This is a genomic window from Bifidobacterium sp. LH_389 (genome assembly GCF_056357235.1).
In genome coordinates, this window is sequence record NZ_JBKEVR010000004.1 from 57672 (window position 1) to 173014 (window position 115343).

Genomic DNA, 115343 nt, shown 5'->3' on the forward strand with positions numbered 1-115343 from the left:
GTGGCCCGCGTCGCCGTTCCGATCACGGCGATCGCGATGACCGTCGTTTCGACCGCGACGACCGTCCGCGTCGCCGCGCTGATCGTGACGACCGTGATGATCGCGATTATGATGATCGTCCGCGTCGCCGTCGTGCCGACGATTACGACGATGACCGCGACTACGATCGCGATGACCGTCGCCCGGCCCGTCGTTCCGATCGCGCCGATCGTTCCGACCGTGACGACCGTGACTATGATGATCGTCCGCGTCGCCGTCGTTCCGACCGTGACGACCGCGATTACGATCGCGACGATCGCCGCGACCGTGGCTCCCGCGGTGGCCGTGGCGGCCGCAACCCGCGCTACGCTACCGACGATCACTACGACGAGTACCGCGAGGAGCGCGAGGAACGTTCCGAGCGTCCGCGCCGCCGCGTGCGTCGGGATTTCGATCCCTTTGAGGACTGAGGTCTGAGCTAGCGGGCTGACGTCCGACCTTCGGGAGGGCACGAATCACTGCGTGTGGTTCGTGCCCTCCCGTTTTCGTAGTATTGCAGTGCGCTTTACGAGGCATGTCGCAGGACGTTCCCCGCGAATTCATCTGCCGTTTTCCCGGCGCATATATGGCGGACATCCTGATCGGCTAAGCCTGAGGTAACAGTGCAAGGCTGGCGAAAGGAGCCATCATGCAGGAGTCCAGCGCTCACCATTCGGTTGTCGATCACGACGCCGACCGTCGTTTCGATGACGTGTACGACAACTACGCCTACGTGGAGTACGGCATCGAAATCTGACCGTTCGCGGCCGCACGGCCGCATCCACTCCACTTCGCATACAAACATCAAGCTGAGCGAATTCCTTGCGCCGGAAGGCAATTGAAGCCTTCGGCGCAAGGAATTCGCTCAGTTTGCGTTTTCGGGGGATTGTACCGGCTGGGTATAAGCAAAAAGGGCTCCGGCCATGACGACCGGAACCCTAAAACGCGGATAAGGCGAGATTCGAACTCGCGGAGGGGGTTGCCCTCACACGCTTTCGAGGCGTGCTCCTTAGACCGCTCGGACACTTATCCATCGCTGCTCATTCAAGCAACTTGTCTATTATGCCACAGAGTCGGGATTTGGCAACTCGGTCCGCCCTGTCGGTGAGTCGCTGCGCAGACTCAGTCGGCCTGTACAGACTCAGTCAGCCTGTACAGCGGTGGCGGTTCCCGATGCGGCGAACACCGCGGCATCATAGGTGGGGTAGCCCAGCGCGAAGGCCTGCGCGGTTTCCTCGCTCAGCAGGGCGGCGAGCGTGACGGCGGTGGCCTCGTCGGCAATGATAATGGCGGGGAATCCGTGGGCCTCATCCGCGTCCGTACCGTTCCCGCTCGGGAATGCCAATGCCTGCAACTGCTCGCGGACCGCGTCCATCTCCACAATGCCCGCGGTGGAGGCGCGCAGACCGTTCGCATCGTCCATGGCACTGACCGGGTCGGCCAGCAGGCGCTGCACGGAATACACCTTCTGCCGCTCGTCACGGTCTGCGGCATGCGCGGCGAATCCGGAGCCGAGCGCCTTGTGACGGTCGCTCAGGGCCAGCAGGGCGGCGTCGGACCGCTGCTTGGCGGACAGGATCTCCATGGCGAATCCGGCGCGGTCCTGCGCCAGTGCCATGCCTGCGGCCTGCGATTCGGCAAGATGCAGTTCGGTGTGCTCGTCCACGCTGGTGCGTCCGGCGCCGTAGGCCATGCCCAGCGTTCCGGCAAGCGTCGCAGCCCGATGGGCCATCTGCCCGCTCGCCAGTACGCCTTGCGCGAAACGTCCGGGGCACATCACCGCCACATCCCTCCATGCCGCAGCGGCCCGCGCGGCCAAGCGGTAACGCACGTATCGGGGGTTTGCTCCGTAGTACGATCCGCCGCCGGTGTCCTCGGCGTCCGCCAGCGAACGCTCGCAAGGCCCCACCGTCGTGGATGCCTCCAGCCCGCCTGCCACGCGGGGCAGTGCACTCGAGGGGGTGCATGCGGCCGTTCCGGCGAGCAAGCCGACCGCGGCACCCAGCGTCACGAATCGGCGCCACGCGGCAAGCCTGACCCATCCCCGAATCTTGCGTGTCTCCATGAATCGTTAGACTAATAGCCATTACAGACCGCAGGGACCGGCAGGCGGCGATAACTTCATAAGGAGGTCTTCGGAATGGAACTAGACCTGGCAAGCATGCACCAGTTGGCCGTGGAGCAGGGGATCGATAGGGAGACTTTGGATGCGGCGCTCTCCGAGGCACTGCTCATGGCGTACATGAAGACGCCGCACCCGGCCAAGCACGCTCGCGTGGAGCTGGATGAGCGCGCGGGCACGTTCACGGTGTGGGCGCGTGACGAGGAGCCGGTGGAGCCCACCGAGGAGGATCCGCATCCGGCCCCGAAGCTGGGCGAGGAGTACGACGACACCCCCAAGGACTTCGGGCGTCTGGCTGCCGCCACCGCTCGTCAGGTCTTCACCCTGCTGTTTCGCAAGGTGGAGGACGAGAAGGTCTTCGGTGCGTTCTCCGGCCAGAAGGGCAAGCTCGTCACCGGCATCGTGCAGCAGGACGTCAAGGATCCGTCCAACGTGCACATCGCCATCGGGGACGTGGAGGCGCTGCTTCCCCGCCGCGAGCAGGTGCCGGGCGAGCGCTACCGCCACGGCGAGCGTCTGCGCGTGTACGTGGTGAACGTGGCCCGCGGCGTCAAGGGGCCGGAGATCGTCGTGTCCCGTTCCCACCCGGAGCTGGTGCGCCGCCTGTTCGAGCGCGAGGTGCCGGAGCTGGTGTCCGGTGCCGTGTCGATCATGGCGATCGCCCGCGAGGCCGGCGCCCGTACCAAGATCGCGGTGCGCGCCAACACCGAGGGCGTCAACCCCAAGGGTGCGCTCATCGGCCCCGGTGGCGCCCGCGTGCGCGCGGTCATGGAGAATCTCGGCCCGGAGAAGATCGATATCGTCGACTGGTCCAACGATCCGGCCAAGTTCGTGGCCGCAGCCCTGTCCCCGGCCGTGGCGACCGGCGTGCAGGTGATCAGCGAGAAGAACAAGACCGCCATCGCCTTCATCCACGACGACCAGCTCTCGCTGGCCATCGGCAAGGAAGGCCAGAACGCGCGTCTGGCCGCCAAGCTCACCGGCTGGAAGATCGGCATCGAATCCGCCGAGGCGCACGCCGCGAAGGTGAAGGCCAAGGCCGCCAAGGAAGCGCAGGGTTCGCAGGCGCAGAATCCTACCGCTCCGGAGGCGTGAATCGGTCCGGTCCGTTCATTCAGGGCCGGTAGCAAACGGACACGGCGGTAGAACCGCCGCGTGAGCCGCAAGTCCGTCGCCCGGTGCCGCACATGGGTGTATGACGCCGGACGACGGTTCCGTCATGCCCAACACGGCGTGCGCTGATCATCCAGCCACTCGAGTATGCTCATAATCTGGTATCCGAAAAGGGTGCACTATGCCCTGACTCGGCACAGAGATGAGGTAAACCACGATCATGGTCGCACGATGAGTGAGGAACGAATCACCGTCATCGGACGATAGCCGCGCCGAATCCTACGCGTGGCTGATGGATAGGAGAAATGAGTGCCCAAAGCACGCGTATATGAATTAGCCAAGGCGCTTGGCGTGGACAGCAAGACCGTCCTTGAGAAGCTCAAGGACATGGGTGAGTTCGTCAAGTCTGCTTCCTCCACGGTGGAGGCGCCGGTGGTCCGCAAACTCAAGGCGGCGTTCCCGCAGGCGAATCCGAACGCCCAGAAAGACGGCAACGGCGGCAGGAAGCCCGCCGCTTCGGCCGGCCAGCAGCAGCCCCGGCCGTCTCATCAGGGCGGCGAATCCCATGGTGCGCAGCCCCGTCCGGCCGTGCCTCAGCCCCGTCCCGTTCCCGGCCGTCCGGGCGATCCGGCACGTCCCGGTGCGCAGGGCCATCAGCAGAGCCGTCATGAACAGCAGGCGGGCGCCCCGCGTCCGAACCGCGAGGGCCGCGAAGCTCGCGAGCTCCGCGAGAACCGTGAGAACCGTACGTCCATGAATCCGGGCGCACGCCCCGGTCCGCGTCCTTCCGCGCCGCAGCATCAGTCCTTCGACGGCCGTGACGGCCGCGGCGAGCGCGACAACCGCCGCCATCAGGGTCAGGGTGGTCGTCCCGGCCCTCGCCAGCAGGGCGGCGAGCCCCGGGAGAACCGCGGCGAGCGCGGCGGCAACAATGCGGTGCCTGGCATTCCGCGTCCCCGTGGCGGCAACGCCACGCCGGGCCCGCGTCCGCATGGCGCCAACCACAATGCCGGTGCCGGCGCACCCCGTCCGGGCAACAATCCGTTCAGCCGTCGTCAGGGCATGAGCACGCCCACGCCGGGAGACATTCCGCGTCCGCATCCCATGGCGCGTCCGACCGTCAACGACAGCCGTCGCGGCGGCCGTCCGGGTCAGGGCGGCGGTGCCCGCGGCGGGTTCCGCGGACGCCCCGGTCAGGGCACCGGTGCGAAGCCGGGCCAGTGGGGCCACAATCGTCCGGGTCAGGGCGGTGCCGGTCAGGGCCGTCCGGGGCAGGGCGGCGGCAACCGTTTCGGCGCTCAGGGCGGCGGCAACTTCCCGAGCTCCGGCACCTCCAACGGTCCCGCACGCGGTGGCCGCGGCGGTCGCGGCGGTGCTGCGGGCGCGTTCGGCCGTCAGGGCGGCAAGTCCTCGAAGGCCCGCAAGAACAGGCTCGCGAAGCGCCATGAGTACGAGGAGCTGAAAGCGCCGACCATCGGCGGCGTGCGCATCCCCAGTGGCAACGGCCAGACCATCCGTCTGCGTCAGGGCGCGTCCCTGGCGGATCTGGCGGAGAAGATCAACGTCAATCCGGCCGCGCTGGTGACCGTGCTGTTCCATCTGGGCGAAATGGCTACGGCCACGCAGTCCCTCGACGAGTCCACGTTCCAGATTCTGGGCGAGGAGATCGGCTGGAACATCCAGCTCGTTTCCGCCGAGGAGGAGGACAAGGAGCTGCTCCAGCAGTTCGACATCAACCTGGACGAGGAGGAGCTGCAGGAGGACGAGGATTTGAAGCCCCGTCCGCCGGTCGTCACCGTCATGGGCCATGTCGATCACGGTAAGACCAAGCTGCTTGACCGCATCCGCCAGACCAACGTGGTGGCCAAGGAGGCCGGCGGCATCACGCAGCGCATCGGCGCCTACCAGGTGACCGTGGAGCTTGACGGCGAGAAGCGCAAGATCACGTTCCTCGACACCCCTGGCCACGAGGCGTTCACCGCCATGCGTGCCCGCGGCGCGGAGATCACCGACATCGCGATCATCGTGGTGGCCGCGGACGACGGCGTGATGCCGCAGACCGTGGAGGCCATCAACCACGCGCAGGCGGCCCACGTGCCGATCGTCGTGGCCGTCAACAAGATCGATAAGCCCGGCGCGAACCCGGAGAAGGTGCGCGGACAGCTCACCGAGTACGGCCTCGTGCCCGAGGACTACGGCGGCGACACCATGTTCGTGGACATCTCCGCGAAGAACGGCACCAACGTGGACAAGCTCCTCGAAGCCGTGCTGCTCACGGCCGACGCCGAGCTGGACCTGAGGGCGAACCCCGACATGGACGCCCGCGGCGCCACCATCGAGGCGCGACTCGACAAGGGCCGCGGCGCCGTGGCCACCGTGCTGGTGCAGCAGGGAACCCTGCATGTGGGCGATGCGATCGTCGCCGGCACCTCTTACGGCCGAGTGCGCGCCATGCTGGACGAGAACGGCAACCACATGAAGGAAGCCACCCCGTCCACGCCGGTGCAGGTGCTGGGTCTGACGTCCGTGCCGACCGCCGGCGACCTGTTCCTGGTCGCCTCCGACGACCGTACGGCCCGCCAGATCGCCGAGAAGCGCCAGGCCACCGAGCGTGCCGCCCAGCTGGCCAAGCGCCGCAAGGTCGTCTCGCTCGAGAGCCTCAAGGAGCAGTTCGCCAAGGCCGAGATCGACATGCTCAACATCGTCATCAAGGGCGATTCCTCCGGCTCCGTCGAGGCGCTCGAGGACTCCCTGATGAAGATCGAGGTGTCCGACGAGGTCGGCATCCAGGTGATCCACCGCGGCGTCGGCGCGATCACCCAGAACGACGTCAACCTGGCTTCCGTGGACAAGGCCGTCATCCTCGGCTTCAACGTCCGCCCGAACCGTCAGGTGCAGGAACTCGCCGACCGCGAAGGCGTGGAGATCAAGTACTACTCGATCATCTACAAGGCCATCGAGGACGTCGAGGCGTCCCTCAAGGGCATGCTCAAGCCGGAATACGAGGAGGTCGTCACCTCCCACTCCGAGATCCGCGAGATCTTCCGTTCCTCCAAGTTCGGCAACATCGCCGGCGTCATGGTGCAGGACGGCGAGGTCAAGCGCGGAACGAAGTGCCGCATCCTGCGCAACGGCGTGGCCACGGTCAACGATCTGGAGATCTCCTCGCTGCGTCGTTTCAAGGACGACGTGCAGTCCGTCAAGGAAGGCTACGAGGCCGGCATCAACCTCGGCTCCTTCAACGACATCCAGCTCGGGGACATCATCGAGACCTTCGAGATGCAGGAGGTCGAGCGCAAGTAGCGCTTGCCGTCCATCCGCGAGGGCGCCCCGCCGTATTTGCACGGTGCGGGCGCCCTCGCCGTTTGCGGGCTGGATGTGCGACTATGGTATGAGTGTGATTTCGGGCGTGCGTGCCATGGCCCGAACGAATGGAACGTGAATAACGGAATAAAGGAACGTGATTATGGCAGGAACCAACCCCCGCGCGGCGCGCATTGCGGCGCTCATCCAGCGTGTGATCGCCTCCAACATGGAGATGCAGCTGCACGACAAGCGTCTGGCGAACGTGACCATCACCGAGGTGCGCGTGACCAACGATCTGCAGATCGCCAAGGTCTACTGGACTCAGCTCGGCCATGCCGGCAAGGAGCAGGGTGAACGTCAGCGCGCCAAGCAGGCGCTCGAGCAGGCGAAGGGCCGTCTGCGCTCGCTCGTGGGCGCCAAGGCCGGACTGCGCCTGACCCCGCAGCTGCAGTTCATCTTCGACGAGGTGCCCGGCGAGGCCACCGAGATCGAGGATATTCTCGCCGTGGCCCGTAAGCGCGACGAGGAGTTGGCGCGCGCCCGTGAAACCGCGCAGTACGCCGGCGAAGCGGACCCGTACAAGCATCCCGAGGAGCGTGACGACGAGGACGGGGACGCCGATTGGGATGACGAGGATGAGGACGACTGGGACGAGGACGACGAAGCGGACGGCGAGGCTGATGACGCCGCCGAGTCCGCCGAGTCCGAGGACGGGGCCGACCGCCCCGAAGCCTGACCGCTCCACGCATGCCGGCTGAGTTCACGCCGGCAACGGTCATCACCAAGGAAAGGAACACCGTGCCCGGCAACGCATCCGGTCTGCTGATCATCGACAAGCCGCAGGGCGTCACCAGTTTCGACGTGGTGGCGGCCGTGCGCGGCGCGCTGCACCTGAAGAAGGTCGGCCACGCCGGCACACTCGACCCGATGGCCACCGGCGTGCTGGTGATCGGCTTCGGCACGGTCACGCGCCTGCTCAACCCGATCGTCGGGCACGACAAGACCTACGAGGCGACCATCCGGCTGGGCCAGCGCACCGCCACCGACGACGCGGACGGCGAGATCCTCGCCCCGGACTCTGCCGAGGCCGTGCAGCCTTCGCACACCGCACTGCCCGACCGCGAGACCATAGAGCGCGTCATCGCCGAGCGGCTGACCGGCGAGATCATGCAGGTGCCGAACGCCTACTCCGCCATCAAGATCCACGGCCAGCGCGCCTACGATCTGGCCCGCGAAGGCAAGGACGTGGCGCTCGAGGCCCGTCCCGTGACCATCCATGCATTCCATGTGCTGGCCGTGCGCGGTGGTCTCACAGCGGCCGACGGCACCCCGGTGACCGACGTTGACGTGCGCGTGGACTGCTCGTCCGGCACGTACATCCGCGCGCTCGGCCGCGATCTGGGGAACATGCTCGGCGTGGGCGGACATCTGACCCGGCTGCGGCGCACGCGCGTGGGCCGGTTCGACCTTGCGGATCCATCCCTCGCCGCGCATGCGGTGCACGCGCACACGGAACCCAAGACCTTCACGAATCGGGAAGGCGAGACCGTGACTCGAAACCGGGCGGTGCTGGACCTGCCGGAGGGCCTGTCCGGTGCGGACCGCGCCGCCGCGCTGCTGGAGCGTGCGCTGCCCGCGGCCGCCGCCGCACGCCTGTGCATGCCGAGTCTGGACGTCACCGACGCCGAGGCCCGCGAGCTGCGGTTCGGCAGGCGCATCGAACGCACGGTCACGCAGCCGACCGCAGCCATTGCGGGAGACGGGCTGGACCTCGTGGCCATCGTGGAGCGGGCGAACGGGCATCAGGCCAAGCCGGTCACGGTGTTCGCGCAGGAATAGGCGTTGCGAAGTACAAGGAACGAAGGAACGAACGGATGAAGATCATCAGACTGACCCCAGACGCCACCGGACTGGTTGCATGGCCCACGCTGAGTGCCTCCCGGAAATCCGTGGTGACGGTGGGCGTGTTCGACGGCATGCACCAGGGCCATCAGGCCGTGATCCGCCGCGTGACGGAACTCGCCGGCCAATACGGGGCACTCTCCGCCGTGGTGATGTTCGACCCGCGTCCCCAGCTGGTGCACGCATGGGCCAGGAAGCACGACGGCGCGGAACCGGGGGAGGACGTGACGGACGCCGACGCGCTCACCACCGCGGACGAACGCATCCGCACGCTGCATGCCATGGGCGTGGACTACGTGCTCGTGGTGCGCTACACGCTGGCCTTCGCCGCCAAGTCGTACCGGTTCTTCCTGGGGCAGATGGTGGGCAAGCTGGGCATGCGCACGCTCGTGCTCGGTCAGGATGCCGCCATGGGCGCCGGACGTGCGGGCGACGTGAAGGCCATCCGCACGCTGGCCGAGGGCACCGGTGTGTTCGAGCTCGACGTGGTGGACGATCGCGGTCCCGGCTACGTGCGAGTGCCCGCCGTGATCGAACCGCACATGCCGGCCGAACACGGCGAGCCGGCAGACCCGCTGACAGGCCTCACCAAGGCGGAACTGCGCGCCTGGAGCAAGGCCCGTAACGCCCGGCTCACCCGCGTGTGGAGCTCCACCAACGTGCGCTGGCTGCTCTCGCAGGGCCGTGTGCGCGACGCCAACGCCGTGCTCGGCCATCCGCACGCCGTGGAGGGTACGGTGGTGCATGGCGAGGAACGCGGCCGGACCATCGGCTTCCCCACCGCGAATCTGGGCGACGAAATCGCCGGCTACCTGCCCGTGGACGGCGTGTACGCCGGGTGGATGGTGGATCTGGGCCCCGCCGGTGAAGCCGCCGAAGCCGAGAGCTCCGCCGACGTGTCCGAACAGTCCCGGTTGGCCGCAGGTTCCCCGTGGCGCTGGCCGGCGGCCATCTCGATCGGCACTAAACCTACGTTCAGCGAAAAGACCGGTCGGCATGAACGGGTGGTGGAGGCGTACGCGGTCACCGACGACTGGCTTGACCTGTACGGCCACCGGGTGCGCGTGGAATTCACGGGCTACCTGCGCCCGCAGATCCGCTTCGAAGGGGCGGACGAACTGGTGGCTGAGCTCAAGCGTAACGTGGAGGAGACGCGACGCCTTACGGCCTGACGTGCCTCCAGACGTGCCTCTTGACGCACGGCCTGCTCAGTCCGCGCCGAGCACGCCGAGGGCGCCGAGGGCGTCGCGCAGCGAGGCGACCTCCACGATCTCGATGCCATCGGCCTTGAGCGGCCGGCCCTTGCGCCGGTTCACCGGCACCACCGCGCGCGTGAACCCCAGCCGCGCCGCCTCCGCCAGCCGGTGCTCCAACCGCGGCACCGGGCGAATCTGGCCTGTCAGCGCAATCTCGCCGATCGCACACGTGCCGCGCCGGATGGCCTTGCCCTTCGCGGCGCTCGCCAGCGCGGCCGCCACCGCAAGGTCGCACGCCGGCTCCTTGGCAAGTCCCCCGGCGATGGTGGACACGTACAGGTCGTTGGCCAGCATGTTGATGCGGCCGTGACGGTACAGCACGGCCACCAGCATGGCGAGCCGGTTCGCATCGATGCCGTTCGCGGCCCGGCGCGGCGTGGGTAGCACCGAACTCGTCACCAGCGCCTGCACCTCGATCGGCAGCGAACGATGGCCGTCCAGCGTGAACGTGACGCACGTGCCCTCCGTGGCGGCGTCCGACCCGTCGGTGCCCCCGTCGACGTCACCGTCGGATAGGAACAGCCCGGACGGGTCGGTCACCTCCTCTATGCCCTCGCCGCTCATATCGAAACAGCCCACCTCGTCCGTGGGGCCGAACCGGTTCTTCACCGCGCGCAGCATGCGCAGGGCCGTCTCCGCGTCTCCCTCGAACTGGCAGACCACGTCCACCAGATGCTCCAGCGTGCGCGGGCCGGCGATCGAACCGTCCTTGGTCACGTGACCCACGAGCAGCACCGGCACATCCAGCGTCTTGGCCGTGTCGATCAGCGCGCTCGCCACCTCGCGCACTTGCGTGGAACCGCCGGAGATGCCGTCCACGTCCTGCGAGGTGATGGTCTGCGCGGAGTCCACGATCGCCAGCGCCGGCATGGTCCGGCCGATGAGCCCCAGCACCGTGGCCAGATCCGTAGTGGCGGCGAGCAGCAGATTGTCCTCCACGGCGTTGATGCGCTGCGCGCGCATGCGCACCTGGGCCTGCGACTCCTCGCCGGAGACGTACAGCACCGTGCCGCCGTGCGCCGCCGCGGCCCGGGCCACGTTGCCGGCCGTCTCGAGCAGCAGCGTGGATTTGCCGATGCCCGGCTCGCCCGCCACGAGCACCACCGACCCGGGCACGATGCCGCCGCCAAGCACCCGGTCGAACTCCGAGAACCCCGTGGGAATGCGCGTGACGCTTTCCGTGCCGATGCGCGTGATCGGCTGCGCCACCCCGTCGCCCACCGCGGCCGCCCGGGTGCGCGAGGCCATCATGCCCTCGCCGGCGCCTGCGATTCCGGCCGTGCCTGCGCCGACTGCCCCGGAACGGGAACGGGCCGCGGGCCTCGCCTCGTGGAATTCGTCGATCGTGCCCCACTGGCCGCACTCGGGGCAGCGGCCGAACCATTTGCCGCCGCTCCAGCCGCATTCGGAACACAGGTATTGCACAGGATTCTTTGCCATGCCTCGACGCTAGCCGACCCGTGCGGACAATCACGGGGAAGTCACCGCCCCGCACACGCAGGGCGGTCCGGGCGGCGGATCGGGTGACGATCCGGCAACGGCAGGGGTAACAGACCATTAATATTCGCGCGACCAATCGTTACCGCCCAGTAACAGCGCGCGTGCGATTCCCTATCCGGTTTCTGCCACAATCCAAACCAACAACGCGAACGACGGCGCCCGCGGCCCCTGCGGGAGGCCGCCCGAGGCCGTCACCCACCACTGGAGGACGATATGGCACAGCAACTGGCAAGCCTCATCGACAGCCCAACGCAGACGGTCAGCCTGGACACGTTCAGCGGCCTGACCAAGGGCGACCCGGCCCCGTTCTGGCTGTTTCAGGGCGTGTGCGGCGCGTGGGGCATCAACCACGAGCGCGCCGAGCTGAACCTCATCACCGTCTCCGAGAACGCCACCTTCGTGCTCCTGCTCGACGGCCGGCCGGAGGGCGTGGTGCGCGTCTCCCAGCCCGGCTACGTGGGCGGGCCGGAAGCCGTGGCCTCCGAGATCAGCTGGCTCAACGCCCTGCACGACATCGACGGCATCAGCCTCATCAACCCCGTGCCCACCGTGCGCGGCACGTTCGTCACCAAGATCCACGACGGCAACGGCGTCGGCTGGACCGTCATCTCCACCAAGTTCGTGGAGGGCACCGTGCTCGAGGACCTCGACAACCCCGCGCCCTATTACGTCACGATCGGGCAGTGGGCCGCAAAGTTCCACGAGCAGTCGCGCCGCTGGAGCAAGCCTTACGGCTTCAAGCGCTTCAACTGGGACATCTCCAACATGGTCGGTCCCTCCCCGCGCTGGGGACGCTGGGAGACCGCGGACCTGACGGACGACGAGCGCGAACTGTGCAACGCGGCCCTGTGGAAGGCCATGGACGTGGTGATGAAGGTGCCGCGCACGCCGCACACCTGGGGGCTCATCCACGCCGACCTGCGCCCGTCCAACGTGATCAAGGGGCCGGACGGCAAGCTCACCATCATCGACTTCGACGACGCCGGCTACAGCTGGTACCTCTACGACTACGCGTCCTCGCTGAGCTTCATCGAGCACGAGCCGTACGCCCCCGATCTCGCCAAGGCGTGGGTCAAGGGCTATCAGGAGGTGGCCGGCGAGTTCAGCGACGACGAACTGCACGTCATGAGCGCCCTGTCCATGATCCGCCGGCTGCAAATGCTCGGCTGGACCACCAACCATCGCGCCGACGCACTGCCCGACGGCATGGCCGCCGAGGAGGCGCCCGGCAGCGTGACCTGTGCGCAGCGGTACCTCGACGACCCGTTGTGGCTGCTGCACTGAAAGAAATCCAACATCCCCATCCATTCCCATCCATCTGCCAAATCCACCCAGCGGCATCCCACCAGAGAGGAAGGTCACCATGTCCGCCACAGCAACGTCAACGACCTCGGGCTCGGGCCTGAGCAGCGTCACCTACATCCATACCGACAAGGACTACTTCGCCAAGCGGCAGCTCAAACGCACCGCCGGGGCGTTCGGCCTGTGGGCCATCGGCATCGCGGCCGTCATCTCCGGAGACTTCTCCGGCTGGAACGGCGGCATCGCCCAGGCCGGCTGGGGCGGCATGCTCGTCGCCGCGCTCGTGGTGTACGTCATGTACGTACTCATGCTCAACTCCATCTCCGAAATGGCCTCCGCCATGCCGCACACCGGCGGCGCCTACTCGTTCGCCCGCGCGGCGATGGGCCCGTGGGGCGGCTTCTTCACCGGGCTCGCGGAAACCATCGAATACGTGATGACCGCCGCCACCATCGTCTACTTCTCCTCCGCCTACGCGGACGCGATCCTGGCGGACCTCACCGGCTTCTCGCTGGACGACGCCGGCTACCAGTGGGTCTGGTGGCTCGCCCTGTACGCGATCTTCGTGGTCGTCAACTGGCTCGGCGCGGAGACCTCGTTCCGCTTCGCCGAGGTGGTCTCCATCGCGGCGCTCGCCATCGTGGCCCTGTTCGGCATCGGCGCGCTGGTGACTGGCAAGGCCGACTTCTCCAGCCTGCTCAACATCGCCCCCGAAGGCGGCAACTCCGCGTTCCTGCCGTTCGGCGCCGGCGCGATCTTCTTCGCCATGCCGTTCGCCATGTGGCTGTTTCTGGGCATCGAGCAGCTGCCGCTGGCCGCCGAGGAGGTGCGTGATCCGGAGCGCAACATCCCCAAGTCCTCCCGCCTGTGCATCTTCACCCTGGGCCTGTCCGCGCTGATCATCGTCTTCCTCAACCCGGCGGTCATCGGCGCCGAGGCCCTGTCCGGCTCCGACGAACCGCTGCTCGACGGCTACCGTGCCATCCTGCCCGGCAACGTGGCGGCCGTGCTGTCCGCATTCGCGCTCATCGGCCTGCTCGCCTCCATCCAGGGCATCATGTTCGCCTACGGCCGCAACCTCTACTCGCTGTCCCGCGCCGGCTACTACCCGGCCTTCCTGTCCCTGACCGGCAAGAAGAAGACCCCGTACTGGGGGCTCATCGTGGGCGCGGTCATCGGCTTCGCGGCCCTGTTCATCATCGCGTACGGCGGTGAGGGCGCGGGTTCCGTGGTGCTCAACATCGCCGTGTGGGGCGCCGTGCTGGCCTACCTGCTGCAGATGGTCTCCTACGTGCTGCTCAAGCGCAACATGCCGCACATCAAGCGCCCGTTCGTCTCCCGCTTCGGCACTCCGGGCGCGGTGGTGGCCGGCCTGCTCGCCTTCGCGATCTTCGTGGCCGTGCTGCTCAACCCGGACTACCGTCTGGCCGTGTACACCATGGTCGCCATCTACATCCTCGCCACCGTGTTCTTCGCGGTGTACGGCCGCAAGCACCTCGTGCTCTCCCCGGAGGAGGAGTTCGCGGCGTCCGGCGGCAAGTCCGAGTACCGCACCGACGACTGAGCCGATTCGCCGGCTCGGTCCCCCGGGCTCCCGGCGCGCCTGCGGATGTCATCGTCCGCGGGCGCGCTCTTGTGTGCCGTGATGCAACCAAAAGCGCTTTCAAGCATGCAAATGGTTGGTTACCGTGCGGTGACCACGACTTACACGCGAACAACATTGGTGGGTTACGCTCGCAGGCGTCGGCATCAAGAAGCCCGTTCACAAGCCCCAAGCAGCAAAGAAGGAATCATGGCAACGCGATCGACGATCATGGACACCAACAGCTTCCGCCCCGAGATGGCGGCCGCACTCGACCCCGAAACCCGCAAGCTCACCGAGGAACGTGAGGTGCTCGGCCCCGCCTACCGCCTGTTTTACCGCAATCCGGTGCATCTGGTGAAGGGCCGCGGCTCCCACCTGTGGGACGCGGACGGCGTGGAGTATCTGGACGTGTACAACAACGTCGCCTCCGTGGGCCACTGCCATCCGCGCGTGGTGGAGGCGCTGAGCCGGCAGGCGGCCATGCTCAACACGCACACCCGCTACCTGCACGAGAACATCCTCCACTATGCGGAGGATATCCTCTCCACCATGCCCGCCGAGATCGACCGCATCATGTTCCAGTGCACCGGCTCCGAGGCCAACGATCTCGCCGTGCGCGTGGCCCAGACCTACACCGGCGGCGAAGGCGTGATCGTCACGCACGAGGCCTACCACGGCAACTCCGCGCTCACCTCCAAGCTGTCCCCGGCGCTCGGCACCGCGCAGACCCTGGGGCTGACCATGCGCATGATCCCCACGCCGGACACCTACCGCCTGACCATCGACGGCAAGCCCGCCGCCGCATGCACCGCCGAGGAGTTCGGCGGCTGGATGGCGAGCGAGGTGCGCAAGGCCGTGGCCGACATGAACCGTCACGGCATCAAGTTCGCGGCTCTGCTCGCCGACTCGATCTTCTCCTCCGACGGCGTCTACCCGGACCCGGTCGGCTACCTCAAGCCCGTGATCGACACCGTGCACGAGCTCGGCGGCGTGTGGATCGCCGACGAGGTGCAGCCCGGCTTCACCCGCACCGGCGATGCGTTCTGGGGCTTTGGTCGTCAGGGCATTGTGCCGGACCTCGTCACCTCCGGCAAGCCCATGGCCAACGGCCTGCCCACCTCGCTCATGGCCGCCCGCCACGAGGTGCTCGAGCCGTTCGCCGGCTCCATCCCGTACTTCAACACCTTCGGCGGCAACCCGGTGTGCATGGCCGCCGCGCAGGCCGTGCTGGACGTGATGCGCGACGAGGACACCATGGGCAACGCCAAGCGCGTCGGGGCCGTGTTCAAGCAGGCCGTCGCCGGTCTCATGGACGCGCACCCGTGCATCGGCGACGTGCGCGGCGCGGGCCTGTACATCGGCTGCGAGATCGTCAGGCCCGGCACCAAGGAGCCCGACCAGAAGGCCGCGCTGGACATCCTCGAAACCCTGCGTGACAATCGCATCCTCACCTCCGTGTGCGGCCGCTTCGGCAACATCCTCAAACTGCGCCCGCCGCTGGTGTTCAGCGAGTCGGACGTGGACTGGTTCATGGACGGCTTCACCAAGACCCTCGCCACGCTCGGTCTGTGAGAGCGCGCGACGCAGGGCGAACGGTGAGCGGTGAGCGTGGAACGGACGGCAGCCATGGGTGACGGGCGGCGTGGCGCAGACTCGGGTGAAGGCGCGGATGCGGGACGGCCGCGGCGGCGCATGCCGGCCAGCGAGGTCGTCCGCCGGGTGCGTGCGCTCATCCGCGAGCGCGAACTGGAACCGGGGGAGAAGCTGGGCTCCGAGCGGGGTCTGGCCGCCGACTTCGGCATCAGCCGCTCGGACCTGCGCATCGCGCTGGCGAGCCTGGAATCCACGCACGAGGTGATCCGCAAGATCGGCCGCGGCGGAGGCATCGTCGTGGCCGACCGGCGGCTCGAACGCAATTTCAACACGTCCGAGTCGCTGCCGGTGATCGCCCGGCGGCAGGGCTTCACGCTCTCCTCCGTGGTGCTGCATGCCGTCATCACGCCCGCGTCCCCGTCCGACGTGCGTCTGCTCGAGCTCGCCGGCCCCTCGCCCATGATCTACGACATCACCCGTCTGCGGCTCATCGACGGCAAGCCGCTGAGCGTGGAGACCAGCCGTCTGCCGGCCGAACTGTTCCCCCGGTTTCTCTCGCGCGACCTCACGGAGCCGTTCTACACCATGTTCGAGCGGGAGTACGACGTGCATCCCGCCGCGGTGGACGAGACCATGGAGACCGTCACCGCGGACGCCGCGATGGCTTCCCGCCTCGAAGTGGCGCCCGGCACGCCGCTGGTGCGCATCCGGCGCATCGCCCGTGACGCGCTCGGCCGGCCGTGCGAGCGTGCCGTGGACTGCTATCTGGCGGACCGCATCCGCTTCACCATGCATCACTCCGGCTACGTGCGGCTGTCCGCCACACGGCAACGGCAGCCTTCACGGCGGGATGACCGGCGTTCTGCCGCAGAGCCGCCCGTTTCCGCGCTAAGGTGACCCATATGGACAACGAACCCACATACCCCGCCCCCGCCTACACCGATGTGATCTTCGACTTCTGCGACGTGCTGCTCGACTGGCAGCCGCGCATCCCGCTCGAAGGCCAGTACCCGCCCGGCGTGATCGACATGTTCTTCGACCGCGCGGATGACCATGGCTTCTGGCACTACGACGAACTGTCCGACCTCGGCTGGAGCGAGGAGCGCATCCTCGCCGATTACGAGGCGCATCACGGCCCGGCCGTCGCATGGGTGTTCCGCGTGTACTTCGAACGCCAGCGCATGGCACTGGCCGGCATGATCCCCGGCATGGAGGCGCTGCTGCACGATCTGGACGCGGCCGGCGTGCGCTGCTGGGGACTGACCAACTTCACCGTCAAGTACGTGGATGCGGCGCGCGAACTGTTCCCGGCACTGGGACTGCTGCGCGACGTGGTGGTCTCCAGCGCGGAGCGGATCCACAAGCCGGACCCGGAGATCTACCGCCGTGCGATCTCCCGGTTCGGCGTGGACCCGGCATCCACCGCATTTGTGGACGACAAGGCCCGCAATGCGGACGCCGCGAGCGCCGTGGGACTGTTCGGCATCCAATTTGTAGGTGCCGAGGACCTGCGTCGGAGGCTGTTGGGCTGATTTCCGGTTCACGAGATGAACTCGCAAATTTCTTGTGAACCGGGAAACGCACGAATCCGCACATTGCCGCACGCCTGAATCGTTGATTTCACAGCGATGCGAGGCTGAAAACGAACATGGTTTCCGGTTCACACGATGACTTCGAAAACATCGCGTGAACCGGAAACGCTCAGACGATCCGCCGATCGGCCGCCCAGAGCGTCAATTCCGTCCGGTTGGACAGCTGCAGCTTGCGCAGCACGTTGCTCACATGCGTCTCCACGGTCTTGACGGAGATGAACAGCTCGGCGGCCGCCTCCTTGTACGTGTATCCGCGTGCGATGAGCCGCATGACCTCCTGCTCCCGGGCGGACAGCCGGTCCAGCTCGTCGTCGTGCGTAGCGGCCGGGCCCGGTTCTGCCCCGGAACCGTCCCGGAAGGTGGAGAGTACGAAACCGGCCAGTTTGGGCGAGAACACCGCATAGCCCTCGTACACCTGACGGATTGAGGAGATGAGGTCCGCCCCGCCGATCGTCTTGGTGACGTAGCCGCGGGCTCCCGCGCGGATCACCGAACCCACGTCCTGCGGCGAGTCGGACACGCTCAGGGCCAGGAACGCCGAACGGGGGGACAGGGGCAGTGCCCGGCGCAGAATCTCCGCGCCGCCGCCTCCCTCGCCGCCCGGCACATGCACGTCGAGCAGCACCACGTCCGGCTTCACGTCGGCGATCATCGCCACCGAGCCTTCCACGTCCGGTGCCTGCCCGACGATCGCGAACTGTCCGCGCAGCGTGGCGATCACGCCGGCGCGGAACATCTCATGGTCGTCCACCACGGCCACGCGGATGGTCTCGCCCGTCCCGCCGCCCGCCCCGGCATCCGCTCCGCCGGCGGAATTCCTGTCCGTGCCTTCGTCCGTGCTCTCGTTCATGCCTCATCCCTTTCTCGGTGTCCGCCCGCTTCCGTCTTCGCTGCCGCGCCGCTGCCCGCTCCTCCGTCCGAAGAACCGTCCGTTCCGCCGACGGGATCTTCCGGGGTGCCGACCGGCATGTGCATGCGCACCTCGGTGCCCCATCCGGGCCTCGACACGATCTCCGCCCGGCCCCCGCGCCGCCGGATGCGCCCGACGATCGACTCGCGGATACCCAGCCGGTCCGGCGGCACGGCCTGCACGTCGAACCCGTCGCCGTGGTCGCGCACGAACACCTCCACCTTTGCCGGCCCGGCCTCGCAGTATACGCTGATCGGCTCGCCGCCGTGCATGACCGCGTTGAGCAGCGCCTGCGCGGTGGCGTCGAGCAGCGCATCGGTCTGGGCGCTCGGGCGCGCATCCCCCACGGTCACCACCTCGACCGGCCGGCCGTGCTCGTCCTCGATGCGCGCGGCGAGCTCCCTCACCCCGGCACTCACCGAACGCTCTGAGGTACCCCGCTCCTGGTACAGCCATTCGCGCAGTTCGCGTTCCTGCGACCGGGCCAGCGTGAACACGGTGTTCGGCTCGTTGCTGTGCAGCTGGATGAGCGCCAGGGTCTGCAGTACGCCGTCATGCAGATGGGCGGCCATGTCCGCACGCTCCTCCTCGCGTTCCTTCAGGGCCTGCTCGCGCGTGAGTCTGCGGCTCATGGCGGTGGTCCAGGGTGCGAGCATGAGTCCCACGGCCAGGAGCGTGGCAAGCACCACCAGCAGGGCGAGTGCCTTGTCTGCGAAGGTGACGAAGTTCAGGGCGGCGAACAGGGCGACGGCGACTACCAGCAGCGCCACGCCGATGAGCAGCGAGCGCGTCTGCCAATCCGGTTCGTTGGCATGCAGCCACGATACGCCCACCGCGCCCGTCGCCAGCAGCAACGGCACGAACAGCGCCATCGGCACGCCCGTCACGGTGAGCATCCCGCACAGGGCGAGCAGCGCCATGCCGGTTACGGTGATGAGCGGCACCCTGGGAGCGCGGCGGATCGCCTCGGCAAGGCTTTCCCCGTGTTCCCCGCCTTCCCCATCCTGGCCGTACGCGGCGCCGGTGCTGCGGTTCCCCTTGGCGAGCGGCATGTCGGCTGCGGCCCGTGCGCGGGCACGCCGGGCAGCCTCGGCCATCGGGTCGCCGCTGGGCACCGTGACCCATAGGAACGCATAGGTGACGATGCCGGCGCCGAACAGACATGCCGCGACGGCGAACAGCACGCGCACCAGCGCCACAGGCGCCCCGAGGTGCATGCCGACGCCCTGACATACACCGCACAGCATGCGTCCCGAGCGCGGACGCATGAGCGGCAGTCGCTGCGGCGGCCGGAGCCGTCGCGGTTGTTGCGGCTGCGGGGCGGCCGGGGGAGTGGGGAAGGTCATGGTTCCATTATGGCCGCGGTTCGGGGCCGGGGTCGGGGCCGGACATGGTTTTCCGGGAGAAATCAGGGTGTTCCCTGATGGGTCGCCGTGCGTCGGCTTGCTGTAATGGAGGTATGAGCACTGACTGGAATGGACATGGATTGTTCGATTGGGTGCGTTCCTCGCGCATCGACCGTTCGCAGGACCGCTGGATAGGCGGCGTGTGCGGCGGCATCGCCGAGCGTGCGGGCTGGAGTCCGACGCTGGTGCGCGGCCTCATGCTGGGGGCCGTACTGCTGGGCGGCCTGGGCACCGCGTTCTACGCCTGCGCGTGGGCCATGCTGCCGGACCGCGAGACCGGGCGGATCTATGCCGAGGATCTCATGGACGGGCGGTGGGATTGGAACCTGCTGGGCGTGGCGCTGCTGCTCACGGTGACCGTCGCGCTGCCGGGGGCGGGATTGGTTGCGCTGGCACTCGCGTTGCTGGGCGGTTTCGTGCTCGTGCAGTGGGGCAGACGCGATGTGGCGCGATGGCGGGCCGACGTCGGAGATCCCGCTGCCGGAGTCTCCGCTGGCATGCCATTCGCCGGCGGCACCTATCCAACGATGCCCGCTCAGAATGCCGCCACCCCGGTCTCGGAGGGCCCGATCGACTCCTCGACCCCGGGCCGTCTCGCCTCTCCGGTCGCTTCCCCGGCCTTCCCGGCACCGACTCCGTTCGCCGCGCCCATCCGTACCGCTTCGCCCCGTTCGCCCGTGCGCACGCTACGCCGCAAGCCGGCCGGATTTCCGGTCGTGATGACCGTCATCGGCCTGATGCTCATCGCCGGCGCATGGCTGGCCATACAGGAGATGCACGAGCCCACGCTCACCGGTCAGCTCACGCTGGCCATGACGGCGGTCGCGTGGGCGTGCATTGCCCTCGGCGTGCTGATCGTGGCGCTCGGCTGCATGGGCCGGCGCTCGGGCGGACTCATTCCCCTCGCCTTCGCGGTGGGCGTGCTGGTCGTGGCCGTCATGGGCGCAAGCGTGCCCTATGCCTACGCCGTCCGGCAGTATAACGCCCGCACGGCCGGATTCACCCGCCTCGACGTGGGCGATTTCGCTACGATCGGCTCCGCCCCGGACCGCATGGCGCAGCTGACGACGGGCGTTTCCGTGCTCGGCGCCGATGACCCCTGGCCCGGCGGCGGCTATTACTGGCAGGCTTCCACCGGGCGCAACAATACGTCCGACCTCAACATCGACCTGACCGACTACGAGCGCAACAACGGCACGCACGAGGTGCTGCTCAACGACGGCACCACCGCGCAGTCCACCTGCCCGGCGGGCACGATCCGTCTCGCCGTGCGTTCCGCCGACGTGTCGATCACCCTGCCCGACGGCTGCAGCTACCGGTTCGCCAGCCTGAGCCAGTACGGCTGCTTCCCGTCGGCCGCTCCATGGCGGGATGGCTACACCGAGCAGGAATGGCGCACCCTGATCCGCCAGAACTGCATGTACGGCAGGATCTCCGGCGCCCTTCCCCTGGGCGACGGGCGGATCACGGCCAGTAACGCGCACGTGCAGTGGAACCCGTCGCAGGATGGCGAGTCCGATGACGGCGACTACACGTTCGATCCGCATTACGAGTGGCTGCAGGGCCGTCCGCAGGATCCGGCGGAACCGGAGCTCGTCATCGAAACGCCGGCGCTCATGTTCGCGAACGTTGCCGTGAACTACCGGTCCGATTCGACCCTGCCCGGCTACAACGACTGAGAACACGCGAGGAGCAGACCCATGATGAACGATCAGGAACGCTTGCACGATGACGCCCCCACCGTGGCGATGCCCCGGCCCGCGGATGCCGTGGATGAGGCAGCCGACACCCGCGCGATGCCCGCCGTCGGAGCGGCTGCCGAGACCGTTGCGGCCGCTGAGACCGAGGCGACCGGAGTGAACGGGGCGAACGACGGTACGGCGCTGGCGGAGAACGTGGTGGCGACGGAGAGCGCGGTGATGCCAGAACATGCGACTACTCCGCCGCCGCAGGAACCGCCCGTCGTGCCGCTGTACGCCACCCGGCAGCCGGACTCCGGACCCGTCGGCGGACCGGATCCCCGCACGCCGATGCATCAGGTGCCGAGGGACGAGCCCGCCGATCCCGCCGTGATCCGCAGGACCGGGCCCAGCGCGGCCACGATTGTACTCGGCGTCATCCTGACACTCGTCGGCGCAGCCATTCTGGCGTTCGCCATGCGGTTCCCCTGGTGGCTGCCCGCGTTCGACGTCGATTGGCGTGTGGCCGCCGCACTGACCTGCGGCGTGCTCGGCGTGCTGTTCATCCTCGTCGCCGTCATCTGGTCCGTCGCCGGACTGCTGCGCCGACGCAAGGAGGACTGAGCGCGGCGACCCGTGCCGCGCGCTACAACGCGAACATGCCCCAGAACGCCAATGCTCCGGTGGTGAGTGCGGCGCCGGCAACCGTGAGTGCGGCAGCGGTCCAGTCAATCCATCGGAGGTCGGACCTGCCGTGCCAGACGTCCCGCAGCCGCAGCAGCGCGAGCGCCCACAGCGCCGCAACCGCCACGGACAGGCATCGCATCATGATCCAGCCACCGCCGAACAGCGGGGGATCGGACTCGAGCCGCAGCGTCTTCGTTACCATCAGCGCCAGATAGGCGACGGTCAGCGCCAGAGCCGCCGCCGTGCCTGCGCCCAACGCCGCCAGCCGCGCCGCGGTGCCGCGGCCGAAGCCGGACTCGGAGTGTGCAGCCGTCCTTGTCTCGCCGAGGAACCGTGCCGAAACCGTTACGTCCGCCGTTGTCCCTGCCGTGGTCGTTCCCGTGGCCGCTGCCCGTTTGCGAGCCGCCGTCCTCCGTGTCAGCGTAGCGATCGCAGCCGCGATCCCAGCCAGAATCAGCAGTGCCGGCCCGCCCGCCATGAGCACCGCCAACTGCGTGAGCGAATGCGGCGACAGCGTTCCCGCCGTCATGGTCCCGCTCTCCGCCACCGCGAATTCCTGATTCGGCTGCGCTCCGGCCGTCATCGGCGTGCGCCACTCGCCGGCCGTGGTGCCGGCCACCGCACCGGAGATCCATGCGGCCAGATCGCGCGTGTAATTGACATCGAGCGGCAGGCCCGGCTCGGACATGCGCGACCCGGTGCGCAACTGGTGGTTCGTGGCATAATAGCGCAGCGTCACGTTGCCGTTGCCGGCACCGCTCAAGGCCCGGTCCCGGATTTCCAAGGCCCCCTGTTCGATGGGCATGGACGGGTCGAGCGTGCCGTACACCACCAGTGCAGGTTGCGTGAGCCGCGCGTAGTTGGGCAGGGCGTCGAAGTCCGCATAGTCGAGGCGTGCCAGCGAAAAGTCAAGCATCGCCAGTTTGGGAATGTCGGCGCGGACGGCGTCCGGCACGTCCGTATCGGCAAAGTACGTAGTCGCTGCGGCGGTCATCTGTTCCCGACCCGAATACACCGGCGCGGACACGATGATGCTGAATGCGATATCCGGCCGCTCGGCGGTCATCACCGAACTGATCCACGTGCCCTCCGATTCGGCGTACACCCCGGTGCGCCCCGGATCCACGCCCGGCATGGACCGCAGCGCGTCGAGCTCCTTCTCGTAGTCGTGCGCCATGCCAACGTAGTCGCGGTGGAGCAGCCCGTAGTTGTCGAGCCGCTTGTCCGGCACCATCGTCACGATGCCGGCGCTTGCCAGCTGCGGGGCGATGTCCCCGTACACTTCGCCGGCCCGGCCGGTTCCCGCCCCGTGGAGCATGAGCACGGCCGGACGGTCCTCCGCCGCCCCGACAGGTTCGCGCACGATCGCTTTGACGCTCACCGTGTCCGTCAGCTGCACCGTGACCGTGGACTCACGCACTTCGTATGTGCCGATCGGCGTGCCGCCGCCGCTTCGTGCGGAGATGATGGCCGTATCCGGCGTGTCGGGAACGAGGTGGTCCGTGTACGGCCGCACCTGCCAGGGCGGCGTCATGAACGCACCGATCACGGCCAGTACGGCCCAGACCGCCAGCGCGGCCACGACGAAACGGATTGCCCTTGCCGATTTCACCTTCACGCGTTCCACCTTAGTGGCGTCTCGGGTGCCGAAATCCGACGTTTCGGTATACGGTGTCTGCCAATGCGCCGCCCGCTCTACCGTGCGAGCTGGGCTTCGGCGTCGTCCAGACCGTCGAACCCGCCGATGGTCACCGTGTTGAGGATCGTCTGCTCGGTGAGGTTCTCCCCGGCGGCGCGCTTGGCTGCAATCATCGCCTCGTACAGTCCCAGCGTGCGCTCCGAGTAGGTGCCGAGTTCGCCGCGCAGGTACGTTTCGAAGGAGGTCTTCTCCGGTGTGTCCTCTGCGGTGGTGAGCACGCGCATCGCCTCGCCCAGATGCGGGTAGCGCGTGCGGAAGTCGTCCGCCCATGCCACCTGCTGCGCGATGATCGTCTCCTGGCGGGCCACGCGCTCCTCGGAAAGCCGCGGAATGTACGGCTCGATGGTCCTGCGGTACTGTTCAGGCGCAGTGGAGGCCATCATGCGGCCGTACTTTTCCGTCACGAGGTTGCGGCCCACACGGTCGGCCTCGTCCAGATCGTCTGCGTAGCTGCGCCTGAGGTCGGCGGGCCACGTGAGGAACTGGCTCAGGCGCATCTGGTGGAACACCGGCCAGTTGCCCTGGCAGGAGGCCCGTCCGCCCTCGTTGTTGGTGCGCTGGAACTGGTCCCATTCGTGGCGCACGATCGTTTCGGCCAGCTCGTCCGTGGCCAGCTCGTCCGTGGCCGTCATGCCTTCGCCGCCCGCCATCACAGGCTCCTCAGCGAGGGATCGGCGCTGGCGATATGCTCCTCCACGTACGGCCGCTGCCATTCGAGGAAGGTTTCCGGGGAGGTGGTGAGCCCCTCGCGGTTGAGCGTCGTAACGATCTCGGCGCAGATGTGCTCCACGGTCCGGTTGATCTGCTCCGCGGCCGGCGCCGAGCCCTTGCCGCCTTCGCCGAATCCCGCGCCGCCGTAGCAGGCCGCTGAGCCGAGGCGCATCACGGTCTCGAGCTGGTCGGGCACGTCGCCCAGCACGGTGGCGATGCGGCGGGACAGCTTGCGCAGCGCGGCGAAGCTCCACTTGTAGTACGGCAGATAGCCGACGGATACGGGGTTGTTCAGCAGAAACACCAGCGAGGCGGTGGCCTTCACGAATTCGCCGATCGACAGCCATGCGGCCGCCCCGTCGCCGCGCTTGAGCATGCGCGGCAGGTTGTACTGGCCGGCCTGCGCGATCATGCCGAGCCTGCGGGAGATGAGCGAGACCTGCACGTCCTGCGGCATCATCTTGAAGCCCTGACGCACCTTGGAGAAGCGGCCCAGCGGGTCGGTGAAGATCTGCCCGTTCGTGGCGGCGGCCAGCGTCGCCTCGTCGAGCATGAGCCACTCGTGCGGCGCGTCCTCGGCGGGCGCCTCGGGGTAGCCGGTGATGGCGGTGAAGAACTGCCCGATCTCGAACACGCCCACCCGGCGGCCGGCGCCCTGCGCGCGTGCGGTCTGCTCGCGCGGGCCGTAGCCTTCGAACGTCTGGGGGAGCGCCTCGTAGTCGGCCTGAAGCTGCTCGCCGATCTTCGCGTAGTCCTCGGCGGTGAGCCACAGGCAGAAGCCGGGTCCGAAGTCGTGGTCCTGCGAGATTTCGTCGTCGAAGCCGTAGCATTCCGAGCCATGGCCCATGAGTCCCGCGGCGATGCGGCCCTTGTACTCCGGGTACTTCTCCTCGATCAGCGGCTTGCCGTACGCCTGCCAGTACGCCTTGGCGAGCTGCAGACCGGTCATGGGCTTGCGGTCGAGTGTGGCGGCGATGTCCGCGTGCGCGGCCTGCTCGTCCTCCAACAGCGAGTTCGCGGCGCTGGAGCCGGCATCCTTGAGCGCTCTCGTGTCCGCGGGGGCCTCCGCCTTGCCGGCGCCGCCCGCGTACGGGTTCTCGTCCGGCACCTTCATGCCGAGTTCGCGGGCGGCCTTGATCGCGTCGTTGAGGTTCGATTCGGTCACCCGGTAGTAGTCGTTGTCCGTGCCGTAGCATTCCTCGATCACCGCCAGCGCGTGGCGGTACGCGTCCACCGCGTCCACGAACAGAGACGTGTGGTAGCACACCTGCGCGTAGCCGGCCAGTGCGGAGGCGTAGTGCGCGCTGTGCTCCAAGTGACCGTCGCGGTAGATCTCCAGCGCCTTCTTGGCGTGCACGGCCGCGCCCTCGGTCTTGTCCTCCGCCAGCAGGGTGAGCGCGAGATTGGTGTGCGTGGAGGCCACGTCCAGGTCCTCGTTGGCGTTGGGGGATGCGGATTCGAGGATGCGCAGCGCCTCGCGCAGTTCCGCCTCGGACTTGTCGATCCGCTTGGTCTCGCTGTACAGGATGGACAGGTTGTTGTGCAGGGCGGCGAGACGGCGGTCGGTCGGCTCGTAGGTCTTGAGCGCGGAGTCGAGCGCCTGACGGTACAGGGCCTCGGCCTGATCGTACTTGCCGGCGGCGCGCATGCTCGTGGCCGCGTTGATGAGCGTGGTGGTCCATGCCTCGGTGCCTTCGATGCCCATGTGCGAGGCGAGCTCCAGCGCCCGCTGCACCATCCATTGGTTGTCCTCGTGGCGGGACTGGGAACGGTAGAAGCCCATGATCTCGTTGAGCACGGTGAGCTGACCGGCGTCGTCGTGCGCGTTCTCCGCGTCCGTCAGCCCCTGCAGCAGATAGGGTTCGGCCTTCTTGGCCTGCTCGTGCGCGTCGAAGATCGCGTCCAGCCCTTTGAGAAACGCGTTCGCGTCGAAATGATCCGCCATGCCAGCCTCCTTGGTGGTGAAAGCACTGTATTCCACCGACTAGTCTAGGCGGGCTGGGCATTCGCGGCTTTGGGGTTTCGCCGCCGCGCGCTGTGATCTTGCGCACAGTTGGAAACGGATGTGCAAACGGATGCGCAAACGGATGCGGTCTGAGACACGAAGAAGTCTCCCTGTGTCTCGAATCGCCGCCATTTTTGGAATGTGACAGCGGCTTGAGACGTGGGGAGGCTTCTGAAAAGGTCCGCGAGTGTGGGTCGGGATCGGGTCGGGATCGCGGCGGATTAGCCTACCTTCACTTCGCGCAGGCGATGGACGGCTTCGGTGTCCGTCTCGCAGCGCCACGAATAGTAGGCGAGCATCCCCACCGACAGCGCCGCCAGCGGCAGTCCGCCCAGACCGGTGAACCGGTAGTCCATGGCGAAGGCGTTGAGCATGGCGCCGCCCACCATGGAGCCGACCGCGTTGCCGAAGTTGAACGCCACCTGCACGGCCGCGCCCGCAATGAGCTCGCCGCCGCCGCGACCGGCCTCCGTCATGAGCAGCTGCTGGGGCGCGGAAATGAAGAACAGGCCGAACGCGATCCAGAACGTGAGCAGCGCCGTTATGCCGCGGTTGCCCGGCAGCGCCAGCACCATGAGCAGGCCGATGCAGGAGATGGCCTGTCCCACGGCCGCCGTGCCCGCATGCCGCCAGCGGTCGGTGATCTTCCCGCCGATCTGACCGCCCACCACCATGCCGAATCCGGCGAGCATCATGAGCATCGGCACCAGATTGGCCGGCCATCCGCCGGTCTTCTGCAGCCACGGGGACACGTAGCTCCACCAGCAGAACACGCCCGCGTTGCCGGTGAACACGGCCGCGAGGATCACCCACGGGCCGCGGCGGGTGAGAAAACGGAACTGACCGGCAATGCCCGCGTCCTTGATGGGCGGCACGAACGGGATCCACGCGGCCGTAAGCGCGATGGTCATGGCTGCCCAGACGGCCAGGATGGCGAACGCGAGCCGCCAGGACACGAATTCCGCCATGATGGTGCCGGCCGGCACGCCGAGCATGTTGGCCACGGTCTGGCCGGTGACCATGGCGGCCACGGACTGCGCCTCCTTGCCCTTGTCCGCGAGCGTCTTGGCGATGAGCGTGGCGGTACCGAAGAATGCTCCGTGCGGCAGGCCGGAGATGAAGCGGGCCATGATCAGCATGGGCGCGTTCACGGACACGGCGGACAGCAGGTTGCCGGTCAGGGCGATCGCCATGAACAGGATGATGAGGTTCTTCGGGGGGACCTTGCGCCCGAAGACCAGGATCAGCGTGCCGATGCACACGCCGATCGCATACGCGGAGATGAAGTGGCCGGCGGTGGGGATGTCCACGCCCATGGCCTCGGCGGCCTGCGGCAGGATGCCCATCATGACGAATTCGGCCGCGCCGAGGATGAACGCGCCGGAGGCCAGCGCGAGCAGACTTTTCTTCATGGTCTCTCTCTTTGGAGGTTGGGTGGTGCTGTGTTGCGGTTGGCCGCGCCGAGGTCCGCGCTGCGGGACGCCTCGGAATGGGCCGTCAGGATGCGGGGCACAGTCTATCGCGGCGCGTGTACGCTGCATGTCGGTGCTGTTGCATGATCGGTCCAACCTGCGGACCCACATTCGCAGCTTGGACCGATCATGCGATTTTCGGGCCCGAAAACGGCCGTTTTTTCGCGCGATCGGTCCAAGCTGCGAATTTGGGTGTACAGGTTGGACCGATCGAGCATGTCGGCCGCCCGGGCAAAGAAAAACCGGGCCGCTGGAAACCAGCGACCCGGTGAGTTGTCGGGCTGGCGGGATTTGAACCCGCGGCCTCTTCGTCCCGAACGAAGCGCGCTACCAAGCTGCGCTACAGCCCGTAAAGACAACAGTCGTATATATTACACGGATTCCCGCATTGTGCCAATCGTCGGCGCGTCGCAAGGAATTGCAACGGTTTTCGGACGTCGGGCTGGCGGGATTCGCCCCGGAACGGCAGGGAGGATTGCGCGCGTGCCATGCCGTGACTGTGCCGTGATTGCACATGGGCAGCGCCGTGGCAAGCATGCCGTGGGTCGAACCGTGCGCGCGGTGCCGTCCTTTTCGCCTGTCCGCGTCCTCGTCGGCTACCCTCCCGCGTTTGCCCGCTGCCCGCCAATCCCCAAGTATCGGCCGCACACTACACTGTGAAACCATGGCTGAAGTAGAGAACGTTACCGACAACGAAACCCCCGAAACCCCCGCCGCGCCCCGGATGACCACCGTCGAGCGCGCCGAGATGCTCCTCAAGCAGGATGCGACGATCCGCGAGAAGATCGACGCCGGCGCCACGCTGGACGAGGCGGTCGATCCTTCCAACAAGGAGTTCGGGCCCCTCGCGCACCCCGAGCAGGTGCAGATGCGCGTCGCCAAGCGCGCCATGATGCTCAAGGCCGGCCTGCAGCCCTACCCGGTGCATCTGGACGTGACCGCCACCATCGAGGAGGTCCGCGCCAAGTACGACGGCACGCTCGAACCCGGCCAGGAGACCGAGGACATGGTCGGCATCGCCGGCCGCGTGCTGTTCCTGCGCAACGGCGGCGGCCTGTGCTTCGTGCAGCTCGCCGCGGGCGACGGCACGAGGATTCAGGGCATGATCTCCAAGAAGGAGATCGGCGCCGACTCCCTCAAGCAGTTCAAGCAGCTCGTGGACTTGGGCGACCACCTCTACCTCAAGGGCCGCGTGATCGCCTCCAAGACCGGCGAACTGTCCGTGTTCGCCACCGAATGGGCCATCGCCTCCAAGGCGCTGCAGCCGCTGCCCGCCCTGCACAAGGACCTCAACGACGACACCCGCACCCGCAAGCCGTACATCGGCATGATCGCGGACGAGAAGACCCGCAACATGGTGCGCAACCGCTCCAAGGCCGTCGCATCCCTGCGCCACACCTTCGCGAGCCACGACTTCCTCGAGGTCGAAACCCCCATGCTGCAGACCATCCACGGCGGCGCCGCGGCCCGTCCGTTCACCACGCACATGAACGCGTTCGATCTGGACCTCTACCTGCGCATCGCCCCGGAGCTGTTTTTGAAGCGCTGCCTCGTCGGCGGCATCGACCGCGTGTTCGAGATCAACCGCGACTTCCGCAACGAGGGCGTGGACGCCACGCACGCCCCCGAATTCACCATGGTCGAGGCGTACCAGGCGTACGGCACGTACGACACGATCGGCCAGCTCGTCAAGGAACTCGTGCAGACGACCGCCATGGACGTCTACGGCTCGCACAAGGTCACCCTGCTCGACGGCACCGAGTACGACTTCGGCGGCGAATGGAAGACCATGAGCATGTACGGCTCCCTGTCCGAGGCGCTCGGCGAGGAGATCGTGCCCAACGGCGGCCCGGACAACCCCGGCACCTCCGTGGAGCATCTGGGCGAGATCGCGGACAAGCTTGGCGTGGAGCGCGACGAAGTGGAGAACCACGGCAAGCTCGTGGAGCACCTGTGGGAGCACTTCTACGAGGACAAGCTGTACGAGCCCACCTTCGTGCGCGACTTCCCGGTCGAGACCTCCCCGCTGGTCAAGGGCCACCGCTCCAAGCCCGGCGTGGTGGAGAAGTGGGACCTCTACGTGCGCGGCTTCGAGCTAGCCACCGGCTACTCCGAGCTCAACGATCCGATCGTGCAGCGCGAACGCTTCGTGGCCCAGGCCAAGGATGCGCTCGCCGGCGACGAGGAGGCCTGCGACATCGACGAGGACTTCCTCGAGGCGCTCGGCGTGGGCATGCCCCCGGCAGGCGGCATGGGCATGGGCATCGACCGCTTGCTCATCGCCCTGACCGGTGCCACCATCCGCGAGACGATCACGTTCCCGCTCGTCAAGCCGCTCGTCGGCTGATCTGCGCCCGATCGCGAATCAACGAAAGCGCTCCTTCCGGGGCGCTTTCGCCGTAGTGACGCCGTAGTGCCGCGGTGGTGCCACCGTGGCGTTCCCAGTATACTGATGCCATGTCTCTGGGATTGTGGATTCAGGGCGCGCGGCCCAAGACGCTCCCGCTGGCCGTCTCGCCGGTTCTGGCCGCCTCGATGGCCATGTGGACGACCGTGATCCACGGTGCGTGGGGAGATTCACCCATGACTCTTCCGTGCCCGGCGGTCGGCGGTCGGCCCCCGATCGACCCCAGTGGCGACTACGGCCTGTGCCGGACCTCGCCCGGCTGGTACGTCGCGGTCACGCTGCTGTGCCTCGGCGTGGCGCTGTTCCTCCAGATCGCCGCCAACTTCGCCAACGACTATGCGGATGGCGTGCGCGGCGTGGACGAATCGCGCGGCGGCAGCGAGTCCGCCACCGGCAAGCCGCAGCGGCTCACCGCCTCCGGGCTGGTGTCGGCGAAGCGTGTGCTCGCCGCGTCCGGCGTCAGTGCGGCGCTCTCCTGCGTGTGCGGGCTGGCGATCACCGTCCTGACCGGCCACTGGTGGTTCATCGCGCTGGGGCTGGTTTGCCTTGCTGCCGGCTGGTACTACGTCGGCGGCCGGCACCCCTACGGCTATCGCGGCTGGGGAGAGGCGTCCGTGTTCGTGTTCTTCGGCCTTGTCGCCACCTGCGGCACCTCCTACGCCCTGTCCGACAAGGTGCCGTTCCTGGTGATGTGGATGGCGACGGCGCTTGGCTTCGTCGCCGTCGGCGTGCTGTGCGTGAACAACCTGCGTGACGTCGACGACGACGCGCTCCACGGCAAGCGCACGTGGATGGTGCGGCTGGGCCGGGGGCGCGGCACCGTGCTCGCCGCCGCCATGCCGGTCGTGGCCGTGGCGATGTTCGCGCTCTCCTATGCCGCGCGCAATCCGATCAACCGTGTGATGGGGGACGCCTCCATGCCGTGCGGCATAACCGCCGACGGGCGGCCGGCATGCCCCGTCGTGCCGCAGACCGACATTGCGCTGGCCGTCGGCTGCACGGTCATGCTCGCCGTGGCCGTCGTGCTGTGCGCGCTCCTGTGCAGGGCCCTGCTCGGCCGGCGCTACCGGGCGGCGCTGCCGATGGCGTCACTGCTGTCTCCGGCACTGGCGCTGGGCTTCGGATTGCTGTACCTGATGGGCGCGTGACGGTCCGCTGCGGGAGCCGGTCGGTGAACTGTGGGCAAACTGTCCACAACGGGCCGCCCGCCTCTCGATTTTGGCCGTGGCGGGCGCTAAACTGCAAACTATGACTTACAAACTAGTACTGCTCCGTCACGGACAGAGCGCATGGAACAAGACCAATCAGTTCACCGGCTGGGTGGACGTCCCGCTGACCGAGCAGGGCGAAGCCGAAGCCAAGCGCGGCGGCGAGCTGCTCAAGGAGAAGAACGTCCTGCCGGACATCGTGTTCACCTCCCTGCTGCGTCGCGCCATCAACACCGCCAACATCGCCCTTGACGCGGCCGACCGCCTGTGGATCCCCGTCGAGCGCAGCTGGCGCCTCAACGAGCGTCACTACGGCGCCCTGCAGGGCAAGAACAAGACCGAGATCCGTCAGGAGTACGGCGACGAGAAGTTCATGCTCTGGCGCCGCTCCTACGCCACCCCGCCGCCGGAGATCGATCCGAACGACCAGTACGCGCAGAACCATGACCCGCGCTACGCCGGCGACCCGGTGCCGGAAGCCGAGTGCCTGGCCAACGTGGTCGACCGTGTGAAGCCCTACTTCGAGTCCGCCATCGAGCCCGAGCTGCGCGCCGGCAAGACCGTCCTCATCGCGGCTCACGGCAACTCCCTCCGCGCCATCGTGAAGATGCTGGACAACCTGTCCGAGGACGAGATCGCCAAGGTCAACATCCCGACCGCCATCCCGCTGCTGTACGAGCTGGACGACGACTTCAAGCCGGTCAAGCCGCGTGGCGAGTACCTGGACCCGGAGGCTGCCGCCGCCGGTGCCGCCGCCGTCGCCGCTCAGGGCCAGAAGTGAGTTTCTGAGCCCGTTCAGGCTTCATAGGGCCATCCCCGTGACGGGGATGGCCCTTTTTCTTGGGTTTTTCTTGGCTTTTCGGGGCGGGCCGGTTCACGCGATGACTTCGCGAAAATCTTGTGAACCGGGCCGCATGTTCGCTTTTCTCCCTGTTCTCTTGGAATTGCAGGAAAATCGGTGTGCGGATGCGATCGACTCTGTGAGCTTTCCCGGTTCACAAGTTGCATTGCGATTCATCGCGTGAACCGGCCTCGCCCGTGATATGCTTGTTTCATCATTTCACCGCGTGGCAAAGTCGCCATCGCCGATGCCGGAAGGGGTCATCATGGTGGTCATGGTCGAAGAGGGACGCTAATCCATATGGTCGCTGGGCCGTTCAATGCATCCGACCGGCTGGTTTTCTGGCCATGCCGGTGCAATCCTGCCATGCCGGTGAAATCCAATGCCCGGCAAGGGCTTCATGCGCATTGACGCTGCCCGCCCCGCCGACAGTGCCGTCAGCATCGCGTTGCCGGTCGGACGACCCATGCAACGCGGACGGCCGCGTCCCGTTCTCTCGATCATGACATGTCGCAAGGCCCACCGGCCACGTCGTCATGCATCGCTTTCGCCAGTTCACTGTTCTCCGCATGTTTTTCGCTGCGGAGAACCGGCATGGAAACGAGACCATGATGCCTGCCAACCCCAACCCCGTGAATTCACTCAACCCCGATTCCTCCAAATCTCTGTGGCGCACCCCGCACTACGCCACTTGGTTCGCCGCGGACACTGCCGACGTGTTCGCCGACGCCCTGCAGACCTTCGCGCTGCCCCTCATCGCCTTCCACGTGTCCCGGTCCGAATTCGTGGCCGGCACGCTCGCCACCGTTGCCTCGGTCGTCATGATGGTGCTCATGCCCATCGGCGGGGTGATCGTGGACCGTCACGAACGCCGTGCGCTCATGATCGCCCAAGGTTTGGGGCAGTGCGCCGTCGCCGCGGTATTGGCGGTCTGCGTGGCGACCGGTACGCTCACCGTGCCAGTCCTGATCGCCGCCGCGCTGGCTTTGGGCATGATCTCGGGATTACTCGGCGCCTCCACGGACGCCATTCTGCGCTCACTTATTCCTTCCGAGCGGTTTGCCAAGGCCCAGGCGGTGCGCGAGGGACGCGAATCCGCGGTGGGGCTCACATCCAGTCCCGTTTCCGGCGCATTGTTCGGCATGGCGGCGTGGCTGCCTATGGCCGTTTCCGCCGTCATCTCCCTTGTCGGCGGCATCTGCGCGACTCTGCTGCCCGGGCGCGGCGAGCCGGAACGCGAGGACTCCGGGACCGCCGCCGAAGCCGGGGCTGCACCGTCCTCGTTCCTTGCCGATTTCGCCGCCGGCTGGCATTGGACGCTCACCCGCCGCAGACTGCCATGGATCATCCTGTTCGGGGCCCTGCTCAACATCAGTTTTGCGGGACTGGAAACCGGCGCGCAGCTCAAGCTCATCGCCGACGGGGAGAGCGGTCTGCGGATCGGCCTGATCTTCACCGGAATGGGCGTGTGCTCGCTGATCGGCGCGTTCGTCGCCGGCAAGGTGGCGGACCGGCTGCCCGTGGGGCCGACCGTCATCGCCGCGACGGCGTTCAATCTGTGCTGCTTCGTACCGCTCGTGTTCGATGCGTCGTACGTCACGGTGCTCGTATGCCTGTCCGCGATCGGTCTGGTGATGCCTACGCTCAACGCCGGGCTGTTCGGTTTCATGTACGGTCGCACGCCGGAGGACATGCAGGGCCGTGTCTCCTCGGTGTTCGAAACGTTGGTCGGGTTGCTCGGCGGATTCGCTCCGATGGCCGCCGGATGGGCGTTGCAGTATGTGCCGGGCGGATTCGCCGTGGTGGCGGCGGTGACCGTTCTGTTCGGCGCGCTGAGCTTGCTGATCGCCGTGTGCACCTCGATCCGCAGCATTCCTGCATCGAAGGACTGGGGCCGCTGCGAGGTGTGATCCGCGTCCGGAATAGCCCCCGAATCAGCAGCCGGGGCTACTTTCGAACGGTGTCGAAAGAAAACGAGGAGCCGCTGGGATTGCTCCCACGCGGCTCCTCGTCGTCATATCATTTCAGCCCTACTGAAGTCAGCTGAAGTATCTGGCGTCAGTCGATGTCGGTGCCTTCGTCCGGACCGGGCTTCTTCGAAGGGTCGAAGCCGGAGACGATGTAGACCACGCGACGGGCGGCGGACACGGCGTGATCGCCGAGACGCTCCAGGAAGCGGCCGGTGAGCACCAGATCGATGAGGTGCTGCTTGTCGCCGTCGTAGTTGTCGGCCAGCATGATCTCGAAGGTCTGGTGGTGCAGCTCGTCCAGCTTGTCGTCGTCCAGAATGATCTGCTGGGCAACCTGCCGGTCGCGGTCGGACAGCATGACCGGCAGACGGTCGGCGGTGGTGTCGAGGAACGCAACCATCTGCTCGATGAGCGGACGGGATTCGTCGGTCAGGGCGGACTGCGGGTAGGTGCGACGGGCCGTCTCGGCGATGTGCTTGGCCAGATCGCCCATACGCTCGAAGGTAGCGGCCAGACGCAGGGTGGAAACCACCACGCGCAGGTCGGTGGCGACCGGGTTCTGCTTGGCGAGCAGCTTGACGCACTGGTCGATCACGCTGGATTCCAGCGCGTCGATCTCGATGTCGCCATCGATGACGGTCTGAGCGGCCTCGACGTCGGAGTTGAGCAACGCCGCACCGGCACCCTTGATCGCCTTGCTGACGTCCTGGGCCATGCGATCGAGATCGTCGGCGACAGCATTCATCTCCTCGTTGAAAATAACGCGCATTATAAGCCTTTCCTCTATGGTTACACCTCTTATGGTTACAACCTAGATCATTCTATTCGCTGGGAACGATCGACGCCAATGCAAAGGGCAAAAGCCACCGCGTGTTGGTTGAAAGTTCACCTTGGCTTCGATCCCGCGATCGCCCGTGCAGGTGGCGGTTCGGCGCCGGCGCGGTGGCGGTTCGGCGCCGCTCATTGCACTCCGTGCGGCGCGTTGGCGGCCCGTCGTCGCCTCGCGTCTGTCACAATGGTGACATGGGAGCATTGATTTTCGTCGTATTCGGCCTGATCGCCCTGGCCGTGGCCGCGTTCGTGGGGTTCGCGGTCTACGGCATCCTGCATGACAGGCTGACCGAGCATACCGGCAACATGCCGGTGACCAGCATGATCGGAGCGCGGTGGCACCGATGGAGCAAGGAGCACCGTCTGACGCGTGAGACGGGGGACGGCCTCGGCGAGGACGACCTCAACGGCGAGACGGCGGCGCTGCTGTCCATGCTGCCGATCTGCTCGATCGTGGTGGGTCCGGACGACGAGGTGATCCGCTGCAACCCGCAGGCGTACCGGCTGGGCGTGGTGCGCGACGATGCAATCGTGGACCGGACCGTGCTCGATGCGGTCGACCGGGTGCGCGCCGCCGGCGGCAAGGAGACCTTTGACCTGACCACGCAGACCGCGCCCGTTGCCGCATCCCCGTCCGAAGCAGGCGTATCCCGTCCCAACTGGCTCAAGGTTTCGGTGGGCCGCGTGGGCGGGTTCGTGGTGGTGCTGCTGCACGACGTGAGCGATGCGGTGCGGTTCGCGCAGACCCGCGACTCCTTCATTGCCAACGTGTCCGAACAGCTGCTCAAACCCACCGCCGCGCTGGAGCGCCTCTCCACCGACCTGAGCGAACGCGCCACCGACCCGCAGCGCATCGCCGAGGATGCCGGCGAGGTGCGCCACGCCAGCCGCAGACTCAACCGCATGGTGTCCGACCTCCTGCTGCTCATCAAGGTGCAGGAGCCCATCGTGCCATCGAGCGCCAACCGGCTGTCCCTGCTCGCGCAGACGCGCGACGTGGTGGATTCGCTCGCCCCGCAGGCCGCCGACCAGCGCATCAGGCTCATGCTGAGCGGCGATCGGACCCTGACCGTCAACGGCGACGGCGACCAGATCCGCATGGCGATCACCAAGCTCGTGGAGAATGCCATCGGGTATTCGCCCGAAGGCAGCGCGGTGAACGTGGCCGTGGCGAAGGCCAAGGACGGCGAACATGCCGTGGTTCGCGTGGTCGATCAGGGCTCGGGCATCGCCAGAGACGAGCAGGAGCGCGTCTTCGAGCGGTTCTACCGTGGCGCGCAGCAGAACGAGCATACGCGCGACGGCATCGGACTGGGATTGGCGATCGTCAAGCATGTGGCGCTCACCCACCACGGTTCGGTGAGTGTGTGGAGCGCGCCCGGCTCCGGCAGTACGTTTACCCTCACGCTGCCGCTGGCGCGCTAGACGGGCGGGCGCGCGCCCCGGACGGTCTACTTGCCCAGACGGCGGTAGTCCCAGCGGTGGAAATGCTCCCAGATGAGCATGAGGATGCCGATGACCGTGCCCGACACGCATACGATGAGCGGCTGCATGCCGGTCACGTCCAAGGCCAGCAGGACGGTGGCCACCACCAACGCCACCACCCATATGGCGGTGACCGCCAGAAAGGCCTTCTGCAGATCCACCTGGATGGGTTTGGGTGCGGGCTTGCGCACTGCGGGATCGAATATCGGCGCCAACTTCATAGACTTCACTGTACCGCAACGGTAGGCTGGTGGCCTGTCCGGTGTGGTACGGCAGGAAAGGAGCTTCGCGCGTGATCGAGATCGAGCCGGTGACCAAACGCTATGCGTGGGGTTCCCAGGACCGTCTGCAACGCCTGTTCCGCCTGCCCGCGCAGGGTGGCCCGCTCGCCGAGATGTGGTTTTCCGGGCATGCCGGTTCTCCTTCGGCGTTGCGGCCAGACGGCAGCGCAAAGTCCGGATCGCCCGCCCTGCCGCTGGACGAGGCCATCCGCCGCGACCCGGAACGCATGGTGGGGGCCACGTCCTCCCGCCTGTTCGGTCCCGTGCTGCCCTACCTGTTCAAGGTGATCTCCGCGCGGATCCCCCTGTCTCTGCAGGTGCATCCGGTGGGGTTCGAGGCGCGCGCCGGCTACCACCGCGAGCAGGCGGCCGGCATTCCCGCGGATGCGCCGGAGCGCTCGTTCAGGGACATGCTCGCCAAGCACGAGATGGTGGTGGCGTTGGAGCCGTTCGAGGCGGCCGTAGGGTTCATGCCGCCGCAGATGGCTGCCCGCGCGCTCGCCCCGCTGCGCGGCGTCGCCCTGGCGGACCGTATGCTTGCGGCGCTCGCCGGCATGCTCGGTCCCGACGCCGCGGTGGCGGACACGCTCATGCCGGATGCGGCGATCGCATGGCCCGAATCCGGCAAACGCCTGTTCCGTGCCTTCTATGCGGCGATCGGCGCCCGTCCGGAGGAGATCGGGGATCTGCCCGCCGCATTGCGCCGGGCCAGGGCGGATATGGAACGTGACGCTTCGCCGGGCCGATCGGGTGATCTGGGTGAGGGCGATGCCATGCAGCCGGTCCGCGCCTTGGCCAACGCCTGCGCCGCCGCGGACGCATTCCCCGGCGACCCGAGCGTGCTGGCGTTGCTGCTCATGAATCCGGTGCGGCTGGAGGAAGGCGATGCGGTGTTCATTCCCGCCGGCCAGCCGCACGTCTACCTGCATGGCACCGCCGCGGAGATCATGACCAATTCGGACAACGTGCTGCGCGCCGGCATGACCGTCAAACACCGGGACGTGACGAACCTGCTGCACAGTCTGGACTGCCGTCCGTCGGCACCGATCGACCCTAGGTCCTCGCGGTTCGGCGCGATTGCCTCCCCGGGGCTGGTGACCTATCGGCCGAACCTTGGCGAATACATGCTTGCCTATGGGCATGTGGGGCCGGACGGGGAGGAGTCATGGCCGATGGTACGGCGGTTCATGGCGCGGCATGCGGGGATGGTCCCGCAGCTCGACCTGCCACGTCTGACGTTGCCGCGGTTGGCCATGCCGAATCTGGGCCTGCCGCAGCGCGGCCCTCGCGTGCTGCTGTGCTGTGCGGGCCGCGTGCGGTGCTCGGATGCGACCGGCACGCGCGTTCTGGAACAGGGGCGGGCGGTATTCGTTCCTGCGGGCGACGGCCGCCTGCGCATCGGGGCGGATGCCGGGCCGGACGGCGACGTCAACGGCACCTATCTGTTCGCATCCACCCCGTTCTGAGGCTCGGTTCTCGGGCTCGTCAGAGGTGCTCGACCACGTAATCCACGCACTGGGTGAGCGCGGCCACGTCGGACGGCTCCACGGACGGGAACACGCCCACGCGTAGCTGGTTGCGTCCCAGCTTGCGGTAGGCGAACGTGTCGTAGATGCCGTTGTCGCGCAGCAGTGCCACCACCTGCGAGGCGTTGATCGAATCGTCCAGATCGACGGTCACCACCGAATGCGAGCGGATGGCCGGATCCTTGACGAACGGCGTGGCGTAGTCGCTCTGCTCGGCCCACGAGTAGAGGATCGAGGCCGACTTGGCGCAGCGGGCGGTGGCCCATGCCATGCCGCCGTTGTCGTTGAGCCAGCGCACCTGATTCTCCATCATCACGAGCGTGGCTACGGCGGGCGTGTTGAGCGTCTGGTCCTTGCGCGAGTTCGTCAGCGCGGTCGTCAGCGACAGGAACGGCGGCACCCAGCGGCGCGCGCCGGCCAGAGACGCCGAGCGTTCCACGGATTCGGCGCGTTCCACGGCGGCGGGGGAGAGGACCGCCACCCACAGGCCGCCGTCCGAGCCGAAGGCCTTCTGCGGGGAGAAGTAGTAGGCGTCCGTCTCGCGTATGTCCACCTTGAGTGCACCGGCGGCGCTGGTGGCGTCGATGAGCGTGAGTGCGCCCTGTTCGAGGCTGCCCGGCACGCGGCGGATCGGTGCCTCCACGCCGGTGGAGGTTTCGTCGTGTGCCCAGCAGTAGGCATCTACGCCGTCCGTGTATTCGGGCAGGCGGCAGGTGCCGGGTTCGCCCTCGTAGATGGCCGGCTGCTCCAGGAACGGCGCCTTGGCCGCCGACTGGGCGAATTTCTTGGAGAACGAGCCGTACACGCCGTACGCGGCACGGCGGTTGATGAGCGAGGCGCAGGCCACCTCCCAGAAGGCGCTGGCGCCGCCGTTGCCCAAGGCGATCTCGTAGTCGTCCGGCATGGAGAAGAAGGCGGCCAGCCCCTCGCGGATCGAGGCGACCAGATGGCGTACGGGCGGCTGGCGGTGGGAGGTGCCCAGCAGCGTTCTGCCGGCGGCGGCGAGGGCGTCCACCTGCTCGGAGCGGATCTTGCTGGGGCCGGAACCGAAGCGGCCGTCCTCGGGAAGCAATGCAGCGGGAATCGTCAATTCGATGGTCATGGCACACAGCGTAGTCGGAATTCGCTCGGATGGCGACGGTTGCGTGCGCATGTTGGGACATGCGGCGCGTCCCGGTCCGACACGCCGGGGAGACGCTGCGCGGTATCCCCTTCCTCGCATGCAAGGGGACCGGCTGCATTGCCGGAAAACAGGGGGTTTCGCGCGGTATGCGAGCCCCGCATGCATATATATAGTGCACGGCTGCGGCGCATGGCGGCGTGGACGGATGACATGCGGCGGTTGTACTGTACGTGGTTGTGATGGTTGTGTGACGCGGCAAGGGCGTGTCCCATCACGCCAAGGAGTGATTGCCGATGAGCCATGCAGCGCACAAGGCCCCCAAGGGCACCCGCGCAAAGCGCACGAACCTCACTCCCGCAGTGGAAGTCGCGCTGGCACAGAAGCTCAACGAGATGGCTCCCGTGACGCGTCGTGCGATGCGTCAGGCCGCCAAGGCCGCCGCCCGCCGCAACCAGATGATGATCGGTTCCGCCTTCGCCGCATTGCTTGGCACGGCCGCCGGCGCCGTTGCACTAGCCAATCCGTTCAACGGTTCCGTGCAGCTTGCCGAGCCTGCACAAGATAATGTTTCCGCCTCCGTGAGTGTGGCCTCCGCCACGGCGTCCGCGGCCTCCCGCTCCGAAAGCCGTCAGGCGCTGTCCAACGTGGCCGAGGCTCCCGCCGAAGGTGCCGGCGACGGTAGTGCCGCACAGGATTCCGGCACCGTGCTGGACGACTCGCTGGTGCAGGGTGCACAGGATGCCTCGTGGTCGGTGGAGGACGGCAGCGCCGCACTCGACGTGTCCAAGATGTCCAAGTCCACGGCGGACAACCCCGTGGTGGCCCAACTCATGGACGCCAATGCCTCGGTGCTGCCGGAAGGCTTCGATCCGAACCATCCGACCAACGACTACGGCTCCTCCTACGCGTTCAGCCAGTGCACGTGGTGGGCGTACAACCGCCGCCACCAGCTCGGACTGCCCGTGGGCACGCATTACGGCAACGGCTACCAGTGGGCCGATTCCGCCCGCGCACTCGGCTACTGGGTGGACAACACCCCGCGCAACGTGGGAGACATCATCGTCTTCCGCCAAGGTCAGGAAGGTGCCAGCTCGCAGTACGGGCACGTGGCCATCGTCGAGGCCATCAATCCGGACGGTTCCATCACCACGTCCGAAAGCGGTGCCTCCTACAACGGCCGCACGTTCAGCCGCACGTTCACTAACGTGCACGACTTCCAGTACATTCACTACTGATGCGCTGCTGATCGGTCCGGACGGTCGGATCGATCCGTTTCGATCTCATTCTCCCAGAGTGGAACACGGCGTGTCGCCAATGTTCCCTATGTGTTTGACTCTGTGTGATCTTCACCGTTCGTTCACCTGACAAGGTTCGTATGTTATGGTGTGCCGTGATGAAAACGATGAATGCACGTATGAAGGCTATGGTTGTCCTGGCGGCGGCGTCCGCCTCGATGTTCACGTTTGCCGTGCCCATGGCCGGTGCTGCGGATGGTGCGAACGGCGGTGTGGTGACGTCCTCCCGCTCGTTCCCCAAGCTCAACGCCACCCGCGTGGATCTGCTGGTGGAATCCGCATCCGTGTCCGTGGACAGCGCCAGTTCCTGGGACAGCGAATCCCTGAACGTGCCGCAGACCAAGTCTCAGGCCGAGAAAGACGCGGAGGCTAAGGCGCAGGCCGAGGCCGAAGCCAAGGCCAAGGCTGAGGAAGCGGCCAAGGCTGCCGCTGCGGCACGGGCTGCCGCGGCAAGCCGTGCATCGTCCCGTAGCTCCATCTCCTCGTCGCAAGGCGCCAGCTCGTCGGCGTCCGGAACGTCTTCCTCGTCCTCCGCCGCCCAGTCCACGGTAGCCAGCGCCACCACGTCCGCGTCCGGCACCGCCGCGGCGGTCATCGCCTATGCCCTGCAGTATCAGGGCGTCCCGTACGTCACCGGCGGCACCACGCCCAGCGGCTGGGACTGCTCCGGCTTCACCTCCTACGTGTTCGGCCACTTCGGCATCAGCCTCGCCCGCACCTCCGACGGTCAGCGCGGCTCCGGCACCCGAGTGAGCGATCCGCAGCCCGGCGACATTATGTGGAAGCCCGGCCATGTGGGCATTTACATGGGCGGCGGCAAGATGATCCATGCCACCAAGCCCGGTGACGTGACCAAGGTCTCCTCCACCAGCTGGTACTCCGGCTGGGAATACTACCGCGTGCTCTAATCGCGGCACCGGCCGTGAACCTATGCTCTTGGGACGCCCCGCGCAATGCCATTCATCGCATTGCGCGGGGCGTTTGCCGTTATGCCGTCAGTCCGCCATTCGACTGCCGTCCGGCCCGACATCCGTGCGCATGTGTGTCGGCACGCCTTCGGCCTTGCGCGAATACGCAACCTTGGGGGAGTATTCTAGGCATTGAGGACGGCGCACGGTCGCGCCGCCGAGTCAAGGAGGTCATCATGATTGACGACAAGGCCATTCTGGTTGGCGTTGACGGATCGGATGCAAGCTACAAGGCCACGTGGTGGGCCGCCAACTACGCCAAGCATGCGGGGCTGACGCTCCAGATCGTATGCGCCTACTCGCTGCCCAGCTACGCGGCGGTCTCCTTCGATGCCACGTATACCGCCATGGGGGACGACAACGCCGCCCACTCCGACGCGCAGGACATCCTTTCGCGCGCCAAGGCCATCGCGGACGAGCAGGGCGTGGAAGCCGCCACGCTGATCGTGACCGGCGACCCGGCCTCCGTGTTCGTGGAACTGTCGCGCAACTACAACCTCATCGTGATCGGCAACCGCGGCAAGGGCGGTCTGGCCGAACGTCTGCTGGGCACCACCAGCTCGTCGCTGCCCGCCTACGCCTACTGCCCGGTCGTGGTGGTGCCGTACACCGACGACGACGGCAACCTCATGCACCTCAACAACACCATCACCAAGGTGGCGGTCGGGGCCGACGAATCCAAGTGGGGCGTCAAGGCGCTGGATATCGCCGCCGCGTTCGCGGACAGCTGGGGCGCCGAGCTCGACGTGATCTCCGCCGTGCCGCGAATCGACGGCGTGACCGGTTCCGGCAGCGATGAGGAGCACGGCGTCATGGATTCCTATCAGGACGATCTGGAAGTGCGCGTCAAGCCCCTGCGCGAGGAGCATCCGAACCTCGTCATCAACAAGCGGCTCGTGCCCGGCTCGGCGGTCGACGCCCTGACGGAGGCCAGCCACAACCACGACGTGGTGATCGTCGGCTCGCGCGGCCGCGGTGGCTTCACCGGCCTGCTGTTCGGCTCCACCAGCCAAGGCCTGCTGCAGCACTCCGTCAGCCCCGTCTACGTGGTGCCGCGCAAGTATGTGGAGGCCGCCGAGCAGCGCCTCAACACAGTGCCCGCGTCTCCCGCGGATGTGACACCCAAGGCGCTCGAGGACATCGACGGCGTGCAGGAGGTGCCGGTGGACAAGGCCGCCGCCGAAGTGGCGCACGACATCGAATCCACCATCGATCCGCTGCACAAGTAGTCAGCGCCACGGTTCGCCCTGCCCTATCTCACGCCCCTTGCCGGCGCTGACGAGGCGAATATGCGGGACAACATGCAGCAAGGCCCCTCCGAACGACCGGAGGGGCCTTGCTGCTGCTTGCGGCCATCGCGCCCGTCTATGGGCGGCTCGGGTTCAGTGGCGGATCGTCACGTCCATGCGCACCGGCGTCACCTGCTCATACGTGTGCTTGACGGTGCAGCCCTTGTCGATGTGGCGGGTGATGCGCTCCTTGAGCTTGGCGGCGTCCTCGTCCGTCAGTCCGGCGTCGATGGCGTCCACCACCACCTGCTCGTTGAAGTTGATGTACGCGTCGTTGTCGGCGTCGTACGTGCCGTCCACCACTACGCGGGCGCCCTTGCCTTCGCCCAGCGTGTGGGAGACCGCGAACTCGCTGGACAGCGCCGCGCAGCCGGCCAGTGCGATCTTCATGAGGTCGCCCGGGGTGAACACGCCCGCGCCCTTGCCGAACTTGATGTGCGCGCCATCCTCGGAGAACGCGTCCCAGGAACCGTCCTTGTTCTTCTCGACCCACAGTCGCTTGCCCATGTGATCCTCCTTGAGGGATTGCCGTTGCCGGCGCACCGATCGCGCCGTCGTCACCAATAATGTAGCGCGACCGTGCGTCCCGCGTCGCCTCACGGCTGAATCGGGGCCGCGCGTTGCTAGACTATGGGCATGGCTTTGACACCCGAACAGCTCGCAGACATCCGCACCCGCATCCCTGCACGACCCGTCACGGACATCCCCATGCCGTACGAGGATCTGGTGCGCACCATCCTCACCGAGGGCACGCTCAAGTCCGACCGCACCGGCACCGGCACCATCTCCCTGTTCGGCCGCCAGATGCGCTTCGACCTTGCCCAGGGTTTCCCGCTGCTGACCACCAAGACCGTGTTCTTCAAGGGGCTCGCCTACGAACTGCTGTGGTTCCTCAAGGGTTCGCGCAACATCCGCTGGCTGCAGGAGCACAACGTGCACATCTGGGACGAGTGGGCGGACGAGAACGGCGATCTGGGACCCATCTACGGCGTGCAGTGGCGCAGCTGGCCGGCTCCCACGCCTCAGGACCCGAATCGCACCATCGACCAGATCGCCAACGTGCTCGACCTCATCCGCAACCACCCCGATTCGCGCCGCATGGTCGTCTCCGCGTGGAATCCGGCTGAGGTGGAGCACATGGCCCTGCCGCCGTGCCACGCCCTGTTCCAGTTCTACGTGGCGGACGGTCGTCTGAGTTGCCAGCTCTACCAGCGCTCGTGCGACATGTTCCTCGGCGTGCCGTTCAACATCGCCTCCTATTCGCTGCTCACGCTCATGATGGCCCAGCAGACCGGCCTCGAACCCGGAGAATTCGTGTGGACCGGCGGCGACTGCCACGTGTACGACAATCACATCGACCAGGTGCTCGAACAGCTCTCGCGCGAACCGTACCCGTACCCGCGCATCGAGATCGACAAAGCCGACTCGCTGTTCGACTACCGCTACGAGGACTTCCACGTCATCGACTACCGTCACCACCCCACCATCAAGGCGCCGGTGGCGGTCTGACGCATCGCCTACACTGGCGTCCAGTTGACCAACCTCAAGGAGTGATCTGAAATGGAGCACGACAGTAGTCGCAGCGGCTATCACGAACCCGAGCCCGGTGAAGCCGGGCTGCAGGAGGTCGAGGACTGGGGCGATGACATGCCCAAGACGTTCTCGGTCAATCTCATCTGGGCCGAGGCCGAGGACCGTCAGGGGCGTCCCGGGGCCATCGGCTATCAGGGCGGCATGCCCTGGCACCTCAAGGAGGATCTGCGGCATTTCCGCGACCTGACCATCTCGCACCCGGTCATCATGGGCCGGCGCACGTGGGAGTCGCTGGACGCCAAGCACCGTCCGCTGCGCAACCGGGACAACATCGTCGTTTCGCGCAACCCGCAGTTCTCGGCACCGGGGGCCACCGTGGTCGACAGCTTCGACGACGCGCTGGATCTGGCGCGTCAGGAGGCCATTCCGGACGACGGCATCGAACGCTCTGAAATCTGGGTGATCGGCGGGGCGCAGCTGTTCCGCGAGGCGCTGCCGGTGGCCAACAAGGCGTTCGTCACGCTGTTGCGCGCCCAGGTGGACGCCGACGCCTACGCGCCGGACATGGCCGCGCTGGTGGATGCCGAACTGTGGCGCATCACCGACAAATCCCCCTGGCAGGTGCCCGAGGACGCGGAAAGCGGCATCGCCGCCTACCGGTACGTGACGTTCGAGAAGGCGCGCTGAGCCATGACCGACGTCCCGTACACCATCATGACCGTCTGCACCGGCAACATCTGCCGCTCGCCCATGGGGGAGATCATCCTGCGCCACTTTGTGACCGAGCGCGGGCTGTCCGACCGCATCGCCGTGGAATCCAGCGGCGTGTCCGACGAGGAGTGGAGCCACCCCATCGACCCGCGTGCCGTGCGTGTGCTCAAGGAGCGCGGCTACGGCCCCGAGATCCCGGCTAATCACTTCGCCCACCGCATCACGCCGGAGGAGATCGACCGGACCGACCTGTTCCTGCCCATGACCGCCTCCCACATGCGCGCCCTGCTGCGCCAGTTGCCCGCCGGCAAGCGCGCCGAGGTGCACATGTACCGCTCGTTCGACCCGGACCTGCCCAAGCCGGCTCCGGGCCGTGAATCCGACATCGATCTGGTGGACCCCTGGTACGGTGGCCGCCATGAGTTCGAGGTGGCCATCGACCAGATCGAACACGTGGCCCCGTACATCATCGACTGGGTGCAGGAGCAGATCGGCGCGTGAGCGTGCGTGTGTGCGTGAGCGTGCCGGGTTCGTCTGACAGTCGGGTTGCATGGTTGCGGGCCGCGTTCGGCGTGTGATGGCGGCTGCCGGACATGCGGTGTGGCGCGGCTCGGCCTACGTGGCGTCGGCGGCTCGCTTCACGGCGTGTCGCCGATTTGCATATTCGTTGACTTGCCAGTAGTGTAAGTCAAGTTGTTCGCCCCCATCGTCTAACGGTTAGGACACCAGACTTTCAATCTGACAACGAGAGTTCGACTCTCTCTGGGGGTACTCACCGGCTCCGGGTTCCACGAGGTATCGTGGCCCGGAGCCTTTTGTTTCCAACGGTTTCAGGCCGCCAGCTTGGCCTTCAGTTGCTCGCACAGGAAACCCGGCGGTGGCCACTGCCACCAAAGATGCACCTCCGTCACTGCTCATTCCGCGCATCATCTGCTCGTACATCGACGCATCCAGCAGGGAGAGCGGGGGGACGTTGAAGAATTCCGCCACTGCGGCGATGTCCTGGATGGTCCAGGAAGTCTTGCCGGTCATCTTCGCGGACACGGCGCCCCTCTTCAGCCCCAGTGCCGCGCAAAGTGACTGCTGGGTCATCCCGCGGCCGGTCAGCTGCATGTTGACGTTCCAGATGAATACCCTCTGCAGGTAGTCGCCGAGTCCATTGGATTCGGTCGACGGTTCGATTTTTGCCATATCAAGTCCTTTCAGATTAGAGTTGTCCAATATCGATGGACATAATCCTACAACAATGATTTGCCGCTGTGCAAGTTTCTTGCTATATTGTCTATTGTGAATGGACTGACGGCAAAAATAATGGATTCTCCGATGCGTCGTTATATGACGGCGGCGGGTCTGAGCTGCCGAGACCTCGCGAGGGAGATGGGTACGTCCAAATCCTCGGTCGCGGGAAAGGTCAACGGCTCGATACCGTGGCAGCAGTCCGACCTGATCTGGCTGGCCATTCACCGAAACCTGTCCCCTGGGTATGTGCTCGGCATCGACGCCTATCTCACGGATGGCGGGTGGAAACCCGAAACGAGAATCCCCGGACCGGCTGGAACCCGGCGCGGGGATTGAACGGCAACAACCATGGAGCCGCGGGCGCGCATATCCGCCAAGATCAGACGCCCGTCGTTCCGATTCCCCGAAGGAGGGTCATCGCCATGACCGATTCTACCAATACTGCCGGCATTCGCCGGGCATCTGTCTTCGAGCCTAATCGCCAGCGCGACGCCGTGCGGCGGACGACGCGGGGTGGCGGCAACGTCGATCTGCGCATCGCGAAGGCTCATGTGCTGTCCATGCTCGCCCACCCGTCCCGGGGCTCGCGCCGCTGAGGCGCGCGTCCGCGGACCGTTTCCCCGATACCGGCCGAACCATGTGGTGGTTGGTCGTTGCCGCCGTGTGCATGTCCGGCGGCGTTCTCTCGTATGCGTTGTGCCGCGCCGCCCGTCTGGGCGACGACATCGGCGCGAGACTGCGCGAACGCCGCGAAGCGGACCCGGCGCATGACGGCGGGAAGGTCGAGCGATGAGCAGCAGAGCCGAGAACTGGGCATGGGAGCGCGACGACGTCAAGGGCATCACCAAGTTCGTGCTGGTGTATCTGGCCCGCCGCGCCTATTACGACGATGGCGCCGCCGCGTGGCCGAGCGTGGAGACCATCGCGTTCAATTGCGGGTGCTGTGAGCGCACCGTGATCCGTTCGTTGCAGGAGCTGGAGCGCAAGGGCTACATCAGGCCCGGCGACCAGGAGATGTCGGCGCGTAACCCGCGCACCCGCAAGCCGATCGCCAAGGGGCACCGCTCGCGCGTGTGGGACGTCGTCATGGACGGCGACCATCCTGCCGAGAACATCGAGGAGAAGCCCCGGAACCTGGACGCGCTGGCGGAAGGCGACGGCAAGCCGGATCCGATGAAGGACAATTTGTCACCCGACGGATTGTCACCCGAGCCGAAGGACGTGGAGCCGAGGACAAATTGTCCCGGAATCTTGGACAGAAAGTCACCCAATAGACAAGTGATAAACAATTCTCCCCTCATCCCCTTCGGGGATGCTCCCCTCAACGCCGAACAAGCCTCCACGAAGCCGGTCGCCGACCCGAAGCCCGAACCCGTTCCAACGACCGATTGGGGCAGGGCCCTGCCTCCAAGGGGTTGCAGGAACCCGCTATGGGTGCCCGAACCCGGCAAGCTGCCTGAGCCGGTCACGGAACGCGCAGGCCAAGAGGTGCGCGTGCTCGACGGCATCCGCCGGCGCATGCTCGCCGTGGACCAGAGGTTCGATGTTCCGGCGACCATGGCCGACCGCAAGGCCGTCCACTCGCTGCTGATCGACAGGCCGTACGGCGAGATCGTCGCGACGATGGACTGGGCGTACCGCAACCGCTACTGGCTGCCCCGGCTCACCAGCGGCGCCAGGTTCGCCGCGAACTACGTGCAGCTGCGGCTGGAAATGCTCACCCATCCCGATCCGACGGGCAAGCGGGCGCCAGACGCCCCGCTGCCGGTCGTCAAGGATCCCAACCGGGCGATACCGGTCAGCTCGTCGTCCGCGAGCCGTGTGCCGATCTACGGGGCTGCGCTGCTGCGCACCTCGCTGTGCCAGGAACACATCGAAGGCGTCATCTCGCAAGAGACGTGCCCGGTATGCGCGTACGACAAACGCAACCACGCCACCCACGACGTCGCCGGACGGCGCAAGACGAAGACAGGCGCGCCGGCGGAGGCGGTGCGGCCATGAGCGGGGACGGGCAGCGTCTTGAGGCGTGGAAGAAGGCCGGCGAATGCCGCGACTTCCCGCAACCATGGTCCGACTACCTGTGGTCGCTGGAGTTCGAGCACCGTCCCGGCGACGCGAAGGCGTTCCACTCGGTCGCCAAGGCCGTGTGCGAACGATGCCCGGTACGCGCCGAATGCCTGGCCTACGCGGCCAGCGGCGGACTCGAATGGGGCGTGTACGGCGGCAAGGTGTGCACCGACCGGCGCAGGATCGCGCGCATGGCCGAAGCCGACGGCGTCCCCTGCCGGGACCGCGGCCTGCCGTGGCCGCAACGCTGGCGGCTGCTCACGGACTGGATACGCGCCCACCGGAACGTGTTCGACGAAGCCACCGACGAGGCCAGCGCCGAACGCCAACAACGACGCCTGCGCGCACGGGGCAGGACGGCCGATCGCCCCGCCCCACATGAGCCGTCAGACAATCAAACAATCAAGCAAGCAGGAATCCAAGCAATCCAGCAAGCAAACAATCAAGCGACCGACTGACCAGGTTCGCATGATCGCCGACAGTCGCAAAGGAGAAGAACGAATGCGCATCGCCATAGCCAACGCCAAGGGCGGGGTCGCGAAGACCACGTCCAGCATCTACATCGCCTCGGTCATCGTTTCCAGAGGCGGCAGGGCCGTCGTGTACGACGCCGACCCACAGTCCAGCGCGAGCCTGTGGGCCGCTGCCGCGGAACAGACCGCGGACCCGCTGACGTTCGACGTGCTGCCCGCCAACCAGGCCACGCTCCGCCAGCTCGCCGCGGGAGCCGACCCGGACGAATGGGCGATCATCGACGCGCCGCCGCAGGGGCCGACCCTGGACATGGCCATCAAGGCGGCCGACTTCGTGATCGTGCCGGCATCGGACTCGCCCATGGACCTCCAGCAGGCATGGAGCACCCTCGACATGGCCAGGATGAGCACGCCCGCCGCGCTGCTGCTGGTCAAGGCCGAACACAACACGAAGGCGTTCCGCGACACCATGGACGCCCTCAACGCCATGGACACTCCCCGGTTCGACACGATCGTGCCGAAGGCCCAGTCCTACAAGCGTTCGCTCGGCACCAACCCGCACCAGCTGGGCGAATACCGCGACCTCGTCACCGAACTTCAGCAAATCGCCGGAAAGCAGGAGTGAGACCATGCAGGGCAACTACCAGCCACTGGCACGACCTGTGCCGTTCGACGACGTGCTGCGCCAGCAGAACAAGACATCCAAGGCCACGGGCGAACCGTTGGTCATGCTCTCATTGCGCATACCCGTATCGCTCAAGACCCGGCTCAAGACCACGGCCGCCGCGCACGACCTGCCCATGCAGCAGCTCCTGCGCGACGCCATCGAACGCGAGCTCGACCGGCTCGACGGCGACGACGAGCCGTAACCCGTCAGACAATCAAACAATCAGGCAATCCGACAATCCAGCAAGCAAACAAGCCGACAGCCAAACATTCAGGCAGTCAAACATGCAGACGCGATCCGGCAAGCCGGCGCGTCTGCGGAAAGGAGACACTATGGACTATTCGATGGAGGTCTCCGTGCTCGGCGACCGGATCAGCATCGGCGAGGAGGCGCACGTCATCACCCTCGGCGTGAACACGGGATTCCCCGCGGGCTCCACGGCGGGACTGGCGTACACGCTCTCGCCATTGCAGGCCCGCGTGTTCGGCGCGCAGATGCGCGCGGCCGCGGACGCCGCGGAGGGACATCCGGGCATGCCGTCCGACGAGGAGGTGAACGCGGCGGCGAAGGTGTTCTGCGGCGGCGTGTGGAACGGGTTCGACCCCGCCAGCATGATGCCGACCGAACAGTTCGACCGGTTCTGGGGCGACGGTGAGGGCCACCAGCTCTACCTGGAGATCGCGCGCCACGCGCTCATCGCCGCCCGCATGTCCATCCTCGCCGGGCAAAACGAAAGCTGACAAGCAAACAAGCCCGCATGCAGACAATCAAACAATCAAACTTGATTGCATGCAGGCAAGCTGACATGCAAGCAATCAAGCAAACCAACAATCAGGAAAGCAAACAATCCAACAATCAGGAACGGAGCAGAACCATGAACGACAACCACAACGAAAACGAGGAGCCCTTCGACGGCACGAGCGAGGATTCCACGCTCGAAGACCAGATGAGCGCGCACATCGCGGCCATCGCCGCCAGCGGCGTCGCCGCCGAAGCCGAAGCCCTGGCCAACCGGCAAGCCGACATGGCGGCCAAGGAACGCCGCGAAACCAGACTGGCGCTCCTTGCCGCCGTCACCGTCATCGCAGGTCTTATGGCCTATGTAATTACTCGCATCGTCAAATAAAGACGATGTTTCTGTCGCTTATCATTTCAGGGACGGGTAATTCCTTGGATCCACGTCCCTGAAAGGCGCGCGTTTCCCCATTTATGCAATTAGGATGCCCCGTCAATGAGCTGAGCCATTGACTCGCCACAGCGGCGACACCCGCCATCCGTCAGGGAATCCCATATCAGACTTCGGAATCTGAGGGTGCCTATCCATAAGGGAGATGAATTTCTCCGTCCACGCGGGTCCGTCGATCTGGGATGTCAGGTAGTTCTCCATGGTGAGGAATGCAGCAGGGCCGGAGGACTTACGGAAGATATCCCAATCGTTACCCCACCAACCCTTTGCATGGGATCCGCTGCGATGCTTCGGCAGTTTCGGCGCTATGCGGGTGCTGGTTTCGTTCCAGAAGCGATCATGATGCGCGGTCATGTTCCGGGCCTGCCGGATAGTCTCAAGCCAATTGGAGAGGATTTTGGCGTCGCCGCGTACGGCGGGATTCGGGTTGGGGTTGAAGATATGCAGCTTGGTGGCCAGCTTTCTCTTGATATGGTCTGGCGCACCTTGGTAGAAGTTCTCCTTGAGTGTTCCGTAGCTCAGGCATCCGACGATCATCCAGTACGGAGGCAGCGGATCACTGTAGGTACTCCGGAAATGCCTGAGGTACGGAAGATTTGATTTGGTGAATGTCGAACGCAACGAGGAAAGGCAAGCCAGATGGTCGTCATAGCTCAACCCCGGGAGTCCTTCCCGTGTCATGTAGCCGAATTCGCCGCCGAATACCGATAGCTCATGGGCGAGGAAGCTCTTGAGATAAATCTCGATGGTGACGATGCCGTCGAATACCAGCATCCGCAGTTCCTGATCGAACAGATACCTATCCCAGATATCCTTGAATTGCACATCTTGACGGAAGGGCAATGAGCGCTTCGCCGACTGCTCCGATACCGGGGTGAGGAACGGATACCAGTATCCTTTCAGCCGAAAGTATCCCACTTGCTCGATTCGACGCTCAAGGAGCTCGCGACTTATTCCGGACAAACCGTTGTCAATGAGCTTGGCCGATAAATCATCCAATGATTTCGGCGGATGCTGCGGATAGGGGCGGAGCTGTGGAGTATCATTCTCGTCCATCGTTCCTCCGATAAGAAAAATGCCACCCTAGTGTGCTTCAGTGAGAGGCAATGGTGGCTTTTAACATCGCTAATTGTAGCGAATATATCGCCTTTCGTAAAGATACAGAACACTCCGTACATCTAGTATCCAAAGCAAAGCAATGCACTAAATGTAGTATCCGCGTCATGTTTCATCCATGAACGGGTTGCCAATCTTCGTCACATGTCCGCCGCAGCATCGCTCGATGCGGGGTGATGCTGATGGTGCGTCCGGGGTCCGGCGGCCGGCCGTCGGGCTTGCGGGCGTGCTTTTCTTCCAGGGACCCGGGAGGAGGCGGGTTCTGGAGTCCCCGTCTCCTCCCTTTCCCGGAGAGGGGCGCTTCTGTCGTATGTGGGAAAGGATTTCGTATGAGGTTCGGGAAGAAGGGCACCGGTGCGGTGGCGTCGATCACCGCCGCCGCGGCGTTGCTGGCCTGCTTGGTTCCGGTCGCGTTGGCCGATAACGGTGGCGGCGGTTCCGGTGAGGACGGTGGCGGTTCGGGCGGTGGTCCGACGCAGACGGCCGATGTGCATTGGATCTACAAGGATTCGTGGCCGGCCACTCTGGATGGCATGAAGACGGCGTTGAGTGACGCGAAGGTGCGTCTGTCGTCCGATCTGGCGAACGGGCAGAACCAGTTCGTGAACATGAACAAGACTTTGAGCGACGCGATCGATGAGTGCCAACGCTCCTATACGGGTGAGGGGAACGCGGACTGCCGTCTGGTGGCGGTGGGCTACGTGCGATTGGCGGATGGTTCGTTCAACGGCAGCTATGTGAGCTCGAACGCGAAGAACCGTTGGGAGGCGCAGTGGAAGGCCGAGGCGAAGGGCGACTACACGTATCAGGGCCAGAAGTACTCGACTTCGACCACATGGAAGGACAAGCTCGGCACGCGCAGCGTTGACTCTCTGGCGCAGGAGTCGATCAACTCCAACCCGAACGCCTCGTTCCGCGTGATCGTGCTGGCGCAGAACCAGCCGCCGGTCGATTACAAGCTGAACGTGGCCACCAGCCACAAGCAGAAGACCGACATGCAGGTCGGCTCCACCGACCCGATCGGCGACGTCATCCATGCAGACAACGGCGGTTCCGCGATCAAGGAGACGTTGAACGGCACCGCGATCATCCATTACGAGAACGGCCCCTATCTGCCCGCGAAGAGCGTGAGCAAGTCGATCAGCTTCTCCAGCAATGGGGATACCCAGCTCGACAATCTCGCCTCGCCGAAGGATTTCGGCATGAAATACTGGGCCGAGGGATCGTACTGGATCGACATCCAGGTGCCCAAGCAGGGCCGCATGCAGGCGGCCGTGGACACCGCGGACCGTGACCCGGCCGAATCCTGGAAGGTGAGCTCGGTGCCGCCCGAACCCCCGGTCAAGAAGATCGAGGACGGCGTGAGCGCCGACCGGATGACGAACCGCACCACCATCACGTACGGCACCGGCCGCGGCGGCTACGAGATGCGTTTCCGCGACGTGATCGAACCCAACGGCGTCGAATACTCCGTGGACAACTACAGGCTCATCGACAGGACCGACGGCAACCGCGACGTTTCCGGCGAGTTCGAGATCACTTGGGACAAGGCGTCGAACACGGTGTCGGCCGCGCGTTCGGCGGACAAGGGCGAGATGTCCATGGACCATGTCTACGAGTTCAGCTTCGACGTGACCGTGTCAAAGCCCTCCGACTTCCAGCAGGTCAAGGACCATGCGTGGGGCAAGTGGAACCATGAGCCCGAGGCCGACGCCGGAACGAAACAGTTCGATACGTGGCGGCCGAATCCCGACAAGAGCTGGATCCGCCTGAACGCGAAGGGCCAGTGGGAGGCGGTCATCGACCCGAAGGAGACCAACCAGACCGGCGCCGACGATATGACGCTTCTGGACGGGGACCGGGTCGCCTCGGTGGTCAACGGCACCATCGCCAAAAACCTCATCCAAGCCCCGGAGGCTCTGACGCTCACGGACGACTGGTCGGCCGCCGACTACCTGTTCGACGCCGACGACAAGTCGAAGATCAAGGTGTACGAGGCCGATGCCGGCACCGATCGCGAGTCCAGCGTCACCGACATCGCCAACCACGGCAGGGACGTCACCGGCCAGTGGACGATCACGATGGAAGGCACCACGGTGACCGCCACCGCAGGCCAGGCCTACCGCGAGGGATTGAAGGGGCTGAAGACCGCGAAGCAGGTCACGCTGCTCATTCCCGGCAAGGCGTCCTATGCCAACGGCAAGGGCGCGGGCCAGGTGCGCGACGACTTCGGCAAGCAGTCGAGCGACGAACTGTCGTTCTGCACCACGCCGGATGGCAAGGCGCTGACGAACAAGGGATCCCAGACCGTCAACACGCACACCATCCCCACGAACGAACCGAAGATCTGCGGCTACATACCGCCCGTCGTCAAGGACGTGGTCGGCGAATCCTCGCAGGGAGGCGACCAGGCGTCCGTGGACGGCAGGGTCGTCTACCCGGGCCAGCGCGTGGAATACCGTCTGGAGACACAGCCCCACCTGCCCGGCAATCTCGCGTACTCCGTCAGCGAGGTGGCGGTCACCGACACCTACGACGAGCATCTTGAAGTGGACAAGCAGACCCTGGAGGTCACCGACCTGTCCACCGGCAAGTTCATCCCGAAAACCGAGTACGAGACCCAGTGGAACGACGGACAGCACGCGGTGCGCCTCGTGTTCTCCGACGGATACGTGAAGACCAACTGGCGCAACGGCGCGAACCCGCGCATCATCGTCCGCTTCGAGGGCACGGTCGCCAAGGACGCGCCCACGGACACCAAGATCGGCAACCAGTGGGCATTGACACTGAACAACATGGTCACCCCGAGCAACAGGGTGTGGAACGAGCCGCCCGACTTCACGCCGGTGAAGAAAGACACCCAGGCCGACCCGTCCATCAGCATCGACGGCAAGACCGCGCTGCTGGGCGACCGGATCTACTACCGCGTGACCATCGACGCCAAGCAGACCAACCAGGCCTACAAGGTCTGGAGGCTCGGCATGACCGATGACTGGGACGACGAATATCTCTCCCTTGACGACAAGCGCATCGAGGTCACCGACACCGCGACCGGCAAGGATGTGACCGCGAAGTTCAACATCGCGGCGATCGACGGCGTCGCCTACGTGTACGCCAAGACCGCGGACACGAAGGTGCCGGCCACCGGCGAGACCATCAAGGGCGACCCCCAGCCCAAGAACCTCAAGGAATACGCCGAAAAGAAGGACCACGACCCGTTGAAGGAGCCGGCCATCGACCAGTCGATGCTGGGCACGAGCTACGAGGTGAGCCTGCCGATGACCGTCATCAAGGTCACCGACGGACATATCGTGAAGAACAAGGCCACGCAGGTCGTCAACGACACCCGCAAGGACACCAACGAGGTCGCCAACCCCCTCAAACCCGTCAACCCCTCCAAGGACGTGGTCGTGAGGGTGAACGGCGAATCCATCGACAAGCGGAGCGTGTACCTCAACAGCCTGTTCCTCTATCGCCTCGACAGCTCCGTGCTGCCCGCGCACCGCGCCTACCAGAAGGTCACCGACTGGAGCATCACCGACCCGCTCGACACCGAGCATGACCAGTACACCGGCCAATGGGCCGTATACGCCATGCGCGACCTGACCGAGCAGGGCAAGGTGATCGCCCGCAAGGGCGTGAAGATCGCCGGCAGCGGCTTCGACGCCAGTGTGTACGGCGGCGAACTGTTCACCCTCGCGCAGGACGACAAGGGCGTGGTCACCGTTACCGCGACCCAGCGCATGCTCGATCTCGTCAGCGGCAACGACGAAAGCGAGCAGGCATGGACCGCGTTCATCCAGTGCAAGCGCGTCAAGACCGGCGAACACATCGCCAACCGGTTCGACGAAACCATCAACGGCACCAAACGTCCTTCCAACCAGGTCGAGACGCACACGCCCGACATGACCCCGAGCCTGAAGATCGAGAAATGGGACGAGGCCTCCGGCTGGCCGGCCGGCGACCGCGACCAGGTCAAGGACGCGCTGGCCATGCAGGGCGACACGCGCATCGTGTTCACCATCACCAACACCAGCACCACCGACCCCGACACCAAGCAGGGCGCATGGTACCGAACCAAGGACCTGAACCTCAAGGACCAGCTGGTCGCCGGCGACGGCCGGGTGACCGATCTCGAATACCCCGCCGATTGGGACAGCCGCATCCTCAAGCCCGGCGAGAGCGTCGAGGTCAAGGGCGTCCTCAAGGGCGTGACCGGCCATCACACCGACCGCGCCACGGTCACCGGCACGCCGTTGGTTGAATGCGTCGTCTCCGACCCGGATCCGTTCGACGGCAAGGACGAGACGTCCGCGCCTGATGATGCGGTCACGATCGACGGCAGGCTCGTCTGCCCCGACACCGAAGTGGTCAGCAACACCGACGACTGGAACGGCTACCGGACCGGGCTCGCCCATACCGGCGCCGCCGTCCAGGGCGTGATCGCGGCGGCGATCACCCTGCTCGCCGTCGGCGTGGGACTGGTCGCCGCCCGCAGGTTCAGGCGCGGGAACAACGCCGCCGGCCGCCACTCCGGCACGATGCAACCCGTCGATGCCGAGGATGCCGACGCGGATGACGTCGAAACCGTGGATTCGGTTCCCGGCGGGCAATCCGTGGGCTGACCGAAGCGGCGGGGACCGTTCTCCGCCGCGATGATTCTTCCGGTCGGACGGCAATCCGGCCGGAACCCCGCCGGTTCTCTTCCTTCTTCTCTCCCCGGCGGGCATGGCAACGGCCCGACGCCAACGGTTCAAACCGTTCGCGTCGGGCCGTTCCCTTGCTACTTTTGGCTGCTTACTGTTCGTCGGTGTTCTCGGAGGCGAGTCGTTCTTCGAGCTGTTCGACGATGTGGTCGTGCATGTTCTCGTCGATCTTGACGGTCAGGAGGAAGACGACGAGGCTGGCGACGATGCCGGCGAGCGGCAGGTAGTAGGCGCAGGTCTTGAACGTGCGGATGTTCGCGGCGGTCATGTCGGCGGCGGTGGTGTTGCCGACCATGCCGGCGGCGACGGCCACGAAGCCCACGATGCCGTTGGACAGGGCGCCGGCGATCTTGTCGAGCATCGGGCGCACGGAGAGGGTGACGGCCTCGTTGCGCTTGCCGGTCTTGAGCTGGCCGTATTCGATGGAGTCGGTCATGCTCAGGATGGCGGTCATCTGGATGGTCTGCGCGGGCAGGTAGAAGAGGACGAGCGCGACGATGACGACGGGCAGGTTCATGGGCGCGATGATGAACAGCGTGTAGCCGGCGATCATGAACGCCATGCCGGCGGTGTACAGCCAGCGGCGCGGGATGCGCCGGTTGAGCACCGGGTAGAGGGGCGTGGTGACCAGTCCGGTGATGACCGGAATGACGCCGGCGATGGAGAAGCTGTCCGGGGCGCCGAGCACGTATTTGAACTGGTAGAAGAGCACGCCGGTGGTGGCGACGTTGGCCACGGAGTACAGCAGGTAGCTCAGGGCGACCCACAGGAGCTGGTCGTTCTGTGCGATGGCCTTGAACGCCTCGATGGGGTTGCCGTTGGCCTCGGCCTTGGCGCGCAGCTCGCCCTGGTTCTCGCGGGTGCCGAACGCGACGCTCCACGCGGTGAGCAAACCGAGTACGGCGATGATGATGGCGAACGCGGCCCAGCCGGTGCGGCCCTGCTCCCATTGGCCGGTGAACTTCCAAGTGAACCAGCTGACGACGGGCACGACGATGACGGTGACGCCGTTGTATCCGATGGATCCGGTGAACGCGCCGAGAGCGGTGTACGTGCTGCGCTCGTGCGAGTCAGAGGAGATCGCGGGGATCATGCCCCAGTAGGAGATGTCGCGCAGCGAGTAGATCACGTCCAGCAGGATGAACACGGTGACGAACAGGACCATGAACACGCCGGTGTTCACGTCCACGAGCCCGAACAGGCCGGTGAACACCATGATCAGCAGGATGCCGGGCACGAGGCCTCCGATGAACTGCCAGGGACGGAACCGGCCCCAGCGGGTGTTCGTGTTGTCCACGAGGTTGCCGAGCAGCGGGTCGAGGAAGATCTCCGCGATGCGGATGACCACCACGAGTCCGGTTATCACCGCGATGAGGCGCGCGGCCAGCGTCTTGTCCACGTCGATGAACAGCGCGGTGGTCACGAACGTGATGAAGAACGTGCTCATCGTGTTGTAGAACGCGGCCTGGCCCAGGTTGCCGAACGCGTATGCGATCTTCTGCCCCATGTTCCTGGTGGGCACGGCCTGCGGCTGTCCGGGCGTCGCCGTGCGCTGTGTGGTGGATCCGCTCATGGTGTGGTGGCCTCCTTGCGACCTGTAAAGAATCCGTGCGCGGGAACAGCTCCGATCCCGCAAGACGCGAGTATAGGACTTCCTTGAAAAAGTAAAAAACTTTACCGCGTGTCGCAAGCAATGCCAACGATTCCTGTTCGCCAATCCAACACGCCGCGCGAGCGCCGGCGATGGTCGAAGACCGGATTATCGTTGATAAGTAACGGCTTTCCGCTGTTCTTGCGGTCGCAGTCGGGACAAGCGCAAGAAGTTGCATAAATTAGTAAATATCTTTATCATCGTTGTGCAAGGAGTCACATTCGGAGGCTCCCGAACTGCGGCGGCAACGACGCGACGCAATCCGATGCGAAAGCGAGGACATCATGAACACAACCGACGATCAGCGGAAGAACGGCGATCCGATCGTCTCCCCGTCCATGCCGACGACGGCATGGCTCGCCGACCCGCGCGTGTACGCGGTCCACCGGCTCGACGCCCATTCCGACCATGCATGCTGGTCGCACGCCCCCTCCGTCGGCGAGGGCACCGATCTCAAGCAGAGCCTCGACGGCGAATGGCGGGTCCGCGTCGAGACGGCGCCGGCGAACAGCTTCCCCGACGGGACGAGCGACGGGCCGGATTGGATCAGCGACGTGTCGCCGCTGTTCGCCGCACCGGGCTTCGACGACTCGTCGTTCTCCCGGGTGCAGGTGCCCTCGCATCTGGAGACCGCGGGGCTGCTCGACCCACAGTACGTGAACGTGCAGTACCCGTGGGACGGCCACGAGGACCCGAAGGCCCCGGCCATCCCCGAGCATGGCCATGTGGCGGTCTACCGACGCGAGTTCTCCGCGGAAGGCGCGGTCGCCCAGGCCATCCGCGAGGGCCGCACGGTGACGCTCGCCTTCCAGGGCGCGGCCACCGCCATCTACGTGTGGCTCAACGGCGCGTTCGTCGGATACGCCGAGGACTCCTTCACGCCCAGCGAGTTCGACGTGACGGACGTCATCAGGAAGGACGGCAACGTGCTGGCGATCGCCTGCTACGAGTATTCGAGCGCGAGCTGGCTGGAGGACCAGGACTTCTGGCGTCTGCACGGCCTATTCCGCTCCGTCGAGCTCAACGCGAGGCCCGCCGCCCACGTCTCCGACATCCACGCCGAGGCCGATTGGGAGCCCGCCACGTCAATCGGATCGCTTTCGCTGGGCGTGCTGATCGACGGCGCCGCGAACGCCGCGACGGCCGAACTCGCACTGCGGGACAAGAACGGCGCCATCGTCTGGCGCACCGCCACGGAAGCGGCCGGAACGCTGCACGCCGAGGCCGAGATCGACGACGCGGCCTCCTGGAGCGCCGAACGCCCCGACCTGTACGAGCTGTCCGTCACCCTGCTCGACGCGGACGGCAAGGTCCTGGAGACCACACGCACCCGCATCGGCTTCCGGCATGTGGCCATCGAGGACGGCATCCTCAAGCTCAACGGCAAACGTCTCGTGTTCCGCGGCGTCAACCGCCACGAGTTCGACTGCCGGCGCGGCCGTGCCGTCACCGAAGAGGACATGCTGTGGGACATCCGCTTCATGAAGCGCCACAACATCAACGCGGTGCGCACCTCGCACTACCCGAACCAGTCACGCTGGTACGAGCTGTGCGACGAATACGGCATCTACCTGATCGACGAGACCAACCTGGAGACCCACGGCAGCTGGAACAGCCCCGGCGACATCCCCGTGGGCACCTCCGTCCCCGGCGACGACGAGGCCTGGCTGGGCGCGTGCATCGACCGGCTGGACAGCATGATCCTGCGCGACCGCAACCATCCCAGCGTGCTCGTCTGGTCACTGGGCAACGAATCCTACGCGGGCGAAGTCCTCAAGGCCATGAGCGCGCACGCGCACCGGCTCGACCCGTCCCGCCCCGTCCACTACGAAGGCGTCAACTGGAACCACGCCTACGACGGGATCAGCGACTTCGAAAGCCGCATGTACGCCAAGCCCGACGAAATCCGCGACTGGCTCGAACACGGCGACGAACGGGGCGAGGCGAACAAGCCGTTCGTCAGCTGCGAGTACATGCACGCCATGGGCAACTCGTGCGGCGGTCTGAGCGAGTTCATCGACCTCGAACAGTACGAGCGCTACTCCGGCGGGTTCATCTGGGACTACATCGACCAGGGGCTCGTCCAGCGCCTGACCGACGGGAGCGAACGCCTCAGCGTCGGCGGCGACTGGGTCGACCGGCCGACCGACTACGAATTCGTGGGCAACGGCATCGTGTTCGCCGACCGCACGCCCAGCCCCAAGGCGCAGGAGGTCAAGCAGCTGTACTCACCGGTCAAGCTCACCCCCGACGGACACGGCGTAACCATCGAGAACCGCAACCTGTTCGCCGGCACCGACGGCTACGTGTTCGCCGCACGGCTCCTCGAAGACGGGCATGAGATCTGGCACGCCGACTACCGGTTCGACGTGGCCGCCGGAGACACCCAGCGCCACGACATCGCCTTCCCGGACATCGACACGGACGGGAATACGCGCGAGGTCACCTACGAGGTCGATCTCCTGACCGCCGAAGCCACCGCATGGGCGCCGGCCGGCTACGAGCTCGCGTTCGGCCAGCTCACCGGCACGCTCAACCCCGAACGGGACATCACCGAGACCGATCATGACGACGACGGCCGCGCGACGGTCACGCTCGGCCGATGGAACGCGGGCATCCGCCGCGACGACGAGGAAATCCTCCTGTCGCGCACCCAGGGAGGCATTGTCTCCTGGAAGCGGGACGGCCGGGAAATGGTCATCCGACGCCCCGAACTCGTCACCTTCCGCCCGCTGACCGACAACGACCGGGGCAACCGTTCCGGATTCGACCGCGCCGCATGGTTCGCGGCCGGCCGCTACGCCGTCGTGACCGATACGAGCATCGCGCAATCCGACGACGGAGGGCTCACCGCCAAATACCGGTACGAGCTCGCCGACCCGGAACACACGCCCGTGACGGTCTCCTACCGCATCACCGCCGACATGCTCATGCGACTGACCGTCGAATACCCCGGCGGAGCCACCGGTGCGGCCAGCCTGCCCGCGTTCGGCGTCGAATGGGAACTGCCCGGCGAATACGAGCACCTGCGCTACTACGGCCCCGGCCCCGAGGAGACCTACCGCGACCGCAAGCAGGGCGGCAAGCTCGGCATCTGGAACGCCACCGCGAAGACGAGCATGGCACCGTATCTCATGGTGCAGGAAACCGGCAGCCACGAGGACGTCCGCTGGCTCGAAGCCACCGACATCCAAGGCCACGGATTGCGCGTCACCCAACGCGGCGACCGTCACTTCACGGCCAGCCTGCTGCCCTGGAACACCTACACGATCGAAGCCGCGCGCCGCCATGAGGACCTGCCCGAGCCGCGCCACAACTACCTGCGTCTGCTCGCGGCCCAGATGGGAGTCGGCGGAGACGACTCCTGGGGAGCCCCCGTCCACACGGCCTACCAGCTGTCCGCCGGCAGGCCGCTCACCCTCGACGTGGACCTCGAACTCATCTGACCGGCAACGGGCGGCGGCATGCACCACCATGCCGCCGCCCGTACACGTATATATACATTTCCCAAACACAATCCACAGGAAAAGAGGCAATCAATCATGGCTGAAGTGATCATCGTCAAGAACGAGGAGGAGGCCGGCGAGATCTACGGCCGCTGCGTGGCGGACCTCATCAAGGCCAAGCCGGACGCGGTGCTGGGTCTGGCCACTGGTTCCAGCCCGCTGGCCGCCTATCGCGCCCTCGCCAAGATCGTGCACGAGGAGCACATCGACGTCTCCAAGGTGCGCGGCTTCGCGCTCGACGAGTATCTGGGCCTGCCGCTGACCCACCCGGAGTCCTACCACTCCACCATCCACCGCACGGTCGTCGAACCCCTCGGCCTCGACCCGGCCAAGGTCCATGTGCCCGGTGACGTGCTCAACGGCGCACCGCTGGAGGACGGCGACAAGATCGCCGCCGCCGGTCCCGCCTATGACTCGGCCATCGAGGCCGCGGGTGGCATCGACGTGCAGATCCTCGGCATCGGCACCGACGGCCACATCGGCTTCAACGAGCCCGGCTCCTCCCTCGCGTCCGGCACGCGCGTCAAGACCCTCGCCGAGCAGACCCGCATCGACAACGCGCGATTCTTCGACAACGACATCAACCAGGTGCCCACCCACTGCATCACGCAGGGCATCAGCACGGTGCTGAAGGCCCGTCACCTCGTGCTGCTCGCGTTCGGCGCGGGCAAGGCCGAGGCCATCGAGGAGACCGTCGAGGGCGGCGTCTCCGCGTTCTGCCCGGCCTCCGCGCTGCAGCTGCACCCGCACGCGACCGTCATCATCGACGAGGAGGCCGCGAGCCGCCTGCGCCACAAGGACTACTACCGCTACGCCTACGCCCACAAGCCCGCCTGGCAGGGCATCTGATCGGCAGACGAACGATTCGGGCTCCTTCTTGCTTCGCCAAGAGGGAGCCCGAACCCATATGCAGGAAGGAAATCATGACGCAGGACAGAGATGAGATCGTCGCCCGCGTGACGGCGGCGTTGGAAGGCGAGGCCAAGCCGGTCGCGATTCGCGGGGCGCGCAAGGTGGACGCCTGCGGCGAACAATCGGGGTATTGGGTGGTTTCGGACGCACGTGGCGTGATTGTGGCCACGGGCTTCGCCGCCGCGGACGGTACCGGCGAGGAGGCGTTCGAGCACGCCTGCCGCACGGTCGGCATCGACCCGGCCGTTCCAGCTGACTCCAACGACGCGGTCATCGACGCGGCCGGCCGCATCCTCACGCCCGGCTACGTGGACATCCACGCCCACGGCGCCTGGGAGAAGAGCTTCGACGACGGCCCCGACGGCATCGACGTGGCTCGCGCCGGCCACGCGGTCCACGGCACCACCCGCCAGGTGCTCTCGCTCATCACCAACCCGATGGACGTGATCTGCCGCAACATCCGCACCGTGCACGAGAAGATGGCCACCCGCCCCGACATCCTCGGCTGCCACCTCGAAGGCCCGTTCCTCGCCCTGAAGCGCAAGGGCGCGCACGACCCGAACTGCCTCAAGGACCCGGTGCCCGAACTCGTGGACCGCATGCTCGACGCCTCGGGCGCCGACCCCGCCGCCGGCAAGCTCGGCTGCATCCGCCAGATCACCATCGCCCCCGAGCTGGAGCATGGCATCGGCGCCATCAAGCAGTTCGCGGCCGCCGGCGTGGTGCCCGCGGTCGGCCACTGCGACGCCGACTACGAGACCGCCCAGGCCGGCTTCAACGCGGGTGCCGGCATCATGACCCACATGTTCAACGCGATGAACGGCCTGCACCACCGTGAACCCGGCCCCATCCCGGCTGCCGTCGAGGACCCGCGCGTCACCATCGAGCTCATCAACGACGGCTTCCACGTGCAGAACCCGATGGTCAAGCTCGGCTTCGGCCTCGCGCCTCACCGCATCGCGTTCGTCACCGACGCCATGGCCGCCACCGACTGCCCCGACGGCGCGTACAAGCTCGGCGAACTCGACGTGAACGTCATCGATGGCCATGCACGGCTCGTGTCCAACGGTGCGATCGCCGGCTCCACCTTGACGTTGGAGGTCGCGGTTCAGCGCGCGGTCAACGAACTCGGCTTCAGCCCGGTCGCCGCCGTCGAAGCCGCCACCCTCACCCCGGCCCGCGCTTTCGGATTCGACAGGCTCAACCCCGTCACTGGTGCGCCGCTCGGCCTGATCGCCCCCGGATACGCCGCCGACCTTAACCTCCTCGACCCCACCGACTGGACCGCCCAACACGTCTGGTGCGCCGGCCGCCAGCTGAAGTAAACTCCTTCCAGCAAAATCGACACCGGTGCCGCCCGTCTTCGAGACGACGTCTTACGCCTGAGGAACGAAGCTTGCGCGCGGCACCAGCTCGGTCGTCAGCAGGATGTGACGCCGCACCCGCCGCTCATGCTTCAACCCATCAATCAAGGTGGAGAACGCCATACGGGCCAACTCCCTTTGATCGATCGCATACGAACTCAGCGACGGAGACGTGTACCGGGCGATCGACTGGTTGTTCACACTCACCACAGCCAACTCGTCGGGAACCGCCACGCGCAGCGCATTCAACGCCTGCAAAGCCCCCACCGCGAGCACGTCGGCGGCCACGATCAGCCCATCGGGCATGCTGCCGGCCTCACGATGGTCAGCCACCAACTGCTCCGCGAGACGGTAGCCGTTCTCCACGGTGAACGTGCCGGACGAATACACCAATCCGTCCGTTTCCAATCCCAGATGCGCGGCCCACTGGCGGAACGACAGTTCACGGATGTCCTCGGGATAGTCATGCATGCCCATGATGCTGCCCACGCCGCCGAGAAACGCAATACGCCTGCGGCCCGCCGCGATCATCGCGTCCAGGGCATCCAGCATCGTCTGCGACAGATCGGGACGTACGGAGTCGAACAGGTGCGGCGCCGGATTCGTGTCGATGCACACGCCATGCGGAAGCACCGCATGCAGGGCGCGCAGGTCCGCTTCGGGAAACACCGTGGCTCCCACGGTGATGAACCCATCGAACTCCGTTGCACGTTCCGTCAACTCGTGTATGGACCTGATGAACGTGGGCTGGTCCAATTCCATCGACTCCGCACACTCCGCAAGAACCTTCCGCAGATCGGCGAAGTACGCATCCTGCAATTCCTCCCCGGACGGAGGTGCATCCAACACCGCGATCGCGGGACGGAACACGTTGCGGTATCCCATCTCCTCGCACACGCGCAGCACGCGTCGACGCGTCTCCTCCTTGATGGAGAACGACGGGTCATTCAGCAAGCGCGACACCGTGCTCTGCGACACCCCGGCCCGTTCCGCGACTTCCTTGAGCGTGGCCATGACATCCTCCCCGCAAACTTTAGTAAAGGGTTTTACTACAGCATAACCCGGGATTTGCAAGATGGCGGATTCCCCCACTCAGGAAGTGACCCACAACTGATAAACTTCAAGCGTCCCGACAAAGGGGCAATGCATAGAGGGCGGGCTTGTCATTGGAAAACATGCTCGCCCTCTAATCAAGACGTATGGCAGTCTGAACCGGAACCTTTTCCTCATGCTCACTGTCTGTTTTTGAAGAAGGCGAAGAGTTGGTTGTCGTGTATGGCGGTGATGGCGATGACGGCTCCGATTTGCGCGGTGATGAGGGCTGTGGTGAGTGCGGGTAGTTGGATGGCTGTCAGGGTGATCGCGTTGGCGTGTCCGCTGGTCCAGCGGACCGTGGTGTAGGTGATGGCGGTGGCGGCGAGGATTGCCGGCAGGGTCCATGCGAGGGTTTCGAGCGCGTTGGTGGCGAGGATGCCTTGGCGGGGTATTCCCATGTGCAGGTCGTCGGCTATTTCGATACGTCGTGCGCGTGTGGCCATGATGGCGATGGCGAATGCGGCGATGGGTGTGATGGCGAGCATGAGGCGTGTGGTTCGCTGCCGGTAGCGGGTGTCGAGGTCGGGGTTGGTGCCGAGCATGGTGTTGGCTTGTTTGGTTTGGGTGGCGGGCGCGGCTCCGGGTATGGCGGTCGCGGTGGTGTTGAGCAAGTCTTCGGCGTCGGGGTTGGCGGGGTTGATGGTGGCCCAGCATTCGTCCCATTGCTGGCCGGCGTTGATGGGTGTGGGGGTGATGATCGCGTAGGCGAGTCGTTGGTCACGGCTGTCGTCGGTCCAGGGGAAGACCGCGCTGATGTGCATGACGCCCTGGGTCGTGGGCAGGTCGTCTCCTTCTCGCGCGTGGAGGGTGGCGGCGAGTTGACTGGAGATCCATACGCCGGGTTGGGTTTGCTCTCTTGCTCCGACGCCGAGCACGTTAGCGAGTCCCGGCGTGGCCTGCCATGCGTCCAGTGGGGCCGCGGGCATGGCTGTCAGGGTGATTTCCCCGTTGCTTTTGAGCGCGCCGGCCGCTTGGATGGGGTTCGTGGTGGTGTCGCCTGTGGTGCCGGTGGTTTGGGTGAGGTTTGCGCATGTGGTGGGGTCGATTTGCTTGCTGCCGGAGATGATGTGGATGGCGGCGGCGCTGGTGGCCCATTGTCGGGATTCGTGTTGGAGGGAGGTGATGGCGGTCAGGTCGAATATGGCGGTTCCTGCTGCGATGAGGGTGAGGATGCCGGCGCAGGCGAGGGCGCGTGTGGTGCCGGTGGCGATGTTGCGCCATGCTTCGGACAGGATGGCGGTTGGTTTCATCGTGTGTCGTCCTTGGTGTCGATGTTGGGGTTCGGGTTGTGCCACGCGAGGTCGATGACGCGGGTGCACGCGGCCCGGGTGTTGGGGTCGTGGGTGGCGATGACGACGATCGCGTCGCCTTGCGCGAGTCCGGTGAGGGTGGAGTCGATGTCGTTGGCGGTGCGCTGGTCGAGTTGGGCGGTGGGTTCGTCCACGAGGAGGAGGTCGGGTTTGCTGGCGATGGCACGGGCGAGCATGAGGCGTTGGGCTTCGCCTCCGGATAGTTCACGGAACTCGCGTGCGGCGACTTTGGTCAGGTGGAACGTGCTCATGATGGCGATGGCTTCGTCTTCGGCTTGCGTGCGGTCGATGCCTTGGCCGAGGAGTGGTTGGACGACGTGGTCGATGGCGGTGCGCCGCGGCATGCCGTGGGGGTTCTGGAACACCCAGCGCACGCGGTTGACCCGGCTGCGTCGGATGGTTCCTTCGGCGGGCGGCTCGAAGCCGGCGATGATGGACAGGAGGGTGGATTTGCCGGAGCCGGACGGCCCGCACAGGCCGACGGCTTCGCCGGTCGTGAGGGTGAAGTCAAGGTCGCGGAACAGCCAGGGGCCGTCCGCGAACCGGTGGCCCACGTGTTCTCCCGTGACCGACGGTATTCCGCCGGCCGCGGGCCGCGCGGAGTTGATTGGCCGTGCCGGCACGGGGTCCGCGACCGTTTCGAGGGGCAGGATGCTGGTGCTCATGCGCGTCCTCCTTGTGTCAGTGCTGCGTTGCGGCGGGGCATTGGATGTCGTCGAGTTTGTGGCCGAGGGCGACTTTGCCGATTGTCGCGTCGGATTGTTCGGGTTGGATGAGCGTGGCGCCGAGGGCGGAGCCGATGACGGTGACGGGGATGGCCTGTTTGCCGTCGGGCGAGACGCAGGCGCGGGTGCCGTTCTGGCCGGTGATGGCGGAGGGCGGGACCTTGATCGCGTCGATGGGTTGTTCGAGCGCGAGGGTGGCGGTGGGTTTCTTGCCGCCTTGGTCGGCGAGGGTGGTCTTGTAGCCGTCGCTGGCCTGTACCTGGTCGAGGAATTTCTGGTCGCTGATCCTGCCGTCGGTCTTGTCGAGGCTGGTCTTGACGCCGAAGAGTGTGAACGTGCGTTTGCCTTCCCTCAGGTTCTCCGGCGTGGGGAAGGTGATGGCCGTCAGCTGGCCGCCGGTCTTCATGATTTCGGCACCGTCCGTCAGGCTGGCGTTCAGTCCGGCCGTGCATTGGGTTGGCGTGGCGGCGGCTTGGGGCAGCCATGCCACGTCGGCCGGTCCGATCCTGCCGTCGGGGTTGCGGTCGCCGGCCTGCGAGAGCAGCTGGTTGACGCCGTCCTTGGTGCGCCACCCGTAGGTGCCGTTGCCTTCGGCGTTGTAGCCGAGGCGGGCGAGTTCCTGTTGCAGGGCGAGCACGTCGGGCCCGGTGTCGCCGGTGCCGATCTCGCGGTAGAGGGGCGTGTCGGTGTGCAGGGCGATGACGGGTTTGCCGTCCACGGACAGCAGTCGTTTGCCGGATTCGACCGCTTGGCCGGGCGTGCACAGGGTTTCGCTGACGGTGCCGGCGGCGCGCGAGGTGATCGATTGTTCCGCGCTGGTCTCGAACGAGGCCTCGACGGTCCGTTCGTCGTCGAACTGCTGGCGGCTGGCTGTGACGGTGTCTGGGCTCGTGGCCGCGGACAGTCCGTCGGGTGTGGGCGTGGGGATGACGAGCGCGGTGACGAGCACGCCCGCGGACAGCATACCCAGCCCGGTCAGGATCAGCGGGGTCAGGATTCGTGTTTTCATGTGGTCGTTTCCTTTCGTCGGATGCTTGTTCGTCAGCCGATGTTGACGGCGAGGCCGGCTCCGGTGAAGCATGACTGGGCGGCGTCCGACGAGGCGTCGAACGGCAGTCCCTTGGACGCTCCGTCCCCGTTCAACGCGTTTTCGAGTTTGCGTCCGGTGTAGGCGTCATCGACGAGGCTGCTTTTCTTCAGGCATTCCACGGCGGTATCGTACGGGTCGGCCAGAAGACCTGGGTTGCCCTGCTGGAGCTGGTAGAGGGATTCGATGATCTTGCTGGTGCCCTCGGAGCAGGTGTTGGATGCCTCCATGTACTTGTTCACTTCGGCGTCGGTCGATGGCACCGGCGTCACACCGGTGGTCTGGTAGAGTCCGTTGGACAGTTTGCGGGTCTGTTCCTGCCACCCGTTCTCGGCCATGCACGCGGCCTGCTTGTCGTGCGCGGTCTCGTAGTCCTCGGCGCTGATCTTGCCGGTCTTCTTGGCCCGTTGGAGCACGTCGCGCTCGAACTGGCTGAGTGTGTCTTTGGCGAGGTACTGGTCGAACAGGGCGCTCATGCTCGGCGCGATTCTGGTGCCGGATGTCTGCGCGTCGTCTGCCGTGTCCCGGCTCCAGGGCGTCGAGCATGCCGTCAGCGAGACGAGTAGTCCCATGCAGGACAGCAGCGCGGCGGCCCTGCGCAGCGTTTCTTGGCGGAGGATGGATGATGTGCTGGTGGTCATGGTGGTTTTCCCTTCCATCGGCTGGTGCCGGTCTGTCTACTTGGTGTTGAAGTCGGGATCGTGGTAGTCGGGCACCTTGGCCTGGCATTCCTTGATGGCCTTGTCCCGGTCACCGTCCGTGGACCCCGAGGACACCGAGCCGGAGCCGTCGCCGGTCCATTGGAGCACGACCCAGTTGCCGTCCATGATCTGCGCGGGCACTCCCGCTGCCGTGAGACAGTCGCGGTATCGTTCGGCGGCCTGTTTCGAGGCCGGGTTCGATCCCTGCGGCGCGTCGCCGCCCTGGCTGTCGGTCTTCGGCGCCGCGTCCTGCGACGTCGTCGCGGAGGGCGCGTCGGATGATTGCGTCGGCTGCTGTTGGCCGCATGCCGACAATGGCGCGGCCAGCATGGCGGCCAGCGCCGCGGCCGCCGCCAGTCTGAATACGGATGTGGTTCGCATGTGTTCCTCCCTTGCATGGGTTCGCCGCTGCCGGGGCGATGCTTTGGCCCGGCGGCTGCCGGACGATGCCCATTACAGCCGGCTCTCCGTGTGCGATGGGTGCGTGTCGCGCTCACCTAACACACACCCACACCGGGCACAATGGAGAGCACGAAGGCAATCGCATGGAGACCATGCGAGGAATCGGAGGCAATAAGAATGGCGAGGATCCTGATCGTCGAGGACGACGCCGACCTGTCGGCAGTGCTGGACGACTGTCTCAGGCACGAGGGATACGCGACCGGACTGGCAGGCACCGGCGTCGAGGCGCTGGACCTGCTCTCACGGGGAGAATACGACGTGATGCTCCTCGACCGCGACCTGCCCGTGCTCTCCGGAGACGAGGTCATGCGCACCGTGGACAGGCTGCGCATCCCCGTGCGCACGCTCATGCTCACCGCGGCCGGCAGCATCGAGGACCGCGTGCACGGCCTCGACCTCGGGGCCGACGACTACCTGCCCAAACCGTTCGCCTACCCCGAACTCCTCGCCCGCATCCGCGCGCTCCTGCGCCGAGGCGACACGGACGACGCGCCCACCGTAATCTCACGGGGACGTCTGTCGGTGGACACCGTCAGACGGCTCGCCTACGCGGACGGCCGGCCCCTCGACCTCGCACCCCGCGAATACTCGCTCCTGGAGGAACTGCTGCGCGCCGACGGCGGGTGGATCAACACCCGCGCCCTCCTCGAATCCCTGTGGCCGTCCGAGGCGCACGACCAGCCCGACCTCGTCAAGACCGCCGTCTACTCGCTACGGCGCAGACTGCCCGACCCCTCGCTCATCGCCTCGTCGCGCGGAGAGGGATACCGTATACCATGACCGACACCGACACGACAAACCAGCCGGCCGGGCACGCCGCGCACCCGCGCAAACCCGCCAGCTTCCGCATCCGCCTCGCCGTCACCGTCGGACTGCTCCTGCTCGGCATGCTCCTCGCCGTGATCCTCGTGCAGAACATCTCGCTCGACTGGGCGTTCCAGCATCAGGTGGACACCATCGCCACCGGCAGCAATCAGAACACCATCACGACGGAACCGGCAACACCCCAGGACGGGGTTCCCGGCACGGCCGACTCATGCAACGCGGACCCCTGCGACGTGACCGGCACCATTCCGACCCCGAACGCCGGACAGGGCGGCACGGAGGGCGTGGTGCTCACCGTCAGGGACGGCGTCGTGCAATGGATGCGCTACGGATCGCTCGCCGTGTTCGCCGTATCCGCGCTCCTGGACGTGCTCCTCGTCTGGAACCTGTCGGGCAAACTCACCGCACACCTCGACTCCATCAGCCGCCAGGCCGGCCAACTCGACCCCGACCATCCCGCCGGGCGCATCAGCCTCGATCATCCCGACGCCGAGACCGCCAGCCTCGCCGACGCGCTCAACACGATGCTCGACCGCATCGAGCAATCCAACGAACTGCAACGATCGTTCATCCGCAACGCCAGCCACGAACTGAAAACACCGATCACGACCATCGGCACCAGCCTCGAAGCGCTCATGGCCCAGGACCGGTTCCCCGAGGACGTCAGACCAGCCATCCGCCACGCCATCGAAGCGAACCGCAAAAGCGGCGAACTCATCAACAGCCTGCTCGAACTCTCCCGCATCCAGACCGTGCCCGACACCAGCACGGAAGCCGTGGACCCTGCCCGCATCGTACGCGACACGCTCGAAACCCACCGCGAACAGGCGCAGGCACGTCACCTGCGCATCGACGCCGACGGACTCGCCGCATACCACGGCCCCTTCATCGAGACGAACCCGCGCTACCTCTCGCTCGCCGTGGACAACCTGATACGCAACGCCATCATCCACAACACCGACCACGGCACCATCGCCTGCACCATCCACGACGACAAGCAGCACGTCACCATCAGCATCACCAACACCACAAGACAGCCGGACCACCCCGAAGCCACGGCCGACCTCATCCAACCATTCCATCGAGGAGACGCAACCCGCATGGCCAACCAACCCGGCCACGGCCTCGGACTATCCATCGCCAAAGCCTGCACAGACGCCATCGGCGCCAGCCTCAACATCAGCCGTCCCACAGCCGGTGTATTCCGCGCCGGAATCATGCTAAATCGACATATCGGCATGCCCATTAGATGATTTATTCACGATAAGATATCCTTACCCATACTGACTGATTAGTCAATGAATGCGAGGATATCGATGAATAGTGCGGAACGGAGACGTAGAACGCGCGAAGCCCTGCTCGAAGCCGCGGCTCTCGAATTTGAAACACAGGGATATGCGAAGACCACATTGCAGGGCGTCGCTGACCGACTTGGTTTGACGCGTGGCACAGTGCTGTTCCATTTTCACACGAAGGAAGCATTACGGGATACGCTTATCCAATGGTGCGATGAGCGCCTGTGCGCAAAAGTGTCCCAATGTAGCGGCAGAAGCGATTTCGCTCGGATTCTCGCCGCGATTGCTGACATGCACTATGAAGATGCGCGAATACGTTCCGGATTACTGCTGCATGAAGAAAAAGCCCGAGCGGAGAACGCGGGGCACATGAAGTGGGAGGAAGCACTTGAACTAGTCTTGTTTGGGCAGTCCAACGACGCCCATGACAGCATTAAGACAGGAGCCCTAATCGATATGTACATCGCCGTCATAAGGTCTGATCGATGGAAGAATAAGCAGCAGCTCCGTCAGGCCCTTGATTTCTATCTGTCCCTAACCGGTCTGAGCAAAGCGGCTGAACCCTCTGATAACAAGCTATAAGGGAATCGTATGACAAGAATCGTTGATTCTTGTTGACTGACTAGTCAGTCAATGCATATTATGGGAGCACCAACCGGAAAGGTTGGACAACCCAAGGAGGAAGGAACTCCCATGAACACCACCACCAAAAGCAAAATCGGTCTGCTGGGCAAAGTCGGAGCCGTCGCCGCAGCTGCGGCAGCCGTGATGGCTTTCACCGTTCCTGCCGCTAACGCGGCCGGAACCTACGCTCTCCATGCCGGCACGGACTATGCCTTGGCCCAGACTTGGACCAACGGAGGAACCCAAGGTCGCTCCTATGCGCAGCATGGCAGGCGCGTAGCAAGCACCGTGTGGACTCTGCAGTCCAGCCGCGCATACGCAGATGACGGGTACTCGACCAGTTACCACGCTCAGGTCTGGTTCCGCTGAATTTGACTCCATGAATCGAGGAGGCGAGCTTTTTGCTCGCCTCCTTCTTTATTCGTCCCGATCAAAACGGTCTCGCCGCACATAAAGGACAACGAGACCATTCTTGTCCGCCGCTATCCTGCCGGTTTTCCCTGACGATGGGTGTCAACGGAGGCCGCCTGTCGGGCTCCTTGATCGTCGTCAGAGGAGGCCGTCGTGGATTTGTTGAATCAGGTGCTTCAGTTGTTCGTCAGGTTCGCCACCATCGGCGGTGGCTTGTGGCTGGTGTGGGGTGCCGTCACATTCGGCGGCGGCCTGAAGGATCATAATGGACCGCAGACGCAGTCTGGACTGTGGCAGATCGTGGGTGGAGGCATGATCATCGCGGCCGCGCAGATTTTCAACGCGGTGGCTCTGGGCTGAGCTGGTTCGGGGCCTGCCGTGGAGGACTTCATCGTAGCCATGCTCAACATGATCGGCGGCGGAGGTGCCGGTTCGATCACTGCCGGGCTGTTGTCCCAGGCGCCGGAGACATGGAATCCCGCTCTTTACCAGTTGGCGGTGAACGTGCATGGAGTCGCCGTCAAGCCTCTGACGTCGGTGGTGCTCGCGGTTATGTTCACGTTGGAGCTGGCGCGCAACTCGACGCGCATCGAAGCGGATCGCGATCTGGGTGTGAAGATCGTGGCCGGCACCATGTTCAAGATCGCGCTGGTGTTCATCGCCGTGCAGAACGCCGGTTTGTTCATTCGGATGTTCAATCAGGCCACGCAGTTCCTCATGCAGGGCGTGTCCTCGCAGATGTCGTATGAGGCGACGGGCGACGGCGGTCAGCTGGGTGATCTGATGCGCGACCAGATTCGCGATGCCGGGGTGATGGGGCAGGCGGCGTTGTTCTTTCTGCTGGTGATTCCGTGGCTGTTGTCCCAGTTGGCGTCGGTGGTGTTCACGGTGGTGCTGTATGTGCGGTTCATCGAGTTGTATGCGTTGACGGCGTTTCAGTCGTTGCCGTTCGCGTTTCTGGTGCATGAGGACACCAAGGCGATCGGCGTGGGTTTCTTCAAGTCGTATGCGCGCACGTCGGTGAATGCGGTGTGCGTGTTCATCTGTCTGGTGTTCTATCAGCGAATCGTGGTCGATGCCGTGAAGATCCCGAATTCCGCGGACAAGGGCATGGTGGCGTGGGTGACGGGCAATTTCGGCAATCTCATGATGGCGGGCATCCTGCTGTTCTTCGTGATCGCGGTGAGTCAGCGTGTCAGCCGGGCCATAGCCGGCGGCGAGTAGCCGCCTATCACAAACCGGATCCAATCAGGGAAAGGATTCTTTCATGTTGCAGATGCGCGTATATAAGGAGATCGCCAATGTCGAGGCGAAGGTGATGTGGGGGTTGAGCTGGCGTCAACTGGCGGCCGCCGCGTGCATGCTCGTTCTGGGCGGAGGCGAGGCTGCGTTGTTCTGGTCGTTGGGACTGTCCGATCTAGGGTCGTATCTGCTGTTTGCGGTGTGCCTGCCGTTCGCGCTGTGGGGCTGGTGGCGTCCGAAGGGACTGAAGCCTGAACGGTATCTGGGATACATGCTGCGCCAGCGTTTCGGTCCGAAGGTCTATCTGCTTGAATCCTATGTTCCCGCGAGGTTTCCCGGCAAACCGTCGTTGAAGGAGAAGACCCGTAGACGAATCAAGGGAAGGAAGGCACGTCGTCATGTCTGACATCAGCGGCAGCAAGGCGGTCAAAGGCAACGGCAAGCGACACGGAAAGGCCGGGAACCGGCGGTCCGGGAATCGCCGCATGCCTCGTTCATCGAAGGAGCTGCTTGGCTATGATTCGATGCTGTCCAATGGCATCGCGTTCCTTGGCGGCGATCGGTGGAGCGTGTCTCTGCGAATCAGCGACATCAATTATCAGGTCGCGACCCAGGATCAGCAGCTGGACGTCGTGGACCGGTGGGGTCGTTTCCTGAATTCGGTCGGCGAGAACATGGGTGTCCAAATCACGGTCGCCACGCGCATGCTGGATCCCGAGGAGGTGACGCGTAGCATCGCCATGCCGCTCCGAGGCGATGCGTTGGATGGATTGCGCGGGGACTTCAACCGCAATGTGCGTCGGCGTCTCGCCGGCCGTTCGCAGGGCGCGGTAACGGACAAGTATCTGACGTTGACGCTGCGCGAGCGGGATGGGGAACGTGCGGTCACGCTGCTGAACCGTGCCGCGTTACGTGCCACGGCGCAACTGCGATCGGTGGGCGGATGCGTCGGCGTCCGTTTGAACCGTCAGTCGCGTCTGGCGGTGCTGCACGGGATGCTGCGGCACGGTGTCCGGTTCCCGTTCACCGAGGACGGCTTCCTGAAATCGCATGGCATGTCCACGAAGGATTACGTGGCCCCGTTCGCCGTGGACGTGTCGGACCGCCGTCGGCTCCGGTTGAGCTCGGGCACCACGGAAGTATGGCATCAGTGTCTTTTGGTGCGTGATTTCCCGGATTATCTGAGCGATCAGCTGGTGTCGTCCATCACGGACATCAAGGCGGACATCACGGTCGGCATCCATCTGTCCCCGCGGGGCAAGGCCGAGGGGTTGAAGCTCGTGAACCGGACGATCGCCGAGATGGACATGCAGGCCATCGACGAGCGGCACAAGAACCGCAAACAGCATCTGCCCGAGGACATGCTGCCTCATGATCTTCAGGAATCCATGGCCCAGGCGGGCGAACTGCGCGATGATCTGGAGCATAACGGCGACCGTCTGGTGGATTCCCTCATGATCGTGGACGTGTCGGCGGACAGTCGCGAGCAACTGGACCAGACGGTCCGTGACGTGACGGCCGCGATCGATGGACAGTCATGTGTGGCCGAGACCTTGGCCTACATGCAGGTGGAGGGACTGAACGCCGTGCTGCCATTGGGAAATCCTTTGCCGCCGATGCGTCGCACGCTGACCACGTCGAGCGCGGCGATTTTGGTACCGTTCACGTCGCAGGAGCTGTTCGAGCCGGGCGGGGTGTTCCATGGGGCGAACGCCCGCACCGGCAATCCCGTGGTCATCGACCGTACGAAAGGCATGAACGGCAACGGATTCGTTTTGGGTACGACCGGGTCAGGCAAGAGCCAGGCGGCGAAGAACGAGATCACCCAGATCTATCTGACCCGTCCGGACGATGATCTGATCGTCATCGACCCGGAACGTGAGTTCACGCCGTTGTGCACCGGTCTTGGCGGCGAGCGAGTCGAGATCGGGGAATCGTCGCGCGCGCATATCAACGCTTTGGATATCGAGTATGAGGATGATTCCGAAGGCGATCCGATCCGGTCGAAATGCGCGAGCGTGCTGAACATGCTCGGCGTGCTAATCGGCGGACAGGACGGAATCGACCGCATGCAGCGCAGTCTGATCGACCGTACGGTCATCGGCATGTATCGCGAGGTGCGGGAACATCCGGAACTGGGCATGCCCACGCTCGTCACCCTGCATAATCGTCTCGCGGCTTTGAACGAGCCGGGTGCCCGTGATGCCGCGCGAGCATTGGAAATCTACGCGACCGGCAGTCTGAACGCCTTCGCTCATGCCACCGATGTGAACACGTCCAGCCGGTTCCTGGTCTATGACGTTTCCAATCTGGGAACGGGGTTGCGCACGTTCGGCATGCTCGTCGTTCTGGATCAGATATGGAACCGGGTCGTCAGAAATCGCCGTCTCGGCCGACGCACCTGGCTGTGGGTGGACGAGTTCCATCTGCTGTTCTCGAACCGGTATGCGGCCGAATACTTCCTGCGCCTGTACAAGCGCGCCCGTAAATGGGGCTTGTGCCCCACCGGCATCACGCAGAACATCGAGGAGCTGCTGGCCAACCAGGATGCGCGTCTGATGCTCGCGAACAGCGACTTCCTGTTGCTGCTGAACCAGACCGCCACGGATGCCGATGCCTTGTGCGAACTGCTGAGGCTGTCCGATGAGCAGCGGGCGTTCTTCACCGGGGTGCAACCCGGTCAGGGCATGGCCAAGAGTGGCACCGCGTTCATACCGTTCGACGGGCGCATCGATGCCGATAGTCTGCTTTACCGGCTGTATACCACGAAATTCGAGGATCGGAAGCCCGAATGAGACCCGTCACCTCCGACTCATTCCACGCCACACGCAATCTCGTTCGGCCGAACGGCACGATTCATGGCTTGAAAGTCCGTCATGTCAATGGACTCTCCCATGGCCCAATGCTGACCGGGCTAAAATGGCCACGAACCACCATCAGGAATAGTCAATCCGAAGCATCGCGCCCAATCGGCACAACAACCGTCAGCGCTTTGAACCGTGGTGTGAAGGCGACACGGTCCGTGCTTGAATCGCAATCGACACAGACGGAGACCAGCGAGGACGACGATCTGTTGTTGCCAATGGTCCCTGCAGACCGGGTACGCGACGGCGTGACCGGCATTATTCGCACAAGACATGCCGCAAGAGGTTCAACGGCACGTGCCATGGCAGGAAGAACGGCTTCGGTTCGTGCCAAACGTACGAGGCGTTTCGGCAAGACCGTACGATCGGGTGTCCACGGGACCAAATCCGCTGCCAGAGCTTCGACGCAGATTGCACGACAAGTCACGCAGACGGTTTCTCGGACTATGACGGCGGTGAAGGCCGGTGTTGCGGCATCGGCATCAACTGCGGTCAGCATTCCATTTCTATTGGGCGCGGCGGCGGTACTGATGGTCTTCAGTCTGCTGCTGTGGTTCATCCCCACCGTTGCCGTCGGAGATGACGGAGGCTGCGAGGCCCGTGTGATCGAAGTCCCGGACGAGGCGAAGCCATGGGTTAGTGAGGCGGCTCGATCGAGCGGATTAAGCGCTGATTTCATCGCGGCGATCATGAAGCAGGAATCCGGTTTCCGACCGGATGCGTATGCCGACGACAGTAACGGCGGAACATGGGGATTGTTGCAGATGAACAGGAGCGTATGGCGCGGCGTACATCCCGAAGGCGCCGACCAGACGCCGCCTGAAGGCATTACCGCCCCCATGGTCCATGCTCATTACGGCGGCATATACCTGAAAAACCGTCTGGAAGGCGTCAAACAACTCAAAGTCGAGCATCCGGGCATGCCGTTCGCCGAGCTTGACGATCTGACGGCTTTGGTCATCGCCCATAACGCAGGCGAAGGCAATCTCATGAGATACCCGGATATTCCCAACACCACCAAACGGTATCTCGACAACGTGAAGCTGGCCATCGACGCGGGAGGCGGCTGCTCGGCCACGGCAGGCCGAACCATCGGCAAGCTCACGCCGCCATTGGTCATGCAGCCCGGAACGCTAAACGTGGACGTGGCGGCGACCGGCACGCCCGTAGGCAAGATCACCACCTATGAAATCGGCCAATGCACATGGTGGGCGGCCGCCCGCCGATTGCAGATCGGCAAACCTGTGGACGGTTACATGGGCGACGGCTGGATGTGGGCGTCAAGCGCCAGAAAATTCGGATACCCGACGGGCGGCGGCATACAGCTCGGCGACGTGGCGAGCTTCGCCAAAGGCTATCTCGGCGCAAGCGCCGATTACGGACACGTCGCCATCGTCGAGGAAATCAAGGACGACGGCAGCATCGTCGTCAGCGAATCCGGCGGCGGCCTCCCATACGCATGGCTCAGAACCCTTACCAAAAAGCAGGCCAACAATCCCAGCATCACTTACATCCACTAATCCCGAGGGAAAGAAGGAAGCATGCGCCGCATCAATCCCAAACTTGATCCTTGCGAGCTTTCCGATCTTATGAGCGATTCCGGCAACTGGGATCTCCTTGCGCAAATCTGCGATCATCCCGGTACATGGCCGGAACTCGACCAGTGGGCTGCGCATGCCATTGCAGATCCTGAAACCGCTGGGGCTCCACCGGAACCGTTGCCCGACAGGAAACCCGAGCATCGGCTGCTGCCCATCACACCCATCATCGACGATGAGCCGCCTTGCGATACGAGGAGCAATAACACTCTCGCCTCCAAGCCCGGCAAGCGGACGGGAACGACGGTAGGCATGCCGATGGAGGACGGAGAACATGTCGAGGATGATGCGCCCTTGGCGGAATTATCTGCTGACAATGCGGATGAGGTGGCCGTCCATCGGCATATCCCTTTTACCCGCATCGCCGGCATCATGCTCGCTTCGGTCATCGCAACGGGATTAACCACAGGCCTTGTCATGGCGAAGAAGAACTATGACCATCAGGAGGCGCTCACGTCATGCAATCATGCAATCAAGCAAGCTGACATAGTGCGGATTGCATGGGACAAGGCATTGAAACAGGCGGAACCATATGTGAAGCTCCAGGATAAAGACGTGCAGGATCCCAAGTCTTTGGAACTGCTCGCCAAAATCATGCAATATCAGCCATCAATCTCAACAGAAAATTGCAATCCGAGTCTGACGGCCGACCGTCTCGATCGCAATCGTGCAGAAATAGGGAGAGAGAACAACCAGCTCAGAACCCAGATCAGGAACCTGCATGACACAGTTGACACGGTCAAGGCATCACACGAACAACAACAGATCGACAACGCACAGAACGTACTGAGTCAAACCATTGAAGACGCCGATAGGCTCTACAAAGAATCCGAGAACAAGGTCAGAGACGACAACACCCGCACACGACTCAATGAGCAGATCACCCATGCACGACTCATGACGCGCGACCACCAGAGTCTTGATGTCTATGACAGAACCATCCAAGACCTCAACGAAGTCATGCAAATCGTCCGGGATTCCATGACGACTGTAGAGAACGAGGATACATCTGATGCGGACCATTCGGATGGTTTCACACAGTCAGGATCGGATCCCCAATCATCGAACCGACAGTCCGCACCATCATCGGAAGGTTTATCCTCGCCAGTCACGCAAGGCAATCCCACTTGGGAGGTGCCTGAGCAATCAGCAATCCCCTCATTTCCCGACCAGCTGGGTTAACATCACTTTGCAAGAATGGCTAGGAGACGGCGCTGCGGTATTCGTCGAGTTTCCGGGCCAGTCGGTCTCGACGATGTCGAACATATCAGGGAGCCTGCGGTTGAATTCGACCAATCTGTCGTTGGCAGTCACGGCCGGGCTGGTCAACTTGACCAGATTAAAGAGACTCTAAAGAATAAAAAGACGAGGGCTATCCCACAGAATTCATGGAATAGCCCTTATCTCATCAATTGCGACGATTGTATTCATTAAGAACACTGTTCGCGTATTCAAGATGAGATTCCGTCTGTTGCTTCATGAGCTCATCGCTCGCTATGATATCGTTCTTCTCCTTCAGCAATTTCCATGCGAATATACTGTATTTATGAGACGGATCTGCATATTCTGGAAGTTCAGGTCTTTCAAATTCAGTTAATCCAAATTTTTGCGCATTCGCCTTTTCGGTCTCTGCTGAGACTAAAGTCGCTAAATTCCAGAAAACTTGGTCTTCTTCCCACTGAGAATATGCCGCGGACACCTGAAACATCAGTACGCCCGTCATGCAGACATATATCAGGGCAATGACTGATATAATCTGAAAATACCTTTTACTCTTCATGACAGCCAGAGTCCATTTTCTCAGTCATAACGATATTGAAGCCCATACCAGGTCATATTATTTTTTCCTTGTTCATGGGCATGCTGCAACGACTCCGTCAACGTGATTTGATGACGATTCTCCGTCTTCTGATCTATGACTGGATTGGCTTTGCCGTTTTTTTACGACGACACCCACAACGAACATAGCGTGATCGATTTCATTATTTGAGGTCCAATCGACATACAATATGCTGCCTTGCCATGCTTTCCAAACATTATCCAAACTGTCATAACTATGCGAATAATGCTTCATGTACGAATAATTGCTATCCGCATTCATCCAAGCGCGTGTTGTCAGCTTATCCGGCATTACAGTAGAGTAATTCCATAGCCGCGTCAGCGTCATTCCGCCTTGATGAAGAGCCTGCGAGACAAAATTTGTACAGTTAGAGCCAAAAGACGGATACGCAGGATTCATTTTATCTTTATTTTCAGGACTCGTCCATTTATCGGCATAATTCATCGCCTTAATATAATTTACTCCGACGGAGTTGTCCCCGAAGGCATATGTCTGAGCCTTATTGAGTGCCTCACTTTCTAATGCGCCATTTTCATCCAAAGAAGCAGGTGTTTTGTCTTCGGTCGGCAATTCATCCGATGCGTCGGCATATTCCGGTGAATCTTGTTCATCAATCACTTTGTCGCTAATAATTGAATACCCTCGCTGCCTTCCCACATGGGCAAGCTCCATGACATGCGTAGAAGTCCAACTCTGGTCAAGATGGTCCGTTCGCTTACCATTAACATAAATAACAGTATCCGAGTCTGCGTCCAGACTCACGTTCACGGTCATATCTGCATCAATCAGATACTCTCCGTCATTTGATGATTGAATGCTTCTAATTGTCGGTACGACTTCAACATTCTTGCTGATAAGACCCTCTTTGGCTTGTTCCTCCGCGGTAAGTGGGATGTTCAGTTTGGACCTCGTACGCGGCGAATGATATTCGGCTAATAGTTCTTGCGAATACTGATGAAGCGTCTGCTGGATCTCTTGCATCTCCACATTGTCGCTTCCATACGCATATGCATTCGCAGGAAGCGTCAAGCTCGTCACTGCGAGAACCGTCAATATCGGGATAATCTTTTTTTGTTTGCATTTAATGCATGATTTCATGCATATTCAAGAGACTGACCGATACATACAAGTTGTGTCATCTATAGATGACACAACTTCTCGCTGAGGAACGGTGGTATGCCTCTGAGTAGGTAGATGCACTGGCTAGTGGGGATGCGCCCGAGTTCGTCCGGGGTGAGGAGTTTTCTCGCGTTCTTGCGGGTGCTGCGTGTCCAGCTGCCGTTGAGGCCTTTGGTTTCGCTGGTTTCGATGACGTCGATGGTTTGGTCTCCGAGCCGGTCGCTGATGTATTTGGTGGTGCTGGGTTCGTTGCCGCCGAGGAAGAGCTGGCTGTCGCAGTTGCCGGCGATGGTCTCCCAGTCATCCCGATAGAGGCTTTTGCCTTGGCTGACGGTCTGAAGGATGATGCTGCAGCTGATGCGTCGGCTTCGTATGGTGGCGATGAGCCTTACGAAGTTGGGGATCTTGCCGATGTTGGCGAATTCGTCGAGCATGCAGTGCACGTCGCGGTCAAGCACGCCGTCGGGTTGGGCGTCGGCTTTGCGTACAAGCGTTTCGAAGAGGCATTGGTAGAAGACGCTGGCGATGAAGGAGAACGTGGCATTGGTGTCGGGCAGTTCGAGGTAGATGATGCGTTTGCCTTGGTCGAGGGTTTCGAGCCGGATGTCGTCGCCGTCGAGAATCCGGCGTACCTCGCGCACTTGGAGGGGTGCGAGGTGGACGCCGGTGGTGATGATGATGCTTTTCTTGGTTTCGCCGGCGCCTTTGAGGAACGTGTTGTATTGGGCGCATGCGAACGCGAGCCCGTCGAGCATTCTCCGGGTTTCCGCGTCGTAGTCGTCGGGATGTTCGCGCATGCGGTGGATTTCGGTTTGGGTTTCGGCGAAGAGCGCGTCGATGATGTATTCCTTGTCTTCGTCTTGTTCGCTGGCTCCCATGCGGTCGAGGGTGTCGGTGACTTGGTTGAGGGTGGGGTTGCTTTCGGTGTAGTAGGTCCATGCGATGAGGGCGCATAGGAGTGCTTTTTCGGCGTCCTGCCAGAAGCTGTCTCCGGTTTTGCGGTCTCCGGTGGCGTTGGTGACGAGGTTGTCGGTCAGGCGCAGGATCGCGGATTGGGGTTCCTTGGAGTCGATGTAGCGCATGGGGTTGAACCGGTCGGATCGGTCGAGGTGGATGAGGTCGAGCGTGTTGACCTGATAGCCGCGGTCGCGCATGGCGTGTTCCGTATCGCGTTTGAGTTCGCCTTTGGGGTCGGTGACGGCCCAGTTCATGTCCACGGACAATAGGTTGGGTTTGACGTAGTAGCGGGTTTTGCCGGAGCCTGATGAGCCAAGCAGGAGCGCGTTGAGGTTGCGCAGGGTGCGTCGTGTGTCTATGGAGAGCCGTTCGGTCGCGGTGAATCGGATGTTGTGGGATTCCACGGGGTCGATGAACGGTTTGATGTCCTTCGGGGTGCCCCAGTGTGCGGAGCCGTGTTCCTCGCCGCTGCGCAGGTTCAGGCGTGCCGTGTACTTGTATGCCCAGATCAGCAGGCCGACGCCCGTTGCGGCGAGTCCGCACAGCAGGTCGGTATGGTTCGTGGACAGGTGGAATGGATGGTACAGGTCGAGCCAGAACCTGTTCATCAGGTCAATCACGCTCATGCCTTCATCCAGGTCGGCGCGTATCTGGTAGCCGATCTTGTCGCCCAGCCAGAACAGCGTGAACAGTCCCATGGCCGCGGGCAGTATGGCTTGCAGACGTTTCATTGGTTTCCCCTGTCTCTTTCCAAGCCGCCGCGGTGCTGTGTCATGGCTCGTCGCATGTCATCGCCTGCGGGGGCATCGGCCGGCTGCGCAATCCGGCTGTTGACGCGGTGTTCGGCGCGGACGCGGATGTTCGTGAGCGTTTGTTCCCTGGTCCATGGCGGATCGTCGGCCGCAGGCTGCATGACGGCGGTGTCCGCCGGCAAAAGTTCATCGTGCCCGGGCGTCGGCTGTCTGTTTCCCGCGTCGGCGGCGATGGTGATGCGCGTGAGGCCTTGGCGGTTCTCGATGGTGTCGCCTCCGTCGCACATCGCGGCAAGGATGCGTCCCACAGGTGTTCCCGTATCGTAGGTGGCGGGGATTTCGTGTGTGATTGGAGCGCCGTTGGTTTTCTCATCTGCGCCGATGATGGTGATCGTTCGCGCCGTGTTCACGGGAGCGTGTCCTTGACGCTGGTGTGCAGGGCCATTTCGTCGGCCAGGATGTATGCTTCGTCGGCGGTTTCCTCCTCATGGATGATGCCGTGGACGATGAGCCGTCGCCCCTGCAGCGCACCCTGTTCGCGTAGGTATGCCGCATGGTCTCCGGCTGCGTGCACGCGGATGATGAGCGGCGCGTCCATGGTGCCGGCGTTTACGGTCAGGGTTGCCGTCGTCCTACCGTTGCCGTCGGTGTGGAATCTGGCGTCATCGGTGAGGATGCCGCGCGCATAGGCCTGCGGGTATCGGGCGTCGCTCATCGGCTTGGCCTGCGTTTTCTGGTGGGTTTGTCGATGTTCGGGGCTTTGCCTTGGACGGCGTTGATGGCGTCGCGTCCGATGGTGCGGGCGTCACGGCCGCCTCCGGTGAGCGCGTCGGATTCGGCGCGGGCTCTGGCCACCCGAACGTGTTTGGAGGCGAGCGTGTCGAGGGCCTGTTCCCGTGCGGCCATGACCCGTATGCTCCACGGGTCCCGGTAGTCATCAATCGGCTGGCTGATGCGAGTGCGGTCGGGCAGTTCGTTGCGTCGGGTCTTGCGGTCCACCGGGTAGGATCGGCATGCGGGGTTCGCGGATTGGATGTAGTGGATTGCGGTGGCGAGGTCGGCGATGCGTTCCTCCGCCGTTTTGTCCATGTCGATGAGCACGCGGCCCTGCACGTGTTGTTCGTCGCATACGGTGCGCGTCCATGTTTCGTAGTCGCGCACGTCAACGGTGTCCCGTTGGTCGCGGTCGTGCTGGTATCGCGTGGCATCGAACCGGTAGGTGATGTCGTGCGGGTGCACGTCGGCCGACCATTCGGGCAACGGTTCGATGGGGATCTCGCGCAGGGTGACGAGCCGGTACGGTGGTTCGATGTCCCCGTAGGAGCCTTGGGGCTGGAGGATGCCGAAGCCTTCCATGCGCAGCTCGTAGCCGAGGCGTTTGAGTTCGTCCTGCAGTTGCCGGTAGGCGGTGTCCATGGTGGTCATGCTGGTCTCCTCGGCGGCTTATCGGTTGCGGGTCTTCGTCCGGTCCGGTGCGGATGGATGGGCTGTGGGGTCGTCGGCGCGCTGGCTGGCCCGTTGGCGTATGCCGTCGAGCACCGTGTCCTTGCCTTTCGACGTGTTTGGCTCTTCCTCTTTCGCCGGTTTGGGGTTGAAGGAGGTGAGGGGTGCGGGCAGCGCGTATCCCTGGTCGATCGGGGTGATGCCGTCGGCGGGGTCGAGTTCGCCGGCGGGCTTGGCGCCCATGGTTTCGGCGAGTATCGCGGCGGCGTCGCCGTGTCCGGTCCGGTCGGCGATGATGCGTTGGAGGGTGTCCTCCAATCCTGCGCTGATGTCGGTGGAATCGGTGGGCATGATGCACTGGTAGACGGGTGCCCCCCAGTTCGTCGCCGTGCCGGAGAGCGTGTATTCCATGATGCGTTCGCCGGGTTCGAGCAGTGATTCGAGCTGGAACGGTTCCCGTGCCGGCATCTGGTCGGGATTGGCGCGTTCTGCTGCGTGTTCGGCGATGAGTCTGGCGAACGTGGCAGAGCCTGAGGGCATGTCGCCGTCCAGCTGGTCGGCCACCGGTTTGATGAGGCCTTGGACCTGTCGGCGCAGGGTTTCGTCATCGGTGTCGTTGGCCCGCATGATGCGTTCGGTGATGCGTGTGGCGTCGTCCGATCGCATCACGTTGTCGTGCGTGTCTCCCCAGCGTTCAACCATCTGCAATGCATCGGAGACCGTCGGCATCGTGGCGTCGAGGCCGGGCTCGCTGTCGGTGTAGGCGTCGATGATCTGCTTGAGCTCCGTACCGGAATACCGTTTGGTGTCGGGGATGGTGGCGTCGAGCAGGAACCCCTGGTCGGCGAGGGTGACGTTGTCGTTGATGGTGGCGTCGCGCCCGTATTTCGCCACGTCGAAGTACATGCCGTATGGTCCGTCAAGGAGTTTCGCGAGTTCGGCGTTTTGGTTGACGCAATGCCAGCCGTACATCTCGTCCAGGTCGGGCGTGTTCTCCTGCGTGATGCCTTGCGGCGGGTCGTAGGTCATGTATTCGATGTCCTCGGATTGGACGAGCAGGTTCGCCAGTCCGATCGGGTCGTGCACGCTGTTCATGTCGGCCGCCAGCCGTACCGCCTCCAATGCTTCGGGCTGGTCTTGCGTGAAGATCCGGGCGGCTTGTGCGAGCGTGTTCAGGGCGTGGATGTCTTCGTATTCGCCGGGCCGGTAGTCGAGTGCGGCGAGCAGTCCCGTGTATTCGTGGGCGAAGATGCCGTATTCCTCGTAGACGACGCCTCCTTGGCGTCCGATCTCATAGGCTTGCTGCGCGTCGAGCGTCAGTCCGACCTGTTCGGTGAGGAACCGGTCGATCCGCTGCTCGTCCGTGGGCAGGCGCAGCCATCCGCCGATGAGCGTGCCCTCGTTGTATCGGCCGAGGTTGCCTACCCATACGTTGATCGTCAGATCGTCTTCCGCCATCATCGGCTCCTTGTCTGTGTTTGCGCCTGCGTTCTTGCCGGCGTGGTGGATGGTGTCTGTGCACGGCGTTTGGCCCTGTCCTTGATGGCGTCGAGCGTCCGGCTCTTGCCGGCCGTCTGGGATTGCGCGGCCGCCTGTTCGGGGTTCTCCGGGCCGGGTGCTGCTGCTGGCGGTTCCTCGCCGGTTCGGGTGCCGGTGGCGGTGACCGGTTTGTTTTCGGCGTGTTGCCTCGCGTAGGCCATGCGTTGCGCTTTGACGGCGCGGCACAGCTGCCATGCGTCGTCGATGCGCATGGTCTCGCGTTGTTCGCCTTTGCCGCGCCACAGTTCCACCGGTTCGCCGGGTTTGAAGCTGACGGTCACGTCGCGCCCGTTCAGTTTGGCGTCCCGTGCATGGTCGGTCAGGAAGCGGTCGAGCTGCCATCCGGTCAGGTCCACGCCGCGGATGCTGGTGCCTTGCGGTATCGCCACGCGCATCTTGTCGAACGTGCGCCCGTCCTTGGAGGTCATCCGGTACAGGTGCACGTAGCTGTTGGGGAAGTTCACGCGCGGCCAGATCTCCTTTGTTCTTCCGCCGGCCGCGGGTTGCGTCGGCTGCTCGCCGCCGGGACGGCCGACGGCCGTCCCGTCCTGCTTTGGCTCCGGGGCCGGGGTATGCGTGTTCCCGGGATGTTCGGGCTGCCATTGCGTCGGCGTCTGCATGGCGTCGGGCGTGTTCCATGATCGTGCGGCCTGCGTGCGGATGCGTTGGGCGATCTCGTCGGAGGCCTGGTCGAGGTCCGGCGCGGGGAAGCCGATCGCGGCGTCGGGCCATGCCTGGTTGTGGCGTCGGATGGCGTCATCGACGACCATGCGGGCGACCTGGTCCAGCCGGTTGTCCTGCGGCATGCCGGCGGCCGCGTATTGCTCGCCGCGTCGTGCGATGTCCGCCAGGGCCTGCCGGTCGTTGTCGATGAGGTTGTCCATGAGCCAACGCGCGTTGGCTGAAAGCTCGGGCATGGCGATGCTCCTTTCCGGTCATGGTCGTCGCGCATCCGTTCACCGGGTGCGGGTGCGTTGTTTCGAGGGCGCGGTGCGGCGTTGGCCTTCGATGCGTTTGCCGGCCCGCTTGCGGATGTCGTTCAGGGTCTGTTGTTTGGTTTTGGGGCGTCGCACGCCGCCGTCCGGGGCGGGGATGTCCATGCGGCTCCAGTCCAGGCCCCGCGAGCGTGCGGTCAGGGATTCGATCGCGTCGGCGATACGTCTGGCCTGGCCGGCCGGGTAGGTGAAGCGCACCGTGTCGTCGGCGACCCGTTGCGTGTGGTGGGGTATGTGGAGCCGGTCGAGCTGGTCGGTGATGATCGCGGCGTCACGGTCCCAGGGCACCGTGCGGAAGTCGAACCGGCCGTTCGATGGCGATTCGGCGTCGAAGGCGAGGCGCAGCGCGTCGTCGGATGGTTCGAGGAACGGGTTCGGCTCCTCCCGTTCCGGCATCGGCGTCGTCTCCATGGACGGCTGCGCGTGGTCGGCGCCACCGGGTTCGGGAATCGTGGCGGTCTCCTGTTGGGCGAGTTCCCGGTTGAGGCGCTCGACGATGCGCGAGACGACGTGGTTGACCTCGTCGGCGTCCCTGCCTTGGAAGTGGAGGAAGGTGCGGCCGGTGTCGCGGTCGTGCTCGATGTGGAAGGTGATGCCGGCCTTTTTCAGGTCGTGTTCGAGCTGCCGGGCGTATCGTCCGGTGACTTCCTGCACGTTGATCGGCTCGCCGGTGCGATGCAGGGTTTTGCCGTCCACCTTGCCGGTGGTCCTGATGCGCCGCAGTGTCTCGCCGGTGGCGTGCACGCCGATGCCAAGCAGGTGCAGCGCCTTGTCGAGCCCGTATTTGGTCACGTCGATGATGACGCGTGTGCCTTGCTCGCTGACGCGCATCATGAGTTCCTGTGCCTGGTCCTCGGCCGCCATGGGATTCTCCCGTCATCCGTCGTGGTTCGTTGCGTTCCAGCTTCCGCCGGCTCACCGGTTCCTGCGGCGGACACGATGCCCGTCATCGCGGCGTTGCGCGCGCCGTGCGCCGTCGGAGCGTTCGGAGGCTGGCGCGGTGCGGGCGATGAGCCGGCGCAGGGCGAGGGCGTCGGAAGCCAGGTTGCGGGTCTCCTGCTCCTCGATGGCGAGCTGGGCTTCCAGTCCCGTGGCGTCGGCTCCCTGATCGTGGTTGTCGGCGATGAGCGCGATCAGGGCGCGCATGTGCTTCGCGTTGCGTTCGACGGAGTCGGTGAGTCGGCCGAGCGTCGCCAATCGGCCGTCGCCCTCATCAATGACTTGGGCGAGCACATTGAGCTCGCGCAGGCTGTCGGCGAGCCGGTCGCAGGCGATCGCCTGACGCAGCGCGCGCCCGTTCACGCCGGTCATGTCCCGGCCGTCGAACCGTTGCCGACAGTAGTCCTCAAGTCGCAGCGCGGGCCGTGCGAACCATGCGTACAGGCTCTCGCAGTCCGTTGACCGCACATAGCCGCCGTTCCCGTCGGTGAGCACCTGTCTGACGTCGTCGGACAGGTAGGCGTGCCAGATCCTTCCGTCGCGCACGAGCCGGTCGCACGGTATTGCCAGGTGCAGGCGTCCGTGCGTGCCGGGCACCCGCACGGTCACCGCCGTATCCGTCCGACGGGTGATCATGGCCTCATGGAAGATGATCTCGCTGAGCGTGCGCCGGTGGATCTTGCCCATGACGGCGAGCATGTTGTACGCCACGCCCAGTCGCCGGTCTCGGATTCCGCGGGTCTGCCCGCATGACGTGTAGGTGATGCGTCCGCCGCGAACGGTCGCGTTGACGCCGAGCGTCGCGAGTTCGCGGCGGAATCCCGCGAAGTCATGGGCGTTCATGCAGGCCGTGTCGATGCTGGTGCGCAGCCGGTCCTTGAGGTTGCCGCCTCTGGCGCTCAGGTGGAGTTCCCCGATCGACGGGGCCACGCGCCCGGACTGTTCCGGCATGAGGATGTGCAGCCCGTATTCGCGGCACAGCCGGTCGCTGATCTTCCGCCATTCGCCCAAAGTCCCTTTCCGCAGACGCAGGGCCTTGCCCGTAATCCGGTCTGCCGGGCAGATGAGGATGTGGTTGTGCATGTGGGACCTGTCGGTGTGGGTGGCGATCACGTAGTCGTGCGTGCCTCCGGTGATCTCCCGGACGAACCGTTCCCCGATCAGATGCGCCAATCGGGGCGTGACCTGGTCGGTGGGATCGAACGATTGGATCACGTGCAGCGCCAACACGGCGCCCCGTCGGCGTGAGCCGCCTTTCGTGGCGTCCAACGCACGTTCGAAGCCGCGGGCGATGGACTCGGCGTCCGTGATGTCATCGCCGACGGTGGTCGAGGCCCACCGGTAGCCGTCGGTCTTGGCCGGGTTCGTCACGTAGGCGATGCTGCGGGCGAGCGTGCTTTTGATCTTGCCGATCTTGACTACAGCCATTCGGGCACCCCTTTGGGGTCGACGTCGGTCTCCACCCGGATGCTCAGGCCCGCGACCAGTCGTTCCGCCTGGCGCAGCTCGTCGAACACGCGCGAGAGCATGGCCAGGTCCGTCTCCCGCGTGGTGTTCGCGTGACGGGCGATCTGGTTGACGTTGTTGCCGATCCTCGCCAGTTGGGCGCTCACGTCATGCAGGTTCGCGGGCACGGTGATGTTGACGCGGTGGGCGCATCTGATCCGGTTGCGGGCGAACGCCATCCATCCCACGGGCCTGAGCCCGGCTTGGATACGCTGACGGTTCTCCACTTTGAGCGAGTCCGCCACCCACCGCCATTCCTCCTCGCTGAACGTGACCGTCTTGCGGATCGTCCTGGAACGGTTGCCTTTCCAGCCCATCGGCGCCTCCTCATATCGGGTTCCACGGGTGTCCCGCGATCGGCCCCGAGCTTCGCGGGGCCGCGCCGGTGTACGTACACCGGCGATGCTTGCTGCACACCAACCGCCCCTCCGGGGAGGGATGGTTGCGGCACCGGTCAGTTTCACCTTCGTGCCACGCCATGCGCGGCGGACTCCATGTCACGTTTCGCATGCCGGTGCCGGTTCCGTTTTCGTGTCCGCCGGCATCATGGCCGGCGTCGTTCTACGATGCGGGGCAACGAAGAACAATCACCGTGAGGAGACCGTCATGGCGAAGCCGAGGGAACGCAACCGGGCGATGCGCGCCATCGCCGACAACGCATTGGATGCCGAGTTGGAGGCGCTTCGGCGCAAACGCGGCGAACTGTCGCGTTTGGGCATCCTGCTGGACGACATGCGCTGGGCCGCGGAACGATTCCGCGACGCCGCCCAGTCGTTCTGCGACGACCATCACATGCCGCGCGCCCAGCTTGTGCGCACGCTCAGGATGGAGCCGAGGGAGACGGGCATGGCGTTCCATGCCGTCACGCCCGACTACGGACATGCCAATCCCGCCGATAGCCATGGCGAAATCCATGATGGCGCGGATTCGGCCGTCGAATCCGGCGGCCGACCGGCATCCGCCGCCGATGCGCCGGAGACTGCCCTGACGAAGGACAACGCCGCAACGGAGAATGCGGCTGATGCCATGGATGCTGACACGTCCGGTTCGATTGGATTGGACCCGGAGGGGTTGCGATTCGGTTTCCCGCGTCCTGGCGGCTACGCTGGATGACATTGGCGACATACGGGAGGTGACGGCGATGCCGATGCTGCTGGTGATGCTTGGCCTGTCGCTGGCGACGGGCGTGATACGCACGCTGATGCGGGGCGTGGCCTCGTGCCTTGCCCTGCTCGCGCACCCGTTGCGGCTCGTGGTGTTCCTCGCGAATTCCGTGTTCACGGCGTTCGCCATGCTGTCGGGATTGCTCATGCTGGCGTTCCTGCTCATGCATTTCCTCGCCGGCTCGGACGCTCCGGCATTGGACGGCTCTTTCACGTTAATCGTCGCCGCGTTCCTCACGGCCGTGCTTGCGAGCATGCTCATGGATTGGTGCGACGCGCGGCTCCGACGACGCTCCGCCCGCCACGGCTGAGCGTCACCCGCCGCCGCTTGGCTCCGGCAGGTGCGGGCGCGCATGCGCCGTCACGTTTCGCCGTCCGCGCCCGGACTGGGCGGAACCCGTATTCCGGTTCCGCCCAGTCCGTCGTCTATTCGGCGTCTTCCGGTTCGCCGGATGCGTCGTCGGTCTGCGACGTCCCGTCGTCGTCCGGTTCGCCGTCCTGCCCTATGCCGGCATCCCCGCCATTGTCGTCGTCATCGATTGGCGCGAGGGAGCCGTTGAGGGCTTCGGTCTCCGTGTCCGAGGTGCGGTAGCCGAGCGTTTCCAAAGCCTCGTACAGTGGCGCGGCGTGTTCCGCGATGGTCGCCGCGCCGCGCCACGTTTCCCAGCTGACGCGTTCCTCGGCCAACGCGTAGAGCAGTCCGAACGCGGCCCGTTGCGGGTCGCCGGCAATCATCGCGGTGACGGACGCGCGTAACGGGTCTTCGGCCTCGCTCTCCGGCTCCTCGGCATCGGCGCCGTCGCCCGTCGTGTCGATGCCGGTGATTTGCCCCCAGACGTCTTCGGCGTGACTGTCCCATTGGTCGAATCCCTCGGTGAGCGCATCGAGCGCGAATCTCGCGGACAGCAGGGCGACGGCCCTGCCGATGCCTTTCGGCTGGGATTTCAGTTCCATGAGATGCGTCACGAACGCGATGCGCAAATCACGGCTTGCCCGCGCGAACTCCTTGGCCGGTGCCGTCTCGCGTTCCTCGCGTTCCCGTTCCTCTCGCCAACGCGCCTCCCGCGCCTCGCGGGCCGCGGTCTCCGCCTCCTCGTCCACGGTCTCGTACAGGACGATGCCGCGCGCCCATGACGCGCCTTCGGCCCGCACCCCCACGACGGGCGTGGCACCGTCATGGGAGTCGCGCCATGCGTCGATGGCCTTGGCGATGTCGCCCGTGGTCAGCATCGTGGTGCGTCGCAATCCCTTCGGCGAGTCATACCAGCCGTCCGTGTTCGGTTGTTCGTCGGCCGCGTCGATGCCCATGCGTTCCAATTCGGCTCTCGCCGTGTCGAGCCATTCGCGCCATGTCCGCTCCTGCCGGGCGTGCTTGACGGCCATGTTCCAGTTCTTGCCGCCCGCCGCCTCGGCGAGCCGTTCCTGAAGGTCCGGATACCGGTCGAAGTCGGCGATGGTTTCCCAGTCGTCGATGCTCAGCTGGGCGGTTCCGGCCTTGCTTCGCGCGTTCTCGCCGATGGCGGCTATCTTCAGGCGTCGGCGCACCAATGACACGGAACGGCCGGTACGTTGCGCCGCCTCGTCCACGCCCACGCCCAAATCGAGAAGCCCCTGATAGCCGTCGGCCTCCTCGATGACGGTCAGGTCGGCGCGCTGGCTGTTCTCCACGAGCATGAGCTCGCGTTGCTCCCGTTCCGACAAATCGGCCACCACGGCGGGCACCCGGCTCAATCCGGCGAGTTTGGCGGCGGCGAGGCGACGATGCCCGATGACGAGCAGGTAGCGTCCCCGCGGCGTGGGAGTGACGAGCAGGTTCTGCCGGATGCCCTGCGCGCGTATCGAATCCGCGAGTTCCGACACGTCGCCCACGTCACGGCGCGGGTTCGCGGGGTTCGGGTCGATGAGACCCACGTCCAGCATGACGATGTTCGATTCGTCCATGCTCTCGTCGGTCATTACGGGACGTTCGATGATTGCGGTTTCCATGATTGTCTCCTTGAAAAAATCGGATGATTGGGATTGGTCGGGGCTTCCGGCGTCGGAAGCCCCGACCGGATTGAATCCGCGGCCGACGTTCAGTGGCGGCGGCGTTCCGTCCATGCGGGGCGGATGCCGTGTTCGCTGGCCGCGAGCACGAGGGACGCCAGCGAACAGTCGTCATCCAAGGCCAAGGCCTTGAGCGCGCGCACCGCGGCGGCGGTCGAACGGTCGGCCATCCACAGCAGGTACGCGCACGACGCCATCGGCTGCGCCTCGTATCCGTCCGGCGCGTCGGCCGTCACCGATTCCAGCAACGCCGTCGCGCGTTCCCCGCGTCGCGTGTCCGGCTGGTAGTCGGCGTCCTTGAACGCCCGTGACAGTTCGCGCATGACCACGGCCGCCGATTCCATCGAATGCGGCTGGGCGTACAGCATGTGCAGTTCGCCGCCGCCCATTTCGCGCAGCGATGCGAGTATCAGCGCGTCCCGCATGCTCAGGCACTCGGTCATCAGCACCGCCAGCGTGACGCGCTCCTCATGGGAGAAGCCGCCCTCGTCGCGCGACAGCAGGCCGTTCCACCTGTCCATCAGGGGCGCGAACCACTTGTCGGCCGCTTGCGCCGGTCCAAGTTCACGCCGGTCCTGAAGAAACCCGTCGCGTACGCGTTTCGCCAGTCCGGTTCCCGCCATGCGGGTGTCCACCATGTCGTTCATGTCCATCGGTCCTTTCCGTGTGGTTTCCATTTCGGACACCACCCGCCTGCCATGCGCGTAGGCGGAGAGACCGGAGGCGTGGACCGCGACGATCCGGGCCGTAGCGAAGACGGCATGCTGGTCCGCCGTCGCAGCGCAGGCACGGGAGCGGCGCGGGACACGGCGCAGGGAACACAGACGGAGCGCATGGCATGCTGGTGGTGGCCGCAAACCCCTCGTCAGATTCCGCGCGGCCCACCGCCGCGAGCATGCGAGCGGCCAAGCAACACGGTCATGCGCGTAGCGCATGGCCCGGGGCCGCGTTCCCGCGCCGATTGCGGAGAGTATGTCGAACAGCCCCGCCTGGAGCATTCTCTCCGCAAGCGGAGCGGGAAGTCCGCGATAAGTTACTGTCATCCGTAGATGTCAAACAGGAGCCAGGTCATGGACATGCGAGCCTCGAATCGTAGATAATGGGAGAGCTGTATTCTCGGACAACGAAGAAGGCGTAAGGTGCAGGTTGCGAGGAACCGCCTCATTATGGGCTCACGCCGGGGTAAGTCATCAGATGGGGGACAAACGCTGGCCGTCACCCCGCGGGATCGATTGATCCTATGGCTTCGTCAGCTCAAAGGGGAACGCCTGCTTCGTTTCACGACGACTCTGATCTGCATCGTTGGCACGATGGGCGTGCTGATCCGCGATTATGTGAAAGAGCGGATGGCAATCGGCACAGGATATTCGTTTATCCGGTTCCTCAACGAGGGAGCGGGGATATGGTACTTCCTCATACTGCTGGTTTTAGGAGCCATAAACGTGACGTTAAGGTCCAGAAGCCCCGTGGCGTTGCTGGCCTTGGAATTCATAGAACTCTCCCTGGGCGTCCTGTTCGGCGTTGGCCTGCACTCATACACGCAGGTCGCGCTTATCCTGGTGCTCTATCTGTGCATTCGGCTTCCCCTGTATGCCCAGGCCATGTGCGATCTGGCCATGATCTGCATGATCGCAATGCAATGCATCTATCCCTCCTATCTACAGCCTCAGTATTTGGCGTTACTGTATTCCGTCGCTTTGGCCGGCATCGCATCCTCACTGTTGTCCATAGTGCGGGAACGGCGAACGGCGAATAGGCTGCTGTCCGAGGCACGGCGAAAGGCCGCAATACTGGCGGAGGAGAAGAATCGTACGGAACGGCGCCTTCGCATGGCCAACGAACTGCATGACAGCGTCGGTCATGGATTGACCTCGATCATCGCGTTATCGCAGGGAGGCGAGGACTGCATAAGGAACGGCGGCTATTCCGACCCGCAACTGGCCGATGTCTTAGCGGAGATCACATCGATTGCGAAGGACAGTCTGGGTGATACGCGCCGCATCTTAAAGGTCTTCAATGAAGAGGAATCGCAGCCGTCTTTGGAACAGGTCGGTCTTGAACCAGTGAATCAGGATGACATCCTTCGTTTACGGGATTGGGACGATATCAGACCCGTACTGGAACACATACGCTCAACCGGAATCATCGTCGTGTTCACCGAAACGGGAAGACGCGTCGAGGATCCCCGCCGTTCGGATTTATGCTTCGCCGTCACTCGCGAGGCACTGACCAATGCCCTTCGGCACGGCGCGGGACTGACCCGCATTGCCGTCTCCTGGAATCATTACCGTGATGGCGGAACAGCAATCACGATCCGCAACGATGGACACGTCTCCGGACACGACACCACCGGCGAGGCATCCGGTCAAAGCGGGAAGCCGACAGGTGGAACCGGACTGCAACGACTCTCCCAACGCCTTGCGAAAATGGGCGGCACCCTGTCCTATGGGCCATACGGCAATGGCTGGGCGGTCAAGGCACTAATCCCCTGAAAGAAACGGAAGAACCATGAAGGATGCAAGAGACGACATCATCAAGGTCATGCTGGTCGATGACATGCGAGGGGCGCGCACCGGCTTCATGATGATGCTGAACAACGATCCGAACATCATCGTCAGCTCACAGGCCGCGGACGGCGCCCAAGCAATCGAGTTCCTACGGCAATCACCGCAGCAACTGCCTGACGTGATTCTGATGGACGTGCGCATGCCCGTCATGGACGGCATAGAGGCGACGGGCATCATCAAGGAGCAATTCCCCCAAATCCAGATACTGATCCTGACCACATACGATGAGGACGATTACGCCTTCGACGGATTGGCGCGCGGGGCATCCGGATTCCTGCTCAAGGATGCGACCCCCAAACAGCTACGTGACGCCGTACACGCCGTGCATAACGGAGATGCGGTATTGACACCGAGAATCACCGGTGAAGTGCTCAATCGCGGGGTTCGGCCCATATCGGACAACACCCGCATCAAGCTGCTACGAAGCCTATTCGACGGACTTTCCAAGCGGGAACGTGAAGTCGCGGAACTCGTGGCGGCAGGCTTGTCCAATCAGGAAATCGCGGAGCGCCTATTCATCGAAACGACATCGGTACGGCGCACGGTAAGCCGCATATTGGCCAGAATGCACATGCGGAACCGGGTTCAAATCGCCATAGCCTGGTATCAATCGGGGCTGGACCAAATAACAGGCGGCAAACCAGCATAAAAATCACGATATTCATCTCAAGGATTGTGGTGTTTGTCATCTTCAGATGACAAACACCACAATCCTTTTATTGGAGAATAGAGCGAACTGGTTAACTGTCTATGTCCATCGCTCAAGCGAACGGAACAAACCTAGCATATATATCACGTCACTTCTGCCATCCCCTAAGATAGGGCAGTATCCAAAAACCGTTAGGGGGGGGGACTTCGATTATTGCGGCTCGGGTCAATCGAAGAAAGGAAAACGATGTGCCAGCTGCCCGATTCGGCTTCACCCATCATCGCGTTTGAGAACGTCTCATTCAATCATGCCGGTCGCGAATTGCATGGGATCTCATTTGCCGCCTATGCAGGTCGAGTCACCGTTCTGATGGGACCGCATGACGCCGGCAAAACAACTGTTCTCCGGATGCTGTTGGGACTGGATATCCCGGATTCCGGATGCATATCCACCTGTGGCAAACCCTATGGCACATCCCGTATACCAAAAAACGTTGTGAGTGCAATGCCCGAAGCCATTTCACTGTCCCCGTATTACTCGGCCGGAACCTATCTTCGTTGGAAGGCGCTCTGGGCCGGGACGTCTGATTCGCTTCTTGACGGGATCATTCACATGACCGAACTGCAGAATCTTCTCACCGTCAAGCTCCACGATCTCGCTCCGATCGGTGTCCTCAAAATGCGATTCGCTATAGCTCTGCTTCCCAACCCCAAAGCCCTGATCGTAGACGAACCGCTCCAGGCACTTGATCAATCGGGCACGAATTGGATCTGCGAGCAGATACGGAAGCAGGCGAATCGTGGCGTTGCGGTGCTCATCGCATCCGAACCGGACGGCAGACTGAAGCCGATTACCGATGATGTTGTGGTACTGGATAAAGGCACCGTGGTAAAAGAGGGTTCCCGCGGCCAGCTCTGGAAGGAAGACTGAAAAACGCCGGCGGATCACCCGCTCCCATAGGTCCATGTGTTTGGTGTTTGTCATCCGAAGATGACAAACACCAAACACATTCTTGGATGTACCATCCAAATCAGGTTAACTGGAATGGCATGCACCGGCATGCAATCCGGTTCCATATACAGAACATGAGGAGAACGAAGATGAAGGATTATGTGCCTCCTGTCGTTGAGGTCATCGCATCATTCAAGGAAGCAACCAATGGCGTATGGTTCGGCAACTATGTCGATGTTGGCGGAGCCAAGGCCCCGTTCCCTTGGGGATCGAACTGACCGAAACCCTGCATATATTGATGATCCCTAGCTGTATCAGGATAGGGAAACGTGATGCCGTTTACGCATAAGAACCCAAACCGTACCGTGATTGTCCGCGGCGGGAAGCCGACGGACCGTTCGAAGCTTCCCGCCTCCATCAGCATCAATGACGAGGGAACATGCGTCCAGGTTCCTCTGTTGAGTGGCGATCGCATGTTCTGGACCGTCTCCGAAGATGAAGTGCTCCTGTCGGACAGCGCCTTCCGGCTTGCAAGCATCACGAACGCCGATCTTGACCTGGAACGCATCATCATGGATCTGCTGCCTTCGCTCCCTGACAGCCTGCGAGGGGACAAATCCCCATGGAGGAACATACATTCCGTACCCGCCGCAACCACACTGCACCTCGACAAATCCAATAGGCCGCGATATACGAGAGCGGAACCTTCACCCATAAAACATGTTTCAAACGACGTAATTCTGGCATCGCTAAGGAGCCGTTTCCTGACGATCGCGGATGAGTGGCGCAATGAGGCACCACTATCCGCCGATGTGTCCGGAGGAGTGGATTCCGCCGCCATCGCATACATCTTCGCCAGTGAGGGGGTTCGTATGCCCCTGTATCATGAAACACCCGACGATCCAATGAATCAGGATTCCCGATGGGCCGAGCGAATCTCCGAGGACGTTCGGATGCCACTCATCAAAATCGGCCGAGTCGTGGATGGAAACAGATCATTCGAATCCACAGCCGAATATCCCAACAGAGAGATACCTGAAGAACCGGTCTTCTGGAGCGATATCGAAGGCTATCTCAGCCGAATCTCCGAAATGGAAGCAGACACAAGCCGTATCCATGTCACGGGTTTCGGAGGAGACGAGCTGTTCGCATCCATGCCATCCTCATCATGGAGTTGTCTGCGGGAACACCCGCTGCGGCTACGGGACATTCGAAGACAATACAGCGCCGATTACCGGGTCCCACCCTATCAGGCAATTCTCGATCTGACCGACAGCACCGATCTGCATGAGGAATTACGGTCATCGCTCCTGGACGCGGAACAAGATCATGGCCATCGCTCCTCGCCTTGTGGATGGCACGATGCCATACGCATTCCCGAATTCCTGACCGCGAAAGCCAGGGATACCCTATATGGCGCCATTGAATCACAATTGAAACACGCCGACATTCGGCCATTAAGCCCCGACCGAAGCCGTCATCAGGCGCTCTACTCTCTGTCAATGCAGGCACGAATGCTCAATCAGGTTAATCGGACGTTCGCCTCCGACGACATAACGTTCCGCTCCCCCTACCTGGACCGTGGAATCGTGGGCTATGCGCTATGCGCCCCAATCAGTGCACGCACCGAGGGAAATCTACACAAAGCCGTATTGTACCGGGCGCTCAAGGGTATAGTCCCCGAAACGATATTCCGGCGTCCCGTCAAAGGCGATCACTCATATTCACTGTATCTGGCATGGCAACGCTCGAAAGACACGCTGCTCGACTCAATCGCCGGCGGAGTGCTGGACGAAGAAGGACTGATCGATATACCAGCCGTACGGCGTCGAGCTTCCATGCCGATGCCTGACATCACGTTTCTGTTTGAAATGCAACGAGTCGCGGCAGTGGAAAGGTGGCTAAGACATGCAAACCGATAACACGATGGCGAACACCAGCCTGAAAGACCAGATATCCCTATATCCCAAAGAGGGAGGGGCAATCGTATTCGTCAACGACACCGGCGAATACCTGCAGGTCAACGAAATAGGCCGAATCATCCTCGACGGTCTGATGCACGGCAAAACCGTCGAGGATTGCATGAACGCAATCGCCGAAGAATATCAGACCGACAGACAAATCATCGTCCGGGATACGGAACGATTCCTCGCCGATATAGGGAAGCACGTGCGCCTATGAGTATCCCTCTACAGCCGGAAGCAACCACACGCGTCAACTTTCACGACCGCCTGGTGGCGCTGATTGCCATCATTATCGGAAGACGGATGGAACGACAACGAATCGGAAAGTTCTGCCGCCGGCTTGAAACGTGGTCCGAACGGTATCCGCCAGCCGATGCCGACATGGCGAAGCGTTACCGCAACGCCGTATGTTCGGTAAGCCGCAGATGCCGCAGCCAGCAGGGTTGTCTGCTTCGGTCGCTCTCCACGGCGGCGGCATGCCGCATATCTCGCCGATCCGTCACATGGTGCACCGGGTTCACCGATCGTCCCTTTCGCGCACACGCCTGGGTCGAAGCCAACGGCATACCCATCGGCGAACCTGATGCCGTCAGACGGTACACCATCACCAGAACCAGTTCCGAACGGAAAGATACGCAATGACCGCCAACGACCCGGACGACACCATGCACATGAAACATGCCTCCATGTACAATCTGATTTCTCCTCTCCGAAAATACCGAGGACGGCTGGCACTCATCCTATGTCTTGGAGCCATAGGAGCCGTTATGACGCTGCTCGTGCCTAAGTACATGACCAACTTCTTCCAGAATGGTGTATTCCAGGTTCCCCAGTGGCCCGTCATTGCCGGAATGCTGTTACTCGTCACCGCTTCAGGAGCTATATCAGCCCTACAGAACTACCAATTGCAGAGCACAGGGGAGGATATCGTAAGGGATGCTCGTCTCGCACTAAGCAAACACCTGCTACGTCTGCCCATACGCGAATACGATCAACGTGACTCCGGCGACCTGCTCAGCCGTGTCGGCAACGACACCTCACAACTGCGTAATGCATTCATGCAGTGCACATCAGCCCTTGCATCAGGTTTCATCACCGTCATCGGTTCCGCTGCGTTTATGGCAATGCTTGACCCGATCCTATTCGGCACAGCGATCACCTTGCTCCTTACGGTATTCACGCTCATGCTGCTGTCCGCTAAATTCATCGAACGAGCAAGCTATGACAGCCAATACACGCTCGGCGACCTTACCTCCACGCTCAATCGTGATCTCGCCGGCATCCGCACCATACGCGCTTCAAACGGCTTCGAGAACGAGAATAAGGTTATTGCCGCCTTGATCAACCGCGTCCGCCTGTCCGGACTCAAGATTGCCAAAATCCAGTCGATCGTCAATCCACTGGCCACGATAGCCCTGCAACTCGCAGCTATCATTGTGTTCGGTCTGGGATTATGGCGCGTAACCACAGGGCTGCTATCCGTAGAGAAACTTACTCAGTTCATCATGTTGCTGTTCATCAGCATCTCACCGCTCAGCCAGATCATTTACGCAGGCTCACAAATCGGCAATTCAATGGCCGCAATGAACCGTATACGGGAAATATTGGATATTCCCGAAGAAAAGGACTCTGACACCGTCGTCGCAACAATCAATGAACATATGCCGCTGGCACACAGCGGGCCCCGTCCGCCAGCGGTGGAATTCCAACACGTCTACTTCTCCTATGGATCCAAACCAATTCTGCGTGACCTGAATCTCTCCATATCCCAAGGAAGTGTCACGGCACTTGTCGGGCCCTCAGGGGCAGGGAAAAGCACGATCCTGCAACTTATCGAACGTTTCTATGATCCTTCCAGCGGAAATATCAATGTACTCGGTAAGGACATAACAACCTGTGATCGAGACGATTTACGCAGCCACATCGCATACGTGGAACAGGATTCACCGGCACTGTCCGGTAGCATACGAGAGAACCTACTTCTCGGATCAAACGATTGTAGCGATGATGAATGCCGACGGGTATTGGAATCCGTGAATCTCTCCCATCTGCTAGATCGATCCGACAAAGGTCTTGATATGCAGATAGGGGAAAACGGAATCATGCTATCAGGCGGAGAACGCCAAAGACTCGCCATAGCCCGCGCACTTCTTTCCACGGCAAAAATCATCCTGCTCGACGAAGCCACCGCAAACCTGGACGCCGATAACGAACGCCTTATCACTCAGCTATTGACTCAGGTAGAAGGCCGCACTTTTATTATCGTTGCGCATCGACTCGCCACGATAATTGACTCCGATCTTATATATGTACTTAATCAAGGGCGGATTATCGGATCGGGAACCCATAAACAACTTTTTAAAACGGCACCATTTTATCGCAATCTCGCAACGGAACAATATATCTCATAGCTAAAAGAAATTTGGCGATTTATTACAATAATTCCTCATCTAACTATAAAATATAGTTATTTTATATATGCTGCATATATATCACTTTTCACCGATTACAACCGATTGGACATCTACACAAAATACACTATGTTCCGCTAGGTCAAATAAGCAACACTCTGACTAACTCTATAACAAATACAGACATAAACTATACAAAAAATGTATATATCATCATATGATGACAAGGCCGACGACTGGACGGAAATCTATATCGACTCTTATCTCTTGTCATCTGGAGATGACAGATAACCCATAACGGGTCGCGCGGCACGCGAATAGGTGATGTAATAAAAATGTCATAAGCCATTAATAAGGAAAGAGACAGAATCGTGCCCATCGACCTAAAATATATCCCATTCTGTCAGTCCAACAGTTCCTTCTATGAGCCACCAGATCGTCAATCTTCGCCAAGACTTGATGATGAAATTCACTTTCCAAATAATTGGAAGATATATAAAGGTACCCCATGGACAAATTGTCGTCCTAGTAATGTTAAAATTCCGGAACAGGGATGGAAGATTCACATCTCGGCAACTCTTTGGAATTATGAAAAGATATTAAGAGAAGTATCAAATTATTGTTTTTCAAAAAAAAGTCGCATTTAAATATCTATCAACAAAAGCTGATTTTTTTGATCAAAACAGTAAATATACCGATAGGGCTGCTGCCGGAAAATATATTACAATATATCCAGTAAACGAATTGGAGTTTCATTCTACTCTCAATGGGTTAGACGACATTATTGGGAATGAGTCAGGACCCTATATCCTTTCGGATAGACGTTGGAGGAACGGGCCTATATTCTATCGCTTCGGCGCTTTTATCCCGCCTAAGGATAAGACAAAATATATAAGTGTATTGAAAAGGCCCGACGGAGTCGAGGAGGAAGATGTACGTCGTCCTACCTTTATCGTGCCGGATTGGGTGAAAATACCGGAATTTCTACACGAATCCATAGAATCTCAATCTATACCATTCCCATTCGAGATGAAATCAGCTATGCATTTTTCATGCGGTGGAGGTGTGTATACCGCAGAGGCGTTGACGGATGAATACGTTTCAAAAGGAACTATCGTTGTACTAAAGGAGGCGCGACCATATACGGCGCTTGATTCCGACGGCCATGATGCTGTATATCGTTTGAAGCACGAAGAACATGTCTTATCCGAATTACAAGATACGGGCTTTGTGCCTCAGGTATTCGGAATGTTTAGAGCATGGGAAAACCTTTATCTCGTGATGGAGAAAATACCAGGGAACAACCTTAAGCATGAATGCATGCTTAGAACTCCCATACTAAAGCCAGCTCCTTGGAAACTAGATAATGCTGCCTTTGGGCAATGGGTTGATCATACCGTTTCACAGCTTGATAAAGCAATGTCGCTCTTTCATCGACACGGATGGCTTCTTGGTGATATTCACCCTAAAAATATCATTATGGAAAACGGAGTTAATCCTAAATTTATTGATTTTGAATTCGCGCACAAAATGGATAAAGGATGGCGAATTAAACAAATAGCACCAGGATATGGTCCTCTGACAGGGTTTACCGGCACCGACGCAGATTTTTGTTCATTAGGGTTGCTGGAGTTAGATATGCTTCTTCCTCAAGCCACCATTACAGATCAGGGCAATGAAGGAAGCATTATACGAATCGCTAGACACGCGCAGAGTCATCTCGATATTAACGAAGACTCCATCGAATCTATAATTCAAAAGACATCTAAAAATACTCAGCTATCCTTGGATCAGCGAGCTGTCAATCTCGCTTCTATTGAAGATTTAATACATGGACTAGCTCGGGGAATAAAGGCACACCTTCATTTTGATGAAGGCGCTACAGTTGCTCTACCCGGTGATATAGAACTATTTGGCCCTAATGCTGTACAAGCCTCGGTGGGATACCCTTATGGCGTTGCGGGTGCTTTGTCGACGTTAGCTTTGGCAGGTGATCCAATAGATTCCGCATCGGTTCAAAAAGCATCTCAATGGATTTTAAATCATCTTTCGGGCGTTAAAAACCGAGGATTCGCCGGCAAAGATGGTTTGGAGTATGGCTTACGCATGGCGGGATTTGATGAACTCGCTCGAGAAGCACATTCTTTGCCCGTGGCAAACCCCATTAATCCTACTTATTGGTCCGGATGGGCTGGCGTCGGCCTAAATGACCTAAGTATCGGGTCGAATAAATCATATGATGAACTATTTTTAGCCTCATCAAAGTTGCAGAACATGCTTACCAACGATGTCGAATGTGAATCCGCTGGATTATTATATGGCTGGTCTGGCGCGGCCTTATTGTGGGCCGAAATCTATAGAACGGTTGATCGAGATGAAAAATATGTGGATTATGCACTACATGCAATACAAAACGATATTAAAAAATGTGTTTTGACCCAAAATATGACCATGGAATACGATGAAAAGTGGAGAACTCTGCCATATCTGGGAACCGGGTCATGCGGTATTGCAATCGCTTTATATGCCTTGCGAAAAGCGACCGGAGAATGTCTCTTGGACAAAGAGTATGAGTCCCTAGTTCGCGCATGCACCTACTATCAGTGTGCACAGGGAACATACGCATATGGTATGTCAGGCTTTTTGACTTTTCTGAATGCAAAGGACGATAAAAGCAAGCTGGAATATCAGGTAATTAACTCATATTGCGATTCTCTTCGACTATTTATCATTCCAAGTAAAGGCGGTTTTTATGTCCGAGGAAATCAAGGACTAAAACTGTCGTGTGATTTTCTGACCGGATCCGCCGGAGTCCTCGGATCTCTTGCCGCACTCCAGGGGAAATGGTCAGGCATACCGTTCCTGTCATGGAACGATTCCTTAGATATTAGAAAGGAGGTGCACAATGGGAAACAACGTTCTTGATTTTCAAATCTTGACTGCTGACGGCGAAACGGATGATGCAGCACGTATCAGCACGTTTAGCTTCAATGGCCCCTGCCCGGGCCTGCCGAGTACCTTGACCTACAGCAACTGCTGACAAGACAAGTGTCTGGCACCAATTCGCAAAATTGATGCCAGACACTTTTGCAATGGAGTAACTATGAAGTGTACAACACTCAATCAACCCATCAAATTGTATGAAGAATTCTCTGACAAGTATCGCAGCAAGGCGCAACAACTTTGTGAACATTTAATAGAGGATACAAATAATTTTCATTATTCCAGTAATCAATCGCTCGAATTAATGCAAATTAATAATGAACTAGTAATTCATTTCAAGGATGATCCGTCGCAATATATTCATTTATGTCAAAAACCGATTGGAAGAATATCTGGTTTTTACATTAATTCAGAGAAGACAATAGCGGCATTATTAACGCAGATGCCAAAAACTGATTTTTACACTATTTCATTATATGAATTGAAAAAGCAATCCGCCAATATTCTTCTGAGGTGCAACAATGTTGTACCTCAGATAAGAACGACATACCATTCTATCTATTGGATTAATAAAAGCAAATCAAATCGCCCGTATAAACTAATGATGGCAAACAAGTGTGGCATCATTGAAGTATACGGCACAAATAGTGAATATGATATATTATCTTTCGTTTGCAGTAATGATGCGGTTATTGTTATAAGAATGACGCACGGAGACAATTCTCGTATGCTGTTTTTCGATGATTTCGGCGAAAGAGACACACGCTTTAGGGAAATTACTGCATCACTCCCCATTGATTCGATGGAGATTACAAATACTCTTCTATATGCTATCGTCAATAACCAACTTCTAATTATTAACTTTTTTAACGATATACATGATAGGCAAATGATTCAGTCTCCCCATGGATTTATTCCTAAATCATTGCAAAAGCGTAATGGGATTGTTTATGTGATAGGACGCCTATCGGGCGACTCCGCCATCTGGATTCCATCTCTCGGACAAAATGGGATATGGAAAGCTCCTCCTTGTGGAGTTATTAGTTTTCTTGGATTTCAGGATAGGTTCCCTGTTTTCTGCATATCATCTCCAATCCATCAAACGCAAATTGTAACAGGAAATAGGAAAGGATTCTTAGAGGCTGTATCGTCCACACCTAATATTCACTGTCGCAAAATTATTATCCGGAGTAGAGATCAAACAAATATTCCCATTACACTTTTTTATAGACTTGATAGTATTCTCGAGCAGTCTCCTATTCTATTGATGGCATACGGATGTTATGGAATCGCACTTGAGGGAGCCTATGACCGTTTGATTTCATATGTCATACAGTCCGGCATAACTGTTGCCTTCTGCCATATTCGAGGTGGGGGCGAGTATGGGGAGGAATGGCATAGGCAAGCGATAAAAAACAATAAGTTCATATCTATCAATGATTTTCTCGATTGCACTAAAGGATTGATTGCAAATAACTTATGTGACGCCAAACGCATTGGAGCAGTGGGTTCAAGCGCCGGCGCTTTGGTTGTTCTTTCTGCCGCATTGCGCCGCCCGGATTATTTCAAAATTGTTCAATTATCGCACCCTTTTTTAACACCGGAATTGATTCTCACAAACCCCGACAATCCACTTACAATTAGCGATTGGGATGAATTCGGATATCCATCATCATCTTCTTGCTATGACTCGTTTTCACCTTTGGCGCAATTGCGGCGTCTTCCAGCTGATTTTTCTAATCAAGCTCCTGACATTTGGATTACTGCCGGCAAGAATGATATAAAGGCGCCTCTCTTATATACGGAACAATGGCTGAATTCATATTCGGCTATTGTTCCGTCCGCACATAATTCGGTGTTTTTGCAACTTTTAGATGAAGGACATCACAATTCTGATGATTCTTTGACCGGTGGCTGTTTATCAACTATATGGTTACTCGACTCTCTCTTCGACACAGATTGACATCTTTTGATGTCAATCGTCTCTCCGGCATAGACGATTGACTCGTCTTTATGGATACTGTCGGCAGTAGCACTCTCGTAGGAAGGATTCTCGTCCATGAAAAAACAACCAAATGACTTCATTGGGGTAAATACATATTTATCGATTCAGGCGCGTGGGCTGGTCAAGCGTGTGGCTTCCGCTGATGGTTCCAGTCCGAGTGTGATTCTCAATGATGTCTCGTTGGATATTCCCGGTGCCGGGTTGACGGCGATCGTCGGGCCTTCGGGAGCGGGCAAGACCTCTCTGTTGTACGTGTTGTCCGGTTTGGACAGGCCCGACTCGGGCCGGGTCGTCATCGGCGGCACCGACATCTACGCGTTGGACGAGGAGCGTCGTTCGCGGTTCATCCGCGGGCATATCGGTTTCGTGTTCCAGCAGTACAACCTCGTGCCGTATCTGACGGTCGAGGAGAACGTGACGCTGCCGCTCTCGCTCGCCCATCGCAAGGCCGACTACGTGCATGTCACGCAGCTGCTGTCCCGGTTCGGCCTGCGCCAGAGGGCGAGGACCGTGGTGAGCGCCCTGTCCGGTGGAGAGCAGCAGCGCGTGGCCCTGTGCCGGGCCCTGCTCTTGCGTCCGGCGGTGGTGTTCGCCGACGAGCCCACCGGCGCGCTCGACACCGCGAACAGCGAGCTCGTGCTGCAGGTGCTGCGCGAGCTGGCGGATTCGGGTTCCAGCGTGGTCATGGTCACGCATGACACGGATGCCGCCGCACTGGCCGACCGCGTAGTCTTCCTGCGTGACGGCGGGATCACCCACGTCGCGGGCAGGCTGACCGCCGGGCAGATCGTCGAGGGCATGCGCCGCACGTTCGAGCCGCCCATGTCGCAGCACGGTCAGGAGGTTCGCCGTGGGTAGGTATGTGCTTCGCGTGTTCCGCGACAATCTCGCGGGTTGGGTGCCCACGATCATGGTGGTCGCGGTGGTGACCACGCTGGTGGGCGTGTGCATGAACCAGTTCGTGTGGACCTCGTCGCCGTCGTTCGCGTCGGCCGCCCGGCTGGCGGGTTTGGATCCGGCCGAGTTCGCCATGGTGTCGGTCACGATCTATGTCGTGGTGGCGTTGCTTGCGTTCTTCTCGCTCACGGTGGTCGGTTCGGCCACGGTTGACCGCATCCGCGGCACGTTCGCGCAATGGCGTCTCATGGGCGCCAGCCCGAGCCAGGTGCGTGCGGGCATGTGGATGCTCGTGGGCGTGGCGAGCCTCATTGGCTCGCTGCTCGGTTCACTGATCGCGATGCCGGCCAGCCTGCTCGCGGTTCCCGAGTTCGACGCGATGGCCGCGGAGAGCTTCGCCGGCGGGCTCGGCTCGTTCGTCCCTCCCGCGTTCGCGCCGTCCGTGGCGGCATGGCTCGGCTCGCTGCTGTTGGGCGTGGTCACGTGCATGCTGGGCGCGTTTGTGCCCTCGATGCGTGCGGCGAAGGTCCGTCCCATCGAGGCGATCCGCGGCAAGGACGCGCCGATTGGACGGCGTGGATGGCGGTATTGGGTGCGCTGGGCGCTGGGACTGGTTGTCATGGCGGCGGCGCTGGTATTGGCGTTCTCCGGCATGGGCATGCCGCGCGCCCGCGCGTTCGGACAGGAGGCCGGCCAGACGTTCAACGGCGCATTATGGGCCGGGATCATCGCGTCGTTCGGCATGTATGTCCTCGCCGGCGTGCTGGTCCCGATCCTGTTGGACGCGGGACGCGTCATGTGCCGCCTGTGCGGGTCGGCGACCGGCGTGCTCGCGGCCCGTGCCGCTAGGGCGAAGGCCGTGTCCAGTATGAACACCATCGCCCCGCTCGCACTGGCTCTGGGATTGTCCGCGACCCTGCTGACCTGCGCGCGGTCCTACGGGCGGATACTGGCCCTGGGTGGCCATCCGACGAGCCTGAACTACGCGGACTCGCTGCTGATGATCGCGATGCTGTGCATCGTGTCCCTGGCCACGAGCCTGGCCGTCATCGCGTTGTCGAACCGCGGCATGGTCGCCGACCAGGCGCTGCTGCGCAGCATCGGCATGTCGCCGCGCCGGGTGACGCGCATGATCCTGTGGCAGAGCCTGCAATTGGCCGCCGGCGCGGTCGTCCTCGCGCTCATCCCGGTCGCCGTCAGCTCGCTCGTGCTCGCCACACGCTCCATCACGCTCGTCGGTGTTCCGGTGGCCGAGATCCCGTGGACCGGTGTGATCGGCGCGGCAGCGGCCTGCTGGCTGGCGTTGTTCCTCATCCAGTACATGCAGATCCGCCCCGCGTTGCGCCGCAGCGTGGCCGACGCGATCAGAAGCCGTTGACGGCACCGGATTCGGAAAAGGAGGATGAGATCATGCCTGTCCGATACACGGCCATGCCGAGGCGAGCCCCGGTGTCCATGCTGCTCGCGTTCCTGCTAATCCTGACGGCCTTGTTCGGGCTGGCGGCGTGCGGCTCCGTCCAAGGCTCCTGGCCGGACGGCCAGTATGCCGGCCGGGTGCCCGAACCCGATCGGGTGACGACCCGTATCAGGGACGAGACCGACAACGGCTATCTGATCGACGTGTCATGGACCATCGCCGAGGCGAAGGACTACGCGCGAAAGATCAAGGACGCGGGCTTCACCCGCAACGCCACCGAGGAGGAACAGGCCGGCGTATACGACTACACGGCCGACGACGGCATCGTCAAGGTCTCCATCAGTGCATTGCCTGGTGACAACGGCACCATCAACATCAACAAGCTCCAATGACACTCAAAAGGATCGGCGCTCATGGACATTCCCGCACATCACGAACCGTCACCCGGCAAGCCCCTGTCGGCGTCACCGCCCGTCCCGGAGCCCGGCCGGCCGAACCCGCCCCAACCGTTGCAAGCCGCGCCGAACGATTCGATCGTCGGATTCCTGCTGCTCGGACTGTTCCTGTCCCTGCCCGGCGTGCTGATCGCGTGGATCACCGGCCGCGACGGGCACGGATGGGAGCATGGCGGCCGCGTCGCCGCATGGATCGGGGCGCTGCTCTCGCCGTTCGTATGGCTGGCCATCATCATCGTATTCACTTTGTTGTTCACCGGTTCGGTCACGATGCTCGGCTGCCTGATGCCCGGCGCGGACTGTCTCGCCCAGTAAGCACGCCGATGACCCGGCGAGACGGCACAGTGGATCGTATGGAACGGCAAACGGTGAACGTCGGCAGGGTCACGGCCACAGCCATGCCATTATGCGTGCTCGCGGTCGAGGTCATGATGCTCATGTGGGAGCGCATAATCGGCACCCCATTGGACCCGATGTACACGCTCGCCAAGCAGACCGGCGGATTCGTGCTGCTGTTGCTGGCCCTGTGCCTGTCATGCTCGGTCTTGATGTTCCGTTACCGGGTCCCGTCCGTCACATTGATGTCGCAGCTCGTCCTGACCCTAATGCTGTCCTTCTGGCATGCGGACTCGATTCTGCTGGTCCAGCTGGTCGCGGCGTTTTACGCGTTCATGCGCACGACCGGGGAACGCCGCATGTACATCGGATCCCTCGCGACGACGTTGGCCGTGACCTTGGCGACGTTCATGTCATGGCCCGCCAGCCAGTTCCTCGGCGAATGGCCTGGCCGCATCCTCCTACTCGCCCTCGCCGGCGCGATCGCCCTGGCGCACCGCGGCATGGTTCAAGCCAGGAGAGCCACGGCCGCCGCCGGCCTGGAACACCGGCGCGCGCAGACCGCCGTCAAGCAGCGTGACGCCGCGGTGCGTCGTTCGCGCATCGCCGGACAGCTGCACGACAGCGTGGGTCACGGGTTGACCACGATCATCGCTTTATCCGAGGGATTGAGCGGTAAGACCGGCGACCCGCGCGTGGACGAGGCCCTGAAAGGCATCAACGAGATCGCACGGGAAAGCCTGGCGGACACGCGCAAGGCCGTGCGCGCACTGACTGAAACCGACACGACCGACGAAGACCCTGCTGAACCGGGATCCCGGAGCATGCGTTCATGGGATGACATCCGTCCGATCCTCGCACATGCCCGCACGCTCGGCATCATCACCATATTCACCGAAACCGGCATCCGCGCCGACGACGAACCCCAGGCGGACCTCTGCTTCGACGTGACCCGAGAGGCCATAACCAACGCCATCCGCCACGGCAGACACGTCACGCATCTCAACGTCTCATGGAACCACCAGCCCAACGGAGTCACCGTCATCGTCCGCAACGACGGAGCCACCGGTGCGGCGCAAGCCGTCGCACCCGATGACGGCACCGGATTGGCCGGACTGTCACGGCGCGTGCAAGACGCCGGCGGCACGTTCGCCTATGGGCCGGTCGATGGCACCGAATGGCAGGTCAAAGCGGTCATTCCCCCAACCGGGAACATGACCGGGAAGCAACCGGCCGAAAGGAAGATTCAACCATGATCCGTGTGATGCTCGTAGACGACCAGAGACTGGCACGCCTCGGTTTCCAGCTCATGCTCGACGACGTGACCGACATCACCGTCATCACCTCAGCGGAAAACGGGCAATCCGCCATCGACACACTCAACCAGTTGGATGCCAATCACCGGCCATTGCCCGACGTGATCCTCATGGACGTGCGCATGCCCGGCATGGACGGCATCGAAGCAACCCGACACATCGCCAGACACTGGCCCACCATCAGAACCCTCATCCTCACCACCTACGACGAAGACGACTACGCCTTCGGCGGGCTCGACGCTGGAGCCAGCGGATTCCTACTGAAAGACATAAGTAAATCACAATTAATGGAATCGATAAAAGCTGTTTTTGAAAATGGTAAAATTCTTACTCCACGAATAACAAAGAAACTAGTAGAATATCAACAAAGCAAATTCATTTTTCAAGACCAACAAAATATATTTATTGAATCATTCAAGAGTCTTACTACTAGAGAGCGTGACATATGTGCCTTAATCGCACAAGGACTCAGTAATGAAGACATAGCAAAAAAACTATTTCTGGAAACCAAATCAGTCAAACGCTATGTTAGTCGAATTCTATCGAAACTTCATCTTTCAAACCGCACCCAAATTGCAATCAATTGGATTAAATCGGGTGTTTTTACACAACTGAAATAGTGACTTCAATTCAAACATAGGCCCATGTCAATATTTCACACATTTATGAAATGTGCTTAACATGAAGTATCCATCTAATTACGAGTATAATTTATATACTCCTTTATAATACTATATGAACCATAGCTAATTTCTTACAGGAGTCATCTTTGTAATCTATTCATCTTGAAACGATGCAAATCCTTGGTCAGCGGCATAATTTCTTAGCGCTATCTGCCATTTGCCAGCAGCAGTCCTGAAATCGGTCTTGCCGGAGAAGAACGATCCCATATTGTCGTTGTAGATGGAGCGGGCGTAGGGTTCGAAGGGCAGAAACTCCCATTTGCCGGTGACGTTCTTGGCGGCCTGGGAGAAGACCTCGTTGTATTTCTGTCCGCCGAAGAACTCGTTGTCGCTGCCGTCGGCGTTCCTGAGCGTGGTCTTGGCGAGGAAGTCCTTCTGGTCGAGGGTCTTGGTGGTGGCGGGGAAGCTGCCGTTGGATACGCGGGCGTCGATGCCTTCGTCGTTGGTGGTGACGTATTCGACGAACTTCTTGGCGGCGTCGAGTTTGCCGTCGGGGATCTTCTTGGTGATGGCCAGTCCGCTGCCGCCGTATTCGCCGTTGATGGGCGTTCCGTCGATGGTGGGTAGGAGGGCTACGCGGAATTTGCCGGTGGCTTGGGGCACGCCCTGCAGGAGGTTGTTGGCCATCCATGCGCCGCTGATGAGGCTGGCGATGGAGCCGTCGCCCAGTGACTTCATCCAGTCGTCGGTCCAGGTCTTCGTGTGGACGTCGATGAGGTCTTCGTCGCGCATCTTCTGCCAGAGGTTCATGAACCGCTGGGCGCCCTTGTCCTTGGTGATATTGATGGTCAGTTTGTCGTCGTTGAGTTTGTAGGCGTGGCCGCCCATGGCCCACATCATCGCGTTGAACAGGCCGGCGTCGCCGGAGTCGGAGGTGATGTAGGAGCCGGTGGCGCGGATCTTCTTCGCGTCTTCGTAGAACTCGTCCCAGGTGGTCGGTGGTTGGCCGATACCGGCCTTGTCGAACACGTCCTTGTTGTAGAAGTAGGCCATGGGGCCCGAGTCGGCAGGCATCGCGTACAGGCCGCCGTTGATGTTCACGGAGTTCCATGTGCCGGGAGTGAACGTGTCCTTGAACTTGACGGTGTCGTAGACCTTGCTCAGATCCATGAGCGTGTCCGAGTGCACGAACTGCGGGATGGCGAGGTATTCGATCAGGGTGACGTCGGGCAGGCCATTGCCGGCCTGGGCCGCGTTGTTGAGCGCGGTGTAGGTCTCCTCGGTGCTGCCGACGTTGCTCACCTTCACCGTGATGTCGGGGTTGGCCTTCATGAAGTTTTTGGCGGCGCGATCGATGCTGGCGTCCCACGACCATACCGTCAGTTCGGTCTTGCCCGAGCTTGTTGTCGTGTTGCCGCATCCCGCGAGAGGGATGAGCAGCGCTCCGATGGCGGCCGTGGCGATGGCTGCGCGTGTGGTGTTGTTCATGTTGGTCTTCTTTCCGTGCTCGACCATCTTTGGCCGTATGTCGCAACTATTTTGTTTGGATGTCGAACATGATTATGTACAAAGATGGGAAACTTGTCAAAGTGCCGGGGTTTTCATATTGTCAGTCCCCTGATGGGTGTTATCCTGAAAGCCGTTCGAGGATGACGCCGGGATGTCCGTCCCGATAATGTGATTCCGCATTTTCCGCAATCGTCTCACCCGAGGAGGGCTCCCATGTACGCTAAATCCAATCCCAGCGATGCAAGGGCCAACAACCGCAGACTGCTGTTCCGGCTACTGTTTCCCGACCGGCAGCTGTCGCGCGCCGACCTGTGTAAGGAGACGGGGCTTTCCCGCGCCACCGCTACGGATGTGACCGGCGAGATGATCGACGACGGCCTGCTGAGGGAACTGGGGTCGGGCAGGCGCGACGGCCGGGGCAAGCCGGGCACCCTGCTGGCCATCGACGCGGACGTGCTTCGTCTGGTATGCGTCGATCTGTCCCGCCCGTATGTGATGACCGGCGCCGTGATGGACCTGCGGGCCAGAATCGTGGAGCGCCGCGAACGCGTGCTCGATGATGGCGACCGGGTCGATCTCGACGATGTGCTCTCGCTTGTGGGCCAGATGATCCGGCTTGCCGGTTCGGGGCTCGTCGGCATCGGCGTGGCCGTCCCCGGCGTGGTTTCCGGCGCGGGGAGGGTGATCTCCAGTTCCAATCTCGGCTGGGATGACGTGGAGCTTCGCGACATGCTCGAAGGCGAGTTCTCGTTGCCGGTCCGAGTGGACAACGACGCGAACGCGGCTCTGCTCGCCGACCGCTTCCTCGGGCACGGCAATCCCAACTGTCTGCTCGTGCAGATCACTCGGGGCATCGGCGCGTCGGTGCTGCTGAACGACGAGTTCGTGGAGGGCGATGACCATGCGGCCGGCGAAATCGGCCATGTCGTGATCGATCCCGCCGGCCCTGCGTGCACCTGCGGCAAGCGCGGCTGTCTGGAGACCTATGTATCGGCCATCGCGTTGCGCGACCGCATCCGCCGGAATCCCGAGCGGCGCGCGGACATCCTGGCCGAGGCCGGCGCAAGGCTCGGCAGCGCGCTGGCCATGCCGGCGAGCCTGCTGAACCTTCACGACATCGCCGTCTACGGGCCTCCCGACATCGTCGGCGAGACGCTGCTCGGCGCATGCGGCGAAACCGTCAACTCCTTGTCGCGGAACGACTACCAGAGCAACATACGGGTGCGCCGGTGCGAGCTCGGCGACGACGCCACCCTGCGGGGGCAGGCGGTCTCGGTTCTGCGCGAGATCGTGGGCAGGCGCGGGCTGTCCGCGGCGGCGGCCTCGTCCTGATGGATGCGGCCGCCGTCGCAGGGCGCGCATGTCGTGGTGTATCATCGCTTCCCGAATCCAATATGTAAGGATTTCGAACATAATGATCGGCGGACGAAAGAGAAGTCCGTCCAACGGGAACGGAGATTGCCATGATGATGAACGGCGGCGGCGCGACGGAAATAGAGAACCTGCGCGTCGGAGTGGATGTCGGGGGAACGAAGATCGAGGCGGTGCTGACCGACGCGGCCGGCGCCATCCTCGCGTCCGGACGCAGGACGGCCCGAAAGGGCGGCAATGAGGTCGTGGAGGACGTGGCCGCCATCGTGCGGCAGGTGGCCGGCATGAGGTTCGGTGATGTGAGATCGGTGGGCATCGGCATCCCGGGGTTGGTCCACCGAGACACCGGGCAGGTGGAGAACGTGGTCAATCTCGGAATCGAGAAACTGGAGCTCGGGGGCCGCGCGTCCGGCGTGCTCGGTCTGCCCGTGTGGGTGGACAACGACGTGAACGCCGCCGCGCTGGGAGCCTATGGGACGCTTCCCGAACGGCTCCGTCAGGGAAGGATGGCGTTCGTCAACCTGGGGACGGGGCTGGCGGCCGGATTCGTCCGCGCCGGTCTCGTCGAACGCGGCGACACGGGCGCCCTCGGGGAGATCGGCCACCTTCCGGTGGATTCCAACCGCGTGGCATGCAAATGCGGCCAACGCGGATGTCTGGAGACCGCATGCTCGGGAGGGGCTCTGCGACGCATGTGGCCCATGGCGGATCCTCCGCTGCCCGACATCCTCGCGAAGGCCGCAGGAGGCGATGCCGAAGCCGGGCGGGTTCTCGGCATCCTGCTGCATGCCCTCGCCGACGTCGTGCAGATCGTCGCCCAGGGCGAGGACCCTTCGGTCATCGTCATCGGGGGCGGCGTCTCGCGCGTCGGCTCCCCGTTGCTTGACGCATTGCGCGGGGAACTGCGCAGGCGGGAATCCTCCAGCGGTTTCATCGCGGGTCTGCGCCTGACGGAACGTCTGCGGCTCGCCGACCCGTCGATTCCGATCGGCGCGCTCGGTGCATCCCTCATCGCCTGCTGACCGCACTTCCCGATGCAACGCCCCCCTTCGGCGCGTCGGGCCGAATGCCGCGCGTTCCGTCAGGTTTCGCCAAGCAAGGCCGTAGCATGCCCCTTATTTTGTTCGACTGACTTGCAAAAAAGATAAAGGCGTCATATCCTTGGCTATCAAGGAGGT

General features: G+C 63.1%; 104 protein-coding genes, 3 tRNA genes and 2 pseudogenes (1 of these 109 only partly in view). 72 read left to right on the forward strand and 37 right to left on the reverse strand.

Going from position 1 to position 115343, the window contains the following annotated elements; genetic code table 11:
- A protein-coding gene (locus AC1AZA_RS05820; protein ID WP_476513801.1) for a polyribonucleotide nucleotidyltransferase crosses the window boundary here: on the forward strand, positions 1-449 show its 3' end. Its footprint begins 2278 nt before the window's first position; the window shows 449 of its 2727 coding nt (coding positions 2279-2727); the start codon falls outside the window, past its left edge; its stop codon occupies positions 447-449.
- Between the two features lie 515 nt (positions 450-964).
- On the opposite strand, the gene AC1AZA_RS05825 is transcribed toward AC1AZA_RS05820, so the two are convergent.
- Positions 965-1050, reverse strand: a tRNA-Ser gene (locus AC1AZA_RS05825).
- A gap of 109 nt (positions 1051-1159) precedes the next feature.
- Positions 1160-2083, reverse strand: a complete 924-nt coding sequence (locus AC1AZA_RS05830; RefSeq protein ID WP_476513802.1) for a hypothetical protein — start codon at positions 2081-2083, stop codon at positions 1160-1162.
- Positions 2084-2158: 75 nt separating this feature from the next.
- Here AC1AZA_RS05830 and nusA point away from each other — a divergent pair, with 75 nt between their 5' ends.
- The 5 genes from nusA to ribF all read left to right on the forward strand — a co-directional run bounded on the left by nusA (position 2159) and on the right by ribF (position 9633).
- Entirely contained in the window at positions 2159-3235 is a 1077-nt protein-coding gene (nusA, locus tag AC1AZA_RS05835; protein WP_476513803.1) for a transcription termination factor NusA, read from the forward strand.
- Between the two features lie 327 nt (positions 3236-3562).
- Entirely contained in the window at positions 3563-6556 is a 2994-nt protein-coding gene (infB, locus tag AC1AZA_RS05840) for a translation initiation factor IF-2 (RefSeq protein WP_476513804.1), read from the forward strand.
- 163 nt (positions 6557-6719) lie between these two features.
- Positions 6720-7295 (forward strand): 30S ribosome-binding factor RbfA, encoded by a 576-nt coding sequence (gene rbfA / locus AC1AZA_RS05845; RefSeq protein WP_476513805.1) that lies wholly within the window; start codon positions 6720-6722, stop codon positions 7293-7295.
- An 11-nt stretch (positions 7296-7306) separates the two neighbouring features.
- The gene (gene truB / locus AC1AZA_RS05850) at positions 7307-8398 is read left to right on the forward strand and encodes a tRNA pseudouridine(55) synthase TruB (RefSeq protein ID WP_476513806.1); all 1092 of its coding nucleotides are present in this window, start codon (positions 7307-7309) and stop codon (positions 8396-8398) included.
- Positions 8399-8433: 35 nt separating this feature from the next.
- Entirely contained in the window at positions 8434-9633 is a 1200-nt protein-coding gene (gene ribF / locus AC1AZA_RS05855; RefSeq protein ID WP_476513807.1) for a bifunctional riboflavin kinase/FMN adenylyltransferase, read from the forward strand.
- 36 nt (positions 9634-9669) lie between these two features.
- On the opposite strand, the gene radA is transcribed toward ribF, so the two are convergent.
- Complete coding sequence (gene radA / locus AC1AZA_RS05860) at positions 9670-11157, reverse strand: DNA repair protein RadA (protein ID WP_476513808.1); 1488 nt, start codon at positions 11155-11157, stop codon at positions 9670-9672.
- Positions 11158-11430: 273 nt separating this feature from the next.
- Here radA and AC1AZA_RS05865 point away from each other — a divergent pair, with 273 nt between their 5' ends.
- From AC1AZA_RS05865 to AC1AZA_RS05885, 5 genes are all read left to right on the forward strand, one after another.
- Positions 11431-12501, forward strand: a complete 1071-nt coding sequence (locus tag AC1AZA_RS05865; protein ID WP_476513809.1) for a phosphotransferase enzyme family protein — start codon at positions 11431-11433, stop codon at positions 12499-12501.
- A gap of 79 nt (positions 12502-12580) precedes the next feature.
- Entirely contained in the window at positions 12581-14083 is a 1503-nt protein-coding gene (locus AC1AZA_RS05870) for an amino acid permease (protein WP_476513810.1), read from the forward strand.
- A 228-nt stretch (positions 14084-14311) separates the two neighbouring features.
- On the forward strand, positions 14312-15676 hold the full coding sequence (locus AC1AZA_RS05875) for an aspartate aminotransferase family protein (protein ID WP_476513811.1): 1365 nt from the start codon (positions 14312-14314) through the stop codon (positions 15674-15676).
- Positions 15677-15712: 36 nt separating this feature from the next.
- Positions 15713-16594 (forward strand): GntR family transcriptional regulator, encoded by an 882-nt coding sequence (locus AC1AZA_RS05880; protein ID WP_476513812.1) that lies wholly within the window; start codon positions 15713-15715, stop codon positions 16592-16594.
- 5 nt (positions 16595-16599) lie between these two features.
- Positions 16600-17229: an HAD family hydrolase gene (locus AC1AZA_RS05885; protein WP_476513813.1), complete on the forward strand. Its 630-nt coding sequence runs from the start codon at positions 16600-16602 to the stop codon at positions 17227-17229.
- A gap of 169 nt (positions 17230-17398) precedes the next feature.
- Here the strand turns inward: AC1AZA_RS05885 and AC1AZA_RS05890 are convergent, their stop codons facing one another.
- Positions 17399-18139: a LuxR C-terminal-related transcriptional regulator gene (locus AC1AZA_RS05890; RefSeq protein WP_476513814.1), complete on the reverse strand. Its 741-nt coding sequence runs from the start codon at positions 18137-18139 to the stop codon at positions 17399-17401.
- Positions 18136-19545, reverse strand: coding sequence for an ATP-binding protein (locus AC1AZA_RS05895; protein WP_476513815.1), 1410 nt, complete (start codon positions 19543-19545; stop codon positions 18136-18138). Before AC1AZA_RS05895 ends, AC1AZA_RS05890 begins: the two co-directional genes overlap by 4 nt.
- Before the next feature lie 113 nt (positions 19546-19658).
- Here AC1AZA_RS05895 and AC1AZA_RS05900 point away from each other — a divergent pair, with 113 nt between their 5' ends.
- On the forward strand, positions 19659-21284 hold the full coding sequence (locus AC1AZA_RS05900) for a PspC domain-containing protein (protein ID WP_476513816.1): 1626 nt from the start codon (positions 19659-19661) through the stop codon (positions 21282-21284).
- 21 nt (positions 21285-21305) lie between these two features.
- Entirely contained in the window at positions 21306-21908 is a 603-nt protein-coding gene (locus tag AC1AZA_RS05905) for a hypothetical protein (protein WP_476513817.1), read from the forward strand.
- 22 nt (positions 21909-21930) lie between these two features.
- Here AC1AZA_RS05905 and AC1AZA_RS05910 read toward each other — a convergent pair whose 3' ends face one another.
- The 5 genes from AC1AZA_RS05910 to AC1AZA_RS05930 all read right to left on the reverse strand — a co-directional run bounded on the left by AC1AZA_RS05910 (position 21931) and on the right by AC1AZA_RS05930 (position 28208).
- A complete protein-coding gene (locus tag AC1AZA_RS05910; protein WP_476513818.1) occupies positions 21931-23589 on the reverse strand; it encodes an alpha/beta hydrolase family protein in 1659 nt (552 codons plus the stop codon).
- Between the two features lie 77 nt (positions 23590-23666).
- Positions 23667-24302, reverse strand: a complete 636-nt coding sequence (locus tag AC1AZA_RS05915) for a DUF4125 family protein (protein WP_476513868.1) — start codon at positions 24300-24302, stop codon at positions 23667-23669.
- Between the two features lie 17 nt (positions 24303-24319).
- Positions 24320-26326 carry a DUF4037 domain-containing protein gene (locus tag AC1AZA_RS05920; protein ID WP_476513819.1) on the reverse strand — a complete coding sequence of 669 codons (2007 nt, stop codon included), beginning with the start codon at positions 26324-26326 and terminating at the stop codon, positions 24320-24322.
- Between the two features lie 281 nt (positions 26327-26607).
- Positions 26608-27798 carry an MFS transporter gene (locus AC1AZA_RS05925; protein WP_476513820.1) on the reverse strand — a complete coding sequence of 397 codons (1191 nt, stop codon included), beginning with the start codon at positions 27796-27798 and terminating at the stop codon, positions 26608-26610.
- Between the two features lie 336 nt (positions 27799-28134).
- Positions 28135-28208 (reverse strand) — tRNA-Pro (locus AC1AZA_RS05930).
- Between the two features lie 314 nt (positions 28209-28522).
- Between AC1AZA_RS05930 and lysS the strand changes: the two genes are divergently transcribed.
- From lysS to AC1AZA_RS05950, 4 genes are all read left to right on the forward strand, one after another.
- Complete coding sequence (gene lysS, locus AC1AZA_RS05935; RefSeq protein ID WP_476513821.1) at positions 28523-30205, forward strand: lysine--tRNA ligase; 1683 nt, start codon at positions 28523-28525, stop codon at positions 30203-30205.
- Between the two features lie 110 nt (positions 30206-30315).
- Complete coding sequence (gene menA, locus AC1AZA_RS05940; RefSeq protein WP_476513822.1) at positions 30316-31413, forward strand: 1,4-dihydroxy-2-naphthoate octaprenyltransferase; 1098 nt, start codon at positions 30316-30318, stop codon at positions 31411-31413.
- 100 nt (positions 31414-31513) lie between these two features.
- A complete protein-coding gene (locus AC1AZA_RS05945) occupies positions 31514-32254 on the forward strand; it encodes a phosphoglyceromutase (RefSeq protein WP_476513823.1) in 741 nt (246 codons plus the stop codon).
- Positions 32255-32922: 668 nt separating this feature from the next.
- Positions 32923-34224, forward strand: a complete 1302-nt coding sequence (locus AC1AZA_RS05950; protein ID WP_476513824.1) for an MFS transporter — start codon at positions 32923-32925, stop codon at positions 34222-34224.
- A 148-nt stretch (positions 34225-34372) separates the two neighbouring features.
- Here the strand turns inward: AC1AZA_RS05950 and phoU are convergent, their stop codons facing one another.
- A complete protein-coding gene (gene phoU, locus AC1AZA_RS05955; RefSeq protein WP_476513825.1) occupies positions 34373-35053 on the reverse strand; it encodes a phosphate signaling complex protein PhoU in 681 nt (226 codons plus the stop codon).
- Between the two features lie 254 nt (positions 35054-35307).
- Here phoU and AC1AZA_RS05960 point away from each other — a divergent pair, with 254 nt between their 5' ends.
- On the forward strand, positions 35308-36540 hold the full coding sequence (locus AC1AZA_RS05960) for a sensor histidine kinase (protein WP_476513826.1): 1233 nt from the start codon (positions 35308-35310) through the stop codon (positions 36538-36540).
- Between the two features lie 26 nt (positions 36541-36566).
- Here AC1AZA_RS05960 and AC1AZA_RS05965 read toward each other — a convergent pair whose 3' ends face one another.
- The gene (locus AC1AZA_RS05965) at positions 36567-36821 is read right to left on the reverse strand and encodes a DUF2530 domain-containing protein (RefSeq protein WP_476513827.1); all 255 of its coding nucleotides are present in this window, start codon (positions 36819-36821) and stop codon (positions 36567-36569) included.
- A gap of 71 nt (positions 36822-36892) precedes the next feature.
- On the opposite strand from AC1AZA_RS05965, the gene manA reads away from it, so the two are divergent.
- Positions 36893-38347, forward strand: coding sequence for a mannose-6-phosphate isomerase, class I (manA, locus tag AC1AZA_RS05970; protein ID WP_476513828.1), 1455 nt, complete (start codon positions 36893-36895; stop codon positions 38345-38347).
- Between the two features lie 19 nt (positions 38348-38366).
- Here manA and serC read toward each other — a convergent pair whose 3' ends face one another.
- On the reverse strand, positions 38367-39509 hold the full coding sequence (serC, locus tag AC1AZA_RS05975) for a phosphoserine transaminase (RefSeq protein ID WP_476513829.1): 1143 nt from the start codon (positions 39507-39509) through the stop codon (positions 38367-38369).
- A 314-nt stretch (positions 39510-39823) separates the two neighbouring features.
- Here serC and AC1AZA_RS05980 point away from each other — a divergent pair, with 314 nt between their 5' ends.
- The 3 genes from AC1AZA_RS05980 (at position 39824) to AC1AZA_RS05990 (ending at position 43022) form a co-directional block, all read left to right on the forward strand.
- Positions 39824-40765 carry a CHAP domain-containing protein gene (locus AC1AZA_RS05980; RefSeq protein ID WP_476513830.1) on the forward strand — a complete coding sequence of 314 codons (942 nt, stop codon included), beginning with the start codon at positions 39824-39826 and terminating at the stop codon, positions 40763-40765.
- Between the two features lie 179 nt (positions 40766-40944).
- Entirely contained in the window at positions 40945-41733 is a 789-nt protein-coding gene (locus AC1AZA_RS05985) for a C40 family peptidase (RefSeq protein ID WP_476513831.1), read from the forward strand.
- Between the two features lie 236 nt (positions 41734-41969).
- Positions 41970-43022, forward strand: coding sequence for a universal stress protein (locus AC1AZA_RS05990; protein WP_476513832.1), 1053 nt, complete (start codon positions 41970-41972; stop codon positions 43020-43022).
- Positions 43023-43175: 153 nt separating this feature from the next.
- Here the strand turns inward: AC1AZA_RS05990 and AC1AZA_RS05995 are convergent, their stop codons facing one another.
- Complete coding sequence (locus tag AC1AZA_RS05995; RefSeq protein ID WP_476513833.1) at positions 43176-43589, reverse strand: OsmC family protein; 414 nt, start codon at positions 43587-43589, stop codon at positions 43176-43178.
- A 201-nt stretch (positions 43590-43790) separates the two neighbouring features.
- Between AC1AZA_RS05995 and AC1AZA_RS06000 the strand changes: the two genes are divergently transcribed.
- From AC1AZA_RS06000 to AC1AZA_RS06015, 4 genes are all read left to right on the forward strand, one after another.
- A complete protein-coding gene (locus tag AC1AZA_RS06000; RefSeq protein WP_476513869.1) occupies positions 43791-44591 on the forward strand; it encodes a thymidylate synthase in 801 nt (266 codons plus the stop codon).
- Between the two features lie 51 nt (positions 44592-44642).
- On the forward strand, positions 44643-45302 hold the full coding sequence (locus AC1AZA_RS06005; RefSeq protein WP_476513834.1) for a dihydrofolate reductase: 660 nt from the start codon (positions 44643-44645) through the stop codon (positions 45300-45302).
- 3 nt (positions 45303-45305) lie between these two features.
- Positions 45306-45827 (forward strand): low molecular weight protein-tyrosine-phosphatase, encoded by a 522-nt coding sequence (locus AC1AZA_RS06010; RefSeq protein ID WP_476513835.1) that lies wholly within the window; start codon positions 45306-45308, stop codon positions 45825-45827.
- Between the two features lie 198 nt (positions 45828-46025).
- Positions 46026-46097, forward strand: a tRNA-Glu gene (locus tag AC1AZA_RS06015).
- Positions 46098-46259: 162 nt separating this feature from the next.
- Here the strand turns inward: AC1AZA_RS06015 and AC1AZA_RS06020 are convergent.
- Positions 46260-46517: pseudogene (locus tag AC1AZA_RS06020) on the reverse strand (helix-turn-helix domain-containing protein); the annotation flags it as partial.
- A gap of 96 nt (positions 46518-46613) precedes the next feature.
- Here AC1AZA_RS06020 and AC1AZA_RS06025 point away from each other — a divergent pair.
- The 9 genes from AC1AZA_RS06025 (at position 46614) to AC1AZA_RS06065 (ending at position 50898) form a co-directional block, all read left to right on the forward strand.
- Positions 46614-46901: a helix-turn-helix domain-containing protein gene (locus AC1AZA_RS06025; RefSeq protein ID WP_239647767.1), complete on the forward strand. Its 288-nt coding sequence runs from the start codon at positions 46614-46616 to the stop codon at positions 46899-46901.
- 86 nt (positions 46902-46987) lie between these two features.
- Positions 46988-47161, forward strand: coding sequence for a hypothetical protein (locus AC1AZA_RS06030; protein WP_162834849.1), 174 nt, complete (start codon positions 46988-46990; stop codon positions 47159-47161).
- Between the two features lie 41 nt (positions 47162-47202).
- A complete protein-coding gene (locus tag AC1AZA_RS06035) occupies positions 47203-47358 on the forward strand; it encodes a hypothetical protein (protein ID WP_162834848.1) in 156 nt (51 codons plus the stop codon).
- Positions 47355-48566, forward strand: a complete 1212-nt coding sequence (locus AC1AZA_RS06040) for a helix-turn-helix domain-containing protein (RefSeq protein ID WP_043164871.1) — start codon at positions 47355-47357, stop codon at positions 48564-48566. Before AC1AZA_RS06035 ends, AC1AZA_RS06040 begins: the two co-directional genes overlap by 4 nt.
- Entirely contained in the window at positions 48563-49090 is a 528-nt protein-coding gene (locus tag AC1AZA_RS06045; protein ID WP_043164869.1) for a WhiB family transcriptional regulator, read from the forward strand. Before AC1AZA_RS06040 ends, AC1AZA_RS06045 begins: the two co-directional genes overlap by 4 nt.
- Positions 49091-49133: 43 nt before the next feature.
- Positions 49134-49730, forward strand: coding sequence for a ParA family protein (locus tag AC1AZA_RS06050; protein ID WP_043164867.1), 597 nt, complete (start codon positions 49134-49136; stop codon positions 49728-49730).
- 4 nt (positions 49731-49734) lie between these two features.
- A complete protein-coding gene (locus AC1AZA_RS06055; RefSeq protein ID WP_033495367.1) occupies positions 49735-49974 on the forward strand; it encodes a hypothetical protein in 240 nt (79 codons plus the stop codon).
- A 130-nt stretch (positions 49975-50104) separates the two neighbouring features.
- Positions 50105-50512, forward strand: a complete 408-nt coding sequence (locus AC1AZA_RS06060) for a hypothetical protein (protein ID WP_043164849.1) — start codon at positions 50105-50107, stop codon at positions 50510-50512.
- Positions 50513-50529: 17 nt separating this feature from the next.
- Positions 50530-50898 carry a hypothetical protein gene (locus AC1AZA_RS06065; RefSeq protein ID WP_223847823.1) on the forward strand — a complete coding sequence of 123 codons (369 nt, stop codon included), beginning with the start codon at positions 50530-50532 and terminating at the stop codon, positions 50896-50898.
- A gap of 102 nt (positions 50899-51000) precedes the next feature.
- On the opposite strand, the gene AC1AZA_RS06070 is transcribed toward AC1AZA_RS06065, so the two are convergent.
- Entirely contained in the window at positions 51001-52014 is a 1014-nt protein-coding gene (locus tag AC1AZA_RS06070; protein WP_043164848.1) for an Abi family protein, read from the reverse strand.
- 389 nt (positions 52015-52403) lie between these two features.
- On the opposite strand from AC1AZA_RS06070, the gene AC1AZA_RS06075 reads away from it, so the two are divergent.
- Positions 52404-56699 (forward strand): LPXTG cell wall anchor domain-containing protein, encoded by a 4296-nt coding sequence (locus tag AC1AZA_RS06075; RefSeq protein ID WP_150334964.1) that lies wholly within the window; start codon positions 52404-52406, stop codon positions 56697-56699.
- 172 nt (positions 56700-56871) lie between these two features.
- Here AC1AZA_RS06075 and AC1AZA_RS06080 read toward each other — a convergent pair whose 3' ends face one another.
- Entirely contained in the window at positions 56872-58353 is a 1482-nt protein-coding gene (locus AC1AZA_RS06080) for a glycoside-pentoside-hexuronide (GPH):cation symporter (RefSeq protein WP_044088982.1), read from the reverse strand.
- Positions 58354-58715: 362 nt separating this feature from the next.
- Between AC1AZA_RS06080 and lacZ the strand changes: the two genes are divergently transcribed.
- The 3 genes from lacZ to nagA all read left to right on the forward strand — a co-directional run bounded on the left by lacZ (position 58716) and on the right by nagA (position 64174).
- Entirely contained in the window at positions 58716-61877 is a 3162-nt protein-coding gene (gene lacZ / locus AC1AZA_RS06085; protein WP_150334963.1) for a beta-galactosidase, LacZ type, read from the forward strand.
- A 96-nt stretch (positions 61878-61973) separates the two neighbouring features.
- Positions 61974-62786: a glucosamine-6-phosphate deaminase gene (gene nagB / locus AC1AZA_RS06090; protein ID WP_044088984.1), complete on the forward strand. Its 813-nt coding sequence runs from the start codon at positions 61974-61976 to the stop codon at positions 62784-62786.
- A 74-nt stretch (positions 62787-62860) separates the two neighbouring features.
- Positions 62861-64174 carry an N-acetylglucosamine-6-phosphate deacetylase gene (nagA, locus tag AC1AZA_RS06095; RefSeq protein ID WP_044088985.1) on the forward strand — a complete coding sequence of 438 codons (1314 nt, stop codon included), beginning with the start codon at positions 62861-62863 and terminating at the stop codon, positions 64172-64174.
- Positions 64175-64225: 51 nt separating this feature from the next.
- Here the strand turns inward: nagA and AC1AZA_RS06100 are convergent, their stop codons facing one another.
- The 6 genes from AC1AZA_RS06100 to AC1AZA_RS06125 all read right to left on the reverse strand — a co-directional run bounded on the left by AC1AZA_RS06100 (position 64226) and on the right by AC1AZA_RS06125 (position 69512).
- Positions 64226-65227 (reverse strand): LacI family DNA-binding transcriptional regulator, encoded by a 1002-nt coding sequence (locus AC1AZA_RS06100; RefSeq protein ID WP_044088987.1) that lies wholly within the window; start codon positions 65225-65227, stop codon positions 64226-64228.
- A 218-nt stretch (positions 65228-65445) separates the two neighbouring features.
- Positions 65446-66558 (reverse strand): hypothetical protein, encoded by a 1113-nt coding sequence (locus AC1AZA_RS06105; protein ID WP_476513836.1) that lies wholly within the window; start codon positions 66556-66558, stop codon positions 65446-65448.
- On the reverse strand, positions 66555-67283 hold the full coding sequence (locus AC1AZA_RS06110; protein ID WP_081886556.1) for an ATP-binding cassette domain-containing protein: 729 nt from the start codon (positions 67281-67283) through the stop codon (positions 66555-66557). The genes AC1AZA_RS06105 and AC1AZA_RS06110 overlap by 4 nt, the downstream gene beginning before the upstream one ends.
- Before the next feature lie 16 nt (positions 67284-67299).
- Positions 67300-68352, reverse strand: coding sequence for a peptidoglycan-binding protein (locus AC1AZA_RS06115; RefSeq protein ID WP_044088989.1), 1053 nt, complete (start codon positions 68350-68352; stop codon positions 67300-67302).
- A 32-nt stretch (positions 68353-68384) separates the two neighbouring features.
- On the reverse strand, positions 68385-69071 hold the full coding sequence (locus AC1AZA_RS06120; RefSeq protein ID WP_043164829.1) for a hypothetical protein: 687 nt from the start codon (positions 69069-69071) through the stop codon (positions 68385-68387).
- Between the two features lie 36 nt (positions 69072-69107).
- On the reverse strand, positions 69108-69512 hold the full coding sequence (locus AC1AZA_RS06125) for a hypothetical protein (RefSeq protein ID WP_044088990.1): 405 nt from the start codon (positions 69510-69512) through the stop codon (positions 69108-69110).
- Positions 69513-69710: 198 nt separating this feature from the next.
- On the opposite strand from AC1AZA_RS06125, the gene AC1AZA_RS06130 reads away from it, so the two are divergent.
- The 10 genes from AC1AZA_RS06130 to AC1AZA_RS06175 all read left to right on the forward strand — a co-directional run bounded on the left by AC1AZA_RS06130 (position 69711) and on the right by AC1AZA_RS06175 (position 79634).
- On the forward strand, positions 69711-70373 hold the full coding sequence (locus AC1AZA_RS06130) for a response regulator transcription factor (protein WP_043164825.1): 663 nt from the start codon (positions 69711-69713) through the stop codon (positions 70371-70373).
- Positions 70370-71671 carry a sensor histidine kinase gene (locus tag AC1AZA_RS06135; RefSeq protein ID WP_476513837.1) on the forward strand — a complete coding sequence of 434 codons (1302 nt, stop codon included), beginning with the start codon at positions 70370-70372 and terminating at the stop codon, positions 71669-71671. Before AC1AZA_RS06130 ends, AC1AZA_RS06135 begins: the two co-directional genes overlap by 4 nt.
- A 63-nt stretch (positions 71672-71734) precedes the next feature.
- Entirely contained in the window at positions 71735-72295 is a 561-nt protein-coding gene (locus AC1AZA_RS06140; protein ID WP_052119037.1) for a TetR/AcrR family transcriptional regulator, read from the forward strand.
- 111 nt (positions 72296-72406) lie between these two features.
- Complete coding sequence (locus tag AC1AZA_RS06145) at positions 72407-72706, forward strand: hypothetical protein (RefSeq protein ID WP_043164820.1); 300 nt, start codon at positions 72407-72409, stop codon at positions 72704-72706.
- 195 nt (positions 72707-72901) lie between these two features.
- A complete protein-coding gene (locus tag AC1AZA_RS06150; RefSeq protein ID WP_025263185.1) occupies positions 72902-73108 on the forward strand; it encodes a hypothetical protein in 207 nt (68 codons plus the stop codon).
- Between the two features lie 18 nt (positions 73109-73126).
- Positions 73127-73972, forward strand: coding sequence for a VirB6/TrbL-like conjugal transfer protein, CD1112 family (locus tag AC1AZA_RS06155; protein WP_043164814.1), 846 nt, complete (start codon positions 73127-73129; stop codon positions 73970-73972).
- Between the two features lie 43 nt (positions 73973-74015).
- Positions 74016-74396 (forward strand): PrgI family protein, encoded by a 381-nt coding sequence (locus tag AC1AZA_RS06160; RefSeq protein ID WP_043164813.1) that lies wholly within the window; start codon positions 74016-74018, stop codon positions 74394-74396.
- Positions 74389-76785: a VirB4-like conjugal transfer ATPase, CD1110 family gene (locus AC1AZA_RS06165; protein ID WP_043164811.1), complete on the forward strand. Its 2397-nt coding sequence runs from the start codon at positions 74389-74391 to the stop codon at positions 76783-76785. Before AC1AZA_RS06160 ends, AC1AZA_RS06165 begins: the two co-directional genes overlap by 8 nt.
- 515 nt (positions 76786-77300) lie before the next feature.
- Positions 77301-78374, forward strand: a complete 1074-nt coding sequence (locus AC1AZA_RS06170) for a CHAP domain-containing protein (RefSeq protein ID WP_223847973.1) — start codon at positions 77301-77303, stop codon at positions 78372-78374.
- Positions 78375-78395: 21 nt separating this feature from the next.
- Positions 78396-79634, forward strand: coding sequence for a hypothetical protein (locus tag AC1AZA_RS06175; RefSeq protein WP_223847975.1), 1239 nt, complete (start codon positions 78396-78398; stop codon positions 79632-79634).
- 226 nt (positions 79635-79860) lie between these two features.
- On the opposite strand, the gene AC1AZA_RS06180 is transcribed toward AC1AZA_RS06175, so the two are convergent.
- From AC1AZA_RS06180 to AC1AZA_RS06230, 11 genes are all read right to left on the reverse strand, one after another.
- Positions 79861-80175, reverse strand: a complete 315-nt coding sequence (locus AC1AZA_RS06180; protein WP_146143583.1) for a hypothetical protein — start codon at positions 80173-80175, stop codon at positions 79861-79863.
- A 129-nt stretch (positions 80176-80304) separates the two neighbouring features.
- Positions 80305-81273: an amidase domain-containing protein gene (locus AC1AZA_RS06185; RefSeq protein WP_223847982.1), complete on the reverse strand. Its 969-nt coding sequence runs from the start codon at positions 81271-81273 to the stop codon at positions 80305-80307.
- Positions 81274-81431: 158 nt separating this feature from the next.
- Positions 81432-83099: a VirD4-like conjugal transfer protein, CD1115 family gene (locus AC1AZA_RS06190; protein ID WP_043164807.1), complete on the reverse strand. Its 1668-nt coding sequence runs from the start codon at positions 83097-83099 to the stop codon at positions 81432-81434.
- Positions 83096-83530, reverse strand: coding sequence for a hypothetical protein (locus AC1AZA_RS06195; RefSeq protein ID WP_052119036.1), 435 nt, complete (start codon positions 83528-83530; stop codon positions 83096-83098). The genes AC1AZA_RS06190 and AC1AZA_RS06195 overlap by 4 nt, the downstream gene beginning before the upstream one ends.
- Entirely contained in the window at positions 83527-83835 is a 309-nt protein-coding gene (locus AC1AZA_RS06200) for a hypothetical protein (RefSeq protein ID WP_043164804.1), read from the reverse strand. Before AC1AZA_RS06200 ends, AC1AZA_RS06195 begins: the two co-directional genes overlap by 4 nt.
- Positions 83832-84545, reverse strand: coding sequence for a hypothetical protein (locus tag AC1AZA_RS06205; RefSeq protein ID WP_043164802.1), 714 nt, complete (start codon positions 84543-84545; stop codon positions 83832-83834). Before AC1AZA_RS06205 ends, AC1AZA_RS06200 begins: the two co-directional genes overlap by 4 nt.
- Before the next feature lie 18 nt (positions 84546-84563).
- Complete coding sequence (locus tag AC1AZA_RS06210) at positions 84564-86021, reverse strand: antirestriction protein ArdA (protein ID WP_476513838.1); 1458 nt, start codon at positions 86019-86021, stop codon at positions 84564-84566.
- The gene (locus tag AC1AZA_RS06215; protein WP_223847977.1) at positions 86021-87019 is read right to left on the reverse strand and encodes a hypothetical protein; all 999 of its coding nucleotides are present in this window, start codon (positions 87017-87019) and stop codon (positions 86021-86023) included. Before AC1AZA_RS06215 ends, AC1AZA_RS06210 begins: the two co-directional genes overlap by 1 nt.
- A gap of 39 nt (positions 87020-87058) precedes the next feature.
- Positions 87059-87961: a PcfB family protein gene (locus tag AC1AZA_RS06220; protein ID WP_043164800.1), complete on the reverse strand. Its 903-nt coding sequence runs from the start codon at positions 87959-87961 to the stop codon at positions 87059-87061.
- Between the two features lie 51 nt (positions 87962-88012).
- Positions 88013-89464, reverse strand: coding sequence for a relaxase/mobilization nuclease domain-containing protein (locus tag AC1AZA_RS06225; protein ID WP_044088992.1), 1452 nt, complete (start codon positions 89462-89464; stop codon positions 88013-88015).
- On the reverse strand, positions 89455-89859 hold the full coding sequence (locus tag AC1AZA_RS06230) for a MobC family plasmid mobilization relaxosome protein (protein ID WP_043164798.1): 405 nt from the start codon (positions 89857-89859) through the stop codon (positions 89455-89457). Before AC1AZA_RS06230 ends, AC1AZA_RS06225 begins: the two co-directional genes overlap by 10 nt.
- Before the next feature lie 289 nt (positions 89860-90148).
- Here AC1AZA_RS06230 and AC1AZA_RS06235 point away from each other — a divergent pair, with 289 nt between their 5' ends.
- Both AC1AZA_RS06235 and AC1AZA_RS06240 read left to right on the forward strand, forming a co-directional pair.
- Positions 90149-90655 (forward strand): hypothetical protein, encoded by a 507-nt coding sequence (locus AC1AZA_RS06235; RefSeq protein ID WP_052119034.1) that lies wholly within the window; start codon positions 90149-90151, stop codon positions 90653-90655.
- Positions 90656-90683: 28 nt separating this feature from the next.
- The gene (locus AC1AZA_RS06240) at positions 90684-91016 is read left to right on the forward strand and encodes a hypothetical protein (protein WP_043164796.1); all 333 of its coding nucleotides are present in this window, start codon (positions 90684-90686) and stop codon (positions 91014-91016) included.
- A gap of 115 nt (positions 91017-91131) precedes the next feature.
- On the opposite strand, the gene AC1AZA_RS06245 is transcribed toward AC1AZA_RS06240, so the two are convergent.
- Both AC1AZA_RS06245 and AC1AZA_RS06250 read right to left on the reverse strand, forming a co-directional pair.
- On the reverse strand, positions 91132-92691 hold the full coding sequence (locus AC1AZA_RS06245) for a ParB/RepB/Spo0J family partition protein (protein WP_044089056.1): 1560 nt from the start codon (positions 92689-92691) through the stop codon (positions 91132-91134).
- Positions 92692-92780: 89 nt separating this feature from the next.
- Positions 92781-93398 carry a DUF4192 family protein gene (locus AC1AZA_RS06250; RefSeq protein ID WP_150335865.1) on the reverse strand — a complete coding sequence of 206 codons (618 nt, stop codon included), beginning with the start codon at positions 93396-93398 and terminating at the stop codon, positions 92781-92783.
- Positions 93399-94061: 663 nt separating this feature from the next.
- Between AC1AZA_RS06250 and AC1AZA_RS06255 the strand changes: the two genes are divergently transcribed.
- The 19 genes and pseudogenes from AC1AZA_RS06255 to AC1AZA_RS06345 all read left to right on the forward strand — a co-directional run bounded on the left by AC1AZA_RS06255 (position 94062) and on the right by AC1AZA_RS06345 (position 111282).
- Positions 94062-95243, forward strand: a complete 1182-nt coding sequence (locus tag AC1AZA_RS06255) for a sensor histidine kinase (RefSeq protein ID WP_223847978.1) — start codon at positions 94062-94064, stop codon at positions 95241-95243.
- 16 nt (positions 95244-95259) lie between these two features.
- Positions 95260-95967, forward strand: coding sequence for a response regulator (locus tag AC1AZA_RS06260; protein ID WP_476513839.1), 708 nt, complete (start codon positions 95260-95262; stop codon positions 95965-95967).
- Positions 95968-96213: 246 nt separating this feature from the next.
- Positions 96214-96897 carry an ATP-binding cassette domain-containing protein gene (locus AC1AZA_RS06265; protein WP_043164790.1) on the forward strand — a complete coding sequence of 228 codons (684 nt, stop codon included), beginning with the start codon at positions 96214-96216 and terminating at the stop codon, positions 96895-96897.
- A gap of 170 nt (positions 96898-97067) precedes the next feature.
- Entirely contained in the window at positions 97068-97196 is a 129-nt protein-coding gene (locus tag AC1AZA_RS06270; RefSeq protein WP_106426817.1) for a lasso RiPP family leader peptide-containing protein, read from the forward strand.
- A gap of 54 nt (positions 97197-97250) precedes the next feature.
- Positions 97251-98840: an asparagine synthase-related protein gene (locus AC1AZA_RS06275; RefSeq protein WP_043164788.1), complete on the forward strand. Its 1590-nt coding sequence runs from the start codon at positions 97251-97253 to the stop codon at positions 98838-98840.
- Positions 98827-99099 (forward strand): PqqD family protein, encoded by a 273-nt coding sequence (locus AC1AZA_RS06280; protein ID WP_043164786.1) that lies wholly within the window; start codon positions 98827-98829, stop codon positions 99097-99099. Before AC1AZA_RS06275 ends, AC1AZA_RS06280 begins: the two co-directional genes overlap by 14 nt.
- Positions 99096-99524: a lasso peptide biosynthesis B2 protein gene (locus AC1AZA_RS06285; RefSeq protein ID WP_081886553.1), complete on the forward strand. Its 429-nt coding sequence runs from the start codon at positions 99096-99098 to the stop codon at positions 99522-99524. Before AC1AZA_RS06280 ends, AC1AZA_RS06285 begins: the two co-directional genes overlap by 4 nt.
- Positions 99521-101293: an ABC transporter ATP-binding protein gene (locus tag AC1AZA_RS06290; protein WP_043164784.1), complete on the forward strand. Its 1773-nt coding sequence runs from the start codon at positions 99521-99523 to the stop codon at positions 101291-101293. Before AC1AZA_RS06285 ends, AC1AZA_RS06290 begins: the two co-directional genes overlap by 4 nt.
- Before the next feature lie 371 nt (positions 101294-101664).
- Positions 101665-101940 carry a class III lanthionine synthetase LanKC N-terminal domain-containing protein gene (locus tag AC1AZA_RS06295; protein ID WP_476513840.1) on the forward strand — a complete coding sequence of 92 codons (276 nt, stop codon included), beginning with the start codon at positions 101665-101667 and terminating at the stop codon, positions 101938-101940.
- Positions 101912-102289: pseudogene (locus AC1AZA_RS06300) on the forward strand (class III lanthionine synthetase LanKC N-terminal domain-containing protein); the annotation flags it as partial. The gene AC1AZA_RS06295 and the pseudogene AC1AZA_RS06300, both read left to right, overlap by 29 nt.
- 33 nt (positions 102290-102322) lie before the next feature.
- On the forward strand, positions 102323-104218 hold the full coding sequence (locus AC1AZA_RS06305) for a protein kinase domain-containing protein (RefSeq protein WP_150335867.1): 1896 nt from the start codon (positions 102323-102325) through the stop codon (positions 104216-104218).
- Positions 104199-104333 (forward strand): hypothetical protein, encoded by a 135-nt coding sequence (locus AC1AZA_RS06310; protein WP_257798101.1) that lies wholly within the window; start codon positions 104199-104201, stop codon positions 104331-104333. The genes AC1AZA_RS06305 and AC1AZA_RS06310 overlap by 20 nt, the downstream gene beginning before the upstream one ends.
- 63 nt (positions 104334-104396) lie before the next feature.
- On the forward strand, positions 104397-106199 hold the full coding sequence (locus AC1AZA_RS06315; protein WP_081886551.1) for a prolyl oligopeptidase family serine peptidase: 1803 nt from the start codon (positions 104397-104399) through the stop codon (positions 106197-106199).
- Positions 106200-106400: 201 nt separating this feature from the next.
- The gene (locus tag AC1AZA_RS06320) at positions 106401-107099 is read left to right on the forward strand and encodes an ABC transporter ATP-binding protein (RefSeq protein WP_223847561.1); all 699 of its coding nucleotides are present in this window, start codon (positions 106401-106403) and stop codon (positions 107097-107099) included.
- The gene (locus AC1AZA_RS06325) at positions 107092-108516 is read left to right on the forward strand and encodes an FtsX-like permease family protein (protein ID WP_043164780.1); all 1425 of its coding nucleotides are present in this window, start codon (positions 107092-107094) and stop codon (positions 108514-108516) included. Before AC1AZA_RS06320 ends, AC1AZA_RS06325 begins: the two co-directional genes overlap by 8 nt.
- 32 nt (positions 108517-108548) lie before the next feature.
- Positions 108549-108947: a DUF6591 domain-containing protein gene (locus AC1AZA_RS06330; RefSeq protein WP_043164778.1), complete on the forward strand. Its 399-nt coding sequence runs from the start codon at positions 108549-108551 to the stop codon at positions 108945-108947.
- A gap of 21 nt (positions 108948-108968) precedes the next feature.
- The gene (locus tag AC1AZA_RS06335; RefSeq protein ID WP_052119033.1) at positions 108969-109325 is read left to right on the forward strand and encodes a hypothetical protein; all 357 of its coding nucleotides are present in this window, start codon (positions 108969-108971) and stop codon (positions 109323-109325) included.
- A 158-nt stretch (positions 109326-109483) separates the two neighbouring features.
- A complete protein-coding gene (locus tag AC1AZA_RS06340; RefSeq protein ID WP_240540848.1) occupies positions 109484-110602 on the forward strand; it encodes a sensor histidine kinase in 1119 nt (372 codons plus the stop codon).
- Positions 110599-111282, forward strand: a complete 684-nt coding sequence (locus AC1AZA_RS06345; RefSeq protein ID WP_043164775.1) for a response regulator transcription factor — start codon at positions 110599-110601, stop codon at positions 111280-111282. Before AC1AZA_RS06340 ends, AC1AZA_RS06345 begins: the two co-directional genes overlap by 4 nt.
- Before the next feature lie 156 nt (positions 111283-111438).
- Here AC1AZA_RS06345 and AC1AZA_RS06350 read toward each other — a convergent pair whose 3' ends face one another.
- Complete coding sequence (locus AC1AZA_RS06350; protein ID WP_043164978.1) at positions 111439-112773, reverse strand: ABC transporter substrate-binding protein; 1335 nt, start codon at positions 112771-112773, stop codon at positions 111439-111441.
- A 234-nt stretch (positions 112774-113007) separates the two neighbouring features.
- Here AC1AZA_RS06350 and AC1AZA_RS06355 point away from each other — a divergent pair, with 234 nt between their 5' ends.
- Both AC1AZA_RS06355 and AC1AZA_RS06360 read left to right on the forward strand, forming a co-directional pair.
- A complete protein-coding gene (locus AC1AZA_RS06355; protein ID WP_044088998.1) occupies positions 113008-114126 on the forward strand; it encodes an ROK family protein in 1119 nt (372 codons plus the stop codon).
- 131 nt (positions 114127-114257) lie between these two features.
- Entirely contained in the window at positions 114258-115187 is a 930-nt protein-coding gene (locus tag AC1AZA_RS06360) for an ROK family protein (RefSeq protein WP_052119032.1), read from the forward strand.
- The last annotated feature ends 156 nt before the right edge of the window (positions 115188-115343 follow it).

What these genes read in the sequence shown, in the direction of transcription:
- AC1AZA_RS05950 (WP_476513824.1), top strand. Translation starts at nt 32,923, where the DNA reads ATGATGCCTGCCAACCCCAACCCCGTGAATTCACTCAACCCCGATTCC.
- AC1AZA_RS06115 (WP_044088989.1), bottom strand. Translation starts at nt 68,352, where the DNA reads ATGAAAACACGAATCCTGACCCCGCTGATCCTGACCGGGCTGGGTATG.
- serC (WP_476513829.1), bottom strand. Translation starts at nt 39,509, where the DNA reads ATGACCATCGAATTGACGATTCCCGCTGCATTGCTTCCCGAGGACGGC.
- AC1AZA_RS06260 (WP_476513839.1), top strand. Translation starts at nt 95,260, where the DNA reads ATGAAGGATGCAAGAGACGACATCATCAAGGTCATGCTGGTCGATGAC.
- AC1AZA_RS05905 (WP_476513817.1), top strand. Translation starts at nt 21,306, where the DNA reads ATGATGAACGATCAGGAACGCTTGCACGATGACGCCCCCACCGTGGCG.
- AC1AZA_RS06140 (WP_052119037.1), top strand. Translation starts at nt 71,735, where the DNA reads ATGAATAGTGCGGAACGGAGACGTAGAACGCGCGAAGCCCTGCTCGAA.
- AC1AZA_RS05925 (WP_476513820.1), bottom strand. Translation starts at nt 27,798, where the DNA reads ATGAAGAAAAGTCTGCTCGCGCTGGCCTCCGGCGCGTTCATCCTCGGC.
- AC1AZA_RS05870 (WP_476513810.1), top strand. Translation starts at nt 12,581, where the DNA reads ATGTCCGCCACAGCAACGTCAACGACCTCGGGCTCGGGCCTGAGCAGC.
- AC1AZA_RS06240 (WP_043164796.1), top strand. Translation starts at nt 90,684, where the DNA reads ATGCCGATGCTGCTGGTGATGCTTGGCCTGTCGCTGGCGACGGGCGTG.
- AC1AZA_RS06035 (WP_162834848.1), top strand. Translation starts at nt 47,203, where the DNA reads ATGTGGTGGTTGGTCGTTGCCGCCGTGTGCATGTCCGGCGGCGTTCTC.
- AC1AZA_RS06355 (WP_044088998.1), top strand. Translation starts at nt 113,008, where the DNA reads ATGTACGCTAAATCCAATCCCAGCGATGCAAGGGCCAACAACCGCAGA.
- AC1AZA_RS06010 (WP_476513835.1), top strand. Translation starts at nt 45,306, where the DNA reads ATGACCGACGTCCCGTACACCATCATGACCGTCTGCACCGGCAACATC.
- AC1AZA_RS06190 (WP_043164807.1), bottom strand. Translation starts at nt 83,099, where the DNA reads ATGAAACGTCTGCAAGCCATACTGCCCGCGGCCATGGGACTGTTCACG.
- AC1AZA_RS05895 (WP_476513815.1), bottom strand. Translation starts at nt 19,545, where the DNA reads ATGACCTTCCCCACTCCCCCGGCCGCCCCGCAGCCGCAACAACCGCGA.
- ribF (WP_476513807.1), top strand. Translation starts at nt 8,434, where the DNA reads ATGAAGATCATCAGACTGACCCCAGACGCCACCGGACTGGTTGCATGG.
- lysS (WP_476513821.1), top strand. Translation starts at nt 28,523, where the DNA reads ATGGCTGAAGTAGAGAACGTTACCGACAACGAAACCCCCGAAACCCCC.
- AC1AZA_RS06290 (WP_043164784.1), top strand. Translation starts at nt 99,521, where the DNA reads ATGACCGCCAACGACCCGGACGACACCATGCACATGAAACATGCCTCC.
- AC1AZA_RS06000 (WP_476513869.1), top strand. Translation starts at nt 43,791, where the DNA reads ATGCCGTACGAGGATCTGGTGCGCACCATCCTCACCGAGGGCACGCTC.
- AC1AZA_RS05885 (WP_476513813.1), top strand. Translation starts at nt 16,600, where the DNA reads ATGGACAACGAACCCACATACCCCGCCCCCGCCTACACCGATGTGATC.
- AC1AZA_RS06235 (WP_052119034.1), top strand. Translation starts at nt 90,149, where the DNA reads ATGGCGAAGCCGAGGGAACGCAACCGGGCGATGCGCGCCATCGCCGAC.
- AC1AZA_RS06175 (WP_223847975.1), top strand. Translation starts at nt 78,396, where the DNA reads ATGCGCCGCATCAATCCCAAACTTGATCCTTGCGAGCTTTCCGATCTT.
- AC1AZA_RS06305 (WP_150335867.1), top strand. Translation starts at nt 102,323, where the DNA reads ATGAAATCAGCTATGCATTTTTCATGCGGTGGAGGTGTGTATACCGCA.
- AC1AZA_RS06270 (WP_106426817.1), top strand. Translation starts at nt 97,068, where the DNA reads ATGAAGGATTATGTGCCTCCTGTCGTTGAGGTCATCGCATCATTCAAG.
- menA (WP_476513822.1), top strand. Translation starts at nt 30,316, where the DNA reads ATGTCTCTGGGATTGTGGATTCAGGGCGCGCGGCCCAAGACGCTCCCG.
- AC1AZA_RS06105 (WP_476513836.1), bottom strand. Translation starts at nt 66,558, where the DNA reads ATGAAACCAACCGCCATCCTGTCCGAAGCATGGCGCAACATCGCCACC.
- AC1AZA_RS06040 (WP_043164871.1), top strand. Translation starts at nt 47,355, where the DNA reads ATGAGCAGCAGAGCCGAGAACTGGGCATGGGAGCGCGACGACGTCAAG.
- AC1AZA_RS06360 (WP_052119032.1), top strand. Translation starts at nt 114,258, where the DNA reads ATGATGATGAACGGCGGCGGCGCGACGGAAATAGAGAACCTGCGCGTC.
- rbfA (WP_476513805.1), top strand. Translation starts at nt 6,720, where the DNA reads ATGGCAGGAACCAACCCCCGCGCGGCGCGCATTGCGGCGCTCATCCAG.
- AC1AZA_RS06280 (WP_043164786.1), top strand. Translation starts at nt 98,827, where the DNA reads ATGCAAACCGATAACACGATGGCGAACACCAGCCTGAAAGACCAGATA.
- AC1AZA_RS06205 (WP_043164802.1), bottom strand. Translation starts at nt 84,545, where the DNA reads ATGACCACCATGGACACCGCCTACCGGCAACTGCAGGACGAACTCAAA.
- phoU (WP_476513825.1), bottom strand. Translation starts at nt 35,053, where the DNA reads ATGCGCGTTATTTTCAACGAGGAGATGAATGCTGTCGCCGACGATCTC.
- AC1AZA_RS05920 (WP_476513819.1), bottom strand. Translation starts at nt 26,326, where the DNA reads ATGGCGGATCATTTCGACGCGAACGCGTTTCTCAAAGGGCTGGACGCG.
- AC1AZA_RS06080 (WP_044088982.1), bottom strand. Translation starts at nt 58,353, where the DNA reads ATGAGCGGATCCACCACACAGCGCACGGCGACGCCCGGACAGCCGCAG.
- AC1AZA_RS06125 (WP_044088990.1), bottom strand. Translation starts at nt 69,512, where the DNA reads ATGCGAACCACATCCGTATTCAGACTGGCGGCGGCCGCGGCGCTGGCC.
- AC1AZA_RS05985 (WP_476513831.1), top strand. Translation starts at nt 40,945, where the DNA reads ATGAAGGCTATGGTTGTCCTGGCGGCGGCGTCCGCCTCGATGTTCACG.
- AC1AZA_RS06255 (WP_223847978.1), top strand. Translation starts at nt 94,062, where the DNA reads ATGGGCGTGCTGATCCGCGATTATGTGAAAGAGCGGATGGCAATCGGC.
- AC1AZA_RS06075 (WP_150334964.1), top strand. Translation starts at nt 52,404, where the DNA reads ATGAGGTTCGGGAAGAAGGGCACCGGTGCGGTGGCGTCGATCACCGCC.
- AC1AZA_RS06250 (WP_150335865.1), bottom strand. Translation starts at nt 93,398, where the DNA reads ATGAACGACATGGTGGACACCCGCATGGCGGGAACCGGACTGGCGAAA.
- AC1AZA_RS05960 (WP_476513826.1), top strand. Translation starts at nt 35,308, where the DNA reads ATGGGAGCATTGATTTTCGTCGTATTCGGCCTGATCGCCCTGGCCGTG.
- AC1AZA_RS06185 (WP_223847982.1), bottom strand. Translation starts at nt 81,273, where the DNA reads ATGCAAGAGATCCAGCAGACGCTTCATCAGTATTCGCAAGAACTATTA.
- AC1AZA_RS06030 (WP_162834849.1), top strand. Translation starts at nt 46,988, where the DNA reads ATGACCGATTCTACCAATACTGCCGGCATTCGCCGGGCATCTGTCTTC.
- nagA (WP_044088985.1), top strand. Translation starts at nt 62,861, where the DNA reads ATGACGCAGGACAGAGATGAGATCGTCGCCCGCGTGACGGCGGCGTTG.
- AC1AZA_RS06005 (WP_476513834.1), top strand. Translation starts at nt 44,643, where the DNA reads ATGGAGCACGACAGTAGTCGCAGCGGCTATCACGAACCCGAGCCCGGT.
- nusA (WP_476513803.1), top strand. Translation starts at nt 2,159, where the DNA reads ATGGAACTAGACCTGGCAAGCATGCACCAGTTGGCCGTGGAGCAGGGG.
- AC1AZA_RS06060 (WP_043164849.1), top strand. Translation starts at nt 50,105, where the DNA reads ATGGACTATTCGATGGAGGTCTCCGTGCTCGGCGACCGGATCAGCATC.
- AC1AZA_RS06135 (WP_476513837.1), top strand. Translation starts at nt 70,370, where the DNA reads ATGACCGACACCGACACGACAAACCAGCCGGCCGGGCACGCCGCGCAC.
- AC1AZA_RS05875 (WP_476513811.1), top strand. Translation starts at nt 14,312, where the DNA reads ATGGCAACGCGATCGACGATCATGGACACCAACAGCTTCCGCCCCGAG.
- truB (WP_476513806.1), top strand. Translation starts at nt 7,307, where the DNA reads ATGCCGGCTGAGTTCACGCCGGCAACGGTCATCACCAAGGAAAGGAAC.
- AC1AZA_RS05830 (WP_476513802.1), bottom strand. Translation starts at nt 2,083, where the DNA reads ATGGAGACACGCAAGATTCGGGGATGGGTCAGGCTTGCCGCGTGGCGC.
- AC1AZA_RS06160 (WP_043164813.1), top strand. Translation starts at nt 74,016, where the DNA reads ATGTTGCAGATGCGCGTATATAAGGAGATCGCCAATGTCGAGGCGAAG.
- AC1AZA_RS06340 (WP_240540848.1), top strand. Translation starts at nt 109,484, where the DNA reads ATGTACACGCTCGCCAAGCAGACCGGCGGATTCGTGCTGCTGTTGCTG.
- AC1AZA_RS06110 (WP_081886556.1), bottom strand. Translation starts at nt 67,283, where the DNA reads ATGAGCACCAGCATCCTGCCCCTCGAAACGGTCGCGGACCCCGTGCCG.
- AC1AZA_RS06070 (WP_043164848.1), bottom strand. Translation starts at nt 52,014, where the DNA reads ATGGACGAGAATGATACTCCACAGCTCCGCCCCTATCCGCAGCATCCG.
- nagB (WP_044088984.1), top strand. Translation starts at nt 61,974, where the DNA reads ATGGCTGAAGTGATCATCGTCAAGAACGAGGAGGAGGCCGGCGAGATC.
- AC1AZA_RS06230 (WP_043164798.1), bottom strand. Translation starts at nt 89,859, where the DNA reads ATGGGCTGGAAAGGCAACCGTTCCAGGACGATCCGCAAGACGGTCACG.
- AC1AZA_RS06045 (WP_043164869.1), top strand. Translation starts at nt 48,563, where the DNA reads ATGAGCGGGGACGGGCAGCGTCTTGAGGCGTGGAAGAAGGCCGGCGAA.
- AC1AZA_RS05865 (WP_476513809.1), top strand. Translation starts at nt 11,431, where the DNA reads ATGGCACAGCAACTGGCAAGCCTCATCGACAGCCCAACGCAGACGGTC.
- AC1AZA_RS06055 (WP_033495367.1), top strand. Translation starts at nt 49,735, where the DNA reads ATGCAGGGCAACTACCAGCCACTGGCACGACCTGTGCCGTTCGACGAC.
- AC1AZA_RS06245 (WP_044089056.1), bottom strand. Translation starts at nt 92,691, where the DNA reads ATGGAAACCGCAATCATCGAACGTCCCGTAATGACCGACGAGAGCATG.
- AC1AZA_RS06275 (WP_043164788.1), top strand. Translation starts at nt 97,251, where the DNA reads ATGCCGTTTACGCATAAGAACCCAAACCGTACCGTGATTGTCCGCGGC.
- AC1AZA_RS06180 (WP_146143583.1), bottom strand. Translation starts at nt 80,175, where the DNA reads ATGACGGGCGTACTGATGTTTCAGGTGTCCGCGGCATATTCTCAGTGG.
- AC1AZA_RS06170 (WP_223847973.1), top strand. Translation starts at nt 77,301, where the DNA reads ATGACGGCGGTGAAGGCCGGTGTTGCGGCATCGGCATCAACTGCGGTC.
- AC1AZA_RS06335 (WP_052119033.1), top strand. Translation starts at nt 108,969, where the DNA reads ATGGACATTCCCGCACATCACGAACCGTCACCCGGCAAGCCCCTGTCG.
- AC1AZA_RS06315 (WP_081886551.1), top strand. Translation starts at nt 104,397, where the DNA reads ATGAAGTGTACAACACTCAATCAACCCATCAAATTGTATGAAGAATTC.
- AC1AZA_RS06265 (WP_043164790.1), top strand. Translation starts at nt 96,214, where the DNA reads ATGTGCCAGCTGCCCGATTCGGCTTCACCCATCATCGCGTTTGAGAAC.
- AC1AZA_RS06225 (WP_044088992.1), bottom strand. Translation starts at nt 89,464, where the DNA reads ATGGCTGTAGTCAAGATCGGCAAGATCAAAAGCACGCTCGCCCGCAGC.
- AC1AZA_RS06210 (WP_476513838.1), bottom strand. Translation starts at nt 86,021, where the DNA reads ATGGCGGAAGACGATCTGACGATCAACGTATGGGTAGGCAACCTCGGC.
- lacZ (WP_150334963.1), top strand. Translation starts at nt 58,716, where the DNA reads ATGAACACAACCGACGATCAGCGGAAGAACGGCGATCCGATCGTCTCC.
- AC1AZA_RS06350 (WP_043164978.1), bottom strand. Translation starts at nt 112,773, where the DNA reads ATGAACAACACCACACGCGCAGCCATCGCCACGGCCGCCATCGGAGCG.
- AC1AZA_RS06285 (WP_081886553.1), top strand. Translation starts at nt 99,096, where the DNA reads ATGAGTATCCCTCTACAGCCGGAAGCAACCACACGCGTCAACTTTCAC.
- AC1AZA_RS06120 (WP_043164829.1), bottom strand. Translation starts at nt 69,071, where the DNA reads ATGACCACCAGCACATCATCCATCCTCCGCCAAGAAACGCTGCGCAGG.
- radA (WP_476513808.1), bottom strand. Translation starts at nt 11,157, where the DNA reads ATGGCAAAGAATCCTGTGCAATACCTGTGTTCCGAATGCGGCTGGAGC.
- AC1AZA_RS05990 (WP_476513832.1), top strand. Translation starts at nt 41,970, where the DNA reads ATGATTGACGACAAGGCCATTCTGGTTGGCGTTGACGGATCGGATGCA.
- AC1AZA_RS05995 (WP_476513833.1), bottom strand. Translation starts at nt 43,589, where the DNA reads ATGGGCAAGCGACTGTGGGTCGAGAAGAACAAGGACGGTTCCTGGGAC.
- AC1AZA_RS06145 (WP_043164820.1), top strand. Translation starts at nt 72,407, where the DNA reads ATGAACACCACCACCAAAAGCAAAATCGGTCTGCTGGGCAAAGTCGGA.
- AC1AZA_RS05965 (WP_476513827.1), bottom strand. Translation starts at nt 36,821, where the DNA reads ATGAAGTTGGCGCCGATATTCGATCCCGCAGTGCGCAAGCCCGCACCC.
- AC1AZA_RS05980 (WP_476513830.1), top strand. Translation starts at nt 39,824, where the DNA reads ATGAGCCATGCAGCGCACAAGGCCCCCAAGGGCACCCGCGCAAAGCGC.
- AC1AZA_RS05890 (WP_476513814.1), bottom strand. Translation starts at nt 18,139, where the DNA reads ATGAACGAGAGCACGGACGAAGGCACGGACAGGAATTCCGCCGGCGGA.
- AC1AZA_RS06220 (WP_043164800.1), bottom strand. Translation starts at nt 87,961, where the DNA reads ATGGCGGCCGAGGACCAGGCACAGGAACTCATGATGCGCGTCAGCGAG.
- AC1AZA_RS06065 (WP_223847823.1), top strand. Translation starts at nt 50,530, where the DNA reads ATGCAGACAATCAAACAATCAAACTTGATTGCATGCAGGCAAGCTGAC.
- AC1AZA_RS06330 (WP_043164778.1), top strand. Translation starts at nt 108,549, where the DNA reads ATGCCTGTCCGATACACGGCCATGCCGAGGCGAGCCCCGGTGTCCATG.
- AC1AZA_RS06050 (WP_043164867.1), top strand. Translation starts at nt 49,134, where the DNA reads ATGCGCATCGCCATAGCCAACGCCAAGGGCGGGGTCGCGAAGACCACG.
- AC1AZA_RS06215 (WP_223847977.1), bottom strand. Translation starts at nt 87,019, where the DNA reads ATGCCCGAGCTTTCAGCCAACGCGCGTTGGCTCATGGACAACCTCATC.
- AC1AZA_RS06130 (WP_043164825.1), top strand. Translation starts at nt 69,711, where the DNA reads ATGGCGAGGATCCTGATCGTCGAGGACGACGCCGACCTGTCGGCAGTG.
- AC1AZA_RS05945 (WP_476513823.1), top strand. Translation starts at nt 31,514, where the DNA reads ATGACTTACAAACTAGTACTGCTCCGTCACGGACAGAGCGCATGGAAC.
- AC1AZA_RS05900 (WP_476513816.1), top strand. Translation starts at nt 19,659, where the DNA reads ATGAGCACTGACTGGAATGGACATGGATTGTTCGATTGGGTGCGTTCC.
- AC1AZA_RS06345 (WP_043164775.1), top strand. Translation starts at nt 110,599, where the DNA reads ATGATCCGTGTGATGCTCGTAGACGACCAGAGACTGGCACGCCTCGGT.
- AC1AZA_RS06310 (WP_257798101.1), top strand. Translation starts at nt 104,199, where the DNA reads ATGGGAAACAACGTTCTTGATTTTCAAATCTTGACTGCTGACGGCGAA.
- AC1AZA_RS06200 (WP_043164804.1), bottom strand. Translation starts at nt 83,835, where the DNA reads ATGAGCGACGCCCGATACCCGCAGGCCTATGCGCGCGGCATCCTCACC.
- AC1AZA_RS06165 (WP_043164811.1), top strand. Translation starts at nt 74,389, where the DNA reads ATGTCTGACATCAGCGGCAGCAAGGCGGTCAAAGGCAACGGCAAGCGA.
- AC1AZA_RS06100 (WP_044088987.1), bottom strand. Translation starts at nt 65,227, where the DNA reads ATGGCCACGCTCAAGGAAGTCGCGGAACGGGCCGGGGTGTCGCAGAGC.
- AC1AZA_RS05915 (WP_476513868.1), bottom strand. Translation starts at nt 24,302, where the DNA reads ATGACGGCCACGGACGAGCTGGCCACGGACGAGCTGGCCGAAACGATC.